Raw genomic sequence first — 115,343 nt, forward strand, 5'->3', positions numbered from 1 at the left:
CGGGCGACCCACGCGCTGAAGGGCCTGGCCGGACGGCGGAGGACGTTCTCCACGTCGGGGCTGACCTTCTGTTCGGCCGGCAGCGGGACGCCGAGGACGTCCAGAGTGCCGTCGATGACCTCCTCGGGCATGAACCGCGCCATGTGGGCGTGGGCCTCCTCGCGGGACAGCTCCACCAAGGTGACGTCCTCGCCAAGGGCATGGGAGATCACCGCGGCCTGCCGGCGCGGGCTGATGGGCTCGGGGCCGGTCAGTTCGTACGTACGGCCCGCATGCCCCGCCTCGCGCAGTGCGACGGCGGCGACCTCGGCGATGTCCGAAGGGTCGACGACGGGCAGCGCCACATCCGCGAACGGGGCGAATATGGTGCGCCGGGTCCGCACGGGCTCGGCCCAGGCGTAGGCGTTGGAGGCGAAACCGCCCGGGCGCAGGATGGTGAAGTCGACTCCGGATGCCTCCACGGCGGCCTCGAACTCGCGCAGCCGGGTGTGTGAAAGGGCTTCCGGGCGGGTGGAGTTGATCTGTGAGGACAGCAGGACGACTCTCTTGACCCCAGCGGCCACGGCGGCGTCCAGCAGGGCCTTCGGGCTCTCGCCGTGGCCGTTGAGCTCGCCGCCCAGCAGGATGAACAGCGCGTCGGCGCCGTCGATGACCGGCCGCATGCCGGCGGCGCTACCGACGTCGGCCCGGGCGTGCCGAACGCCGGTCGGCAGCCCTGCGGGCTGCGGCTGCCGCGAGACGGCGACGACATCCTCGCCCGCCTCGGACAGGAGCGGTACCAGCGTGCGCCCGATGTTGCCCGTCGCACCCGTCACAACGATCATTGGGATCTCCCTGGGAGTTAGTTAGTTGGCTGACTTAGAGAACGATAGTGGGAGACCTGCGGGTGCTGTCTATAGTTAGTTGGGTGACTGACTCAGCGAAGTCCCGGGTAGCACGGGCAACCGACAAACGCCGACGGCTCACCGCCGCGGCAGCCCAGGTCCTGCACGAGCAGGGCGTCGAACGGACCACCCTCGCCGACATCGCGCGCGTGGCCGACGTCCCCGTGGGAAACGTCTACTACTACTTCAAGACCAAGGACGAGCTGGTCCAGGCCGCACTGTCCGAGCACAGCGCTCACCTGGACCAGCTCACCAGCCGGCTGGACCAGCTGCCCGACCCCCGTGAGCGCCTCAAGGCCCTGATCGAAGCCTGGGTCAGCCAGCGCGACATCGCCGCCCGCTACGGTTGCCCTACCGGCACCTTGGCTGTCGAACTCGACAAACGCGCCGACGGGACCCTCGACGCGGAAGCCGGCACGGTGATCCGGCGCCTCCTGGAGTGGACCGGACACCAGTTCCGCGCCCTGAACCTCCCCGACCCGGACGACCTGGCCGTCACCCTCGTCGCCGGGTACCAGGGCATGTCGCTCCTGGCCAACGCACTGCGCGACCCGGACATCATGACCCGTCAGGGCGACCGCCTCCTCGACTGGCTCGACTCCCTCAGGACTCCCGACCACACCCCCTGACCCGGTGCGGGAGCCGGAGACGATGGGCGGCCATGTCGACGTCGACGTCGCCATACGGCCGGCCATGGGACCAGAACAGCGGGGCTAGGGGGTGTCTCGTCGATCATGCCGGGCTCGCGGCGTCTGGCACCGCGCCTCGCCGCGTTGTCGTCGGTCGCCGACACTCCGCGTCGACTCCCTCCTCCGCCTTGCGATGCACGGCACCAGACGCCGCTCCCTGATCCGGCCTGATCGACAAGACACCCCCTAGCCCGCGCCGGTCGGCGGGTGGGACGCGACCGGCCCGGCGACCGCGCTTGTCGGGTCGGCGGAACCGCTGCTCCAGGGGCGGACTTCGGTGAGGAGGAGAGCGACGTCGTCCGGGTCCTCGGGTCGGCGCATCGCGGCGACGAGCCGGGTGCAGGTGGCGTCGAGGGGCGTCCGGGCCCGGCCGAGGGCGTTCAGGAGGGCGGTGAGGCGTTCGTCGATAGGGGTGTCACGGGTTTCGACGAGGCCGTCGGTGTACAGCAGGAGCCGGTCACCGGGGGACACGTGGGTCGTGATGGTCTCGAATTCGACCCCGCCGGCGCCGAGCGGCGCGCCGGCCGGCAGGGGCAGCAGTTCGGGCTGACGGCCGGCCCGGACGATCACCGGGGGAAGATGGCCGGCGTTGGAGACGCGGCACTGCCCGGTGTGGGGGTCGTAGGTGGCGTAGAGGCAGGTGGCGATGTAGTGCTCCAGACCGTGGGTGAGCTGGTCGAGGTGGCGGAGGATCTCGTCGGGGACCAGGTCGAGGGCGGCGTAGGCGCGGGCCGCGGTGCGCAGTTGTCCCATCGCTGCTGCGGCGTCGATGCCGTTGCCCATGACGTCGCCGATTACGAGGGCGGTCTTGTCCCCGGCCAGCGAGATGACGTCGTACCAGTCGCCGCCGACTTCGTTGGCGGTCTGGGCCGGCTGGTAGAGGCAGGCGAGGCCGAGGCCGGGACGCTCGGGCGGGGCAGCGGGCAGCATGCTGCGCTGGAGGGTTTCGGCGGCGGTGCGCACCCGCTGGTACCAACGGGCGTTGTCGATGGCGATGGCGGCCCGTGCGGCCAGTTCGCGGGCGAGCAGGATGTCGTCCGGCCCGAAGGGGGCGGGGTTGCGCACGCGCAGGAGGTCGAGGGCGCCGAGGATCTCGCCATGGGCGATGAGGGGGACCGCCAGGTAGGAGTGGGCGCCCGCGCGCGCCAGGGCCTCGGCGGCCCGCGCGTCGCGGGCGATCCGGCGCAGGTCCTGCGCCTCGCAGCGCGCCACGAGTACAGGTTGGCCGGCACGCACGCACTGCGTGATCAGCCTGTCGGGGCCGTAGGCGGCGACCTGGCCGACCGGGTCGGCGGCGGCGGTGAGGTCGGTGGGGAACGCGGAGGAGACGGCGAGTGCCCGGAACAGCTCGGGTCCGTCCGGGGTACGCGGGTGGGGACGGTAGGACAGGACCGTGTCCAGGACGTCGACCGCCGCCAGGTCGGCAAGGTCCGGCACGGTGACGTCGGCGAGTTCCCGCGCGGTCTGATCCACGCCCAGGGTGGTGCCGACGCGGGCGGAGGCGTGTGCGATCAGCGCGAGTCGTCGCCGGGCCTGCTCGGCCTCGGCCGCGGCCCGGTGCCGCTCGGTGATGTCGACGATGGAGGACGCCACGCCGATCACCCGGCCCGCAGGGCCGTGGATCCGGTAGTACGAGATGGACCACGCATGATCGTGATCGGGGTCGGCCTGGGTGCGGCCGATGGTGTACTGGTCGATCAAAGGGGTGCCCGTCGCCAGGACCTGGCGCAGCGCGGACTCGACCTTCTCCACCCCGGGGTGGAGGTGCACCTCGCTGGGACGGCGGCCGATGTGCCCGGCGGCCGGCACTCCGTTGATCCGCTCCAGCGCGTGGTTGACCAGTCGGTAGCGGAGCTCGGTGTCCAGCAGCGCGAACCCGACCGGCGCCTGGGACACCAGCTGCTCCGACTGCGCGAGCCGGGTCTCCACGGCGTGGAGCGTCGCCTGGTCGACCGCGATCCCCAGTGCGTACACGTCCCCGAGATCGTCCAGCAGCCGCATGTTGCGGAACTCCACCTGCCTCGTCGCGCCGTCGCGGTGCCGCACAGGGAAGACTCCCGCCCAGCTCTGCCCGGTGGCCATCACCTCGGCGAACAGCTCACTGGCCCGGTCCCGGTTCTCTTCGCTGAGCAGCAGTCGCGCCGCAGGGCGCCCCAGCGCCTCCTCCGCGGTGTATCCGAAGGTCTCGGTGGCCTGCGGGCTCCAGAACACGATCCGCCCGCCCGTGTCCAGTACGACCGCGGCGACGTTCAGGAAGTCCAGCAGGCTTCCCGCGCCTTCCCCGCCTGCACCAGGCCTTGCCCCCGCCGCCGAGACGTCAGGGGCGGCGGGCTCGGACGGCGCGTCCTCGGCCATCGCCTGCTCCCTCCACCCGGGCCCCGGCGCCACGGCGGGACGTCGGCTGAACCTTCCCTCCATGCTGCGCCCTCGCCCTGGTCGCGGGCATCCTGGCCGGGGCCGTGATCCGGCGGTCGTACCGCGCCGGCGGAGGCACGACGGGGCTGTCCCGGCCCGTGGGCCGGGACACTCGCACCGGCGGTCCGGCGCGTCCGGACAGCGCGCATCTCGGCCGGGGGCCGGTCCGCGGGGCGGGCGGGTGTACGCGGTGGGTCGCCGAGGCCGGTGACCGCGCCGAGACTGTGCCGATGTGGCCGAGCAGGCGACACAGGGCGCCAGGGGCCTGGGGGGCATCGGCTTCGCGGGCGAGGCGGCGGGTGAGCTCCTCGCCCGCCGGCTGTGTTCGGGGCGGTGGCACCAGCCTCGTTCCGACGCCGGTGGACAGCGGTGGACTTCTCCCGCCTCAACCGCAGGGTTGACGACTCGGCGGGTGCTGCCTTCCTACACTCGCCCCCTGCTTGAAGGGGCGTTGACCGTGCGGTGGCCGCAGGGCGGTCGGGGGAGGCTGACATGCACGTATTCCAGTTACCGATGCAGGTCTTCATGGGGGGCGCCCTCGTCTGGGGGTCCGCGGCCGAGCTCGTCGAGCACCTGCGGACGCGCTCGCGTCTGGTACGGACCACGGGCGTGGTCGTGGGGCTCAAGGACAGTGAGATGCGGCCGGGGGTCAAACGTCGCTCGGCCGTCTTCCGGTTCACCGCCGGGGACGGGCGGTCGTTCGAAACCACCAGCTCCGCCCGGACCTGGCCCGGCCCCGAGGTCGGCACGTCCATCCCCGTCGTCTACGACCCCGAGCGCCCGTGGCGGGCCGAACGCGCGGGTGTGCTGGTCTTCAAGCTGTGGCTCATGCCGCTGACGCTCGTTCTCGGGGTGTTCCTCCTCGTCCTGGCGGCGCGGAACGTACTGTGACCGGCCGGGGTCGGCAGGCCGACACCGTCGCCTTCACCTGGGGCGCCCGCACCACGAGCCGGTGGAGGGTGTGGGTCGGGCCGGCGACCCGAGACGGCTCGGTCAGTACACGCAGGTGGGCTGCTCGGTCAGTACACGCCGGTGGGCTGCGAAGACGTGCTCGCCGGGGAACGGCAGCCGGCTTCCGGCCGGCTGCCCGACTGGTCACCCCCCGAGGGCCCGACGGCACAACGGCCCGACCGCCGACCCGGTCGGCATCTCCTATCGTGGCGTCATGCGGTTGTTGCTCACGTCGGACACCCATCTTCCGTCCCGCGCCAGGCGTCTCCCGGAGGAGCTCCTCGCCGCCGTCGACCAGGCCGACGCCGTCATCCACGCCGGGGACTGGACCGACGAGGCCGCCCTGGACCTGCTGGAGGCCCGCGCCCGTCGGCTGATCGGGGTCTACGGGAACAACGACGGTCCGGCCCTGCGCCGGAGGCTCACCGAGGTCGCCCGTGCGGAACTGGCCGGGGTGCGGTTCGGGGTGGTGCACGAGACGGGGGCGGCGGCGGGCCGGGAGCAGCGGTGCGCCCGGCGCTTCCCCGACCTCGACGTCCTCGTGTTCGGCCACAGCCACATCCCCTGGGACTCCACCGCCCCCGGCGGGCTGCGCCTGCTCAACCCCGGCTCGCCCACCGACCGCCGCCGCCAGCCGTACCGCACGTACATGACCGTGGACGTCGCGGACGGCGTGCTCGGTGACGTCGTCCTGCACCGGCTGCCCCCGAGGATCTGACGAGCCGGCTGGGCCACCCGGCCGTCTCGGCCGCCCTCACCTGGCCGGATCCGACGCCTCCACCTGGTGGATCGTCATCCGCGTCTTCGTTTTCGCCCGGATATGGGGGGCAGGCGGCCGTCGTAGGGATCAGTCGAGAGCACCCGGACCCGGCGGTGGCAGCGGCCACGCCATCGGTCAGATGCCGCGAATCCCCGCTGGTGCGGGTGAGGCCCGGTCCGGGTCCGTTTGACCGACGGACGCTCCCGGTCATTCCTGACACGTCCGCCGATCTGCCCTTTGGAGAGACGATGACCACTGAGCCTTTCGACACGACCACCGCCCCGGGCGAAGGAGGCGTCCCGGGGAAGCCGGGGCCGGTCTCGCCCGGCGTGGCCGAGCCCACGCAGCCGACGGGACCGCTGCCTCCCAAGCCGGACCAGACAGGACCGGAGACCGTGAGCCCGACCGGGCAGGCCACCGGGGCGGATCAGGCGCGCACGGCGCAGAGCGGCACCTATCTGACGACCGCGCAGGGGGCGCGGCTGTACGAGACCGACCACTCGCTGAAGGCGGGCCCGCGGGGGCCGGTCCTGCTTCAGGACCACCATCTGCGCGAGAAGATCACGCACTTCGACCACGAGCGGATCCCGGAGCGGGTGGTGCACGCCCGCGGCGCCGCCGCGCACGGCGTCTTCGTGGGCTACGGCACCGCGGCCGAGGTGACCAAGGCCGCGTTCCTCGCCAAGGACGTGGAGACCCCGGTCTTCGTTCGCTTCTCCACCGTCCTCGGCTCCCGGGGCTCGGCGGACACCGTCCGCGACACCCGTGGCTTCGCGACGAAGTTCTACACCGACGAGGGCACCTTCGACCTGGTGGGGAACAACATCCCCGTCTTCTTCATCCAGGACGCGATCAAGTTCCCCGACATCATCCACGCGGGAAAGCCGCACCCCGACCGTGAGATCCCGCAGGCGCAGAGCGCCCACGACACGTTCTGGGACTTCGTGTCCCTGCACACCGAGGCCACCCACCACACGCTGTGGAACATGTCCGACCGGGGCATTCCGCGCTCCTACCGGATGATGGAGGGCTTCGGGGTCCACACCTTCCGGCTGGTCAACGCCGCCGGGGACACCACGCTGGTGAAGTTCCACTGGAAGCCGAAGCTGGGCGTGCACTCCCTCGTCTGGGAGGAGGCACAGCTGATCAACGGCATGGACCCGGACTTCCACCGGCGAGACCTCTTCGACGCCATCGAAGCGGGCGCCTTCCCCGAATGGGAGCTCGGCATCCAGGTCTTCCCCGACACCCCCGACCAGATGTTCGAGGGTATCGATCTCCTCGACCCGACCAAGATCGTGCCCGAGGAACTGGCCCCGGTGCAGCCCATCGGTCGGATGACGCTGAACGCCAACACCAAGAACTACTTCGCCGAGACCGAACAGGTCGCCTTCCACCCCGGCCACCTGGTGCCGGGCATCGACGTCACGGACGACCCGCTGCTCGCGGGCCGGCTCTTCTCCTACCTCGACACCCAGATCAGCCGGCTCGGCGGCCCGAACTTCGGCCAGATCCCGATCAACCGGCCGCACGCGCCCGTCAACGACATGCTCCGCGACGGCATGCACCAGACCGCCGTGCACACGGGCGTCGCCCCGTACCATCCCAACAGCCTGGACGGCGGCTGCCCCTTCCTGGCCGGTGCCGACATGAGCGCGTACGTCGAGACGCCCGTGAAGGTGCCCGAAGCGAGCAAGATCCGGGAGGCCCCCGCCTCCTTCTCGGACCACTTCACCCAGCCCCGGCTCTTCTGGCTCAGCATGACCCCGCCGGAGCGGGAGCACATCATCGCCGCCTACACCTTCGAGCTGAGCAAGTGCTACGAGCAGGCGATCAAGGAACGCACCCTCCAGGTGCTGGCCAACATCGACCCGGAGCTGTGCGAGCAGGTCGCCGCGGGCCTCGGCCTGCCCGCCCCCGAGGCCACCGTCCCCCTCGCGACGCCGGACGCCAGCCCCGCCCTGTCCCAGCTGGGCCGGAGGTGGCCCACGGACGGCCGCGTCATCGGGATCATCGCCGACGAGTCGGCCGACCTCGACGGCGTACGCGCCGTCCGGCAGGCCGTCCTGGACGGCGGCATGGTCCCCCTGGTCATCGCGCCGAAGGGCGGCACGCTCGGCGGCGACGGTGAACCCGTCGTGGCCCAGCGGACCTTCGCCAACGCCCGCTCGGTCGAGTTCGACGCCCTGCTGGTGGCCGGCGCGCCCGCGCCCGGCTCCGACGCCTACGGCGCGCGCGACGCCAAGGCCGGGAGTCCCGCGCCGCAGGGGGTCGACCCGCGCGTCCTGCTGCTGCTCACCGAGGCGTACCGGCACGGGAAGGCCGTCGGAGGATGGAACGACGCCCCGACCGTCCTCGAAGCCGCCGGCATCGCAACCGACGATCCCGGCGTCATCGTGGGCGAGAGCGGCACCGGGGCCGTGGAAGCGGCCGTGACGGCGCTGGCGAAGCACCGCGCCTGGGACAGGTTCCCGCCCGCGGTCTGACCCCGCCCGCTGTCCGACCCCGGACCACCTGTCCGGACGGGTGTACTTCACGGGCGACCGTGCATACGAGCCCCGGATGGGGCAATAGGGAACAGGGCCGCCCGTGACACCGCCGGGCGCCCGCGGAATTCATGGCTTGGGAAGGTTCGAAATGGACGCGATCGTACTGCTGCGCGAGGACCACAAGACCGTCGAGAAGCTGTTCAAGCGCTTCGAGAAGACCTCGGACGACGAGACCGCCGAGCGCCGCCGGATCGTCGACGAGGTGATCGAGGAGCTCACGGTCCACGCCTGGATCGAGGAGCAGTACTTCTACCCGGCCTCCCGTGAGGCCGCTCCGGAGACGACCGACCACATCCTCGAGAGCGTCGAGGAGCACCACGCGGTGGTCTGGATGCTCTCCGAGCTGAAGGACATGGACCCCGCCGACGAGCGGTTCAAGGCCAAGATGACCGTGCTGATGGAGAACGTCCGGCACCACGTCGAGGAGGAGGAGCAGGACTGGTTCCCCGAGGTGCGCAAGGCCATGGGGCGCAACCGGCTCGTCGAGCTGGGGGAGCAGCTCCAGGCCGGGAAGGAGAAGGCGCCCCGGGAACCGCTCGCCGTTCCCAGTGCCTCCTCGGCGTGACCGGGGCGTGGCCCCTGCGGGGCATCGGTGCTGGTCCCCGGCGCTCCGGGTTCGATCCCGGGCGGAGGGCACCGACTGAGGTCACTGTCGGCGGGTAGTCGCGCATCGACCGGAAGCCCCGCCTCCCCAGGGAGATGGACCTCATGACCACACCGAGCAACCCCGACCCGGACCCCCGGAACATGCACGGTGGTGCCCCCGGCGGGGGAGTCGCCCCGGGCGAGACGCCACCGGCGGAATCCGGTACGGGGACGGGGACCGGGCCCTACCGGCCGCTCCGGCGGGGCTGGGCGACGGGCCCCCTCGTCCTGTTGTGGCTGGTGGTGATCGCGGTCGCCCTGTTCTTCCTGGTGTACGCGATCATCCTCGCCACCCGGTGACGGCCTGGTCAGTCGCCCCGCCCCGTACCACCGACACGAGGAAAGGAGCGCCCATGCCTGGCGCCGACCTGCCCGACCTCCCCGACCCGGACGAAGGGCGCGGAGACGACGTCTACCAGCCCACGCACTCCGACGCGGGCAACCGTCCCGCGGGTGAGTTCGATCCGGACAACGCGATCGTGACGGACACGCTCGACGACATGGCCACCCCCGGCTACTCCCCGCCCGAGCGGCCGCGCGGCGTCACCCGCCACGGGATCACCCAGCGGGAGCAGCAGGAGGGCGAGACGCTCGACGACCGCCTCCGCCAGGAGGTGCCCGAAGAGCAGCCCCTCGCGGGCGACGGCATCGGAGACCTCCCGGAAGGCGCCGGCGAACCCCTCGACGAGGAGGCGGGGGCCACCCGGGCCGGGCGTCTGGCCCCGGTGGACGCCCAGCAGGGGCGCGTCGACCGCGCGGCCGCCCGCGACATCGGCCCGGACGACGGTGCCGCCTCCGCCGAGGAGGCCGCGATGCACGTCGACACCGCGGTGGACGGAGCCGGGGAACCGCCGCTCCCCGACGACGAACCGTAGGGACCTCAGCGGGACAGACCCGTCGGGGCGGCCGGATCCCGGCCGCCCGGACGGGGCCACTCGTCAGCGCCCCTCGTTCACGGGCGGCGCCACTCGTCGTCGCGCAGGTGAGAGCCCGCCATGGGTCCCATGCGCAGCATGCCCCCGTCGACGGCCCAGGACGCGCCGGTGACGTACGAGGCGTCCTCGCCCGCGAGGAACGCGACGACCGCCGCGACCTCGCGCGCGTCCCCCGGACGGCCCAGGGGAACGCCCGGTCGTGAGGTCCGCGAGACGTCCTCGTCCTCCTGCCCGGTCATCGGCGTGGCGATCTCGCCGGGTGCGACCGCGTTCACCGTGATGCCGTGCTCGGCGAGCTCCAGGGCCATCACCTGGGTGAGCAGGCCCAGACCTCCCTTGGCCGCGCAGTAGGGGGCCGCCCCGACCCGCGGCTGGTGCTCGTGCACGGACGTGATGTTGACGATCCGGCCCCCGTCACCCTGGGCGATCATCCGCCGCGCCGCCCGCTGGGAGCACAGGAACGGTCCGGCGAGGTCGACGTCGAGCACCTCGCGGAGCGTGGCGTGGGTGATGTCCAGGAACGGGGTGGCGGTGCCGGTTCCGGCGTTGTTGACCAGGACGTCGACCCGACCCAGCTCCTCGGTCAGCTCGTCGATCACGTCGGCCGCGCCCGGCAGACGGGTGAGGTCGAGCCGGGCGACGGCGGCCCGGCTTCCGTGGCTCCGGACCTCGGCGGCGGTCTCCTCCGCTCCCGCTTCGTCCGTGTGCCAGGTGATCCCGACGTCCATCCCCCGCCGGGCGAGGGCCACGGCGACGGCCCTGCCGATACCGGAGTCGGCTCCGGTCACCACGGCGGCGGGCGTTCGTTCCGAGGGCAGCGGACCGGTCATGGCGGGTCTCCTCTCTGACGGCATGCCGCGGTACGGCTCCTCGGCTGCGGCTACCCGGCCGGTCCGCAGCCATGTCCACCGGTTCGGCCCCGGGCACCGACACCCGGTGACCCTGCGTTCTCACCCGGATGCCCGCAGTCCGCGCGGCACGCCGGGCCCTCCGGCAGGGTGAGAGAACCCTGCGGGTTGTGTCCCAGGTGCGAGACGGCGCGGCGATGACCGCCCCTCGGCCTGAGCCCCGCGCTCTCCACCTGTTCCTGAGGAGATCACCATGGGCTCTCTCGCTTCACGGACCTGGGAGCACGCCGTCGTCACCGGGGGTGCCGGTTTCGTCGGCTCACACCTGTGCTCCGCCCTGGTCGCCGCCGGCACCGCGGTCACCTGCGTCGACGACTTCAGCACCGGACGGCCCGAGAACGTGGCGCACCTGGTGGGCCGTCCCGGATTCACTCTCCAGGAGGCGAACGTCGCACGGCCCTTCACCGTGGAGCGGCCACCCGACCTCGTCCTCCACCTGGCGTCCCCCGCCTCTCCTGCCGACTACCTCCGCCTTCCCCTGCACACCCTGGAGGCGGGCAGCCTCGGCACCCGCAACGCGCTGGAGCTCGCGCACCGCAGCGAAGCCCGGTTCCTCCTCGCCTCCACCTCCGAGGTGTACGGGGATCCGCAGGAGCACCCGCAGAGCGAGCGGTACTGGGGCCACGTCAACCCCGTCGGCCCGCGAAGCGTCTACGACGAGGCGAAGCGCTTCGGCGAGGCGTTCACCACGGCCCACGGCGCGGAACGAGGCACCGACACCTGCGTCGTACGGCTCTTCAACACGTACGGTCCGCGCATGAGGGGATACGACGGCCGCGCCGTGCCGACCTTCATCCGCCAGGCCCTGGCCGGGGCGCCGCTGACCGTCACGGGCGACGGCCTGCAGACCCGGTCCCTCTGCTACGTCGACGACACCGTCTCGGGCATCCTCACGGCGGCCGCGCACGGCATGCCGGGACCGGTGAACCTGGGCAACCCCGCCGAACTCACCATGCTGGAACTCGCCCGCTGGATCATCGAACTGACCGGTTCCACATCGGAGATCAGTTTCGTGGAGCGCCCCACGGACGACCCCGCCGTGCGCTGCCCCGACATCACACTGGCCCGGGACAAGCTCCAGTGGGAACCGCTCGTGACGGCCGAGGAAGGACTGCGCCGCACCATCGACTGGTTCCGCGCCCACCCCGACAACTGACCGCGGGGACCAGCGGATCGCCGCCCCGCACGAAGCCGCGCCGACGGTCCGCCCACCCCAGCCGAAAGGCCCGCACCGCCATGCGTATTCTCGGCATCAACGCGCTGTTCCACGACCCCTCCGCCGCACTCGTCGTCGACGGCCGCACCGTCGCCGCCGCGGAGGAGGAGCGGTTCTCCCGCCGCAAGCACGGCAAGCGCCCCGTCCCCTTCTCCGCCTGGGAGTTGCCCGAGCAGGCCGCCGCCTGGTGCCTGCGCCGCGCCGGGCTGCGCCCGCAGGACCTGGACGCCGTCGCGTACTCCTACGACCCGGCCCTCGCCCTCCCGGCCGCCGACCTGGGCCTGCACGACCCGTGGGACCACCTGCGGCAGACGTACGCCCGCGAGGCGCCGGGCTTCCTCGCCACGGCCCTTCCCGGACTCGACCCGGCCCTCGTCCGCTTCGTGCCCCACCACATGGCGCACGCCGCCTCGGGCGCGTTCGCCGCCGACGGCGCCGACAACAGCTCCGTCCTGGTCCTCGACGGGCGCGGCGAGCGCGCCTCCCACCTGGCGGCCCGCCGCACCGGCAGCCGGCTCGAACCGCTGTACGCGCAGGACCTCCCGCACTCGCTGGGACTCGTGTACGAGGAACTCACCGCCCACCTCGGCTTCCTGAGGTCCTCCGACGAGTTCAAGGTGATGGCCCTCGCCTCGCACGGCACCCCGCGCATGCTGCCCGAACTGAGACGGTACGTGTACCCGACCGGCGACGGCGGATTCCACGCGACCGGCGTCCCCTGGCACGAGTTCTGCCCGCCCCGCGGCGCGGACGAGCCGTGGACCGCCGCGCACGCGGACGTCGCCGCGAGCGCCCAGGCCGTCCTGGAGGAGACCCTCCTCGACCTCGCGCGCTGGCTGCACGGCCGCACCCACGACGACGTCCTCACCCTGGCCGGCGGCGTCGCCCTCAACTGCGTCGCCAACTCCCGTATCGCCCGCGAGGGACCCTTCTCCCGCGTCTGGGTGCAACCCGCGGCCGGCGACGCGGGAACGGCCCTCGGCTCGGCGCTGCTCCTCGCCGCCGGAGCGGGGGACGACCCGGAACCGATGAACGGCGCGGACCTCGGCCGCGACTGGTCCGACGCGGAGATCGGCGCCTGGCTCAAGACGGCCAACGTGCCCTTCGAACGGCCGCCGGACATCGCCGCGACCGTCGCCGAGGCCCTCGCCGACAACGCCGTCGTCGCCTGGTTCCAGGGCCGCTCCGAATACGGGCCGCGCGCCCTGGGGCACCGCTCGCTGCTGGCTCACCCCGGCCACGCGGGAAACCTGGAACGGCTCAACGACGTCAAGGGCCGCGAGCAGTTCCGGCCCGTCGCCCCCATGGTCCTCGCCGAACGGGCGGCCGAGATCTTCGACGGCCCGCTGCCCAGCCCGTACATGCTCTTCGTCCACGACGTGGCTCCCCAATGGCGGGAGCGGATCCCGGCCGTCGTCCACGTCGACGGAACGGCCCGCATCCAGACCGTCGACGCGGAGCGGGAACCGCTGGTGGCCCGCATGCTCACCGAGTTCGAGCGGCGCACGGGACTGCCCGTGGTCGTCAACACCAGCCTGAACACGGCGGGCCGGCCGATGGTGGACGACCCCCGGGACGCGCTGGAGTGCTTCGGTTCGTCCCCCGTGGACCTCCTCGCCATCGGTCCCTACGCCGTACGGCGGGGTCCGCTGTACCGCGACGGAGAGGGAGTGTGACCCGATGACGCGTGAGCAGGCTCCCGAACCGTACGCCGTGGTCGTCCCCACCCTCGGCAGGCCCAGCCTCCAGGACTGTCTGGAGGCCCTCGCCGCCGCCACGGCCGACGGCACCGGACCGGCGGCGGTCGTCCTCGTCCACGACCGCCCCGCCTCCGAAGCGGGACCGGCCGCCCTGGACGTGCCGCACGCGCTGCGGCCGGTGACCACCGTCGTGACCGGCGGCGGCCGGGGCCCCGCCGCCGCTCGCAACACCGGCGCCCGTGCCGCCGGCCGGGTCCCGTGGATCGTGTTCCTCGACGACGACGTGGTGCCCGGGCCGACGTGGGGCCGCGACCTGGCCCGTGACCTGGCCTCGGCGTCCCGCACCACCGCCGCCGTCACCGCGCGCGTCGACGTGCCGCTTCCGCCGGGGCGCCGCCCCACCGACTGGGAACGCACCACCGCGGGACTGTCGACCGCCCGCTGGATCACCGCCGACATGGCCTTCCGGCGCGAGGCGCTGGAAGCGGCCGGTGGCTTCGACGAACGCTTCCCGCGCGCCTTCCGGGAGGACGCCGACCTGGCCCTGCGACTCCTCGACGGCGGCTGGAGCCTGGCCCCCGGCATCCGCCGCACCACGCACCCGGTGCGGCCCGCCGACCGCTGGGTGTCCGTGCGGGTCCAGGCCGGGAACGCCGACGACGTGCTGATGAACCGCCTGCACGGACGCGGTTGGTGGGAGCGGGCCGCCGCCCCGCGCGGGCGGCTGAGACGCCACCTCGTCGTGACCTCGGCCGCCGCCGCGGCCGTCGGCTGCGCGCTGACGGGCAGGACCCGCGCCGCCGCCGTGTGCGCGGCCGGCTGGCTGGCCGGCACCGCCGAGTTCGCGGCGGCACGCGTCGCCCCCGGCCCCCGGAGCCGTACCGAGGTCATCACCATGGTGGCGACCAGCGTCCTCATCCCGCCCGTCGCCACCTGGCACTGGCTGCGGGGCCACGCCGTGCACCGGACCGCCCGCCCCCTCGGGCCCGCGCGCCCGCCCGGCGGCGACGCGGTCGAGCCGGAGCACGCACGGCGCGGGCGGGTGCGGACATGAAGCCCCCGACCACGGTCCACGCCTTGCGCGGCGACCGGCTCCCCGACGGCCCCTGGCTGTGGGACGCCCCCGCGCCCCGCGGCCGCCCGCCCGCCGGCCGGCTGCCGGAGGCGGTCCTCTTCGACCGCGACGGAACTCTCGTCGTCGACGTCCCCTACAACGGCGACCCGGACCAAGTGACCCCGATGCCCTCCGCCCGCGCCGCGATAGCGGCCCTCCGCGACCGGGGGATCCCGGTCGGTGTCGTCAGCAACCAGTCGGGCGTCGCCCGCGGCCTGCTGACGCGGGAACAGGTGGAATCCGTACGCCTGCGCGTGGACGCCATGTTCGGCCCGTTCGCGGTGTGGGCGGTGTGCCCCCACAGCCCCGAGCGCGGCTGCGGCTGTCGCAAGCCGGCACCCGGCCTGGTCCTCGCCGCCTGCGAACGGCTCGGCGTGGCACCCGAACGCGCCGTCGTCGTCGGCGACATCGGCGCCGACGTGCGCGCCGCCGAGGCGGCCGGAGCGCGGGGCGTCCTGGTGCCGACCCCCGTCACACGCCCCGAGGAGATCGCCGCCGCCACGGAGACCGCGGCCGACCTGCACGCGGCCGTCCGGCTGATCCTGGCGACCGGCAGGCCCCTGGGCACGTCGGGGGTGGCCCGATGACCGCCCCCCGCAGCCTCGTCGTCCGCCTCGACAGCGCCGGGGACGTCCTGCTGGCCGGACCCGCCGTACGGGCGGTGGCGGCCGGCTCCTCGCACACCACGCTGCTCTGCGGACCCCAGGGAGTCCCGGCCGCCCGGCTGCTGCCCGGAGTCGACCAGGTCCTGGTCTACGAGGCCCCATGGGTGGGCCTTGACCCGGGCAGGACCTCCCGCGAGGAGTGCGAGCTGCTGGTGGACGCCCTGGCCGCCGGCCGCTTCGACCGGGGCGTGGTCCTCGTGTCGTACCACCAGAGCCCGCTGCCGACCGCCCTGCTGCTCGCCCTCGCGGGCGTGGAGCGGGTCGCCGCAGACTGCGAGGAGTATCCCGGCTCCCTCCTCGACCTCCGGCACCACCGGCTGCCCGGCCGGCACGAGGCCGAGGCCGCGCTCGACCTCGTCCGCGCCTTCGGATACTCCCTGCCGACCGGGGACGACGGCGCCCTGCGGATCCACCCGCCGCCCGACTCGACACGGCTGACGGGCCCCGAACCGTACGTGGTGCTCCACCCGGGCGCCGCGGTGGCCTCCCGCCGGTGGAGCGCCGGCCGGGCGGCGCGAGCCGCTGCTGCCCTGCACGGCGCGGGGCACCGCGTGGTCGTCACCGGCAGCCGGACGGAGAAGGACCTGACCGCCGAGGTCGCCGGCCGGCACGGACTCGACCTGGGCGGCGCCACCGGCGACCTCCACGAACTGGCCGGAGTCCTCGCGGGCGCCCGGGTCGTCGTGACCGGCAACACCGGTCCGATGCACCTGGCCTGCGCCGTGGGCACCCCGGTGGTCTGCGCCTTCGCCCCCGTCGTGCCGGCCGGCCGGTGGCGCCCGTACCGGGTGCCCCACGTCCTGCTCGGCGACCAGGAGGCGGCCTGCGCCGGCAGCAGAGCCCGCGACTGCCCCGTGGCGGGGCACCCGTGCCTGGACGGCGTCGGCGACGCCGAACTGCTGGGCGCGGTGGACAGCCTCCTGGCGCACGCGCCGGAGGGCGGGGTCACGAGCCCGGCTCGTACCGACGCCACTAGCCCCGCCCGTACCGGGGCCTCCGGCACGACAGACCGAGGAAGAGACGCATGAACATTCTGCTGTGGCACGTCCACGGTTCCTGGACCACGGCGTTCGTCCAGGGGCCCCACACCTACCTCGTGCCGGTCACGCCGGACCGCGGACCCGACGGACTGGGGCGGGCCCGGACCTTCGACTGGCCGGACTCCGTCCGCGAGGTCAGCCCCGCCGAGCTCGCCGAGACCCCGGTCGACCTCGTCGTCCTGCAGAGGCCGCACGAGGCGGAACTCGCCGAGCGCTGGCTGCGCCGCCGCCCCGGCAGGGACGTCCCCGCCGTCTACCTGGAACACAACGCGCCCGACGGCGACGTGCCGAACACCCGGCACCCGTGCGCCGACCGCGACGACCTCACCCTGGTGCACGTCACCCACTTCAACCGGCTGTTCTGGGACAACGGCACCACCCGCACCGAGGTCATCGAGCACGGCATCGTCGACCCCGGACACCTCTACACCGGCGCCCTGCCCCGCGCGGCGGTGGTGGTCAACGAGCCGATCCGCCGAGGCCGTCACACCGGCACGGACCTGCTGCCACAGCTGGCGGAGGCCGCGCCGCTGGACGTCTTCGGCATGCGCACCGAAGGCCTCGCCGCCCACCTGGACCTGCCCCCGGAGCGGTGCGTCTCGCACGAACTGCCCCAGCGGGAGCTGCACATGGCGCTGGCGGAACGCCGTCTCTATCTGCACCCGATCCGCTGGACGTCCCTCGGGCTTTCCCTCCTGGAGGCCATGCACCTGGGCATGCCGGTCGTGGCGCTGGCCACCACGGAGGCCGTGGAAGCGGTCCCGTCCGGCGCCGGTGTCCTCTCCACCCGGCCCGAGGTGCTGGCCCGCGCCGCCCGCCACTACCTCCACGAACCGGAGGCCGCGGCCGAGGACGGCGCGCGCGCCCGCCAGGCCGCCCTCGAACGCCACGGCCTCAAGCGTTTCCTAAACGACTGGGAACGCCTGCTGACGGAGGTGCGGTCATGACCGCGTCCCCCCTGCGGACGACCGTCCCGGCGCGCCCCCGGAGGCCGTTGTCCCTCGCGCTGGTCTCCGAGCACGCCAGCCCGCTCGCGGCCCTGGGCGGAGTCGACGCGGGTGGACAGAACGTACACGTGGCGTGCCTGGCCGGGGCCCTCGCCGACCGCGGCCACCGCGTCACGGTCTACACCCGGCGCGATGCCCAGGACCTGCCCGAACGCACGCGTCTGCGGCCCGGCGTCATGGTGCACCACGTCCCGGCCGGTCCGCCCGAGCACCTCCCCAAGGACGAACTGCTGCCCCACATGCGGGAGTTCGCCCATCAGCTCATCGCGCACTGGTACCACGGCAGAGCGCCCGACCTGATCCATTCGCACTTCTGGATGTCGGGCGTCGCCTCCCTCAGGGCGGCGCGTGAACACCGGTTGCCGATGCTGCACACGTACCACGCGCTCGGAACGGTCAAGAGGAGACATCAGGGCCCGGCCGACACCAGCCCGCCGTCGCGCATCGGCGCGGAACGGGAGATCGGTTTGGGCTGCGACCGGGTCGTGGCGACCTGCCGGGACGAGGTCGCCGAACTCGAACGGATGGGCGTCCCCACCGAGAAGACCGACGTCGTCCCCTGCGGGGTGGACGCGGAGCGGTTCCGCCCGGACGGTCCCGTCGCCGAGCGGGACACCCGGCACCCCTTCCGGCTCCTCCAGGTCGGCCGGCTGGTGCCCCGCAAGGGCGCCGCCGTCTCCGTCGCCGCGCTCGCCCGGCTGCCCGAGGCCGAACTCGTGATCGCCGGCGGCCCCGAGGCCGCCCTCCTGGACGACGATCCGGAGGTACGGCGCCTGCGCGACCTCGCCCGCGCCGCCGGAGTCGCCGACCGCGTGCGCTTCCTCGGCGCGATCCCCTGCGCCGACGTGCCCGCCGTCATGCGCAGCGCCGACGTCGTCCTCTGCCCCGCCGACTACGAGCCCTTCGGCATCGTGCCGCTGGAGGCCATGGCCTGCGGCCGGCCCGTCGTGGCGAGCGCCGTCGGGGGACAGCTGGACACGGTCGCGGACGGGGAGACCGGGCGGCTCATACCCCCCGGAGACCCGCTCGCCCTGGCGGACGCCGTGGCCGGGCTGCTGGCCGACCCGCGTCTGCGCGAGGCCTACGGCGCCGCCGGCCGGCGGCGCGTGACGAGCCGGTACGGCTGGGACAACGTCGCGGCGGCCACGGAACGGGCCTACCACTCGGCACTCGCCCGGCGCCTCGTCCCCGCCCGGACGACATGACTCCGGAGGCGGGGCGCCCCGCACACGAGGACCGGCCCCGCCGCACGTCCGGCACGGCTTCGACCCACGAAGGAGGTGGGGCCACCGCTCGCGCGAGCGGCCGGCCCGACACCATGAGCCAGACACCCCCGCACGCGGCAGCGCACCGGCACTGCCAGTCGCTCCAGAACGCCCTGCAACGCCTGCGCGCCCAGGGCCTGGACCAACTCGCCCACTGGGGTCACCACCTCGCCGCCGTACTGCCCGCCGGAGGGCGGCTGCTCGCCGCCGGCAACGGCGGAAGCGCGGCACAGGCCCAGCACCTGACCGCCGAACTCGTCGGACGCTACCGCGAGGAACGAGCCGCCTACTCGGCCATCGCCCTGCACGCCGAGACCTCCAGTGTCACGGCGATCGGGAACGACTACGGGTTCGAGAACGTCTTCGCCCGCCAGGTGGCGGCCCACGGCCGCGACGGTGACGTCCTCCTCCTGCTGTCCACCTCCGGACGCAGCACCAACCTGCTCTCCGCCGCGATGACGGCCCGCGCCGCGGGCGTGGAGGTGTGGGCGCTGACCGGCGCCTCCCCGAACCCGCTCGCCGAGGCGGCCGACCAGGCCCTGTGCATCGACGCGGCCTCCACGGCGACCGTGCAGGAGACCCATCTGGTCGCGGTGCACCTCCTGTGCGAGTCGTTCGACGCTGCGCTCGCCCACGCCGCCTCCGGCCGGGCCGCCTCCGGCCGGGCCGACAGCGCGTGGAGGCCTCCCGTGGGGGTCGACGCCTTCAAGACCGGGGGGACGCCGTGAACGCCCCCGGCCCGCTGGTCGTGGTCGGCGACGTGCTGCTCGACCGTGACGTCCAGGGCGTCGTGGACCGGATGGCGCCCGACGCCCCGGTGCCCGTCGTCGACGTCACGACGGACCTCTCCCGCCCCGGGGGCGCCGGACTGGCGGCCGCCCTCGCCGCCCGGACGGGCCGTGACGTCGTGCTGGTCACCGCGCTCGGCGAGGACCGGGCCAGCGAGACCGTGCGCACGGCGCTGCGCGGGCGGGTCCGGCTCGTGGAACTTCCCCTGGACGGGACGCTGCCGGTGAAGACCCGGGTCCTGGCCGGCGGCCGCCCCCTGGTCCGCGTGGACCGGGGCGGTGGCGAGGTCGGGCCGGCCCCGTCGGCCGTCGGCGAGGCACTCGGCGAGGCCTCCGCCATCCTGGTGGCGGACTACGGCAGAGGCACCGCGGACGCCGTGCGGCCGCTCCTCGCCGAGGCTGCCAGGCGGGTGCCCCTGGTGTGGGATCCCCACCCGCGGGGCGGACCTCCGGTCCCCGGCGCCCGGCTCGTCACCCCGAACGCGGCCGAAGCGGCCGCCCTGTCACCCGGCGAGGGGCAGGCGCTGGGCGAGCACGCCCGCAGGGGCGCCGACCTCGCCGAGCGCTGGGGCGCCGTCTGCGTGGCGGTGACCCTCGGAGAACGCGGCGCCCTGCTCACCCGCCCGAAGTCCACGGCACCCATGCTCATCCCGGTTCCCTATCCGGCGACGGGAGATCCGTGCGGCGCCGGGGACTGTTTCGCCGCCCTCGCCGCCGTCGCCTTCGCGGACGGCGCCCTGCCCGAGGAAGCGGTACAGCGAGCGGTGACCGGAGCCGCCGCGTTCGTCGCCGCAGGCGGAGCGTCCGATCCGAGCCTCTGGCAGGCCTCGCGAAGCGGGAGGGAGCGGCCGTCGGCGACGAACGACGCGTTCGCACTCGCCGAGAGCGTACGGGCCGGCGGAGGGACCGTCGTGGCCACGGGCGGCTGCTTCGACCTGCTGCACGCGGGCCACGTGGGTCTGCTCGACAGCGCACGGCGCGTCGGCGACTGCCTCATCGTCTGCGTGAACTCGGACGCCTCCCTGCGGCGCCTCAAGGGTCCGGGCCGGCCGCTCACGCCCCTGGAGGACCGGATGCGGGTCCTCGCGGCGCTCGGCAGCGTCGACGCGGTCGTGGCCTTCGAGGAGGACACGCCGCAGGCCCTGATCGCGGAGCTGCGGCCCCACGTGTGGGTCAAGGGCGGCGACTACTCGCCCGACGCCCTGCCGGAGGCCCAGGTCCTGCGGGCCTGGGGCGGCCAGACCGTCGTCCTGCCGTACCTCGACGGCCGCTCCACCACCCGCATCGCCGACCGCGCCGCGCGCGCCGCCACCGGCACCCGTACGACCCCCTGAGCCGAGCGGCCGGACGCCCGGGTTCGCGGGCACGCCCACGGATCCGGGCGCCGCCCGCCCCCGCGGACCGTCAGGCCGCCTTGGGCACGCCCGCGGACCGGCCTGCCCCCCTGACCACGGACCGTCAGGCCGCCTTTTCCAGGGCACCGATGGTGGGCACGGCGGCCTCAGGTGCCCGTGCGGGCGCGATCCCCGGCGCCCGCCGACCACGGAGGAGATAGCCCGTCACCACGGCCGCGGTCACGACCAGTCCGCCCGCGACCAGAGCGGTCCGTACGCCGGCCAGCTCCATCAGCAGACCGAGCGCGGGCGGCGCGGCGAGCCCCCAGACGGTGCGGATGCTGGACCAGGCGCCCAGGACGCGGCCGCGCATGTGGGGCGGGGGATCGGTCTGCAGCACCGTCGACTGGGCGGTGTCACCGACGGACTCCGCCACGGCCATCGGGAGGACGAGGACGAGGAGCACGGCCAGCGAGGGCGACAGGCCGGCCAGCACCTGGAGCAGAGCTCCGGCGAGCGTGAGGACCCCCACCAGGCGCACACCCGGCCGGCGCAGCCGCGCCCCTGCGACGGCGCCGATGATGCCGCCGACGGCGAGGACCGTGGACACCTTGCTGAAGGCCGCCGCGTCCCCGGCGAGCGGCCCGGTGACCAGGACGACCAGGGTGAGCGAGTAGTTGCGGCCGAACAGCGCGCTGATCCCGTTGAGCGCGGCGAGCGCGACGAGGCGTGGGCGCCGCAGGAAGAACGCCAGGCCCTCCCGGGCGCTCGATCCCGCGCCTCCGGCCGACCCGACCGCCTCGACCGGCTCGGGCGAGGTCTTCCCGGCGGCGGGGTCCGCCGCCCGGAGGAACGGAATCACGCCGGCGACGAAGAGGAAGGACAGACCGTTCGCCGCATAGGCCGCGGACGTGCCGAGGAAGGCGACGGCGACACCGGCGAGCGCGGCACCGACGAGCCGTCCGGCACTGTGGACGAGCGAGCCCACCCCGATCGCGGACGGTACGTCCTCCTGGGCGACGAGGTCGTTGCCCAGCAGCGCGCAGGCCGGGCCGTCGACGGTGGCGATCAGCCCGGTGACCGCCGCGAGGACCAGCAGCACGGGCAGGTCGAGCCGGTCCATGGCCACCAGGACCGCCGTCACGAGAGCCACCGCGCCCAGCAGCGCCTGGCCCAGGGCGGCGGTGAGCCTGCGAGGCCAGCGGTCGACGACAGCGCCGCCCATGAGGCCGAACAGCAGGCCGGGAGCCGCCTGCACGGAGACCGAGAGGCCGGTCGCGGCGGCTGATCCCGTGATCTGGAGCACGAGCAGGTTCTGCACCGTCAGCTGCATCCACGTACCGGCGTTGGACACGAAGTTGGCGACGGCCCACCAGCGCATGCTGCGGTAGCGCAGGGACCGCCACGGCGACCGGGAGGGAGCGGCCACGGCCGGGGAGAGGAGGGACGGAGGCAGGGCGGAGGAGGGGAGGGACGGAGACACAGAAGACTTACCCGGGGCGCGAGGGGGGCGGGACAGGCGGGGGGAGAGGGCCGTGCCGTCCACACCGCCGGCGCGCGGCGGCGCCCGGCGAAGGAGGGAATCGGTCCCGGACCATCGTGGCAGACCCGTCGCCGCCGCCGAGGCGATCCTCCGTCCGACCGGGGCGGCCGGACGCCCGCAGCCCTTGGCCCGTACGGAACCCGCGCAGGTCCGTGGGGTTGCTCACACCGCACGTTCCGCAGGCCGTGCCGGGCTACAGGGCGGTGGGAAAGCCGCCGCGTGCCGCCCGGCGGCCTAACCCCGCGTGCCGGGACCGCTCCCGTTGGTGACAGTGGAGACGCAGCGGCCACGGAGCGGCAGGACCGCCGGGCCGGCCCGGAGACCCCACGGACGGAAGGCTGACGGATGAGTGGCGCGGTGTACACGGATCTGAGCGGGAAGCAGGCGTTGGTCACCGGCGGGGCCAGAGGGCTGGGAGCGGCCATCTCCCGGCGGCTCGCGGCGGCCGGAGCCTCCGTCGTCGTGGCGGACGTCCGGCAGGACCTGGCCAAGGAACTGTGCGAGGACCTCACGGCCCAGGGCCTGCGCGCCCGCTCCGTGATCCTCGACGTCTGCGACCCCGGCGCGGTCGCCGACACCTTCCGGGACGTGGACGAGGCCGGGGAGCGGGTGGACATCCTCGTCAACAACGCGGCCGTGGACGTCTCGAAGTCGGCCGAGCACCTCACCGCCGACGAGGTCTCCCGTGTGGTGACCACCAACCTCCTCGGACCCATGTACCTGTGCCTGGAGGGGTATCGCCGCATGGTGGCCCAGGGCGGTGGTCACATCGTCAACATCCTCTCGACCGCCGCCAACCGGACCTGGACGGAGGCCGGCCCCTACGCGGCGAGCAAGTCGGGGCTCCGCGCGTTCACCCACACCCTCTTCAAGGAGGCCCAGCGCGACTGCGAGGGGATCGGGGTGACGGGGATCATCGCCGGCGGCATGGAGACCGCGTTCATCATGGAGCGGTTCCCGGACGCGGACACCTCGATGCTGCAGAGCCCGGAGATCGTGGCCGACACGGTGCTGTACGCGCTGTCGGTGCCGGTCGGCAGCGCCGTCGGCGAGCTGGTCGTCGTACCGCGCCGGGAACCGTCCTGGCCGTGAACGGCGGGAGGAGCGACCACCCCGACGCCGCACGGCCGTCGGCGGGCGACGTCGACCGCCACGGCCTCTCGCGAAGCCGCCCCCGCGTGCTGGTCCTGCGGGCCCTGGGACTCGGCGACCTGCTCGCGGTGGTGCCGTGCCTGCGGGCGCTGCGCCGGGCCCTGCCGGCGCACGACATCCTCCTCGCGGCGCCCGCCCGCCTGGCCGCCGCCGCCGCGGCCACGGGTCTGGTGGACCGGCTGCTGCCCGCCGGCGCGCCCGGCCGTGCCGTCCCCGCCGCTCTCTCCTGGACCGGCCCGGCGCCGGAGGTGGCCGTGGACCTGCACGGCAACGGTCCCGCCAGCCACCGGCTCCTCCAGCACCTGTGCCCGGGGCGGCTCTTCGCCTTCCGGCACCCGCACACCCCCGACATCGCCGGACCCGAGTGGCGGGAGGACGAGCACGAGCGCGACCGCTGGTGCCGACTGCTGGAGTGGTACGGGATCCAGGCCGACCCGGCCGACGTGCGCGTCCCGCTCCCGGCGGGCCCGTCTCCCGCTCCCGGCGCGGTCGTGATCCATCCCGGCGCGGACTCCGCCGCCCGCCGGTGGCCGCCGGAACGGTTCGCGGCCGTGGCCCGGGCACTGGACCGTGCGGGGCACCGCGTCGTCGTCACCGCGGGCGCGGGCGAGGGCCGGCTCGCGGGCCTGGTGGCGGCCGGCGCCGGGCTTCCGCCGGAGGCGGTGTGGGGCGGGGAGGACGACGTGCCGTTCCCCCGGCTCTGCGCCCTCGTGGCCGCCGCGCGTTGTGTCGTCGTCGGGGACACCGGACTCGCCCACCTGGCCTCGGCCTTCGGCACCCCCTCCGTCGTCCTCTTCGGGCCGGTGGCACCGCGCCTGTGGGGGCCGCCCCGCGACGCGCGGCACCGGGTGCTGTGGCACCTCGGACCGGGCGAGGACCCCCTGCGTCCCGGCGACGCCCACGGCGCGGTTCCCGACGCGCGTCTGCTGCGGATCTCGGTGGGGGAGGTACTGGAGGCGGTGGAAGCGGCCCGAGGTCCTGCCTGAGCGGGCCTCAGTCGGAATCGTCGGAATCGGCGGTCTCGCCGGGAAGCGGCCTCGGCTCCAGGGGGTGGAGGGCGGGGCCCTGGATCACGGCACCGTCGGTGTCGAACCGGGAGCCGTGGCAGGGGCACTCCCAGACCCGTTCGGCGTCGTTGAAATGGACGAGGCAGCCCAGGTGGGTGCAGCGCGCGGACACGGCACGGGCGGTGCCGTTCTCGTCGCGGTAGACCGCGCAGCGCCGTCCTCCGATCCGTACGACGGCCCCCGTACCCGGCTCGATCTCCCCGACGCTGTCCACGTGGGACGGGCGGAGGCGGTCTCCGACGAAGTGCTTGAGGACCGAGCCCTGGGCCTTCAGGAGGGCGGGCGTCTCCCGGGCGTGCAGGCGCCTCGGGTCGTACAGAGAGGTCCAGGGCGGTTCCTCGCCCGTGATCCGCGCGGCCAGGAGCCGGCCCGACATGACGCCGTTGCTCATGCCCCAGCCGCCGAAGCCGGTCGCCACGTACACGTGCTCGGCCCCGGGGTGGAAGCGCCCGACGTACGGCACGCCGTCCGTGGTCGAGTTGTCCTGCGCCGCCCACCGGTGGGTGATCCGCGCGGACGGGAAGCGCTGCCGGAGCCATCCGGCGAGTCGCTCGTAGCGCTCGCTCACCTCACCGGCGCCGGGGGTGAACTTCTCCCCGGTGACGATGAGCAGCCGTTGGTCCTCCCCGTAGGGCGCGGTCCGCACCGACCTGGTGTTCCGCTCCTGCGTGAGGTACATGCCCTCCGGGTCGTCCCCGGCGGGCAGGGCGGCCGCGACGACGAGCTCACGGTGGGGTTCAAGGCGTGCGAACAGCAGGGCACGGTCGAAGACCGGGTAGTGGGTGGCGACGACGACATCACGGGCGACGATCTCGGCCCCGCTCTCGGTGGTGAGCCGGCACGGCGTCCCCTCGTGGAGGGAGACGATCCGGGTCCGTTCGTACACCGTCCCGCCCCGCTCGACCAGGTCGGCGACGAGCCCCAGGAGGTACTTGCGCGGGTGGAACTGCGCCTGCTCCTCCACGCGCACCGCGCCCGCGACCGGGAAGGGCAGGCCCGTGTCCGTCACGAACGACGCCGGAAGGCCGGCCTCGCGCGCCGCCTCGGCCTCGGCCCTGAGCCGGCCGACCGCGTCCGCCGACTCGGCGTACGAGTACGCCGGGAGGCGCTCCAGCTCGCAGTCGATGCCCAGCTCGGCAGAGACCTGGCCGACGTACTCGACGGCTTCCTGCTGGGAGCGCGCGTACAGCCGCGCCGCCTCCGCTCCGAACGACGAGCGAATCCGCGCGTAGACCAGTCCGTGCTGGGAGGAGAGCTTCGCCGTCGTGTAGCCGGTGACCCCGGCGGCGACCTGGTCGGCCTCGAGCAGGGCCACGCTCCGGCCGCTACGGGCCAGTTCCCAGGCGGTGCAGATGCCGGCGACACCGGCGCCGACCACCGCCACGTCGACCTCCAGGTCGCCGGCGAGCGCCGGGTACCGGGGGCCCTCCGCCGTCTCCATCCAGTACGACTCGTAGCTGCCGGGCAGTCCCGTCATGTCAGCGTTCTCCCTTCGGGGGCCACCGCTTCCGGCGCGGAGCGGCGGAAGGCGGCCTTCACGGTGAGCGGCTTCCCTGGCTCCCGCCCGGCATGCGGGGCGGGAGGGGCTCAGGGTGCGACCGTCTCGCTCGCGATCAGCTCGGTGAGGGCCGGCAGGCCGCCTTCGGCCAGGGCCCGGCGCTGCCGGTCCGCCGGGGTGCCCTCCTTGAGCAGCCGGTGCACCAGCGAGGTCACCTCGCGGGTGTCGCCCGCCTCGTCGAGCGCCGGGGCGATGTGCTCCAGGAGCAGGCGCACCACCTCGCCCGCCCGGCGCGCCCGGCCCTCCGGATCGACCAGGAGACAGCTCAGCCCGTGCCGTGCCGCGTGCCAGTTCGACGCCTGCAGGAGCTCGCCCGGACATTCCGGGAGCGGGACGCCCGCCTTCTCCTCCTGGATGGCGGTGGCGATCAGGGCGCGGACGATGCCGGCGAACATGACCGCCGAATCGGCGCGCAGCTGGACGTCCGCGCAGCGCACCTCGACCGTCGGGTAGCGGTCGGAGAGGCGGGCCTGCCAGTACAGCTGGCCGGTGTCGGTGATGATGCCGGTGTCCAGGAGCGACTGCACGCGTCCCTCGTGGTCCGCCAGCGAGGTGAAGCTCGGCGGCGGGCCGCTGACCGGCCAGCGGCCGAAGATCACCGTGCGCCAGCTCGCGAAGCCGGTGTCGGCGCCGTCCCACAGGGGCGAGTTCGCGGACATGGCCACCAGGGTCGGCAGCCAGACCCGGATGCGGCTCAGGACGGCGACGCCCATCTCCCGGTCCGGGACGGCCGCGTGCACGTGCATCCCGTTGACCAGCTGCTCGGCCACCAGCTGCGGGGCCTGGGAGCGCATCGCCAGATACCGCGCCTTGCGGGTGACGGGGACGGGGGACGCCTCCCGGTACGGGGCCGTCGCGCACGCGGCGAGCAGACAGCCGTTCCGCTCGGCGGCCGTGCCGACCGCGTGCCTCAGCCGCAGCAGGTGGCCGCCGACCTCCTCCAGGTCGGTGCAGACGGGCGTGGCGATCTCCACCTGCGCCTGCAACAGCTCCGACTGGACCTCGGCGTCCTCGACGATCGGTCCCAGACCGGCCGCCGCCCGTACCCGGTCCGCGAGGGGGACCGGCAGGCACGTGTCCGGATCGAGCAGCAAGTACTCTTCCTCGACCCCAATGGTGATCATGCGTCGCGGATACCCCGGAAACGGGCGATGAATCGGCCCGCGCGGGTGTCGCTCCGTCCTCCGTTCAGCCACTCAGGTGATGTTCCATCCAGTCGGCGGCGGAACGGCGGAACAGCCGCCGGTTGTCCGCCCGGCGGAACTCGTGGCCCTCGTCGCGGAGCATCAGCAGCTCCGCGGGGAGGTTCCGGTCCCGCGCGGCACGTACCACCTGCGCGGACTCGCCCGGCGGGACGTTCGTGTCGTGCTCGCCGTGGACCGCGAGCAGCGGGACGCGCAGCGCGTCGACGCGGCTCATCGGCGACAGCGCCCGCAGCAGCTCCCGGTCGTGCACCGGATGGCCGTACTTGTGCGCCGCGGACTCCGCGATCCACGGATCGGTCCCCTCGAAGAACGTCAGGAGGTCCGACATCCCGCACACCGCGACGCCCGTACGGAAGAGCTCCGGGTGCCATACGAGCGAGGCCAGCGTCAGGTAGCCGCCGTATGAGCGTCCCATCACCGCGAGCCGCGTCGGGTCGGCACGGCCGGTGAGCACCACGTGCGCCGCGCAGTCGGCGACGTCGTCGATCGCCGCGAACCGTCCCGTACCGAGGTCGGCGTCCACGAACGACCGTCCCCAGCCGGACGAGCCGCGGACGTCGGGCGCGAAGACGTCCAGCCCCCGGCCCAGCAGCTCGTGGTACAGCGGGTCGAACACCGGCCGCTCCTGCTCCTCGGGGCCCCCGTGCAGGTGGATCACGCACGGCGCGGGCCGTCCGGCGGCGTTCCCTGGCGCCCGGTAGTACCAGCCGCCCAGCCTCAGCCCGTCGCGGGCGACCGGCCGCAGCGGGACCGGCCGCACGGGCGGTCTGCCCGGCGGTACGGCGTCCTCGTCCCGCGTGGACCAGGGGGTGCGCGTCGCCGGCGCCGCCGCCGGCACCCACCACACGCCGGGGCGGCGTTGTGAGCCCGACAGCGACAGGACCATCCCGCGCGGCCCGGCACGCGTGATCCGGGTGACCACCTCGTGAGCCAGGGGCACGTCTCTGGGCGGCGTGGTCCCGGTGGTCGTCGGCCCGCCCGCCGGGAGGTCCACGGTCTGCAGCTCGCTCGCACCGCCGACGTTCCACGCGAGCGCGGCGGTGCGGCCATCCTCGGTGAAGGCGAGGAGCTCCAGGTCGCAACCCTCGCGCTCGGCGACCACCGACAGGCGGAGGAGCCCGCCGTCCTCGTCCAGGGCAGCAGCCAGCAGGGCGGCGAACTCCCGCTCGTGGTCGCTCCGCAGCCAGAGGGTGCCTCCGTCCGGCGAGAACCGGCCGATCCACGGGTCGCCGTCGGCGACCCGCAGGACCGCCCGGGGCGTCAGGTCGGCCGTACGGACCACCACCGCCTCCCGCCGCCCGCGCGGACCCCGCCGGACCAGCGCGAACCGCTGGTCCGGGCTGACGTCGCACACGCGCAGCGTCGCCGCCCCCGCCTCGGCGGCGACGAGCACCGGCGATCGGGCCCCGTCGGGATCGACCAGATACGCGCTGAGCCGGTCCCGCGCGCCGTCCGCCGGCTCCGCCGTGCCGTCTGCCGAATGCGCCGCGCCGTCCGTCAGCTCGGACTCGCCGTTCTGCCGCTCCCGTGTTCCGCCCGGCTTCCCCGGCGCGCCGCCCGGCCGCCCCGGCTCGCCCTCCGCTCCCGCCGTTCCTCCCGGTGGACCCGGCTCCGGCTTCAGCTCGCCCCGGTGCGGACCGCCCATGAGGGTGGCCGGGCCGTCGCGTTCCGCCCAGCCGGGGGGCAGGGCCAGGAATGCCGTCTCACCGTCCGCCGAGGCCGTCGCCTCCCCGGCAGCCCGGTCCGCCGACCACGGCGGCTGCGCCACCGTGACCGCCACGGCCGAGCCGTCGCGTGTCCACCGCCCCAGGTAGGCCGAGCTCTCGCTGTCCGCGCCCGCCAGGATCCGGCGGCCGGTGCCGTCCGGGCGTACGCACAGGACCCGGGTGTGCTCGCCGCCGCCGGGGGCCACCGTGTAGGCGATCCACCGTCCGTCGGGGGACCAGGCCACCTCCGTGACCGGGTGGGGTTCCGCGTCCAGCAGGTGGAGCTCGGAGCCGTTCACCGGCCCGGTCCAGAGCTGGGGGACGCCCGTCCGGTCGCAGATGAAGGCCACCTGCTCACCCGTCGGGTCCACGGACGGGTACCAGCAGCCGTGCGAGAGCAGCGGCTGCGGGGTGTCCCGCGGGCCCGCCGCGTCGGCGAGCGGCACCCTCACGGGTGCCGCCGACGCGGCTCCGGTCAGTTGATCCCGTGTGTCTGCAGCCATATCTCCAGCAACGCTACGTGCCACAGGGCGTTCGCCCCTCGCTTCGTCCGGTGGTGGTCGGGCGCGGACAGGAGCTCGGTGACGTACTCCTCCCGGAAGACGCCGCGCGAGCGTGCCTCGGGCGCGGACAGCGCCGTGCGCACCCTTTCGAGGACGGGCCCCGCCATGTGGCGGATCGCCGGCACGGGGAAGTACCCCTTGGGCCGGTCGACGACCTCCCGGGGCAGCACCGAGCGTGCCGCGTCCTTCAGGACGCCCTTGCCGCCGTGGGCCAGCTTCAGTTCCGGCGGGCAGGCGGCGGCCAGCTCGACCAGCTCGTGGTCGAGGAACGGCACCCGCGCCTCCAGTCCCCAGTCCATGGTCATGTTGTCCACGCGCTTCACCGGGTCGTCGACGAGCATGACGTGCGTGTCGAGCCGCAGCGCCGCGTCGAGCGCGGTCTCCGCCCCGGGCACGGCCATGTGCTCCCGTACGTACCGGCCGCTCTCGTCGTGGCCCGTGAGGAACTCCGGCCGGAGGATCCGGGCGAAGTCGGAGTGCGGCCGGTCGAAGTACACCTCGGCGTACCTCTCCGGCTCCCGCTCGCGCTCGACGGAGGCCAGGTCCGGGTACCAGCGGTAGCCGGCGAACACCTCGTCGGCGCCCTGGCCGCTCTGGACCACGCTCACCTCCTTGGAGACCAGCTCCGACAGGAGGTGGAAGGCGACCACGTCATGACTGATCATGGGCTCGCTCATGGCCTCGACCGCGCTGTCCAGGGCGGCCGACAGACGGTCCGAGGGCACGAGCAACTGGTGGTGCGCGGTGTCGTAGCGGTGGGCGATCAGGTCCGAGTACGCGAACTCGTCGCCCTCCTCGCCACCCTCGGCCTCGAAGCCCACACTGAACGTCGCCAGATCGCGCTGGCCCTGCTCGGCCAGGAGGGCCACGATCAGGGAGGAGTCGAGTCCGCCGGACAGCAGGACGCCGACCGGCACGTCGGCGACCATGCGGCGGCTCACCGCCGTCCGGAGCGCGTCCAGCACCGCGTCGCGCCAGTCGGCGGCGTCCATGCCCGCGTGGTCGGCGCGGCGGGTGTACGACGGCTGCCAGTAGCACCGGTCGCGGTAGGAGCCGTCGGGCTCCACCACGCGGACGGTGGCGGGCGGCAGCTTCCGCACCCCGTTGAGTACCGTGCGCGGCGGCGCCACCGTCGCGTGCCAGCTCAGGTACTGGTGCAGTGCGACGGGGTCCAGGGAGGTGTCGACGTCTCCGGCCGCGAGCAGGGCGGGCAGTGTGGAGGCGAACCGCAGCCGCCCCGGCCCGTGGGACAGGTACAGGGGCTTGATGCCGAGCCGGTCGCGGGCGAGGACCACGCGGCCGGTGTCGTTCTCGACGATGACGAACGCGAACATGCCCATGAACCGGTCGACACAGTCCGTGCCCCACTGCCGGTACGCCTTCAGGACCACCTCGGTGTCCGAGGTGGAGAAGAACCGGTGCCCCAAAGCCTGGAGCTCTCCGCGCAGCTGCTGGTAGTTGTACACGCACCCGTTGAACACGCCCGTGAGCCGGGCCTCGGTGTCGCTCATCGGCTGCGCGCCGCGCTCGGACAGGTCGATGATCTTCAACCGTCTGTGCCCCAGCGCCACCGGCCCCTGCGACCAGATGCCCCGGCCGTCGGGGCCGCGGGCGGCCATCCGGTCCGTCATCCGCTCCACGGCGGCCACGTCGGGACGCCGGCCGTCGAAGCGGATCTCACCACTCAGGCCGCACATGTCGCACCTGCCGACCGTGCCACGTCCGCCCCCGGCACATTCGGAATCTCGCAGTCCTCTTCGGCTCCGTATGAATCAGTCACGCCTACTCCTCGAACTCGGGGGAGAGGGCGCCCCGCGTCGTCCGGCTCGGCGGTGCACGGCGACCCGCTCCTCTCTCGCGGCTTCCCCGTTGATCGCCGGGCATGCGTCACCCACCGTCACCGCCCTCGGTCGGCGGCTCCAGCGGTTTTTGCCCCGATTCAGGGGGAACCCGGATGCCATGGACCACTCACAGGCACCCGTGCTCGACGCGCTGGCCGCGTACCACGCCGAGAAGCAGACCCCCTTCACGCCGCCCGGTCACAAGCAGGGGCGCGGCGCCGATCCCCGCGTGCGCGCCATCGTCGGTGACGGAGTGTTCCGGTCCGACGTGCTCGCCACCAGCGGCCTGGACGACCGCACCTCGTCCAGGGCCGTCCTCGCCAGGGCCCAGGAGCTGATGGCCGACGCCGTCGGCGCGGAGCACACCTTCTTCTCGACCTGCGGCAGTTCGCTCTCGGTCAAGGCCGCGATGCTGTCCGTGGCCGGGCCGCACGAGAAGCTGCTCGTGGGACGCGACGCCCACAAGTCGGTGGTGTCCGGGCTCGTTCTCGCCGGGATCGTGCCGGTCTGGGTGGACCCCCAGTGGGACGCCGAACGCCATCTCGCCCACCCGCCGTCGGCCGAATCCTTCCGCGCGGCCTTCGCCGAGCATCCCGACGCTCGGGGCGCCCTGGTCACGACCCCGACGCCGTACGGGACCTGCTCCGACCTGCCCGCCATCGCCGACGTGTGCCACGAACACGGCGTGCCGCTCATCGTCGACGAGGCGTGGGGTGCGCACCTGCCGTTCCACCCGGACCTCCCGACGTGGGCCATGGACGCCGGCGCGGACGTCTGCGTCACCTCCGTCCACAAGATGGGCTCCGGACTCGAGCAGAGTTCGGTCTTCCACCTCCAGGGCGATCTGATCGAGCCCGAGGTACTGAAGGGCCGCGAGGACCTGCTCGGGACCACCAGCCCCTCCGTGCTCGTCTACGCGGCGCTCGACGGCTGGCGCCGTCAGATGGTCCAGTACGGTCGCACCCTCTACGACGACGCGCTCGGCCTGGCCCGTACGGTACGGGCGCGGATCGCCGCGATCGACGGACTCCACGTCCACGGTCGCGAGGACTTCTGCGGGCCCGGTCGCGCGGCCGACCTCGACCCGCTTCAGGTCATCGTCGACGTCAGCGCGCTCGGCACCAGCGGCTACCGGATCGCCGACTGGATCCGCGAGCACCACCAGATCAACCTGCACCTGTCCGATCACCGCCGCACCAGTGCCCAGCTCACCCATGCGGACGACGCCCGCAGCGCGCAGGACCTGGTCACCGCGCTGGAGGACGTCGTCGGGCACGTGGACGAACTGCGGCCGGCGCGCCCGGTGGACGTCCCGGACCCGGAGGACCTTCGCCTGGAGCAGGCCATGCTGCCGCGCGACGCGTTCTTCGGGCGGGTCGAGCAGGTGCCGTGGGAGAAGGCCGCCGGCCGGGTGAGCGCCGAGATGCTGACCCCCTACCCGCCCGGCATCCCGGCCGCGCTTCCCGGCGAGAGGCTCAACTCCGAGGTTCTGGAGTACCTGCGCGGTGGCGTCGACGCCGGGATGGTCGTCCCGGACGCGGCCGACACCGAGGTCAAGTCCGTGCGGGTGACCGTCGAGGACTAGGGGGTGCCTTGTCGATCACGCCGCGAGCCCGGCCTGATCGACAAGACACCCCCTCACGTCCGGGCGCCCCCCTTTATGTGGCTCGACCACATGCCCCCTCGCCTGGCGGCCCGCCTAACGTGTGCGGACCCGGTGTCGGGACGGGCATCGGGTGGACGCGCCGTGGGCGCAGAGTGGGGGAGGTCGGGACGTGGCCGACAGACCGAGTGCGGGGCGCCGATGGCGCCGGCGCGTGGCGCGTGCCCTCGCCGTGGTGGGGGTCCTCGCGACGGCGCTGGTGGCGCGGCCCGCGGTCGCCGCCGCGCCGCCGCCGTACCTCACCCTGGAGGCGAGCTACGGCGCCGGGACCGTAACGAACGGCTGGGAGCGTGTCGAGCGTTATCTCGACACCACCAGCGGATTCCGCACCGAGGGGTACCTGGCGGACGGCCGCGGTGACCAGGACGGCAAGCGCGTCACGTACTTCGGCGGCGTCGCCCGGCCCTCCTCCGGCCGGTTCCTGCTCTACTCGGCCCCCGGCTGGAACACCGGCGGCCGCACCACCCCCGTCCTCCTCGTGCACGGCGCGAACGACACCGCGGACCGCGCCTGGGCCAACCCCGCCGAATCCGGCGGCTACGGCTGCGGCGCCGCCTCCTGCCCGTCCACCGGCCTCATGCAGTACCTCACCCAGCGCGGCCACCGCGTCTTCGCCGTCGGTTTCGCGCACAAGCAGGGCGACAACCTGATGCAGGCGCAGATCGTCGGCGACGCGATCGCCGTCATCAAGGCCAGGCTGGGCGTCGCCGCGGTGGACCTGGTCGGCTGGAGCAAGGGCCAGATGTCGACCCGCGCGTACGTGTCGTCCCTGAAGCCCGGCTGGGGGCGGGCGTACGCCGGTGACGTCCGCCGCCTGATCACCCTCGGCGGCCCGAACGGCGGCTACGACTACCCGTACGCCCACGGCTGGGCCCACGACTTCTCCATCTGGCCGGAGTGCGGAGGAAAGATCAACGCCCCCTCCCCGCACTCCCACATGACCTGCTACGGCCTGTACACCGCGCACCCCGAGTTTTCGATGACTCCCTCAGGCGGCCAGGACAACTACCCCGGCCAGCGCCAGATGCTGGCCCGCTGGGACGGGGTGTACGGAGTCGACGGCGCCGCCCAGGACTGGTACACGACCTACTACGGCGGTCAGGGCTTCTCCACCGCCGGCGCCGGCATCCAGGCCGCCATCGACGCCGGATCGCTCATCGGCCCGCTGCACAGCGCCGGAGTGCCCGCCTCCGTCACCACGTACCTGCTGGCCGGGGGGTCCGCCGACGTCCTCGGCATCGTCAACGAGAACCGCGGACCCAGCGACGGCGTCGTCTTCGTCTCCAGCGCGCTCGACACCACCGGCATCCCCACCGTCGGCGGCAAGGCCACCATCGCGAGCGCCAACCACCTCGAACTGGGCTGGCACAGCGCGGCCGCCGCCCAGCTCGCCACCTGGCTCTCCTGAAGAACCGTCACAAGGACCCCCATGACCACGCTCCGCACCCGCCATGTCCCCACCGGCAGACTGACCCAGCAGATCACCGAGGCCAGGACCGAGGGCGAGCCCGTCGTCTTCGTCCACGGCAACGTCTCGTCCTCCGTCTTCTGGCACACCGCCCTGACCACGCTGCCCGCCCCCTACCGTCCCCTCGCCGTCGACCTGCGCGGCTTCGGCGGCACCGACCCGCTGCCCGTCGACGCCACGCGCGGCCTGCGGGACTACGCCGACGACCTCGCCGCCCTGCTCGAAGCCCTCGACATCGACCAGGCCCACCTGGTCGGCTGGTCCATGGGCGGCGGCGTGGTCATGCAGTACCTCCGCGACCACCCGGCCGCGGTGCGCTCCCTGACCCTGGTCAACCCGGTCTCCCCGTACGGCTTCGGCGGCACCCACGGCGTGGACGGAACCCTCAACTCCGAGGACGGGGCCGGATCGGGCGGCGGCACGGCGAACGCGGAGTTCATCCGGCTGCTCGCCGAGGGCGACCGAGGCGAGGACTCCCCGCTCTCGCCGCGCTCCGTCCTGGCCGCCTGCTACGTCAAGCCGCCGCTCCGCCCCGAGCACGAGGACGCGTACGTCGAATCCATGCTCACCACCCGCCTCGGCGACGACCACTACCCGGGCGACAGCACACCGTCGACCGCCTGGCCCGGGATCGCGCCCGGCACGCGCGGTGTGCTGAACTGCCTCGCCCCGACCCACTTCCGCATCGACGACCTGCACCTCGTCGACCCCAGACCGCCGGTGCTGTGGGTGCGGGGCGAGGACGACGTCATCGTCTCGGACACCTCGGTGTTCGACCTGGCGCACCTGGGCGCCGTCGGCGCGGTGCCCGGCTGGGACGGCACACCGGCGCAGCCGATGGTGGCGCAGACGCGGCACGTCCTGGAGCGGTACGCGGCGGCCGGCGGCTCGGTCCGGGAGGTCGCCGTGGCCGGCGCCGGGCACGCGGTCCACCTCGAACGGCCCGAGGAGTTCGGCAAGGCGCTCCTGGAGGTGCTGTCGGCATGACCGTCCGCCGTACCCGGCAGGGGGAGGTCCGCGGCCGGACCTCCGCTTCCGGAGTGACCCGCTTCCTCGGCATCCCGTACGCCGCTCCGCCGTTCGGCGCCCGGCGGTTCCGGGAGCCCGCGCCGCCGGAGCCCTGGACGGGGGTACGTGACGCGACGGCCGCCGGGCCGACGGCGCCGCACGCCCCGTATGCCCCGCCCTTCGACACCCTCATCCCGGAGAACGCCGTCCCGGGGGAGGAGTGTCTGAACCTCAACGTCTGGACCCCGGCCCCGGAGCCCGGCGCAGGCCTGCCCGTGATGGTCTGGCTGCACGGAGGGGCGTTCACCAACGGCTCGGGCTCGGCGTCCGCGTACGACGGAGGCGCCTTCGCCCGGGACGGCGTCGTCTGCGTCACGCTCAACTACCGTCTGGGAGCGGACGGTTTTCTGCACCTTCCGGGGCGGCCCGACAACCGGGGCCTGCTCGACCAGATCGCCGCGCTCCGCTGGGTCCGGGACAACATCGCCTCCTTCGGCGGCGACCCGGACCGGGTGACCCTCTTCGGCGAGTCGGCGGGCGCGATGAGCATCGGCGCACTCCTCACCACCGAAGCGGCCCGTGGGCTGTTCCGCCGGGCGATCCTCCAGAGCGGGGCCTGCCACCACTTCCTGCGCCCGTCGTCGGCCGCGCTGATCACGGCCCGCCTGGCGGAGAAGCTGGGTACGGAGCCGACCCCGGAGGCCTTCGAGGCGGTACCCCTCACGGAACTCCTCCCGGCACAGGTGGAGTTGCGGGCCGAGGTGAGCGCCGACCCGGACCCAGCTCGGTGGGGCGAGGCCGCCCTCAACATGATGCCCTTCGAGCCCGTCCAGCAGAGCCTCGGGCTCCCCGGACCGGACTGCGGCGTCGACCTCCTGATCGGCACCAACCGTGAGGAGTACCGCCTCTTCCTGGTGCCGACGGAGCGACTCCACGTCTTCCCCGCAGCCTCGCTCCACGCCATGACGGCGGCCTACGGCCTCGACCCGGCCGAAGCCCTCCCCGTCTACCGGGCCGCCCGCCCGGACGCCACCCCGGGCGAACTCCTCGACGCGGTGGCGACCGACTGGTTCTACCGGATCCCCGCCATCCGCCTGGCGGAGTCCGTCCCGGGCTCGTACCTCTACGAGTTCGCCTGGCGCTCCCCGCGGTTCGACGGGACTCTCGGCGCCTGCCACGCACTGGAACTGCCCTTCGTCTTCGACCGCCTCCACGATCCGTCGTACGCCCCGCTGCTCGGCGCCGACCCGCCCCAAGCGCTCGCGGACGCCGTCCACGGGGCTTGGGTGTCCTTCGCGAAGACGGGCGACCCGGGCTGGAAGGCGTACGACCGGACCTACCGCACGACGATGACCTTCTCCACCGCACCCGCGCCCACCCCGCTCGACGATCCCCGTGCTCGGGAGCGGCTCCTCTGGGAGGGGGCGCGGTAGGAGGCGTCTTGTCGACCGGGCCCAGAAGGGGAGTCCACCCTTCCGATGCGGACCGGCGAGCCGTGCGTCCGGAGGCTCTGACGCACCACGGCCGGCCGCGCCGCCGGCTGCTGAAACCGGTGGCCTGAATACCTCGACGGAACAGCCTCCGATCATGGAAACTGTCGGCAATGGGCTTGAAACTGAGCCCAGTTCGACAGAGAACTGACACATGCGGGGGATGACATGGCAAGAATTGCTCACCGTTGGTCGGCGCGCATAGCGGGCACGATGGCCGGTGCGGCGCTGGTCGTCGGCGGTACGGCCGGCGTCTCGAACGCCGTCGTGACACCTCCTCCCGGGGCGAGCCCGTTCACCGCCGCCGGGAACTACGGGGTGGTCACGAGCACGCACCCGGACACCACCGGGTGCAACGGCTACAAGGTGGTCGGGTCGGGGACCGTCACCGGTAACCGGATCACGGGTGGGGGCACCTGGTCGCAGACGGAGGACGCGTGCACCGCGACCGTCCCCGGCAAGTGGGACATCAACGGCAAGGTGACGATCAAGGAGGCCGACGGTGACCAGCTCTTCTTCACCTACCACCTGAGCGCGCCGCTGACGTCGGACACCATGGTGTACCCGACCGGCACGTTCACGATCACCGGCGGCACCGGCAGTTTCGACGAGGCGGTCGGCAGCGGCAAGATGAACGCCACGGTCAACCTGCTGGACAAGGACCACGTCGCGTCCACCCTGGACGGATCCATGGGCTTCCGGTGGCAGATCTGATACAACGTCAGACATAGCCGGTTGACGGCTGTTTGACGTTCATCACCACGGAGCCGGCTTCGTCGTCATCGAAGCCGGCTTCTGCCTTCTGTTCACGACGCGCGTGTCGAATGGCTCGACGGGAGAGTCCTCGATCAGGGAAGCTGTCCTCAACAGCCCAGGACATGGGCGTAGTTGGGCAAGACCTGACAATCTCGGGGGAGAACATGGCAAGAGCTGCCCGTCACTGGTCTGCGCGCATAGCGGGCGTGGTGGCCGGATCGGTACTGATCGCCGTCGGAACGGCCGGCGTCACCGTCGCGGCCGAAACCGGCCCCTCGGCCGTCGCCGCCGAGGCGTACTACCCCACGATCGAGATCACCAGCAACTTCGCGGTCGTCGCGACCACGCATCCCGACACCGTGGGCTGCAACGGGTACAACGTGACCGGGACGGGGACGTCCACCGGCAGGCCGATCACCCCGTCCACCTGGTCGCAGAAGGAAGTGGTGTGCACCGCCACCATCCCCGGCAAGTACGACATCAGGGGGACGGCCACGATGACGGAGGCCGACGGTGACACGCTCAACATCAGTTACCAGCTCAGCGCACCGCTGACATCGGACACCATGGTCTACCCGTCCGGCACCTTCAAGGTCGTCGGCGGCACCGGCAACTACGCGTTCGTGGGCGGCAGCGGCAAGATGAACGCCCGGGTCAACCTCCTGGACCACGATCACGTCAGCAGCTCCCTGCTGGGAGACATCCTGTACCTGGGGTGATCCGTCCGTCCGGTTTCCGACCGAGCGCTTCCAAGGGGCCGCACACCATGAAGAGCACGATGCAGGACCGCGAACTGCTGGTCCGCGACATCCTCGCGCACGGGCAGCGCGTCTACGGAGACAGCCGGGTGGTGCGATGTTCCGACGGGACGACCGCACGATCCTTACAGTCCTTCGCCGACATCGCCCACCAGGCCGAGCAGCTCGCCGCAGCGCTCACCCGGCTGGGCGTCCAGCTCGGCGAGCGGGTCGCCACGCTGGCCTGGAACACCCCGGAACACCTCGTGGCGTACCTCGCCGTGCCCAGCATGGGCGCGGTGCTCCACACCCTCAACCTCCGGCTCCATCAAGACCAGTTGGGGTACATCGTCGAGCACGCCGAGGACGCCGTCGTGCTCGTCGACGCGACCCTCCTGGACATGCTGGTACCCCTGCGGGACCGGCTGGGCAGCGTCCGCCACGTCGTCGTCATCGGCGACGCGCCGGAGGTGGAGCTGCCCGGGCACATCGCCGTACACCGCTGGGACGACCTGCTCGCCGCCGAGCGGCCCGGCTTCGACTGGCCCGATCTGGACGAACGGGAGGCGGCGGCGCTCTGCTACACCACCGGCACCACCGGCAACCCCAAAGGCGTGGCATACAGCCACCGCTCGATCACCCTGCACACACTCGGCGTCTCGGCCGGCGCCGGCTTCGCCATGCACGACGGCGACCGCGTCCTGCCGATCGTGCCCATGTTCCACGCCAACGCCTGGGGCTGGCCGTACGCCGCCTGGCTGGCCGGCTCCGACCTCATCATGAACGGCCGGCAGCTGCACACCCCGGACCTGGTCCGGATCATCAACGAGGAGCGGCCCACCGCGGTCGCGGCGATCTGCACGATCTGGAACAGCCTGGTCCACCACGGCGAGCAGCACCCGCTGGACCTGAGCAGCGTACGGCTCGCGGGCTGTGGCGGCGCGACCCCGCCGCGAGCCCTGCTCCAGAAGCTCAAGGACCGCTACGGGGTCCGGCTGAAGCAGGGCTGGGGACTCACCGAGACCAGCCCCCTCGCCACCTTCGCCGTCCCGCCGCACGACACCCCGGACGAGGAGGAGGTCGACTGGCTGGCCAAGAGCGGCCGGGTGATGCCCTTCGTCGAGGTCCGGCTGATCGCGGAGGACGGCACCGAACAGCCCTGGGACGGCCGCGCGGTGGGCGAACTGGAGCTGCGCGGACCGTGGGTCACCGGCTCGTACTTCAACACGGAGGACTCCCCGGAGAAGTTCCACGACGGCTGGCTGCGCACCGGCGACCTCGGGGTGATCGAACCCGGCGGCTGGGTGGTCGTCAGCGACCGGCTCAAGGACGGCATCAAGAGCGGTGGCGAGTGGATCTCCACCATCGAGCTCGAGAACGCGATCATCGAACATCCCGCCGTCCTGGAAGCGGTCGTCGTCGGCGTCCCCGACCCGCGCTGGGAGGAACGCCCGCTCGCCTGCGTGTCCTTGGTGCCCGGCACCGAGGTCGACGGCGACGAGCTGCGGGAGTTCCTGTCGGGACGCGTGGCGCGCTGGTGGATTCCGGAGCGCTGGTCGTTCGTCGACGCGGTGCCCAAGACCAGCGTCGGCAAGTACGACAAGCGGGCGGTACGGGCGCTGCACGGGGACGGGGCGCTGGACGTCTGGACCCCGGGTGAGCCGACCGGGCAGGTGCCGACCGCGGAGTGAACGCGAGAGGCGGCGCCCCGGACGGATCGTCCGGGGCGCCGCCTCCCGTACGCCTCAGGCCGCCGTCGTGCGCGCGGCCTCCGCCAGTATCTCCCTCTGTTCGTCAGGGCCGAGGCCCAGCTCCCGCACCAGCCGGAGGGACAGCACGAGCCGGGCCTGCAGCGTCGGCTCCGGGTCGGGCCGTTCGCCGACGGCCGCCGTGGCCCCGTGCAGGCCCTCGGCGAACAGGCGCTCAAGGGCGGCCGGATCGAAGTCCTCCGCGCCGGCCTCGAGCGAGCCGAGGAACTCCGCGACGTACGCGCTGATCTCCTGCGGTGTCGCGCCCTGCGGGAAGCGACGACGGACCACGATCCCGAAGGCGGCGCCCACCGCCTGCCCGTACCGGGGGTCGGTGGAGTCGAGAGCCGCGGACTTCTGCGCGAACCCGATGAAGTCGAACGCCAACAGCGCTCCGAGCACGTCGAGTTCGACGGACTGAGAGGGTGAGGGTGACGTGGCGGTGGTCATGACGGCTCGCCTTCTGCCGTAAGGGAAGTGGTCGTGGTGCTCCGAGCGGCGGCGGTGATCGCCGCCGCGGCGCGTTCGGCGTCGCGGCCGACGAAGCCGATCAGCGCCGAGCCGCGGGTGCGCATCCGGTAGAGCCCCAGGTAGTGGCTGCCGGGCAGCACCCCCGTGCCCTCGGTGTGCCGGGGCTGTCCGTCCTCGTCGAGCATCTCCGGGTCGAGCCAGCTCCAGTCGGTGCGGAAGCCGGTCGCCCAGATCACCGTGGACGGCTTGACGCGCTCGCCGTCCGCGGCCACCAGCTCGGCGCCGTCGGCGGCGGTGATCCGCCCCACCGTCCGCATCTCGCCCGCCGCGACCAGCTCGGGCACCCGGTCGCCGACGATCGGGTCCGGCGCCTGCATGTTCACCGGAAGGCTCATCACGCCGATGACGCTCATCCACCAGAACATGTCCCGCCCGACGACGGTCTGTGGCAGCGGCGGCGACATCTTGTCGCTGCAGCTCAGCACCACACTGTGGGTGGCGGCCAGCTCCGCGGCGATCTGCCGGCCGGAGTTGCCGTCGCCGACGACCACCACCGTGCCCGGCGGCACCTGGGCGGGGCCGCGGTACTCGCTGGTGTGCAGGGTGGGCACGTCCGGGCTCAGCCCGGCGGCGAAGTCCGGAAGCCGGGGGGTGCCGAACGGACCGGTCGCGATCACGACCTGGTCGGCCCGGCAGTCGCCGTGCGCGGTGGTCAGCAGATAGCCGTCGCCGTCCCGGCGCAGCGACAGGACGCGGTGGTCGGTGAGGACGGGCAGCTCGAACCGTTCGGCGTACTCCCGCAGATACGCCACCACCTCCTCCTTGCCGGGGTAGTGCGCGCCGTCCCCGGGGAAGGGCAGCCCCGGCAGCCCGGAGAACTGGGCGGACGTGAACAGCTTCAGCGACTCCCAGCGCCGCTGCCAGGTCTCGCCGACCTCGCTGCCCGCGTCGAGCAGCACACACCGGATCCCGGCCTGCCGCAGGTAGTACGCGGCGGCGAGTCCGGACTGGCCCGCCCCGATGACGGCGACCGGCACGGTCGCCGGCAACGTGCTCGCCGGCCGCCTCGTCGGGTCGGCCTGATCTCTTCCCATACCGAATGTCCTCACTTCTTGGACCGGAAGCCCGCGGAACCGCGGGACCGGTCCGGGGTGAATCGACCGGACCGGGACGGAACCGGTCCGGGACAGGGCGGCCGGACCGGTGCGGGACCGGTCCGGGGTAGCTCGGCCGGACCGGGAGGACCGGTCCGGGTGGACCGGCCGGGCCGCCTGCGCAGGCGGCCCGACCGGTTCGGGTCAGCTCGCGTCGAGGGCCCGGCGCAGCTCACCGGCCAGGACGCGCAGCCGCTCGCCGCGCATCACCGTGTAGTGGTCACCCGGTACGTCGACGAGGGTGGCGTCACCGGGGAAGTACTCCATCCAGCGGTTCGCCGTCCCGACCGTGGCACCGCCGTCCGCCGCCCGCAGCGACACCACCCGCCCGGCGAACCCGCTGGGCGAGTACCCCAGCAGGGCCCGATAGTTGTTCCGGAACCGGTCGGCGATGGCGGTCAGCGTGTCGAGGTCGATGTCCTCGGACAGCGCCCCCGCGGCCCGCGCCTCGGCGTGCAGCACCTCCACCGGCGGCCGGCCGTCGAAGGCCTCGGCCGGCAGCTCCCACTCCACACCCGCGAGACCCGCCAGGTCCCGCGCGAACCAGGACAGGAGCGTCTCGTCGGAGACGGGCTCCCCCTCGGCGGGACCGGGCTCGACCATCAGGTCGATCACGGTGAGCAGCTCCACCTCGGCGCCCGCCGCGGTGAGCCGGGCCGCCATCTCCAGGGCGATCACGCCGCCCATGGACCAGCCGCCGAGCCGGTACGGACCCTCCGGCAGCGCCTCGCGGACCGCCGCGATGTAGTGGGCGGCCATGGCCTCGACACTCGACAGTTCCGTGTCCGGCAGCTGCAGCGCGTAGAACGGCTGCTCGTCGCCGAGGAGTTCGGCGAGCTCCGCGTAACAGAGCACGTCACCGCCGACCGGGTGGACGAACACCAGAGGAGTCCGCGCACCGCTCGTCCGCACCGGCACCAGCGCCTTGCGGCCCTCCCCACCGCTGCCGGCCTCCCGGACCGACTGGGCGAGGAGCTCGATCGTCGGCCGGGCGAACAGGGTGGACAGCGGCAGGCTGCGGCCCAGACCGCGGGCGATCCTGGCCATCAGGCGCACCGCGAGCAGCGAGTCACCGCCGAGGTCGAAGAAGCTCGCGGTCACCCCGATCTCGCTCACACCGAAGAACTCCGCCCAGATCTCCGCGAGCCGGCGCTCCACCTCGTCGCGGGGCGCCACGAAGCCGGCGCCTTCCGCGGCGATCTCGTCGGGCGCGGGCAGAGCGGCCCGGTTGACCTTGCCGTTGTCGCTGAGCGGCAGTTCGTCCAGGACGAGGACACGCTGCGGCACCAGGTGCTGCGGGACCACCTGACGCAGCGCCTCCGTGATCTGCTGCTCGGTGTCGTCGCGCCCCTCGTCGAGGACGACGTACGCGATCAGCCGCTTGGGGCCGTGCTGCTCGCCCGCCGCGACGACCGCGGCGCACCGCACCCCCTCGCACTGGGTGAGCGCGGCCTCCACCTCGCCCAGCTCGATCCGGTAGCCCTGGATCTTGACCTGGGAGTCCAGCCGGCCGAGGAACTCGATGGTCCCGTCCGGCAGGAAGCGCCCCATGTCGCCGGTGCGGTAGAGCCGCTCACCGGTGACCGGGTGGTGCAGGAACGCCGCCTTGGTCTTGGCCTCGTCGTTCAGGTAACCGCGGGCCAGACCGACCCCGGCGATGTAGAGGTCGCCCGGCACCCACACCGGGCAGGGCCGCATCGCGCTGTCGAGCACGTGGAACCGCTGGTTACGCATCGCCTTGCCGTACGGGATGCTCACGCAGTCGTCCGGCACATCCCCGATGGGGTGCAGGATCGACCAGATCGACGCCTCGGTGGCGCCGCCGAGGCTCCACAGCTCTGCGTCCGGCAGCAGCAACCGGATCCGTCCCGGCAGCGACACCGGAATCCAGTCACCGCTCATCATGACGAGCCGCACCGGCAGCCCGGTCAGCCCGTTCGACAGGGCGTGCTCGGTGAACATCTCCATCAGCGCGGGCACGCTGTTCCAGATCGTCACCCCGTGCTCGCTGACGAGTTCCGCCCAGCGGGCGGGCTCACGGTGCGCCGCCGGCTCGGGCAGGACGAGAGCGCCACCCACCGACAGCAGTCCGAAGACGTCGTACACCGACAGGTCGAAGTGCATCGCGGACAGTCCGAGGGCCCGGTCCGCCGCCGTCACGCCGTAGCGCTCGTTGACGTCGACCACCGTGTTCAGGGCCGCGCCGTGCTCGATCATCACGCCCTTCGGCAGCCCCGTGGAGCCCGAGGTGAAGATCACGTAGGCGAGATCGCCCGGCTTGGCACCGGACTCGCCCAGCGGACGGTCCTCGCCCTCGTCCTCGGCCCGCACCACGGTCCTGGTCACGCCCTGCGGCCAGTCCGTCGTGTCCTCCACCCACGGCTGGGTGACGACCCGGCTGATCCCCGCGCCGGCGAGCAGCACATGCAGCCGCTCGACGGGCACCCGGGCGTCGATCGGGACGTACGCCGCCCCGGCCCGCAGGATGCCGAGCGCCGCGACGACCTGCTCCCAGCCCTTGTCCATCACGATCGCCACCAGGTCGCCGGGGCCGGCTCCCTGGGCGCGCAGCGCGTGGCCCACCTGGTTCGACCTGCGGTCGAGCTCCCCGTACGACAGGGTCAGCTCCTGCGAGATGACGGCGGGCGCGTCGGGCGTGGCCTCGGCCTGGGCGAGCACCGCGTCGTGCAGCAGACCGTCGGGCACGGGCCCGTCGGTGGCGTTGGCCTCGGCCCGTACGGCCAGATCGGCCGCCGGCACGAGCGCCGGCCTCGGCCGCTGCCAGGCCTCCGGGTCGCGGCACAGCTCATGCAGCATGCGCTGGTACGCGGCGAACATGGCGTCCACGCAACCCGCCGGGAACAGCTCCTCGATCACGTCCCAGTTCAGGACGAGCTCGCCGGCCTCCTCGACGGCCTGGTGGTCCAGCCACACCTGCGGCGTGCGGACCGAGCTGCTCACCTGGCGGCCGTTCTCACCGATCCCCGCCAGGTACTGCACGACCCCGCGCTGCTCCGTGTCCTGCTGGCCCGCGAAGTTCACCAGGCTCGTGAAGACGACCGGCGCCGCGGCCCGCACCGAGGCGCCGCGCGCCCGGTTCAGCTCCCTGAGCACCTGCACGCCGCTGACCTGGCTGTGCTCCATGTCGCTCCACAGCCGGGCCTGCACGTCGTTGGCGCGGGTGGCGAAGGTGTCGTCGGCCGAGTCGCGGATCTCCAGCATCAGCGTCGTGGAGAAGTTGCCGATGACGTCGCCGACCTGCGGGTGCAGCGGCAGCCGGTTGAAGTACAGCAGGTTCAGGCAGAAGTCGGGCGTGGCACTCCACTCCGCGATGACCTGCGAGTACGCGGTGCACAGCGCGGCGGAGGGGCTGACCCCGGCCGCCGCCGCGTGCTCCTTGAACCGGGCCCACTCCTCCTTCGGAAGGACCGCCCCACGGTGGTTGAAGACCGGCCGGTCCAGGCTCGACGGAGCCACGGCCAGCGGCAGCTGAGGGGCCGGCGGCAGGGTGTCGAGCCGGTCGCGCCAGTAGGCGAGTGCCCGGTCGTACTCGGGGCCGGTCTCCAGCTCCCGGGCCTGCCGGACGTAGTCCCGGTAGCGCAGCTCCAGCTCGGGCAGCTCCTCACCGCGGTAGTGCGCGGCCCACTCCTTGAACAGGATCGACGTGCTGAAACCGTCGATGATCAGGGCGTCGAAGCCGGCGTGGAGCCGGATCACCCGGTCGTCGACGCGGGTCACCCGCACGTCGAACAGCGGCCAGCGGGCGGTGTCGAAGACCTGGTGCCGCATCTCCTCGTGGACGGCGGCCAGCGCGGCCTCGCGCTCCGCCTCCGCCAGGTGGGACACATCGGTCTCACGGATCACATAGGCCGGGACCTCGCGCTGCACGCGCTGCTCGCCCTCGGCGGTGAAGACGGCCCGCAGCTGGTCGTGACGCTCGATCATCGCCCGGAAGGACGTGCCGAGCCGCTCCAGGTCCACGTTCTCCAGGTCGATCTCGATCTGGAAGTACGTGGAGGTGTTGCCCAGTTCGAAGGCCTCGCCACGGCCGACGAGGTACGCCTGCTGGAGGTCGGTCAGACCGAACGGCTCGTAACGCTCCGCGTCGCCGGCCGTGGAGCCGGACCCCTCGGCCTCCTGGTCCGCCTCCGGGGTCTCCGTCTCCGTACCGGCGCCGAGGGCGTCGAGCACGTCCCCGGCGATGTCCTCGGTGCTGCGGCCGTTCAGGAACGCCGTCATCGGCAGCAGAACGCCGAACTCCCGGTCCAGCGTCGTCCGGATCTTCATCGCGATCAGCGAGTCCAGGCCGAGCGCCTGCAACGACTGCCCGACATCGAGCCGGGCCGCCACGGTGCCCAGCGCCTGCGCGACGGTCCGCGCCACCAGGGCGCGCACCGCCTCGGGTGCCACCGCGGGCACCGCCTCCGGCTCCTCGGCCGGGGCCGGAGGCGTCGACACCGCCGCACGCCGCTCCGGTACGGACGCGGTCGGCGACACACGGTCAGCGGCCGGCGCCCGGACGGTGGCGGGTTCCACCGCGGGCCGGTTCAGAGCCGGGACGAAACGCACCCCGTCGGCCTCGGCGACCAGCCGGCCCTGCGCGGTGATGAGCCGGATACGCGCCCGGGTCCCGCCGTCGAACAGTTCGGCGTGACATCGAAGCCCGTCCAGGGCTCCGCCCCGGTCGTAGTGGACGAAGCGGTCGAGACCGGCCGGCACCAGGGCCGGGCCGTCCAGCGGGAAGCAGGCCAGCGCCGTCTGGAACATGGCGTCGACGAGGCCGGGGTGGATCAGGTACGGCTCCACCTCACCGGGCAGGGCGGACCGGATCTCGGCGGTCACCTCGCCCCGGCCGAGCCTCAGCCGCTCCACCCAGCGGACGGCGGAGCCCAGGTACAGCGCACGCTGCCACAGGAGCCGGTACAGCTCGTCGCCGGTCAGCTCGCGGCCCGAACCCACCGGCGCGAGCGTCACCGTGGGGGCGACCGGCGCACCGGCCGTGGCGCGGCCCTGAGCGTGTAGCTGCCAACCGCCGGACGCGTCCTGCGCGTAGTAGCGGAACCGGTCCGCGTCCACGATGAGCTGGGCGGCGCGCTCGGCGTCGGCCGGCGACCGCTCCAAGCCGACGGGTTCGAGCACCAGATCGACGGGGAGTTCCAGGTCCTCGACGGACACGGGCCCCGGCCCGGCGAGTTCGGTGACCGCCTCGATCAGCGACTCCACCAGAGCACCGGCGCTGACCACCGGCCGCCCGCCGACGACGAAGTCGCCGAGGCAGGGGTGGGCCACCGGGTCGAGCCGCGGGGCGAACTGTGCCCGCGCGAGCGGTGACGACGGCAGCCGTACGCCCAGCAGGCCTCCCTGCGCGGCAGGGAGCTCCGCCGGCCGGGGCTCGCTCGGAGCGGCGGCGGGTTCGTTCCGGAGCCAGAAGTGCCGGCGCTGGAAGGGGTAGGAGGGAAGTTCGACGGTGTGGGCGTCATAGGGGGCGAGGAGCGTGGGCCAGTCGATGGCGACGCCGTGGGACCAGGCTTCGGCGGCGGATTCGGTGAAGCGGTCCAGGGTGCCGGTGTTGCGGTGGAGGGTGGCGACGACGGCGCCGGTGTCGCCGAGGGTTTCGGTGATGCCGGAGACGAGGACGGGGTGGGCGCTGACTTCGATGAAGACGACGTCGGGTGCGTTGAGTTGTGTGATGACGTCGGCGAGCCTGACCTTGCTGCGCAGGTTGCGGAACCAGTAGGCGGCGTCGAGTTCGGCGGTGTCGAGTACGGATCCGGTGACGGTGGAGTGGAAGGCGATGCGGCCCGAACGTGGTGCGACGCCTTCGAGTTCGTGGGCGAGGGTGTCGTGGATCTCGTCGACGTGCGGGGAGTGGGAGGCGTAGTCCACGGGGATGCGCCGGGCCCAGACTCCGGTCGTCTCGCACTGGGCGAGGAGCTCGTCGAGTGCTTCGGGCTGTCCGGCGACGACGGTCGAGGAGGGGCCGTTGACCGCGGCGACGGAGATGCGCCCGCTCCACGGGACCAGGAGTTCCTCGGCCCGCGTCTCCGGGACGCTGAGCCAGGCCATGCCTCCGCCGCCGGAGAGGACGCGCAGGGCCTTGGAGCGCAGGGCGACGACGCGGGCGCCGTCCTCCAGGGAGAGGCCGCCGGCGACGACGGCTGCGGCGATCTCGCCCTGCGAGTGCCCGACCACGGCCGTCGGGTTGACGCCGCTGGCGCGCCAGAGGGCGGCGAGGGCGACCATCATGGCCCAGGAGGCGGGCTGGACGACGTCGACCCGGTCGAGGCCGGGTGCGTCGTCCTCGCCGCGCAGGACTGCCGTCAACGACCAGTCCACGAACGGGGTGAGGGCCGTCTCGCAGTCGGCGATGACGCGGGCGAACTCCGGCGAGGAGTCCAGCAGGGCCGTGGCCATACCGACCCACTGCGAGCCCTGACCGGGGAACACGAAGACGACGGAAGCGCCCGACGAGCGGCCCGGCTTCGCACCGGAGACAGCCGCGGTCACGCCGTCGATCTCGCCGGAGGCCAGGGCGTCCAGGCCGGCGAGCAGCCCGTCGCGTCCGTCGGTGCCGGGAAGCACGGCCCGCGATTCGAAGGCCGAGCGTCCGGTCGCCAGCGAGACGGCCACGTCGGCCGGGCTGAGCTCCGGCCGTTCCCGTACGTAGGCGGCCAGCCGCGCAGCGGCCTCGGCAAGCGCGTCGGACGAGCGCGCCGACACCAGCCACGGCAGGGCCGCGCCGTCCAGCGGCGCCTTGTCGTCCGGCGCCGCGTCCTGGACGGACGCGTCGTCCGGTGCCTCCGCGAGGATGACGTGGGCGTTGGTGCCGCTGATGCCGAAGGACGAGACACCGGCGCGCCGGGTCCTGCCGTCCGTCGCGGGCCAGGGGCGGGGCTCGGTGAGCACCTCGACGCCGCCGTTGGCCCAGTCGACGAGCTCGCTGGGCTTGCTGACGTTGAGCGTGGCGGGAAGTTCGCCGTGGCGCATGGCCATGACCATCTTGATGACGCCGCCGACACCGGCCGCTGCCTGGGCGTGGCCCAGGTTGGACTTCAGGGAGCCGAGCATCAGGGGCTGTCCGTCGCGCTGGCTTCCGTACGTGGCGAGCAGTGCCTGCGCTTCGATCGGGTCGCCGAGGACCGTGCCCGTTCCGTGGGCTTCGACGGCGTCGACGGCGGAGAAGGTGAGGCCGGCGTCCTGGACGGCGGCGCGGATGACGCGTTCCTGGGCGGGGCCGCTGGGTGCGGTGAGCCCGTTGGAGGCGCCGTCCTGGTTCACGGCCGAACCGGCCACCACGGCGAGCACGTTGTGGCCCAGCCGTCGGGCGTCCGAGAGCCGTTCCACGACGAGGACACCGACACCCTCGGCCCAGGCGGTGCCGTCGGCGTCCGCCGAGAACGATTTGCACCGGCCGTCCGCCGCGAGCCCCCGCTGACGCGAGAACTCGATGAACGTGTTCGGGGTGGACATCACCGCGGCGCCGCCCGCGAGGGCGAGCGAGCACTCGCCCGATCGCAGGGCACGGACCGCGAGGTGCAGGGCGACCAGCGACGACGAACAGGCGGTGTCCACGGTCAGGGCAGGACCCTGCAGGCCCAGGGTGTAGGCGATGCGGCCGGTGGCGACGCTGCCGGCGGTGCCGGTCAGGAAGTGACCCTCGGCCTCCTGGGGAAGCCGGCCGCCACCGCCGTAGTCGTGGTACATCACGCCGGCGAACACACCGGTGTCGCTGCCGTGCAGCGATCCGGGCGTGATGCCGGCCCGCTCCAGAGCCTCCCACGACACTTCGAGGAGCAGCCGCTGCTGCGGGTCCATCGCCAGCGCCTCGCGCGGCGAGATCCCGAAGAACGCCGGGTCGAACTCGGCGGCCTCGTGGAGGAACCCGCCGTGCCGGACGTACGACGTCCCGGAGTGGTCCGGATCGGGGTGGAAGAGGCCGTCGAGGTCCCAGCCCCGGTCGGCCGGGAACTCCGAGATGACGTCGCGCTGTTCGGCGACGACCCGCCACAGCGCCTCGGGCGAGTCCACCCCGCCCGGGAAACGGCAGCCCATGCCGACGATCACGATCGGGTCGTCATCCGTACGCGCGACGACCGGGGCGACGGGCCGCACGGGGGCACTCTCGGCCCGCTCCCGCGCCAGCGCGAGCGTGAAGTCGACGACGGCGGCCGGCGTGGGGTGGTCGAAGACCAGGGTCGCCGGCAGACGGAGACCGGTCGCGGAGTTCAGGCGGTTGCGCAGCTGGACCGCGAGCAGCGAGTCGATGCCGAAGCTCTTGAACGGCTGGTCCGGGTCGATCCCGTCCGCCGACTCGCTGCCGATGACCGACGCGAGCTGGGTGCGGACGAGGTCGAGCAGCAGACGGCGGCCCTCCTCCTCGGACATCCGGCCGAGCTTGCGGCGCAGCCCGGACTCGCCGGGACGCCGCTGAGGGACCCGCACCAGGGAGCGCAGCAGCGGGGACAGGGTCCCGGCGAGCGCGTCGGCGCGCAGCGCGGCCGGGTCGAGGCGGGCCGGAACGAGGAGCGGGTTGTCGTCGGTGAGTGCCCGGTCGAGGAGTTCGAGACCCTGCTCCGTGGAGAGCGGGGCGATGCCGCGGGTCGACAGGGTGTCATCGTCCAAGTGACCGGTGAGACCGGTGCGTTCGGCCCACAGGCCCCAGGCGAGCGAGGTCGCGGGACGGCCGGCGGCCCGGCGGCGGGCGGCGAGCGCGTCGAGGAAGACGTTGCCCGCGGCGTAGTTGGCCTGGCCCGGATTGCCGAGCACACCGGCCACCGAGGAGAACAGGACGAAGGCCGCGAGGTCGTGGTCGGCGGTCAGCTCGTCGAGGTGCGCGGCGGCGTCCACCTTCGGCCGCAGCACGGCCGAGAGGCGGTCCGGGGTCAGCGACTCGACCACGCCGTCGTCGAGCAGACCCGCCGTGTGGACGACGGCGGTGAGCCGTACGCCCGTCAGCAGCTGCGCGAGCGCGTCGCGGTCGGCGGTGTCACAGGCCGCGAGGGTGACCTCGGCGCCCAGCGCGGTGAGCTCGGCCGAGAGATCCTGGGCTCCCGGGGCGCCGGGGCCGCGACGGCTCACCAGGAGCAGACGGCGGGCGCCGTGCTCGGTGACCAGATGCCGCGCGACCGACGCGCCGAGCACGCCGGTGCCGCCGGTGACGAGGACGGTGCCGTCCGGGTCGAGCGGGGTGGCACCGGTCAGGCCGGTGGCGGAGGTGTGCCGCACCAGGCGGGGGGCGAGGAGGGCGCCCGCTCGCAGGGCGAGCTGCGGCTCGGTGAGGACCGCGCCGGGGACGGTTCCGGCGTCGGGCGCCTCGTCCGCGTCCAGCAGGGCGAAGCGGTCCGGGTGTTCGGACTGGGCGGTCCTGATCAGGCCCCACACGGTGGCCTGGGCGGGGTTGTCGACGTCGGGGCCGGCGGCGCCCTCGGTCAGCACGAGCAGGCGGGAACCGGCGAAGCGGGCTTCGGCCAGCCACTGCTGGACCAGGCCGAGCGCCCAGTCGGCCGCCCGATGGGCGGCGTCGGCGAGGCCGGATCCCGTGCTGTCGGAGTCCTGCGAGGCGCCCGGACATCGGGCGGTGACCGGACATCGTACGGCGACCACCTGGGGTACGACGTCGGGGACGTCGGCCAGGTCCGTGACCAGGCATGCGTCGGCGGCGGCCGCGGCGGCGACCGGCTGCCACTCGACGCGGAACAGCGCGTCGGTGCCCCGCGCGGCGGTGAGGTCGGCCGTGAACGGCCTCATCGTGACGGCCTCGGCGGACAGCACGGGCTTCCCCGAGCCGTCGGTGGCGCGCAGGATCACCCCGTCCTCGCCCCGAGCGGTGAGCCACACCCGCAGGCTGTCCGCGCCGTCGGCGTAGCGGCTGACGCCGGACCAGGAGAAGGGCAGGACGGTGCCGCCGTCCTCGCGGAGCAGACCGACCGCGTGCAGGGCCGCGTCCAGGACCGCCGGGTGCAGCCCGAAGGTCGTGGCGTCCAGCTCGGCGGGCAGGCCGACCTCGGCGTAGACGTCACGGCCGGAGCGCCAGGCGGCGCGCAGCCCCTGGAAGGCGGGGCCGTAGTCGTAGCCCGCCTCCGTGAGGGTCTCGTAGCGGCTCTCGACGTCGATCTCCTGGGCGCCGGGCGGCGGCCACTCGGCGAGGTCGAAGTCCGCGGTGGCGTCCTCGAAGTCGAGCACGGCCGCGGCGTGCCGCGTCCACGGGACGCCCGCCTCGGCGTCCTGTGGCCGGGAGTGCACGGCCAGCTCCCGCTGCCCGTTCGCGGCCGGCGGTTCGACGGTCACCCGCAGCTGTACGGCTTCGCCGGGCGGAAGCACCAGCGGTGCCTGAAGGGTGAGTTCGGCCAGTCGGCGCCACCCCACTCGCGCGCCCACGGCCATCGTGAGCTCGAGGAACGCGGTGCCGGGCAGCAGTACGGTGCCCTGTACGGCATGGTCGGCGAGCCACGGCTGGGTGTCGAGGGCGAGGCGCCCCGTGTACACCAGCCGGTCTTCCTCGACGAGCTCGACCACGGCGCCGAGCAGGGGATGCCCGGCCGAGGTCAGACCCAGCCCGCGGGCGTCGGTCGAGGCCGGTTCGGGCTCCAGCCAGAAGCGCCGGCGCTGGAAGGGGTACGAAGGCAGCTCGACGGTACGGGCCCGGTAGGGCTGGAGCACGGTCGGCCAGTCGACGGTGATGCCGTGGGACCAGGCTTCGGCGGCGGATTCGGTGAAGCGGTCCAGGGTGCCGGTGTTGCGGTGGAGGGTGGCGACGACGGCGCCGGTGTCGCCGAGGGTTTCGGTGATGCCGGAGACGAGGACGGGGTGGGCGCTGACTTCGATGAAGACGACGTCGGGTGCGGAGAGTTGTGTGACGACGTCGGCGAGCCTGACCTTGCTGCGCAGGTTGCGGAACCAGTAGGCGGCGTCGAGTTCTGCGGTGTCGAGTACGGATCCGGTGACGGTGGAGTGGAAGGCGATGCGGCCCGAACGCGGCGCGACGCCTTCGAGTTCGTGGGCCAGGGTGTCGTGGATCTCGTCGACGTGCGGGGAGTGGGAGGCGTAGTCCACGGGGATGCGCCGGGCCCAGACTCCGGTCGTCTCGCACTGGGCGAGGAGCTCGTCCAGCGCCTCGGGCTGTCCGGCGACGACGGTCGAGGAGGGGCCGTTGACCGCGGCGACCGAGATACGCCCGCCCCACGGCGCGAGCAGCTCTTCGGCCTGCGCCTCCGGGACCCGCAGAGAGGCCATGCCTCCGCCGCCGGAGAGGACGCGCAGGGCCTTGGAGCGCAGGGCGACGACGCGGGCGCCGTCCTCCAGGGAGAGGCCGCCGGCGACGACGGCTGCGGCGATCTCGCCCTGCGAGTGCCCGACCACGGCCGTCGGGTTGACGCCGCTGGCGCGCCAGAGTGCGGCGAGGGCGACCATCATGGCCCAGGAGGCGGGCTGGACGACGTCGACCCGGTCGAGGCCGGGTGCGTCGTCCTCGCCGCGCAGGACTGCCGTCAACGACCAGTCCACGAACGGGGTGAGGGCCGTCTCGCAGTCGGCGATGACGCGGGCGAACTCCGGCGAGGAGTCCAGCAGGGCCGTGGCCATGCCGACCCACTGCGAGCCCTGACCGGGGAACACGAACACGGCTCGAGAAGGCGACACACCGTTCTCGCCCTCGACCTCGCGCGAGGCCAGGGCGTCGAGACCGGCGAGCAGCCCGTCCCGTCCGTCGGTGCCGGGAAGCACGGCCCGCGATTCGAAGGCCGAGCGTCCGGTCGCCAGTGAGACGGCCACGTCGGCCGGGCTGAGCTCCGGCCGCGCCCGTACGTAGGCGGCCAGCTGCCCGGCCGCCTCGGCGAGCGCCTCCGGGGAACGCGCAGACACCAGCCACGGCAGACCCGCGCCGTCCAGGCCGGCCACGTCCGTCGGAGCGGCGTCGTCCGCGGGCTGCTCGGCCGGGGCCTCGGCCAGGATGACGTGCGCGTTGGTGCCGCTGATGCCGAACGACGACACACCGGCGCGCCGGACCCTGCCCTCCTCGGCAGGCCAGGGGCGGGGCTCGGTGAGCACCTCCACGCCGCCGTTGGCCCAGTCCACCAGCTCGCTCGGCTTGCTCACGTTCAGCGTGGCGGGCAGCTCGCCGTGCCGGAGCGCCATGACCATCTTGATGACGCCGCCGACACCCGCGGCCGCCTGGGAGTGCCCCAGGTTCGACTTCAGGGAGCCCAGCATCAGGGGCTGCCCCTCGCGTTCCTTGCCGTACGTGGCGAGCAGGGCCTGCGCCTCGATCGGGTCACCGAGGACCGTCCCCGTACCGTGTGCCTCGACGGCGTCGACACCGGCGAAGGACACCCCCGCGTCCTGCACGGCGGCGCGGATGACGCGTTCCTGGGCGGGGCCGCTGGGGGCGGTGAGCCCGTTGGAGGCGCCGTCCTGGTTCACGGCCGAACCGGCCACCACGGCGAGCACGTTGTGCCCCAGCCGTCGGGCGTCCGAGAGCCGCTCCACGACGAGGACACCGACGCCCTCGGCCCACGCCGTGCCGTCGGCGTCCGCGGAGAACGACTTGCACCGGCCGTCCGCCGCCAGGCCCCGCTGACGTGAGAACTCGACGAAGATGCCCGGCGTCGACATGATCGTCACACCACCGGCGAGCGCCAGCGAACACTCGCCGGACCGCAGGGCGTTGACGGCCAGGTGCAGGGAGACCAGCGACGACGAACAGGCGGTGTCCACCGTCAGGGCAGGGCCCTGCAGGCCCAGGGTGTAGGCGACACGACCCGAGGCCACGCTCGACGTCGTCCCCGTCAGACCGAACCCGGTCGCAGCCGCTCCCGCCTCGCCGAGTCGCGGACCGTACTCCTGGGCGATGGCGCCGAGGAACACGCCCGTCGACGAGCCGTGCAGCGATCCGGGCGTGATGCCGGCCCGCTCCAGAGCCTCCCACGACACTTCGAGGAGCAGCCGCTGCTGCGGGTCCATCGCCAGCGCCTCGCGCGGCGAGATCCCGAAGAACGCCGGGTCGAACTCGGCGGCGCCGTCCAGGAAGCCGCCGTTGCGCACGTACGACGTACCCGAGTGGTCCGGGTCGGGGTGGTAGAGGCCGTCGAGGTCCCAGCCGCGGTCGGTGGGCATCCCCGAGATGACGTCGCGCTGTTCGGCGACGACCCGCCACAGTGCCTCGGGCGAGTCGACGCCGCCCGGGAAGCGGCAGCCCATGCCGACGATCACGATCGGGTCGTTGGTGCCGGCCTCCAGTTCACGGACCCGCTGACGGGACTGGTGGAGGTCGACGGTGAGGCGCTTGAGGTATTCGACGAGTTTGTCGTTGTCCGGTGTTGTCATGGTGATGATGCCCCCGTAGGCGTCGTGGAGCCGTGCGTGCGCGCGGAGCGGGCATGACCGCCCGGGCGGCGTGCCGGAGCACGCCGCGCGCGTCGAACAGATGAGCAGGGTGAGGGCCCGCCGTCGCGGACCCGGGGTCAGAGTTCGGAGTCGATGAACGCGAGGAGCTCGTCGACCGAGGCCGACTGGACCCGTGCCGACAGGTCGTCCTCCTCGGCCGGGGCCCGCTGAGCCGGGATCCGGGCCGCCAGGGCCTGGAGGCGCTGGACGATCTCGGCCCGGACCTCGTCCTGGGTGTCGTCCGGCAACTCGACGAGCGCCGCCTCCAGCCGGTCGAGTTCGACCAGACCGGGGGTGGACGTCGAGCCGTCGGAGCCGGCGGCGGATTCCGGCTCGGCCGGGGCCAGCTCGGAGTGCAGCTGGGCCACGACCGCCAGCGGTGTGGGGTAGTTGAAGAGGAAGGTGGCGGGCAGCCGCAGACCGGCGCTGGTCTGCAGCCTGTTGCGCAGTTCCACGAGCGTGAGCGAGTCGCAGCCCATGTCCTTGAAGGGCCGGTCGGCGGGAATGCCGGCCGCGGAGAACCGGCCGAGCACGGCGGCGGTCTGCACCCGGACGAGGTCGAGGAGCAGCTCCTCCCGCTCGGCCGGGCTCAGTGCGGCGAGCCGGTCGCGGAGAGTCTCCGCCGCCCGGGGTGCGGCGGTGGCTTTCGCGGCCTGCGCCGCTCGCGGGGCGGCCGGGGCCAGGTCCCGCAGCACGGTGGGCACGTGCGTTCCCAGCGCGCCGAGCGCGGCACGGTCGAGGGGAGCGGGCACGAGCGCGGGGGAGTCCACGCGCAGCGCCGCGTCCAGCAGGGCCAGGCCTTCGGCCCGGTCGATGGGCGCGAGACCGGTCCGGGCGATCCGTACCCGGTCGGCTTCGGACAGGGAGCCCGCCATTCCGGCGGCCCCCGGCCGTCCCGCGGTGTCCGCCCACATCCCCCAGGCCAGCGAGAGCGCGGGAAGCCCCTGGGCCCTGCGGTGCTGGGCCAGGGCGTCCAGGGAGGCGTTGGCCGCGGCGTAGTTGCCCTGGCCGGCGCCGCCGATGACGCCCATGACGGAGGAGAAGAGGACGAAGGCCGCGAGATCCTGGTCCACGGTCAGTTCGTGCAGGTGACGAGCCGCGTCGGCCTTCGCCGCGAGCACGATGTTGAGGCGCTCGGGGGTGAGCGCCGTGATCACGCCGTCGTCGAGTACGCCCGCCGCATGGACGACGGCGGTGAGCCGTACGCCCGTCAGCAGCTGTGCGAGCGCGTCGCGGTCGGCGGTGTCACAGGCCGCGAGGGTGACCTCGGCGCCCAGCCCGGTGAGCTCGGCGGCCAGTTCCCCGGAGCCAGGGGCGTCGGGGCCGCGACGGCTCACCAGGAGCAGACGGCGCGCTCCGTGCTCGGTGACCAGATGCCGCGCGACCAGCCCGCCGAGGGCACCGGTGGCGCCGGTGACCAGGACCGTTCCCTCCGGGTCGAGGACCGGCGGCAGGGTCAGGACGACCTTGCCGAGGTGCCGCGCCTGGCTGACGTGACGGAAGGCCTCCGGTGCCCGGCGGACGTCCCACGTGCTGACCGGCAGCGGGGCCAGAGCCCCCGACGACAGCAGCCGCAGGACGGCCGTGAGCATTTCGGCGATCCGCTCGGTCGGTTCCTGGAGCAGGTCGAAGAAGCGGTAGTCCACCCCCGGGTGGTCGGCCGCGACCAGCGCCGGGTCGCGCAGATCGGTCTTGCCCATCTCCACGAAGCGGCCGCCGTGCGGCAGCAGCCGCAGGGAGGCGTCCACGAACTCACCGGCGAGCGAGTTCAGTACGACGTCCATGCCGCGGCCCCCGGTGGCCGCGCCGAACGCCGCCTCGAAGTCCAGGGTGCGGGAGGACGCCAGGTTCGCCCCGTCCAGGCCGAGGGCGCGCACGGCGTCCCACTTGCCGGGACTCGCCGTGCCGTACACCTCCGCGCCCAGGCCGAGGGCGCGCACGGCGTCCCACTTGCCGGGACTCGCCGTGCCGTACACCTCCGCGCCCAGGTGGCGGGCGAGCTGGACGGCGGCCATGCCGACGCCGCCCGCGGCGGCGTGGATCAGGACGCGCTCGCCCTCGGACAGGCCGGCGAGGTCGACCAGGGCGTGGTACGCGGTGAGGAACACGATGGGTGCGGACGCCGCCTGCGCGTAGGTCCAGTCGGCCGGCATCACGGCGACCAGCCGGTGGTCGGCGACGGCCGTCGGACCGAACGCGCCGGAGAGCAGGCCCATGACGCGGTCGCCGACCACGAGCCCGGTGACACCGGGGCCGACCTCGGTGACCACACCGGCCCCTTCGAGGCCGAGCGGGCCCGGGTCGCCCGGGTAGAGGCCCAGCGTGCCCAGGACGTCGCGGAAGTTGACGCCGGCGGCGCGCACGGCGATGCGCACCTGGCCGTCGGCCAGAGGGGCCAGGACCTCCGGGCAGGGGTCGAGCGACAAGTGGTCCAGGGTGCCGCGCTCGCGCACCACCATCCGCCAGGCGGCCGTGCCGGCCGGGGGAACGAGGGCGCCACCGGCCGTCGCCGGGCCGAGCCGGGGCACGAGCAGGGCACCGTCACGCACGGCGAGCTGAGGTTCGGCGCCGATCAGCGGCAGTGCCGTACGACAGTCGTCCGTGGTCTCCACGTCGAGGAGTCCGACCCGCCCGGGGTTCTCGGTCTGAGCCGAGCGTGCCAGACCCCATACGGCCGCGGTGTCCGGGTCCGCGTCGGCGTCCGGCGCCGTGGCCACGGCGCCCCGGGTGACGAGCACCAGCCGGGAGTCGGCGAGCCGGTCGTCGGCCAGCCACGCCTGGAGCAGGGCGAGCGCGCGGTGCACGGCCTGCCCGGTGCCGGCCGTGGGGGAGTCCGTGAGCTCCGTGAGGGGCGCGAAGACCGCCGTGGGGGCGAGCAGCCCCGTCTCGATGGCCTGCCCGAGGGCGGCGAGGTCGGTGTAGCGCGGACCGACGCCCAGGTCGGCGGAGCCGAGCGAGACGGCCCGCGGGGACTCCTCCGGCTCCGCCGTGGCCGGCTTCCAGTCCAGGCGGTGCAGCGACCGCGGGACGGCCACGTCGTCGCTCACCGGGCGCAGGACGAGCTCCGCCACCTCGGCGACCACCGCGTGGGACTCGTCGAGCAGCGTCAGCGCCACCGCGTCCGGCCCGGTGCCGGTGATGAGCACACGGGTGGAACGGGCGCCGGGCTGGTGGACGGTCACGCCGTGCCAGGAGAAGGGCAGCAGCCTGCGGCCGCCGTCGGCGAGCGCGGTCATGACGATCGGGTGCAGGGCGGCGTCGAGCAGCGCCGGGTGCAGCCCGTAGGAGGCGGCGTCGGTGACGGAGTCCGGCAGGGCGACGTCGGCGAGCAGGTCGTCGCCGTGCCGCCACGCGGCACGCAGGCCCTGGAAGACGGGGCCGTAGGCGTAGCCGGAGGCCGCCATCTCCTCGTAGCAGCCGTCGACGGCCAGCGGCTCGCCGTCGCTGGCGGGCCGGGATGCGGTGGGCGCGGGGGCTCCGTCGTGCGGAGCAAGCGCGCCGGTGGCGTGCAGGGTCCACGGCTCGACGGCGCCTTCGGGCGTCTCGGTGCGGGCGTGCACGGTCAGCGCGCGCCGGCCGTCCTCGTCGGGCGCGGCCACGACGAGCTGCACCTCGGCGCGGCCCTCGTCGGGGATCACCAGCGGGGCGACGAGCGTGAGTTCGGCGACCCGCGGCGTACCGGTCTGCGAGCCCGCGTGGGCGGCGAGTTCGAGGAAGGCGGTGCCGGGCAGGAGGACCGAGCCGAGGACGGCGTGGTCGGCGAGCCAGGGGTGGGTACGGCGGCCGAGACGGGCGGTCAGGACGACCTGGCCCGATTCGGCGAGCTCGACGGCGGGGCCGAGCAGCGGGTGACCCGCCGGCCCTTCGGTGCCGTGCGCGGTCAGCCAGTACCGCTCCCGCTGGAAGGCGTACGTGGGCAGGGCGGGCGTCGGCCCCGGGCCGAACACGGCGTGCCAGTCCGGGCTCCGGCCACGGACGTGCAGGGTGCCGAGCGCGGAGGCCAGGGTGCGGCCCTCGGACCGGCCGCGGCGCAGCACCGGCACGAACGCCAGCGCGTCGTCGTCCAGACAGTCCTGTCCCAGTGCCGACAGGACACCGTCCGGGCCGAGTTCGAGGAAGGTCCGCATCCCGAGGCCGTGGAGTGCGGCGAGTCCGTCGGACATCCGCACCTCCCGGCGTACCTGCCGCACCCAGTAGTCGGCGGTGATCTCGACGGGTCCGCCGGTGACGGTGGACACCATCGGGACGCGCGGCTCCGCGTACCGGACCGTCGACGTGACGGCGGCGAACGCGTCGAGCATCCCGTCCATGCGGTGGGAGTGGAAGGCGTGACTGACGACCAGCCGGCGCGTCTTGCGGCCGGCGGCGGCGAAGCCGGCCGCGACCTCCTCGACCGCCTCGACGTCGCCGGAGACGACGACGGCCAGGGGGCCGTTGACGGCGGCGATGCTCACCTCGTGCTCACGGCCTTCGAGGAGGGCGCCGACCTCGTCCTCCGAAGCCTGGACGGCCATCATCGCGCCGCCGGACGGCAGGGCCTGCATGAGCCGGCCGCGCGCGGCGACCAAGGCACAGGCGTCGGGCAGCGTGAGGATCCCGGCGACGTGCGCGGCGGCGAACTCGCCGATGGAGTGGCCGAGTACGGCGTCGGGGGCCAGGCCCCGGTGCTCGAGGAGCCGGAACAGCGCGACCTGGAGAGCGAAGAGGGCGCACTGGGTGTTCTCGGTCCGGTCGAGCCCCTCGGCGTCGTGGAACATCACCTCGCGGACCGGCGGCATGCCGGGCACGGAGGCGCGGCAGGCGTCGAGTTCGGCGCACACCACGTCGAGGGCGGCGGCGAAGACCGGCTCGGTCTCGTACAGCTCGCGTCCCATCCCCACGCGCTGGCTGCCCTGCCCGGTGAACAGGTAGGCGAGGCCGTCGTCGGTGCGCGCCGTGCCGAGGGCCAGGGCGGAGTGCGGTTCGCCGCGGCCGAGCGCGGCCAGCGCCGCGACGGCCTCCGTGCGGTCCTCGGCGGTGACGGCCGCCCGGTGGTCGAGAGCGGTACGGGTCGTGGCCAGGGCCCGGCCGAGGTCACGGACGGACACCTCGTCGAGGGAGTCGAGCGCGTCGACGAGGGCGGTGGCCTGGGCGCGCAACGCCGGTTCGGTACGCCCCGACAGCACCCAGAGGGGCTGGGCGTCCTCGTCCCCGGCGTCGGTGCCGGGCTGGACGGACGCGTCGTCCGGTGCTTCGGCGAGGACGATGTGGGCGTTGGTGCCGCTGATGCCGAACGAGGACACTCCGGCGCGCCGGACCTTGCCCTCCTCGGCGGGCCAGGGGCGGGGCTCGGTGAGCACCTCGACGCCGCCGTTGGCCCAGTCGACGAGCTCGCTGGGCTTGCTGACGTTGAGCGTGGCGGGAAGTTCGCCGTGGCGCATGGCCATGACCATCTTGATGATGCCGCCGACACCCGCGGCCGCCTGGGCGTGGCCCAGGTTGGACTTCAGGGAGCCGAGCATCAGGGGCTGTCCGTCGCGCTGGCTTCCGTATGTGGCGAGCAGTGCCTGCGCTTCGATCGGGTCGCCGAGGACCGTGCCCGTTCCGTGGGCTTCGACGGCGTCGACGGCGGAGAAGGTGAGGCCGGCGTCCTGGACGGCGGCGCGGATGACGCGTTCCTGGGCGGGGCCGCTGGGTGCGGTGAGCCCGTTGGAGGCGCCGTCCTGGTTCACGGCCGTGCCCGCCACGACGGCAAGGACGTTGTGGCCCAGCCGTCGGGCGTCCGACAGCCGTTCCACGACGAGGACACCGACGCCCTCGGCCCACGCCGTGCCGTCGGCGTCCGCCGAGAACGACTTGCACCGGCCGTCGGCCGCGAGCCCCCGCTGACGCGAGAACTCGACGAAGATGCCCGGCGTCGACATGACGGTCACACCGCCGGCGAGGGCGAGCGAGCACTCGCCCGACCGGATGGCGCGGACCGCGAGGTGCAGGGCGACCAGCGAGGACGAGCAGGCGGTGTCCACCGTCAGGGCAGGGCCCTGCAGGCCGAGGGTGTAGGCGACGCGGCCCGAGGCCACGCTCGACGTCGTCCCCGTCAGACCGAAGCCGGCGGCGCCGGCGCCCGCCTGGCCGAGCCGCGGACCGTACTCCTGGGCCATGACACCGGCGAACACCCCTGTCTGCGTGCCGCGCAGGGAGTCCGGGGCGATTCCGGCCCGCTCCAGGGCCTCCCAGCACACCTCGAGGTAGGCGCGCTGCTGCGGGTCCATCGCCAGCGCCTCGCGCGGCGAGATCCCGAACAGTTCGGCGTCGAACTCCGCGGCGCCTTCGAGGAATCCGCCGTTACGCACGTAGGTGGTTCCCACATGTGCCGGGTCGGGGTGGTAGAGGCCGTCGAGGTCCCAGCCCCGGTCGGCCGGGAATCCCGAGATGACGTCGCGCTGGTCGGCAACGACCCGCCACAGCGCCTCGGGCGAGTCCACCCCGCCCGGGAAACGGCAGCCCATGCCGACGATCACGACGGGGTCGTCCTCGTCCGCACGGGCCTCGGGGGCCGCGACCTCCTGCGGCGCGTCGGTGAGCAGCGCCGCCAGCCGCGCGGGGCTGGGGTGGTCGTACACCACGGTGGTGGGGAGCTTGCGCCCGGTGGCGGTGACGAGCCGGTTGCGCAGCTCGACGACCATGGCCGAGTCGATGCCCAGCTCCTTGAACGTCCGCCGGGGCTCGACCTCGGCGACGGAGTCGTAGCCGAGTACGGCGGCGGTGTGCGCCCGCACCAGTTCCAGGGCGGCCGGGCCGGTCAGCGAGTGCTTCGGCTCGGCCTCGGGGGCGTCCGCCGTGTCCTCCGGGAGCACGGCGGCGCGCGGCGACGGCGCGAGGGACCGGGCGGCGTGGGGCTGCTCCGAGATCCAGTGGCGGCGGCGCTGGAACGCGTACGTCGGCAGCTCGGCGCGGCCGGCGCCGGCGGGCAGGACCGTGGACCAGTCCACCGCCGCGCCGTGGCAGAACGCCTCACCTAACGCGAGCAGCAGTCGCTCCGGTCCGCCTTCCCCGCGGCGCAGGGTGCCCAGCGCGGCGACCGGCAGGTCGACGGCCTCGGCGGTCTGCTGGACGGCGAGCGCCAGGACGGGGTGCGGGCTCATCTCGATGAACAGCTCGTGCCCCGCGTCGAGGAGTGCCCGCACGACGGGCTCGAAGCGCACGGGCTCGCGCAGGTTGCGGTACCAGTAGTCGACGTCGAGCTCGGTGCCGTCGAGGGCCGTGCCGGTCACGGTGGAGTGCAGCGGCACGCTTCCGGCGCGCGGCGCGATCCCGGCCAGCTCGGCCGGAAGTGTGTCACGTACGGCGTCGACGTGCGGGCTGTGCGAGGCGTACGCGACCGGGATGCGCCGGGTACGGACGTCCTCGCCGTACCGCTCGGCCAGGGCGTCCAGGGCGTCCCCGTCACCGGCCACCACGGTCATGCCGGGCGAGTTGACGGCGGCCACGCTCAGCCGCGGGAATGCGGCCAGGTCCTCGCGCACCCGGTCGGCCGGGAGCGACACGGTGAGCATGCCGCCACCGCGCCCGGCGAGCGCGCCGAGGGCGGTGCTCCGCACGGCGATCAGCCGGGCCGCGTCGTCCAGGCTGAGGGCGCCGCTGACGGTGGCGGCGGCGATCTCGCCCTGGGAGTGGCCGACGACCGCGGCAGGTTCGACACCCGCCGCCCGCCAGAGGGCGGCGAGTCCGACCATCACGGCCCACAGGGCGGGCTGCACGACGTCGTCGCGGTCGAGGGCGGGCGCTCCGGGGCGCCCGCGCAGCACATCGGTCAGCGACCAGTCGCGGTAGGGGCGCAGCGCGCGCTCGCAGTCCTCGATCACCTGGGTGAACACGGTTTCGGCGTCGAGGAGTTCCGCCGCCATGCCGGCCCACTGGGAGCCCTGGCCCGGGAAGACGAACACCGCCTCGCGGACGGTCCGGGGGCTGCTGCCCTCGACCGCGGCCTGGGTGCCCCGGGCGTCGGCGACCGCGTCCAGGGCGGCCAGCAGTTCGTCGCGGCCGGAGCCGGTCAGCACGGCGCGGTGGGTGAAGGCGGTGCGGTGGTGGGCGAGAGCGCGCGCGATCGCGGCGACATCGGCTTCGGGGTTCGCGGCGAGGTGCTCGCGCAGGCGGGCGGCCTGGGCGCGCAGCGCCTTGTCACCGCGCCCGGACAGCACCCACGCGACGGAACCGCTTCCTTCTGTCTCGTCCGGCTTGTTCTCGACGGTCGTGGCGGTGTCTTCGCGCCATTTGCCGAGTACCAGATGACAGTTCGTCCCCCCCATTCCGACCGAGGTCACACCCGCGACCAGCGGCCCGTCGGGATTCGGCCACGGTCCGGTTTCGGTGGCGGCGGCGAGCCGCAGTTCCTCGAAGGGTATCTGCGGATTGGGCGTCAGGTAGTTGAGCGTTGGAACGATTTCCCGCTCTTTGAGACAGAGAATCGTCTTGACGAGACCCGCAATCCCGGACGCGCCTTCGAGGTGGCCGATATTCGTCTTGACGGAGCCGAGCAGGAGCGGATTATCGGGAGTGCGCGAGGCGGAGAATACGGCGCCCAGAGCAGAGGCTTCTATGGGGTCGCCGACGCGGGTTCCCGATCCGTGGATTTCGATGTACTGCGCTTGTTCCAGCGGTATACCGGAATTCTCCCAGGCGTCGCGTATGACGCGCTCCTGGGCTTTTCCGTCAGGGGTGGGAAGCGTGTCGCTGGCGCCGTCGCTGCCGACGGCCCCGCCGTGCAGCAGACAGTGGATGCGGTCCCCGTCGGCGATGGCCCGACTGAGGAGCTTCAGCGCCACCACCGCGCCGCCCTCACCCCGCACATACCCGTTCGCCCGGGCGTCCAACGAGTAACATCGGCCGTCGGGCGAGAGACTGCCGAAGGCCGCCAGGGCCTGGGTGCTCTCCGGCGCGAGGTTGAGGTTGACCCCGCCGGCCAGCGCCGTCACGGACTCGCCGCGCCGCAGGCTCTCACACGCCAGATGCACCGCGACCAGCGCGGACGACTGTGCGCTGTCGACCACCATGCTGGGGCCCTGCAGTCCGAGGGCGTACGAGACCCGGTTGGCGATGATGCCCCGGTGCAGGCCGGTCACGGTGTGCGCCGAGGTCGCCTCGGGGCCGGCCGCGTGGGTGAGGGTCGCGTAGTCGTCGGCGATCGCGCCGACGAAGACGCCGGTGGTGGTGCCGGCGAGCGTGGCCGGGACGATCCCGGCGTCCTCCAGCGACTCCCAGGCGAGCTCGAGCACGAGTCGCTGCTGCGGGTCCATCGCGGCGGCTTCACGCGGGGAGATCCCGAAGAACTCGGCGTCGAAGGTGTCGACACGGGGCAGAAAACCGCCCGGGCGCGGAGAGCCGTCGTCCAGGGCGCCGAGGTGCGCGCGGTCCGCGGGCGGCTCCGCTATGGCGTCGCGGCCGCTCCTGAGGAGATTCCAGAATTCCGCGGGGCTCGCTCCACCGGGGAAACGGCAGGAAAGCCCGACGACGGCGACCGTCCGGTCGTCGATCCGGGCTTGGTTCGGTCGCGGCAGCGCGTCCCGGACCGACTGGTCCGGGTTTTCCGACGCAACGCCCGATGGGCCCCCCGCGTCGGCCAGTGGTGCTGCCGCCTCAATCTGGGCATGGCGGATCATGATGTTCTTGCTCCCCCCGTGAAGCACGATCAACGGCGTTGCCGACTCGCGGCCCTGCCAGACTCAATCTCGATTCGGACCCTAGCACCGAGGCGGCGCTCCGTAAACCAATGGCCAGAGCGGGGAGATGGTATGCAAAATGAATATGACGGGTAATCCGGGGGACTGTCGCGGAGCCTTCCGGGGAGACGACTCACGGCCATGCCGACAGACGACCGATGCCTCCCGGCCCGGTGACACCACCCCCGACCGGGGGCGATATCAAGCCGGGCCAGGAGGCCGGAAAGAGCCGGGAACCAGGGCCTGTACGGCCCTGACCCGCCGGACAGGCCCTAGTCGGCCTTCCCCGTCGACTGGGCCTTGGTGAGCGTGCAGACGCCGTCCACGCACTGGCGCTCCAGACGGCCCCGGGAGATGGTCTGCGCCAGGCCGACCATCCAGCAGGTGGGGCAGCCCCGGAAGGCGATCAGGGCCAGCGGGGCCGCGAGCAGGGTCGCCGGGCCGGCGACGGGAACCATCGCGATCGAGCCGATGATCAACCCGAAGCCGATGACGCCGCGCGCCAGGTGGCGCGGGACGGACTTGCTGGCGAAGTTCGGCGCCGAGGACGGTGCCTTGACCGTGGTCGGCACGGTGACCGGGGACTTCGTGCCCTCGGGGGGCTTCACGATGTTCACGGTGTTCATGGTCGTGAGTCTCCTTCGACTGGCTGGTCGATGGCCTGATCTGGTGCCTGGTCGGTCGCTTCCAGCGCGTGACGCAGCGACGCGCGTGCCCTGTGCAGCCGGGACTTCATCGCGGCGCTGCTCAGGCCGAGCGCATGGGCGACGGTCTTGCCGGGCAGGCCCTGTACGTCCCGCATGATCAGGACCTGTCGCTGGTCACGGGGAAGGGCGCTGACCGCGGCCGCGATCCGCTCCACCTCCAGCCGGTACAGAACGGCCTCCTCGGCGGACGGTTCCGCGTATGTCTCCGGCTCGGCCGACGGCTCGCCGCGCATGGCGATGAGCAGTCGTACCTGCCGGAGACACTCGTTGCGGACGATCCGGAACATCCATGAGGCAAGCGCGCCTGTGGCCCGCAAGGTGCCGATCTTCCGGTAGAGGATGATCAGCGCCTCTTGTGCCGCGTCCTCCGCGTCCTGAGGCGAGGCGCACAGTGATATGGCGAACTTGCGCACATGCGGCTGCGATTCCATGACGACGGTGGTGAGCGACGTGACGTCGCCGTCCTGAGCGGCCTTGATGAGCCGCTCGTCAGGCCAGGGGAAGCGTTGGTTCATGTGCTACTCATACCGGAAGGCGCCCCGCGCGCAGGCGCTGGTCAGCTTCGGCTCTTGTTGAAGCGCCGCATCAGGTGCCAGCTGCACGCACCCACGAGCACGACGCCGATGACGACAATGGCAGTGACCATGATTACTGTTTCCTCCCGGTTCGGCCCGGCCCGTTCGGCCGGTACACACATAAGAGACGGGGAGGTCCCGAGAGGATTCGCGTTCCTCCGAAGTTTTTTTCCGAGCCCGTACGAGGGGCCGGCCGCCGCCCACGGAGGCGGCCACCGCGAGGCCGCGCTCGCCGCCGGCGCCCAGCACTTCTGAGGGGGGCCGGACAGGACCTAGCGTCGTCCGGGTGACCAAGATGCTGAACTCCCCAGCGGAGGGCGCCGCTTCGCGGCCGCCTCTGGTGACGCGGCCCCTGCTGCTGCGCTTCGTCTCGATCCTCGGCGCCTCGACGAGCTTCTACCTGCTCCTGTCGGTCGTCCCCCTCTACGCCGAGGCGTCCCGAGGGGGCCACGGCGACGCCGCCGGGCTCACCACGGGCGCGCTGATGCTGGCCACGGTCGGAGGGGAACTCGCCACCCCCCGGCTCGTCGCCCGCTTCGGCTACCGACGCGTGCTGGTGGCGGGACTCGTCCTCCTCGGCGCGCCCGCCTTCGCCCTCTCCGCCTCCGGCGGCGCCCTCTGGATCGCGGCGGTCTGTGTCCTGCGCGGTCTGGGTTTCGCGTTCACCGTCGTCGCGGGCGGCGCCCTGACGGCGACCCTCATACCGGCCGAGCGCCGCGGCGAGGGCCTGGCCCTCGTGGGCATCGTGACCGGGGTCCCCTCGGTGGTGGCGCTGCCGCTGGGGGTATGGCTGGCTGCGCACATCGGGTACGGGCCGGTCTTCGCCGCCGGAGCCGTGGCCGCGCTGGCCGCCGTCGTCTCGGTACCGGGCCTGCCGGACCGCGACCCGGCCCCCGGGCGGACGATCGGGGTGGCGGCCGGGTTCCGTACGGCCGCGCTGCTACGCCCCGCCCTCGTCTTCGCGGCGACCGCGCTCGCCGCCGGAATCCTCGTCACCTTCCTTCCGCTCGCCGTCCCGTCGGCCTCCGCGGGTGTCATCGCCACGGCCCTGTTCGCCCAGTCGGCGGCGGCGACCGCGGCCCGCTGGGTCGCCGGCCGGCACGGCGACCGGCACGGTCCCGCCGTACTCCTCCTGCCGGGCCTCGCCGCCGCGGCCGGAGGGACGCTCCTCACCGCCCTCACCCACAGTCCGCTCGCCGTCGTCATCGGCGTGACCCTCTTCGGCGTCGGCTTCGGTGTCACCCAGAACGCCACCCTGACCCTGATGTACGCGCGGGTCCCGGCCTCCGGTTACGGAACGGTCAGCGCCCTGTGGAACTTCGCCTTCGACGCGGGCATGGGCGCCGGGGCCGTCGGCTTCGGGTTCCTCGCGAGCCGGACCGGCTATCCGTGGGCCCTCGCGCTCACCGCCGCCCTGATGCTCACGGCGCTGGCCCCGGCCTGGCGCGACCGCCGGACGGAGGACCCCCAAGGAGGAGCCCCGTCCACCGACGCCCGTCGGCGGTGAGGCGCGCCCCCGGCCCGTCCCCCTACAGCGGTGGCTGCGCGGGGGCGGGGCCGAGGGTGGTGGTGCCGGCCGTGCGATGGCCGAGCCCCGTGCGGTACGCGTCGAGGGCCGCCTCCACCCGGCCCGTGCGGCGCAGCAGGTCGCCCAGGAGGCGGCACAGGTCGGCGAGGTCGCCCGCCGCGCCCGCGCGCTCCAGCAGGCCCAGGGCACGGACGTAGTGCTCCTCGGCGGCCTCGGTGTCGTGGGCGTCCTCGGCGATGATGCCGAGCAGCCGGTGTGCGGCGGCGGCGTGGACGGCGCCGCGTTCCGGCGACAGGCCCCCGAGCACCCCGTGCAGCAGCTCCGCGGCCTCCTCGGACGCGCCCCGGCGGTGCAGCACGTCGGCGAGTTCGACGGTGACCTGGCTGCTGTAGAGGGTGGCGCGGTGGGAGGAGAGCATGGCCAGGGCCGCGCGCAGCTCGTCCTCGGCGCGGGCGAGTTCGCCGTTCTGGGCGTACACATAGCCGCGCATCCAGCGGCAGTTGGCCAGTTCGGTACGGATCTCCAGCTGGCGGTACATCGCGGCGGCCTTGCCGAGTGAGGCGTCGGCCTCGGCGATCCGGCCCTCGGCGAGCAGGGTGCGGGCGACCGAACGGTGCATCCGGGCGATCAGCGCGGGGTCCTCGGCCTGCGGGGCGAGCGCGAGCGCCAGCTCGGCGGCCTGGGCGGCGCGGGCCTGGGCGCCCATGTCCATGTAGGGGCCGATCACGGCGGTGTAGAGGAGGAGCAGCGCGTCCGGGTCGTGCAGGCCCGAGCGGTTGAGCTCGTCGAGCGTCGACTCCAGGAGGTAGACGGCGTAGCGGAGTTCACCGGCCAGGTAGTGGGCGACGGCGCGGCCCCGCCGGGCCGGGACGCGGGCGGGCAGCGAGGCGTCGGCGAGGGTCCGCTCGGCGTGCTCGAAATGCTCGCGGGCGGCCACGAGGTCGCCGGTCTCGAGCCGGCACTCGCCGAGTCCGAGCAGCGCGGTGGCCTGTTCGTCGACGAGTCCGTGGGTCACGGCCTCCGTGAGCAGACCGGCGTACTGGGCGGCGGCCGCCTCGGCCTCGCCGTCGGCGAGGGTGCGCTGCGCCTCGGTGAGCCGGAGACGCAGGTCGGTGGCGAGACGGGCGGGCCGTCCGGTGGCGAGCTCCTCGAAGGCGACGCCTAGGCGGTCCGCGAGATGGCGCAGCGCCTCGTCGGAGGGGCGCACCCGACCGGCCTCCAGGGTGGAGACGTAGGCGGGGGTGTAGGCCGGTTCGGCCAGCTGGCGCTGAGTCAGCCCCTTCTGCAGTCGCAGGCGTTGCACTCTGCGGCCGATGGTCTCGGGTTCGTCCCGCTTCGCCATGCGCTCCATCATGCCAGCGCCCACCTCACCGACCTCGCCCACATCAGCTCTCCTCACGCCGAGGCCTTGTGCCCTCTCCACCCAACCCCCTAGCTTAAGCGCCTACTTAAGCACAGTTAACTCCCCACTTGAGAGAGGTCGTCGTGCCCGGAAACGGATCTGCACGTACACGCTGGATCACCTCGGTCGGCGCCGTCGTCACCGCCGCCGCCCTGCTCGCCGGAGCGAACACGGCCGGAGCGGCCCCGGCTCCCGTCACCCCCTCCGGCACGGTGGCGACCCATGAGGTCGAGTACTTCGACGGCCCCGGTGCCACGCCCCGGCACAAGAAGGTCCCCGCCGAGGCCCCCGCCCGGATCGCCCGCCACCGGGCGCCGGCCGCTTCCGCGGCGCCCGCCGCCGCGGTCACGCCCGTCCAGGAGACCGGACCCGTCTCCGGGCGGCTCGACCTGGTGGTCATGGGCGACGGCTACACCACCGCCCAGCAGGCCGACTTCCACGCGGACGCGCAGGCCACCCTCGACGCGGTATTCGCCATCGAGCCGTACGCCAGCTACCGCGGCCTGTTCAACATCTGGCTGGTGGACGCCGCATCCGCCGAGTCCGGCGTCTCCGGAGACCCGACCGCCGACGTCGTCAGGAACACCGCGCTCAGCTCGTACTTCTTCTGCGAGGACACGGAGCGGCTGCTCTGCCTCGACACGTCGAAGGTCACCACGTACGCCAACCAGGCGCCGGCCTCCGACGTCGTCTTCGTCATCGCCAACTCCGCCAAGTACGGCGGCGCGGGCTACAGCTTCGCCACCCCGCCGGCCGGTGCCTCGTACCACGGCGTCGCGACCATGTCCTCCGACAACGCGCAGTCGTACCTCATAGGCGCCCACGAACTCGGGCACTCCATAGGCAACCTGGCCGACGAGTACCAGTACGCCGGCTACGGCGCGTACCCGCACCCCTCGTCCGACAGCGCCAACATCTCCGTCACCCCGGACCTCGGCACGAGCAAGTGGTACCGCTGGGTCGGCGCCCAGGACCCGACCGGCTCGGTGGTCGGCACCTACGAGGGCGGCGACTACTACGAGACCGGCGTCTACCGCCCCACCAGCACGTCCCTCATGCGCACCCTGGCGTCCACGGAGTTCAACCACGTCGGCCGCGAAGCGATGATCAAGGGCTTCTACGCGTACGCCGACGCGGTGACCTCCACCGTGCCCACCGGCACGCGGGTCCGCGCGACCCAGGAACTGACCGTGCGGCTCGCCCCGGTGACCGGCCTGGCGGGCCTGAACCTGGCCTGGTACGTCGACGGCAGGCAGGTCCTCCGCGCCGCCGGCGACCTCTCCGTGACCCCCGCCGAACTCGGCGCCACGCGCAGCGGCCAGCGCGTCACCGCGACGGTCACCGACACGACGGCGGCCGTCCGCGATCCCGCCGTCCGTGCGGCGACGGCCAACTCGCTGACCTGGCGGGTCCGCTGACGGTTCCCGGCCGGGAGGGGCGGCCGGGCTCCGGCCCGGCCGCCGCCCTCACACGTGCGGCTGGCCGTCGTACGTGGCGAACTGCTCCTGCCGGTACCCGGTGGTCGGGCGGTGGTTCCAGATGTCGAACTCACTCATGGCGATCCCTCCGCTCCCTCTCCATGGTCGCGTGCGCCACCCGCGCCCGCACGCCGTCACCCGCGGTGAGCCGAACGGGTGAGGCGCGTGCTCGTTCGGCCTCCCGCCGCTTGCCCCGGCCGCCGGCGGGGTGAGGGTGAGAGTGTGCGAGTCCCCCTGTTTCCGCGAGTTCTCCGGCGTCCCCCCGTGCTCCTGCTCGGAGTGGTGACGGCCGTGGTCGTCCTCTCCGCCTGCGGTGCTCCGCAGGCACGCCAGGACGGGGCGACCCGGGCGGGCCGCTTCTTCGAGGAGTCGCTCGGGTCCGGGCACTACGTGGTGGCCTGCGGGCTGCTCGCTCCCGAGAGCCGCGAGCAGCTCGAGGAGAACGAGAAGAAACCGTGCGCGGAGGCCCTGCCCTCGCAACAGCTCCCGCGCGGCGGCGGAGTGCGGAGCGTGGAGGTCCACGGACGGCAGGCGCTGCTCCGCCTCCACGGCGACACGCTGTTCCTCTCGCAGTTCGACGAGGGATGGCGGGTCACCGCCGCCGGATGCGCGCCCGAAGCGGGCGACACGCCGTACAGCTGCGTACTGAAGGGGGCGTGAGGTGAAGGGCCTGTTCGTGGCGTGTGTGGTGATCATCCTGGGCGGCCTCGCCTACTTCACCGCGATCGGAGTGATGCAGCGATGACGGCCGGCCGGTCCCCGAAGGGCGGATTCTGGCGGTCGAACAGCCTCACCCTCTGTTTCGGCATCGCCTTCCTGGTCGTCCTGGGAGCGCAGGCGGTCGCGGGACGGGCGGAGTTCAACGAGCAGCTCGCCGTCGAGGGGCTCCAGCAGATCGGCTTCGGCGAGTACCTGACGTCCTCCGACTTCGCCGTCGACGTCACCGAGAACTGGCAGTCGGAGTTCCTGCAGTTCTTCCTCTACATCTTCGGCACGGTCTACCTGCTCCAGCGCGGCTCGCCGGAGTCCAAGGAGCTGCACAAGGCGGGTACGGAGAGCGAACGCGACCAGCGGCTCGGTGACCACGCGCGGGACGACTCGCCCCGGTGGGCCGGCACGAAGGACTGGCGGCAGGCCGTCTACTCGCGGTCGCTCGGTCTCGTCATGGCCGTCTTCTTCCTGCTGTCCTGGCTGGCCCAGTCGATCTCCGGCGCGGCCGCCTTCAACGAGCTGCGGCTGCGGCAGCTCCAGGCCCCCATCAGCTGGCCCTCCTACGTCGCCTCCGCCGACTTCTGGAACCGGTCCCTGCAGAACTGGCAGTCGGAACTGCTGGCCGTGGCGGCGATGGCCATCCTCTCCGTGTATCTGCGCCAGCGCGGATCACCCGAGTCCAAGCCGGTCGGCGCCCCGCACAGGGCCACCGGTATCGAGGGCTGACGCGCCCCCGGACACCGCCCCGGGGCGACCCGCTGGTTGCCGGGGCGGCGCGGTTCTACCGTGGAGGCATGGTCCCCCGTCCCGCCGGGCGATGGTCGCGGGCCGGCCGGATGCGCAGCGCGATCCGCCGGGTCCGGGCGGGGCACCGATGGGCGCCGGTCAGGGATCTCGGGCTGTGGCAGCGTTCCCTCGGATTCGCGGCGCTCGGCTTCCTCACGCTCGTGCCGCTCCTGATCGTCGTGTCGGCGGCGGGCGCGGGCAGCGACGGCGGCAAGGGCTTCGCCCAGTGGCTCGCCGACGGCATCGGTGTCTCCGAGGCCGCGAGAGACGAGATCGAGCGGCTTTTCGCACTGCCGGGGCAGGTGCGGCGGACCACGACGGCGTTCGGCCTCGCCCTGCTCGCCGTCTTCGGCCTGACGTACGGCACGGTGGTGCAGAGCGGGTACGAGCAGGTCTGGGACCTCCCGCCGGCCCGGTGGGTGGCCCGGTGGCGGCAGGTGCTGTGGCTCGTCGTGCTCATCGGGTTCCTCTACCTGTTCGCGGTGTTCCCGTTCTGGCACGGGACGCCGGCGGGCGAGGCCGTCACCGTGCTGAGCGGCACGCTGTTCTTCTGGTGGTCGCAGCGCCTGCTGCTCGGGGGCCGCGTCGCGTGGCTCGCCCTGCTGCCGGGGGCGGTGTGCACCACGCTCGGGCTCCTCGGCCTGAGGATCTTCTCCCGGCTCGTCTTCTCCCCGCTGATCGCGTCCAGTGCCGTCACGTACGGCCCGTTCGGCGCGTTCCTGGTCATCCAGACGTGGCTGGTCGCCGTGGGCGTCGTGGTGTTCGGCGGCGCGCTCGCCGGACGCCTGATCGACGAGGAGCTGCCGCGCCTGAGACGCGCGCTGAAACGGAGGGGGTGACGCCCCCCGGGCCGGGGCCTCCGGCCGGGGCGGGGAGCAACTCCCGACCGTGCAAGGGTGCGAGAGCTCCCAGCAAACCGGCCGTCTGCTCGAGCGCGCGCCATGCCCTCGCCTGTTACCCGCTGGTAGGCAATGATGGGGTGACCATCCACACGGCCGGGGGCTGAGGCAGCGGTGACGACTTTCGATGAACGGATGACCAGGGTGCACGCCTTCCGGGACGACGCCCTGGGAGAACACGACGCCGTCGGGCTCGCCGAGGCCATCCGGCGCGGCGAGGTAGGTGCCGACGAGGCCGCCCGGGACGCGGCCGCGCGGGTGCGGGCCGTCGAGGAACGGCTCCACGCCGTCCAGGTGCACGCCGATGCTCCGGTGCCCACCGCCGCCACCGGCGGCGTCTTCGCCGGCGTCCCGACCTTCGTCAAGGACAACACCGACCACCAGGGGCTGACCACCGGCCACGGCAGCGCGGCCTTCACACCGCGGCCGGCCCGGCGCCACTCGCCCTTCGCCCGGCAGTTCCTCAGCAGCGGCGTCACGGTGCTCGGCAAGACCCGCCTGCCCGAGTTCGGCTTCAGCCCGACCACGGAGTACGAGACCGCCGAGCCCGTCCGCAACCCATGGCACACCGGCCACTCCGCGGGCGGATCCTCGGGCGGCAGCGCGGCGCTCGTCGCCGCCGGAGCGGTGCCGATCGCCCACGCCAACGACGGCGGCGGCTCCATCCGCATCCCCGCCGCCTGCTGCGGCCTCGTCGGCCTCAAGCCGACCCGGGGCAGGGTCGTGCCGAACGCCCAGAGCCGCCAGCTGCCCCTGGACCTCGTCGCCGACGGCATCGTGAGCCGCTCCGTACGGGACACCGCCGCGTTCCTCGCGGCCGCCGAGACGTACTGGCGGAACCCGAAGCTGCCGCCCCTGGGCCTGGTGGAAGGCCCCTCCGGGCGGCGGCTGCGCATCGGCTTCCTCCTGGACTCGCCGAACGGCGTCGCCTCCGACACCGCCACCCGGGAGGCCGTCAACGAGACGGTGGCGACGCTCCAACGGCTCGGCCACACCGTGGAGCCGGTCGAGATCGCCCTCGACCCGCGCTTCACCGAGGACTTCCTCACCTACTGGGGGATGCTGTCGTTCCTCCTCGGCGCCACCGGCCGGACCCTCGGCGCGGACTTCGACCGGCGCCGCATGGACGGCCTCAGCCGCGGGCTGCGCACGACGTACCTGGAGAACTGGCGGCGCACCCCGGGCGTCCTGCGGAGGCTGAAGCGCACGAAGGTGGCGTACGCGGCGGCGTTCCGCGGACTCGACCTGCTCCTCACTCCCGTCCTCGCCCACCCCGCGCCGCCGATCGGCCACCTCGCGCCGACCGTCCCCTACCCGGAGCTGGTCGAGCGGATCCTCGCGTACGTCGCGTTCACCCCCGTCGACAACGTCGTGGGCACCCCGTCGATCTCGCTGCCCAGCACTCGCGCGACGGACGACGGACTGCCCGTCGGCGTCATGTTCTCCGGCCGTCCCGGGAGCGAGCGGACCCTCCTGGACGTGGCCTTCACCCTGGAGGCGGACCGGCCGTTCCGGCGGATCCAGGACCTGTGACCTCCCGGCCGGGCTCCCGCCCACCTGAGGCAAGGGGTCGAATTCCGGCACGCCGGCCGGGGCGCCGCCCCGACCGGCGGCGGCGCCTGGTCTAGCCTCGGCCGGAACCACCGCCCCGCTCCGAAGGAGAATCCCGTGCCCTCTCGGCTCAACCCGTACATCACCTTCGACGGCGACGCCCGGCAAGCCTTGGAGTTCTACAAGGAGGTCTTCGGCGGCACCCTGGCGCTCAACACCTTCGGGGAGTCGTTCGGCGACAAGGAGGCCGGTGACACCGCCGACAAGATCATGCACGGCATGCTCGAGACCGACAACGGCTTCACCCTCATGGCCGCGGACGTCCCCCCGGGCATGACGCACGACCCCGGCAACAACATCGCGGTGAGCGTGAGCGGCGAGGACGCCGACGAACTGCGCCGCTACTGGGACAGGCTCTCCGGCGCCGGCACGGTCTCCGTCCCCCTGGAGAAGCAGATGTGGGGCGACGTCTTCGGCATGTGCACGGACGACTTCGGCATCACGTGGATGGTCAACATCGTCTCCTCGGAGCACGCCGCGTAGACGCTGTCCGTCACCGCCGCTGCCTGCGGTGACACGGCATCAAGGGGCGGCAAGCTCGGCCGCGTTCCCCCAGAAGATCGAGACGGCGCACCAGACGACACCCAGGAGCGTCACCGCGAGGGCGAGAGCATGGAGGAGGAGACGGTTCCCGAGAAGGGCGCCCACGGATCCGAGTGATCATACGATCCACCGGACGCTAGCGCACGACCCGTTCGGCGAGGCGCGACATCGCCTGCTCCAGTTCACGGCGCGCCCCGAACGGGACGAGCGCGGCACGCCCCGGGACGCGGACGCCGCCCGTGAGCGCCACGCGGGTCCGGCCGTCCTCGTCGACCGCCGCCATCCCGATCACCAGGAACCGGCTCTGCAGCCAGCACCAGCCCGGCCGCAGAACGCCGTGGAAACGGGCCCGCAGACCGTAACGGCTGCGGGCGAGGGCCTCCACCCGGTCGCCGTCCCTGCGCAGGATCCGCACCGACCTCATGTCCGGCTGGAACTCCCCGAAGCCGCCCTCCAGATCGCCCATGACGCCCCACACCGCGTCGAGGGGCGCCGGGAGCACCCGTTCCACGATCCGCGCGCCCCGGACACCTGCGCCCATGACCCGCAGCCGCCGCACATCGTCGATCACCGGCCCGTTCCCCTCGCCGCTCGTCTTCTCGTCGTTCACCCGGACCACGCCTGTCGAAAGCTCTGCCGTGCCCGGTGCAACCGGGACTTCGCCGTGCCGGCCGGCACCCCGAGGAGCGCCGCCGCCGAGTCCTCGTCCATCCCCTCCACGTCCCGCAGCACGAGGACCGCACGGTGCGCGGGCGACAGCCGGGCCAGGACGTCGCCGATGTCGGCGGCCAGCTGCGGATCACCCCGCTCCGGTACGTCGGGCAGCTCCGCCGGCCGCGCCCGCGCCGCCCGTCTGGCGACCCGTACCGCCTCCCGTACGGAGATCGCCCGCACCCACCCGTACAGCGCCTCGGGCTCCCGCAGTGACCGCAGCGACGTGAAGACGGCGACCAGTGCCTCCTGAGTGGCGTCCGGTCCGTCGTCCAGGGCGATGGGCCCGCAGATCCGCGCGATGTACGGGGTGAGGTGGTCGAGCAGGTCGTGCAGGGCCAGGGTGTCGCCGCGCCGGGCCGCCCGGACGAGCGCGACCCCCCGGTCCACGGGTTCGGCGGCCTCAGCGGGCGGCACGCAGGGCCGTCCAGCCGAAGACCACGCACAGCGGCGTGTACAGCAGCGCGTTCAGCCAGGGGAAGGCCGCCCCGGACCCGTCCCGGCCGACGACGATCCACACCAGACCGGCCGCCGCGCGCAGCAGCATCCCGCAGGCCACGGCGTACGTGACGAGGCGCGGGATCCGCCGGCCGCGGACACCACCCGCGTGGGCCGCCACGGCGACCGCCGCGCACCCTTCGAGCACGGCGAGCGGGAGCACCACCGCCGGCCCGAAGGACACGGCACTGCCGAGCACGGCGAGCGAGAGGCTCCGCTCGTCGGCCGCGGGCCAGGTCAGACCCGTCGCCCAGTAGACGTGCGCCAGCGCGAGGACGGCGAGCAGCACGGCGACGGCGCGCCCGCCGACGGCCGCGCGAGGCCGCTCGATGTCGATGACCGCCATGGGGTCCCCCTTCGTATCGGGTTGTGGCCGAGATCGTGGTCGGCGCAGGGGCGTCGACATCTGAAGGAGGACCCGGACCGGGCTGACGTTCCCTGTGATCCGCGTCACGCGCGACTGTCGGTGCGGGGTAGTGGCACCGGGTCCGGGGTCGGCCCTCTGCGCGCGGAGGATCGCTGCCTCGGTCAGGGGAGGACTGTCGGCCCGGAAGCGGGTGAGCGGGCCACGTACGGCCCCGGCGGGTGACGGCGCGGACCCTGGGCCGTTACCTACCGGTCGGGGGCGTGCCGCGGCCCGGCACCTGGCGTACGTGAACGGACGGATCGTCACCACGCCGTCAGGTGTGAGCGGCGGCGACGTCTCGCACGCGGCCCGCATGCCGTCCTTCGCCGCCGCGCCGCGCTCAGCGCAGCTCAGCCGCGGAAGGCGGCGGGGCGCTCGGGGGAGGCGTCGGCGAGGGCCCGGGTGACGGCCTCGACGCCGGCCCGCAACCCGTACACGGGGGTGGCGGGCTGCTGGCGCCAGGACTCGTCGATGCCGCCGGCGTCGACCGTGTCGAAACCGAGCTCGTCGATGAGGGCGCGGACGGTGTTCTTGGCGGCCTCGTCGTCACCGGCGACGGGCACGGCGATCCGCTCGGGGTCACCGGCCGGGCGGTGCCGGTCCAGGATGTCGTGGGCGTAGGTGCCGTTGAACGCCTTGACCACCGGATGGCCCAGGTGGTTCTGCGTCCAACGGCTCTCGGTGAGGCCCTCGTCCTCGATGGCGGCGATACGGCCGTCGCGCTCCTTGGGGTAGTAGTTGCCGGTGTCGATGACGACGAGACCCTCGGCGGCTCCGTCCAGGACCTTCTCGGGGAGGTCCGGGATGTTCTTCAGGGGGATCGTCACGACGACGAGCTCGGCGTCGCGGGCCGCCTCGGTCACGGCGACCGGCGTCGCCCCGGTCTCCTCCGCGAGGGCGGTGAGCGTCTCGGGGCCGCGAGAGTTGGCCACGGACACGTCGTGGCCGAGGGCGGTGAGGCGGCGGGTGAGGTTGCCGCCGATGTTGCCGGCGCCGATGATGCCGATCTTCATGAGCTGTCCTTCGTGGGTGCGGGCGGACGGGATCCGGGACCGGGGCCACGAGCTCCCCGTCGGTGAGGCTGAACGCCGCGACGGGGAGGTTTCTTCCTGACGGACCGCGCCGGGGGGAAGGCGACCGGGCGAGGCGGAGCAGGCGGAGTCGTGATGTCGCGCATGGGTTCGGGTGATCCCGCACGGGGCCGCGACTACTCAACTATGTTACTGGCGTGGACCAGTTGCTCACCGAAGATCCGACGCGCATCGGCCCGTACCGCCTCATCGCCCGGCTGGGCGCGGGCGGAATGGGGCTGGTGTACCTCGGCAGGTCCGAAGCCGGACGCACGGTCGCCGTGAAGGTGGTGCAGGCGGAGCACGCCCAGCACCCCGAGTTCCGCCGGCGCTTCGCGCGCGAGGTGGAGGCCGCCCGCCGGGTGGGAGGGGAGTGGACGGCGGCCGTCCTCGACGCCGACACCGAGGCCCCGGTGCCCTGGGTGGCGACCCAGTACATCCCCGGACCCGACCTGACCACCGTGGTCGCGAAGGATTTCGGCCCGCTGCCCGAGGACTCGGTGCGCACCCTCGCGAACCGGCTCGCCGTGGCGCTGCGGTCGGTGCACGCGGCGGGGCTGATCCACCGGGACCTCAAGCCGTCCAACGTGCTGGTGACCGTGGACGGGCCACGCGTGATCGACTTCGGCATCGCGCGGGCCATGGACGGCCTCGGCGGGGACAGCCTGCACACCCGGACGGGCATGCTCATCGGCTCGCCGGGCTTCATGTCGCCCGAGCAGGTGCGCGGGCGTGAACTCACGCCGGCCAGCGACGTGTTCTGCCTGGGCGCCGTCCTCGTGTACGCCGCCACCGGCCGGCTCCTCTTCGGCGCCACCGACACCGGACTGGGCGCGCACCTCTTCCGCATCGCCGAGGAGGAGCCGGACCTGACGGGAGTGCCGGACTCGCTGGTCGATCTCGTACGGGCGTGCCTGGACAAGGACCCGGCGCGGCGGCCGACACCCGAGGACGTGGCGGCGCGCACGGCGACGGACCGCGCCGACGAGTGGCTGCCCGGCGCCGTGCTCGCCCAACTCGGGCGCCACGCGGCCCAGTTGCTGGACTTCGCGCCGGAGGTACGGGTGGCGCCGCAGGACCCGCGGATCCCGGCGCAGCGCCCCGCCCAGGCCCGGACCTTCCCTCCGCCTCCGGCGTACAGCCCGACGGCGCCGGTGGGCCAGGGGCTGGTGACGCCCGGGTTCGGACCGGCCGTCGACGCCGTCCCCGCCGTGTGGGGGGCGCCCGGCCGGCCGGGTCCGTCGCCCCGGCGGTGGGCGGGCCTGGCCGTCGCCGCGCTGGCGCAGCTCCTGGTCCTCGTCGCTTCGACGGGAACGAACGCGATGCTGCCGGCCATCTCCGCCGACCTGCACGTCTCCTACGACGGCCTCGTTCTGCTGTCCCTCGCCTACGGACTGGGCTTCGGAGCCTCGCTCCTGCTCGGAGGCCAGCTCAGCGATCTCCTGGGTCGCAAACGGGTGGTGATCATCGGGCTGGCGGGCTTCGCCGCCGCCTCCGTGCTCGGCGGACTGTCCGTCTCCGCCGGCATGATGGTCGCGGCGCTCGCCCTTCAGGGCGTGTTCGCCGCGCTGCTCTCCACGGCCGCTCTCGGCCTGGTGGCCGGCGGCTTCACCGACCCGAAGGAGCGCGGCACGGCCTTCGGGCTCTACGCCTTCTTCGCAGCGGGCGGCCTGGCCATCGGCACGTTCGCGAGCGGCTGGCTGGCCGACACCCTGGGCTGGCGCTCGGTCCTGTCCGCCGCGGTCCCGCTCGCTCTCGTCGCCGTCCTTCCGGCCCTCCGTCTGGAGAGTGACCGGGAGAGCCGTACCCCCGCCCGTCCCGACGTGGCCGGCCTGCTGCTCGGCACCGGCGCGCTCGCGACCCTCGCCTTCGGTTTCTTCCAGGCCCAGGGGATCGACGACTGGCAGGCCTCCCCGGGCGGCGGCTGGACCTCACCCCTGACCGTGGCCCTCCTCGTGGCCGGCGTGGTCCTTCTGGTGGCCTTCGTGTGGTGGCAGACCCGGACCATCAGCCCGCTCGTCCCGTCGCAGGTCTTCACGGACCGCGCACGCGCCGGCTCCCTCCTCGTCCTCGCGCTCGTCGGCATGGGAACACCGCCCCTGTTCCTGATCCTGTACCTGTACTTCCAGGGCGCTCTCGACTTCGACTCGTCCGAGCGGAGCATGGCCCTGCTGCCCATGGTCGGCGCCGTCCTCGTCGCGACCCAGGTCGCCGGCCGCCTCCAGGCCCGGTTCGCGCCCCGCCACCTGATCGTGCCGGGACTGGTCCTCGCCGCCGCGGGCACGGGGCTCCTGAGCCGTCTGGAAACCGACAGCTCGTACGCCGCTCTTGTGCTGCCCGCCCTCCTGCTCGTCGGCCTCGGCCTCGGCCTGGCCCTCGGGCCGCTGCTCGCCACCGCCACGGGCGCGGGCGGCCCACAGGGATCCGGCGGCGTGGCGGGCGCGGTCCTGGCAGCCCAGAGCGTCGGCGGCTGGCTCGCCGTCCCACTGTTCGGCAGCGTCCTCGCCATGGTGATCAAGGACCGCTTCGAAAGGGTGCAGGGCCTTTCGCAGCCCGTGGTGCAGGCGGTCCGGAACGGCGTCCTGATCGGCCGGAACGACCTCCCGCCAGCCGCGTCCACGGCCGTCGAGCAGGCGAACACCGCCATCCTGGGCGGCTACTCCGTCGTCCTCTGGTCCACGGCCGGCCTCCTGCTCCTGGCGAGCCTCCTCGCGGGCCTGCTGGTCACGACGAGGGCCCCGGAGCCGGGCCGGTGAGCCCGGACGCGAGCCGCCCCCGGCTCTGTGGAGCGGCCGGGGGCGGCTGAGCACACGTCCTGGAGACGCCGGAAGACCCTGGCGAGGCCTGGGTCCGGGCGGTCAGCCGCCCCGACGGACCTTCGCCGCGCGGCGGGCCTCGGCCGTCTTGCGGGCCTCGGCGGCGCGGCGGGACTCGTTCTTCGCGCGGCCCGGGCGGCCCGGGACGGTGCCCATGCCCCGGAAGGCCGCGCCGCCCCGCTTGGTGCCCTCCTGGCTCGGCGCGCTCCCGTCGACCGGGACGCCCGGGGGCTTCCGGGCGCCGGTGATACGGGTCAGCTCGGCCTCGCCGGAGCGGACCCGGGTGACGACGGGCCGGATGCCCGCCTCCGCCATGAGGCGGGCGACGTCGCGGCGCTCCTCCTCCGTCACCAGCGTGACGACGACGCCGGACTCCCCGGCGCGCGCGGTGCGCCCGCCGCGGTGGAGGTAGTCCTTGGAGTCGGCGGGCGGGTCGACGTTGACGACGAGGTCGAGTTCGTCGACGTGGAGGCCGCGCGCCGCCACGTCGGTGGCGACGAGGACGGTGATCTCGCCGGTCCTGAAGCGGTCCAGGGTCCGGGTCCGCAGCGGCTGCGACTTTCCGCCGTGCAGTGCCGCGGCCCGTACCCCGCTGCCGAGGAGGTGCTTGGTGAAGCGGTCGACGGAGGGCTTGGTGCGCAGGAACATGATCACGCGCCCGTCGCGGGCGGCGATCTCCGTGGCCGTGGCGAACTTGTCGGCGCCGTGCACGTGCAGCACGTGGTGCTCCATGGTGGAGACGGCTGCGGCCGACGGGTCGACGGAGTGGACGACCGGGTCCTGGAGGTAGCGCTCGACGAGCTGGTCCACGTCACGGTCGAGCGTGGCCGAGAACAGCAGCCGCTGGCCGCCGTGCGGCACCTGGTCGAGCAGCTCGGTGACCTGCGGCAGGAAGCCCATGTCGGCCATCCGGTCCGCCTCGTCGAGGACGGTGACGGCCACGCGGTCGAGACGGCAGTCCTTGCGCTCCACGAGGTCCATGAGCCGGCCGGGGGTGGCGATCAGGACCTCGGCCCCGTCGCGCAGCGCGCCGGCCTGCCGCCCGATCGACATGCCGCCGACCACGGTGGCCAGCCGCAGTCCCAGAGTGCCCGCGTAGGGGGCGAGGGCGTCGGTGACCTGCTGGGCCAGCTCGCGGGTGGGGACCAGGACCAGGGCGAGCGGCCTGCGGGCCTCGGCCCGGCGCCCGGCGGTGCGGGCGAGGAGCGGCAGGCCGAACGCGAGCGTCTTGCCGGAACCGGTCTGCCCCCGTCCGAGGACGTCGCGTCCCGCGAGGGCGTCCGGCAGCGTGGCGGCCTGGATCGGGAAGGGCGCTTCGACACCGAGGCGCGTCAGCTCCGCGAGCAGCGCGGCCGGCAGGCCGAAGCCGGCGAAGGTCACGGTCGCCACGGGGGCGTCCTTGCTGGGCGTGCTGTTCATGCGGCACCTGGTCCGTCGGAAAAGTCTGGAAAAAGCGACGGGCCGGAGCCCTCACCCCGTGGGTGGGACTCCGGCCGCGTCGGACGTGTCAACGTCAGGCGGGAACGATGTTCTCCGCCTGCGGGCCCTTCTGGCCCTGCGTGACGTCGAAGCTCACCTTCTGGCCTTCCTGGAGCTCACGGAAGCCGGAGGTGGCGATGTTGGAGTAGTGGGCGAACACGTCCGGGCCGCCACCCTCCTGCTCGATGAAGCCGAAGCCCTTTTCCGAGTTGAACCACTTCACGGTGCCAGTAGCCATGTCATATCTCCTTCGGGGCGTAGCCCTGGGAGCCGCACTGTGCGGATCCCGGCGTCGCCGTGATGATTGCCCCGTCCGGAAAAACTGGACCGAAAACACATAAAGTGCCTGACGATGTCGAACCGTCGAAGGCACTTGTAAATTCATTGGGAACCACGACTGCAACTGATCACGACTGTAGCACGACCGCGCCGGGCGTGCACGGAAAATGTCCGGTTTTCCCTCTCTGCGGCGAGAACGAACGTGACCGTGACGAGCAGGGCCCAGGCGCCGAACTTCGCCAGGGAGACCGGCTGCCAGCCGTTCAGCTGGTCCGGGTAGCTCCAGGCGCCCACGTAGGTGGCCGCGTTCTCGGCGACCCAGAGGAAGAACCCGATCAGTACGAAGGACAGGGCGAGCGGCATCCGGTGGTCGCTCTCGCCGACCCGGAACCGCACCCAGGTCCGCGCCGTCGCGGCCAGGAGCAGCGCGGCGAGGACCCAGCGGGCGTCGGGCAGCCAGTGGTGGCTGAAGAAGTTCACGTACACGGCGGCGGCGAGGGCCGCCGTGACCCGGGGCCGGTAGCCCGTGAGCCGCAGGTCGAACAGGCGCCAGGCCCGGCAGACGTAACTGCCGAGCGCCGCGTACAGGAACCCGCCGTACAGCGGCACGCCGCCGAACTTCGTCAGGGCGTCCTCCGGATAGCTCCACGAGCCCAGCCGCACCTTGACCAGCTCGAAGAGGAGGCCGATGGCATGGCACCCGGCGATCACGGCGATGTCGCGGCCGGTGTCCCAGCCGACCTTCCACGCGAGGACGGTGAGCCCGACGCCGTACAGGAGCAGCAGGTCGTAGCGGGCGACCGGCAGTCCGGGCAGCAGGGCCGAGACGGCGATGCCGCCGACGAGCGCGACGGCGAAGGCGCAGCAGCGCGCCTCCAGGACCACGAAGCGCAGCAGCTGACGTATCCCGTGGATGAGCGTCTCCATGGCGGGAGGGACGCCGGCGGGACGTGATCGGTTCGCGGGGTTCGGCCCCGCCGAAACGCCGGAACGGCGGCGCGCCGCACCCCCCGTACGGGAAGTGCGGCGCGCCGCCGTGCTCTCGGTGTCCGGTCGGGGATCAGACCGCCGGGGACGGGAAGGTCGGGTACTCCACGCCGGAGACGTGCTGGACGACCCGGATGACCTGGCACGAGTAGCCGAACTCGTTGTCGTACCACAGGTACAGGATCGCGTTGTCGCCGTCGACCTTGGTCGCGCCGGCGTCGACGATGGACGCGTGGCGCGAGCCCACGAAGTCCATCGAGACGGCGTCGGGGGCCGTGGTGAAGTCGATCTGGCGCTTCAGCGGCGAGTGCAGCGAGACGTCGCGGAGGTACTCGAGGACCTCCGCGCGGGTGGTCTCGCGGCCCAGGCGCAGGCTCAGGATCGCGATCGAGACGTCCGGGACGGGGACGCGGATCGAGCTGCCGGTGATCGGGGCCTTCAGGTCCGGCAGCGCCTTCGCGACGGCCGAGGCGGCACCGGTCTCGGTGATCACCATGTTGAGCGGCGCGGAACGGCCGCGACGGTCGGCCTTGTGGTAGTTGTCCAGCAGGTTCTGGTCGTTCGTGAACGAGTGGACCGTCTCCACGTGGCCGCGCAGCACGCCGTACTCGTCGCCCATGGCCTTCAGGGGCGGGACGATCGCGTTGGTGGTGCAGGAGGCGCAGGACAGGATCCGCTCGTCCGGCTTCACCGTGTCGTGGTTGACGCCGTGCACGATGTTCGGCACGTCACCCTTGCCGGGCGCGGTCAGGACGACCTTGTCGATGCCGGGGCGCAGGTGCTTCGAGAGGCCCTCGCGGTCCCGCCACTTGCCGGTGTTGTCGATGAGGATGGCGTTCTGGATGCCGTACGCCGTGTAGTCGACCTCGGAGGGGTCGTTGGCGTAGATCACCTTGATCGTGTTGCCGTTGGCGACGATCGTGCTGTTCGCCTCGTCGACCGTGATCGTGCCCTGGAACTGGCCGTGGATGGAGTCGCGGCGCAGCAGCGAGGCGCGCTTCACGAGGTCCTGGTCGCCGCCGCCGCGGACGACGATCGCGCGCAGGCGCAGACCGTTGCCGGAACCGGCCTTCTCGATGAGGAGGCGGGCGACGAGACGGCCGATGCGGCCGAAACCGTAGAGGACGACGTCGCGTCCGTCACGGCGCTCGATCTTGTTCTCACCGATGGCGCCGGCGACGGCCTCGGCGGTGAACTCCGCCACCGACAGACCGCGGTCGTCGGTCTTGTAATCGGCGGCCAGCACACCGATGTCGATCTGGCAGGGGCCCAGGTCGAGGGTGGTGAGCGTCTGGAGGAACGGCAGCGTCTCGGTGACCGAGAGCTCCTCGCCGTCGATCTGCCGGGCGAAGCGGTGGGTCTTGAGGATGCTGACCACCGACTTGTTCACCAGGGAGCGGCTGTGGACCAGGACGGTGACGTCCTGCTCCCGGTGCAGCTTCCCGATGATCGGGATCATCGACTCCGCGATCTCCTCGCGGTTCTTCCAACTGGTGAACGAGTCGTCATTGACAGTCACAAGATTATCTTTCGAGCTAGGCGGCGCTCATATGGTAACCCCCGGCCGGTTTGATCAATCAAGGGGTGCCGAACCGTACGAGCGGGGCCCGAGGGCGCCTCGATCCCGCACCCCGGTCAGCCGAAGGCGAGGGTCCGGAAGACGTCCCGGACCCGGGCCAGCGGGCCGGGGTCGCGGGTGAGGCGGAGCCGGTTGGTGAGCAGGACGGCCCAGCGGTCGCGCGTGGGCGAGACCCACAGGGCCGTGCCGGTGAAGCCGAAGTGCGCCCAGACGTCCTCCGCCGGTGCCGTGCCCGGCGCCGGATGCCAGAACAGCCCGCGCGGCGGGACCAGCGGGCCGGTGTGGACGCGCAGCGACGCGGCGGTCCACGCGGCGGAGAACGTGCCGGGCACCGGAACGAGCAGATGGCGCAGGAACCGGCCGATGTCGGCGGTGGTGGTGAAGACCCCCGCGATCCCGCAGGCGCCCCCGAGCAGCCGGGTGGAGAAGTCGTGCACGGTGCCGCGGAGCGGGGCGCCGCTCTCCTCGTCGTACTCGGTGGGCGCGCACCGCTCCCTGACCTCGGCGGGCAGCGGTCCGTAACGGGTCTCCGTCATGGCGAGGGGCGTCCAGATCCGCTCGCCGGCGAGGCGGGGGAGCGGCTGCCGGGTGAGGTGTTCGGCGAGGTACCCGAGGATCAGCGCCGCGCGGTCGGTGTACGCGACGGCCTGCCCGGGCCGGTGCCGGAGCGGCTCGGCGAGGACGCCGTCGCGGACGTCCTGGGGATCGGAGCCGTACAGGTGCCGGAGGTTGGCGCGGAGGGGCAGGCCCGCCGTGTGGGTGAGGAGGTGGTGCGCGGTGGCCCCGGCGAGCGGGCGGCCCGCGGCCTCGGGCCAGAACGAGCCGAGCGGGGCGGTCGGGTCGAGCTTCCCGGCGTCGACGAGGGTGCCGACGACCGCCCAGACCGCGAGGATCTTGGTGAGGCTCGCGACGTCGAACAGCGTGTCGGGGCGCGTGGGTTCACCCGGGCGCAGCGGGTCGAGCAGCCCGACCGCCCCCTCCGACAGCGTGGCGCGGGCATCGCCCACGGCCCAGGCGGCGCCCGGGTACGTGCCCGCGCGCGCGGCCTCGCCGAGGAGCCGCTCGAAGGGGTCGCTGCGTTGCGCCAAGGCGTGCCTCCGGCGGTCCGGGGGAGGTTCGGTGCGGACCGCCGTCAGGGCTGACGGGCCGCGCTCCGAAGTCATGCCCCGGGCGTACCGGAAGACACCCTTCCGTCAGTGGGCGTCGCCGTCCTCGGGGGCCGGCTCGCAGGTCACCTCGTCGCGCGGGGTGTAGTGCGTCTTGTACGTCTCGCGCTTGACCTCGACGCCGTCGTTCTTGAAGACGCGGTCCACCGAGATGTCGAAGCCTTCGAGGGGCGGCTGCGGCACACAGGCCTTGCCGGTGCCCTCGCGCTTCGTGGGCTGCGTCAGGTTGGTGCGCGGGCCGGCGACCGCCTCGACGGAGTCGTACTTCTTCGTGCCGAGGAAGCTCACGGTGACCGAGGAGTCCGTGGCGCTCGCCTTGATGTAGATCGGCTTGCCCGTGTCGTTGCGGAACTTCAGGTCGAGCGAGCCCCAGGCGACGGTCGCCTCGCGGCCGGCCGGGTAGCGCTCGATGTAGAAGGAGTGCGCGCCGTGCTCGACGGGCTGCACCCCCGCGAAGAACATGGCGTTGTAGACGGTGGTGGCCATGGCCGACACGCCGCCGCCGGGGGCGGAGCGGTACTGGCCGTCGAGGATCATCGTGCCGTCGACGAAGCCGTTGTCCGGGGTCCGCTCACCGACCGTCTTGTTGAAGCTCCACACCTCCCCGGGCCGCACCAGTGAGCCGTTGATGAGTTCCGCCGCCCGGCCGATGTTCGTCGTCCGGTACGGCGCGGCGGGGAAGTTCACCGTGAACGTCGACATCTGCTCGGTGATGCCCAGACGGGCCAGCGAGCCGGCGGTCAGCTCGGGCTCGGTGGCCCTGGTGGCCACCGGAGCCGTACGGGCAGCGTCGCCCGACTTCGTGAGGAGTGGGCGCACGGCGTCGCCGAGGGCCTTCGCGGTCACCTCGTGGCCCTGGCGGCCCTCGGACTCCACGACGACCTTGCCGTCCCGCACGCCGAGGGACGCCTCCACGGGCGCACCCGTCAGCGAGGCGAGGGGACGGGCCACGTCCGGGTCGCGCAGCAGGGCCTTCTCGTCGAGGGAGGCGGTGAGGTGCCCGTCGTCGTTCTTCACGGTGAGGTGGTCGCCGAGGGTGGCGGCGGAGATCCGCAGCCGGTCGCCGCCCGCCGTGAGCGTCACGGGGCCGGAGACGGCCGGCTTCGCGTACGTGTCGAGGAAGCGGGTCACCTCGGCGGCGGGCAGTCTCGGCTCGGTCACCGAGACGGGGAGCGTCACCGCGGCGGCGCCGGTGGCGGCCGGGTAGGCCGCGCGGAGGGTCTCGGCGGCCCGGTCGGCGTCCAGTTTCCGGCCCGTCACCGGCTGGGTCGCGACGGCCTGGCCGTGGCGGAAGGCGACGGATCCCTCGCGGACCGTCCGGTCGTTCTCCTTGGCCAGCCCGGCCACGGCGGCGCGTGTCCTGGCGTCGTCGTACGCGAGCACCGGCTTGATCTCGCGCTCACCGGGGGAGAAGAGCCGTCCGATCACGGTGAAGGGGTCACGGGAGGGGTCGGCCGCTCGGTCGGCGGTCTTGGCGACGTCCACGGTCAGCCCGGCGGTGGCCGGGTCCACGGTGGTCGCGCGGTCGCCGACCCGTATGGGTATCGGCGCCTTCCAGGACGCCGGGGCCGCGGCCGTCAGCCTGGCCCTGGCCTCGGCGCGGCTCATGCCGCCGATGTCCACCCCGTCCACCCGGGTGCCGGCGGATATGTCGTCGCCGGTGGCGACGAGGCCCGCCACGTAGAGGCCGCCTGCGGCGACGGCGACCACCCCGGTCGCGATCGCCGCCGTCCGCAGGCGCGGACGGCGCCCCTCGCGGGGCGTCAGGGCACGGTCGGTCCTGGAGCGGGGCACACGCTCTCCCGGGGCGTCGAGGAATCGGGGCAACCACACGACGGTACGCCGAAAGAGTGTCTTATGCACATAAAGGCGTTTTGACCTGCGGAGATACGGAGCGGGACGGGCCGGATACGGAGCGCGCCCGAACACGGCCGGAGGCCCGAGCGGCGAAGCGCGGCACGGGCCGGGGCGGGGTCCTGCGGCGTCCGCCGCGGCCCCTGGCGGGCGCCGCCCTGCCTGATAGGTTCGCGTGCACACGCAGGCGGGGCGGTGGCCCGAGGGGAGGAGCTGCACATGGCGGTGAGCGGGCGGCAGACCGGCAGGCCCACCCTTGAGGAGGTCGCGGCCCGGGCCGGAGTCGGCCGTGGCACGGTCTCCCGGGTCATCAACGGCTCCCCGAAGGTGAGCGAGCAGGCCAAGGCCGCCGTCGAACGGGCCGTCGCCGAACTCGGCTACGTTCCCAACCGGGCCGCCCGCGCCCTCGCCGGCAGTCGCACCGACGCCGTCGCCCTGGTCATCCCCGAGACCGAGGCGCGGCTCTTCGCCGAGCCGTACTTCCTCGACATCATCCGCGGAGTCAGTACCGAACTCGCCGACGCCGACAAACAGTTGCTGCTCACCCTCATCCGCAGCGAACAGGAACGGCAGCGCTTCGAGCAGTACCTCGCCGCCCAGCGCGTCGACGGCGTGCTCCTCGTCTCCGTCCACGGCGACGATCCGCTGCCCGACCAGGTCCGCGCCCTCGGCCTGCCCGCCGTCCTCAACGGCCGCCGAAGCGAGGACGAGCGCGTCTCCTTCGTCGACTCGGACAACACCGGCGCCGGCCGGTCCGCCGTCGTCCACCTCGCCGCCCGGGGCCGGCGCGCGATCGCCACCGTCACCGGACCGCTCGACATGTACGTGGCCCGCTGCCGCCTCGACGGCTACCGCGAGGGCCTCACGGAGGCCGGCCTCGCCCCCGACGACACGCTCGTCGCCAACGGCGACTTCACCGAGGAGGGCGGCCGGCGCGCCATGCGGGAGCTCCTGGACCGCCGGCCCGACCTGGACGCCGTCTTCGCCGCCTCCGACGTGATGGCGGCGGGCGCGCGGAGCGTCCTGCGCGAGGCGGGCCGCCGGGTGCCGGAGGACGTGGCCCTCGTCGGCGTCGACGACTCGGCCGTCGCCCGGCACATGGACCCGCCCCTCACGAGCGTCCGCCAGCCCATCGAGGAGATGGGCCGCACCATGGCGCGGATGCTCCTCCAGGAGATCGCCTCGCCCAGCGAACCGGACGAGCAGCCCCGCCGGATGCTGCCCACCGAGCTCGTGGTCCGTTCCTCCTCCTGATCCCGCTCGGCACCGCAGCACCCCACCACCCCGCCGGTGCCGAGATGCAGCCGTCCGAGGCGCCCCGGAGAGCGATCACGACCAGCGGCCCGAGGCCGACCCGGCGCGGCGGCGACACGTGAGGCGTCCGCCTGAGAAAGCGCGGTCTCCGGGGGAGAGGCGGGCGCCGACCGCCCGGTTCCCGTCCTCCGGCGTGTCGTTCGGGTGAGTCCAGCGGGCGCCACGGCCGGGCGTGGGTTCGAATCGGTGCATGGCTTCCTATGACAGGCTCCGCGCCGGCGGCTCCCCGAGGCCGCTGGAGAACGGTGACACCTGGTGGTACGCCGCCGTGGCCGGCGAGGCCGCCGGCTCGTTCCGCACTCGGGTCCGCACGCGGACCCGCCGTGCCTGCCTCGGGGCCGTCCTCGTCCTCACCGTCGTCTACGCGGGGCTCGTCCTCACCGCCACCGGCCGCCGCTGGGGCGACGCCGCCGTCACCGGCCGCCGCGCCGACTCCGCCGCCGTCACGCTCCTCCGTGACCACCCCTCCCTCGCCGGGCTCGTCACCCTCTCCCTCGTCCTCGGCTGCGTCCTCCTCCTCGCCACCGGCCTCATACGCAAGCGGTACGCCCTCACCGGCGCCGCCGCCGGTGCGGTCGTCACCGCCCTCGCCGTCACCGGGTTCCTCCAGCGGTACGCGCCCCGCCCCCGGCTCGTCGACACCGCGGGCGGCCTCGTCCCGAGCGGCTTCCCCAGCGCCCAGACCACCCTCGCCCTCGGCATCGCCCTCGGCCTGATCCTCGTCGTCCCCCACCGGCTGCGCGCCCCCGCCGTCGGCGCCTGCACGCTCTGGGCCGCCGCGATCGGCGCGTACACCATCGCGGCGGGGCAGCACCGGCCCGGCGACGTCATCGCCGGCGCCCTCGTCGTCCTCGCCGTGACCTCCGGCCTCCTCGCCGTCATCGCCCGCAAGGGCAAGGTCCGCCCCGCCCCGCGACGCGGGACCGGCATGCCCGGTCTCGCTGCGGTCCTCACGCTCGCCCTCCTCGCCCTGGGTGGCCTCGGCGCCGGGCTCTGGCTGCTCGGCGACGCCCTCGCGCTGCCCGCGACCGCCCCGTACGACCCGGCCGAGCTCCGGCTCGCGCACCGCTGCGGCCAGGCCCTCGCCGCCGGAGTCGTCGCCGCCGCGGGACTGATCCCGCTCCTCCTGCTCCGCCGGGTCGACGTGGACGGCGCCCCCGCTCCGTACCGGCTCGGCGGCCCCTTCGTCGAGGACGCCGGCGTCCCGCGCGACGACGAGCTCGTGGGGCCCTTTACCGAGGACCACGATCACGAGATATCTTGATGTCGAGCAATCTCGCATACGCAGACGTGGAGCGGAGCACCCGGTGACTGACTCGACCATCATCTACACCCACACTGACGAGGCGCCTGCCCTGGCGACGTACTCGTTCCTGCCCGTGATCCAGGCGTATGCCTCGCAGGCCGGCGTCACGGTCGAGACGCGTGACATCTCCCTCGCGGGCCGCATCATCGCCGTCTTCCCCGAGTTCCTGGAGGAGGGCCAGCGCATCCCCGACGCCCTCTCGGAGCTCGGTGACCTGGCCAAGACGCCCGGCGCCAACATCATCAAGCTGCCGAACGTCTCGGCGTCCATCCCGCAGCTCAAGGCCGCGATCGCCGAGCTCCAGGCGCAGGGCTACGCCCTCCCGGACTACCCGGACGACCCGAAGACGGACCAGGACAAGGACGTCCGCGCCCGTTACGACAAGATCAAGGGTTCGGCCGTCAACCCGGTCCTGCGCGAGGGCAACTCCGACCGCCGCGCGCCGGGCTCGGTCAAGAACTACGCCAAGACCCACCCGCACCGCATGGGCGCCTGGACCTCCGAGTCCAAGACGAACGTCGCCACGATGAGCGAGAACGACTTCGCCTCCACGGAGAAGTCCGTCGTCATCGCCAAGGACGACACCCTCCGCTTCGAGTTCACCGCCGCCGACGGCACCGTCAGTGAGCTCCGCGAGCCGCTGAAGGTCATCGCCGGCGAGGTCGTCGACGCCGCCGTCATGCGCGCCGCCGCCCTGCGCACCTTCCTCAGCGAGCAGGTCGCCCGCGCCAAGGCCGAGGGCGTGCTCTTCTCCGTGCACCTCAAGGCCACGATGATGAAGGTCTCCGACCCGATCGTCTTCGGCCACGTCGTGCGCGCCTTCTTCCCGAACACCTTCGCCACGTACGGCGAGGCGCTCGCCGCCGCCGGCCTCTCCCCGAACGACGGCCTCGGCGCCGTCCTGGCCGGCCTCGACGCCCTCCCGAACGGCGCCGAGATCAAGGCGTCCTTCGAGGCCGAGCTCGCCGAGGGCCCCGCCCTGGCGATGGTCGACTCCGACAAGGGCATCACCAACCTGCACGTGCCGTCCGACGTCATCGTCGACGCCTCCATGCCGGCCATGATCCGTACCTCCGGCCACATGTGGGGCCCGGACGGCAAGGAGGCCGACACCCTCGCCGTCCTCCCGGACCACAGCTACTCCGGCGTGTACCAGGCCGTCATCGAGGACTGCCGTGCCCACGGCGCCTTCGACCCGTCGACCATGGGCTCCGTCCCGAACGTCGGCCTCATGGCGCAGAAGGCCGAGGAGTACGGCTCCCACGACAAGACCTTCGAGATCGCCCAGGCCGGCACCGTCCGCCTCGTCGACTCCGAGGGCACCGTCCTCCTGGAGCAGGAGGTCGCCGAGGGCGACATCTTCCGCGCCTGCCAGACCAAGGACCTGCCCATCCAGGACTGGGTCAAGCTCGCCGTCACCCGCGCCCGCGCCACCGGCGCCCCGGCCGTCTTCTGGCTGGACGAGAACCGCGCCCACGACGCGCGGCTCATCGCCAAGGTGAAGCAGTACCTGCCGGAGCACGACACCGAGGGCCTGGACATCAAGATCCTCTCCCCGGTCGAGGCCACCAAGTTCTCCCTGGAGCGCATCCGCCGCGGCGAGGACACCATCTCCGTCACCGGCAACGTCCTGCGCGACTACCTGACCGACCTCTTCCCCATCCTGGAGCTGGGCACCAGCGCCAAGATGCTGTCGGTCGTCCCGCTGATGGCGGGCGGCGGCCTCTTCGAGACCGGCGCCGGCGGCTCCGCCCCGAAGCACGTCCAGCAGCTCGTCAAGGAGAACTACCTCCGCTGGGACAGCCTCGGCGAGTTCTTCGCCCTGGCCGCCTCCTTCGAGCACCTCGCGACCACCACGGGCAACAGCCGCGCCCAGGTCCTCGCCGACACCCTCGACCGCGCCACCGGCACCTTCCTCAACGAGGACAAGTCGCCGACCCGTCGCCTCGGTGGTATCGACAACCGCGGCAGCCACTTCTACCTGGCCCTCTACTGGGCCCAGGAGCTGGCCGCCCAGACCGAGGACGCGGAGCTGGCCAAGGCCTTCGCCCCGCTGGCCGAGACGCTCTCCTCGAACGAGCAGAAGATCGTCGACGAGCTCGTCGCCGTCCAGGGCTCCCCGGCCGAGATCGGCGGCTACTACCAGCCCGACCCGGCCAAGGCCGCGGCCGTGATGCGCCCGTCCGCCACGTTCAACGAGGCCGTCGCGTCCCTCGCCTGATCCGGCGCGAGACCCGCACCGCCCCGGCCGGAATACCTTCGGCCGGGGCGGACCCCGTCGGTGGCGCATCTCACTCCCGGGTGTGAACCTGGATGGATGAGCTGGGCATCTTGGACGACCGCCGGTGTCTACACCGGGCGAGGTGGGGTGCTGACCGACGAGGTGGGCGTCGTCACGGGCGATCTGACCGTGCACACGACGTTCGCCGAGCGTGAGGCACGCGTGGCCGTGCAGTACAGCGGCGCATCCGACTGGTTCACCATGTCGGGAAGTCCCGTTCCGTGCGGATCGGAGGAGGAGAGCCGAGAGCTGCACGACGCCGTGGTGGAGGCCGTCCGGGAGGGGCGCGGGGCCACGGTCCCGAGGCTGCCCGTGCCCCCGGTGTAGCCCTCGTCCGGCGGAAAGTGTTATCCCTCCCGTGCCCACGGGTCTCCTGACGACGGGGGACTCGGACCCGGGATGAGGGAGCAACCCATGGACAGCGACGAGCGACGCACCACCGCCCTTGTGGAGGCGGCCAGGGCGGGTGACGCGGACGCCAGGGACGCGCTGGTCCGCGCCCACCTCCCGCTCGTCCACAACATCGTCGGCCGGGCCCTCGACGGCCACGCCGACACGGACGACATCGTCCAGGAGACGATGGTCCGCGCCCTCGACGGCCTCACCGGCCTCCGCGACCCCTCCCGCTTCCGGTCCTGGCTCGTCGCCATCGCCATGAACGGGATACGGCGCCGCTGGCAGGAACGCCGACGGGCGCCCGTCCCCGGCCTCGACCGGGCCACGGACCTCGCCGACCCGGCCGGTGACTTCACCGAGCTCACCATCCTCCGCCTCGGCCTCTCCGGGCAGCGCCGCGACGTGGCCCGCGCGACCCGCTGGCTCGACGAGGACGACGCCGAACTCCTCGCCCTGTGGTGGCTGGAAGCCGCCGGCGAACTCACCCGCGCCGAACTCGCCGAAGGCCTGGGCCTCACCCCGCAGCACGCCGCCGTCCGCGTCCAGCGGATGAAGGAACGCCTGGACACCGGCCGCGCCGTGGTCCGAGCCCTCGACGCGCTGCCACCGTGCCCGGAGCTCACCGGGACGATCACGGCCTGGGACGGGCGCCCCTCGCCTCTCTGGCGCAAGCGGATAGCCCGCCATCTACGGGGCTGCGCCGACTGCACCTCCCGCGCGAGCGGCCGCCGCGGCCTCGCCCCCGTCGAGGGCCTCCTCGTCGGCATCGGCCTCGTACCGCCCCTGACGGCCGTGGCCTTGGTCACGGACGGCCCGGCGGTGGAGTACGTCGCGTACGAGCGGAATCCCGTTGTACGCGGTGACCGGTGGACCCCGCTGCGGCGCGCGGGCGTGGCCGGGGTCGCGGCCGTCGCCGTCCTCGGGGCGGTCGCCCTCCTCGTACCGCCGGAGCCGGAGGTACGAGTCCGGCCCCACCGGCCCGCCGCCGCGCCTCCGGCGACGACCGCCCCGGCCACGGCCTCCCCGAGCCCCCTGGTCACCGCCGCCCCGGCACCGACGACCGCCGCCCCCGCACCCCGCCGCACCACACGCCCGGCGTCGGCGGTCGACCCGGGGGAGCGGGTCACCGCACTCGTCAACCGGCTCCGGGCGGCGGCCGGTTGTGCCCCGCTGCGGACCGATCCCCGGCTCGTCGCGGCGGCCCGCGGTTACGCCCGCGACATGGCCGCGCGCGGCTACTTCGGGCACAGCAGCCCCGAGGGCGACTTCGCGGACGCCCGGATCAGCGGCGCCGGATACGACTGGAGTGCCTGGGCCGAGAACCTGGCGCGCGGCGCGACCGATCCGGAGACCGTCGTCGAGGACTGGCGGGACGGGGCCATGCACGAGCAGAACATGCTCGACTGCCGGTACCGGGACACCGGCGTGGCGTCGGTGACCGCTCCCGGCGGCCGGATCTGGGTGCAGAAGCTGGCCGCCCCCGCCCCCTGAACGGCAGCCGGACCACCCTCAGCGCCGGGCGCCGAAGTCCTGCACCCACCAGGGCCCGTCGGTGGCGAAGTTCACCCCGACGCCGATGTCTTCGAAGCCACAGTTGAGGATGTTCGCCCGGTGCCCGGGACTGGCCATCCATTCCCTCATCACCCGCGCCGGGGTCTTCGGCCCGCGGTGGATGTTCTCTCCCCAGGCCGACCACGCGTACCCGGCGCCGCTCATCCGGTCGCCCGCGTCCCGGCCCTCCGGGCTGCGGTGTTCGTAGTAGTCGCGGGCGGCCATGTCGTCGGCGTGTCCCTGGGCGGCGGCCCGCAGACGGGCCTCGGAACGCAACGGGGCACAACCGGCCTTGCCCCGCTCGGCGTTGGCGAGGGCGACGACGTCCCGGAGGAGCCGCGCCGCCTTCCCGGCAGCGGCTTCACGCGGCGCCGCTTCACGCGGGGCCGCTTCACGCGGGGCCGCTTCACGGGGGGCCGCGGTGGTGATCGTGCCGGTGGCCGGGGCGGCCACGTACATGCCGGTCGCCACGGTCAGCGCGAGGGCCGCGGCTCCGAGGGCCGTGACGGTGGTACGGAAGGACGGGCGGCGCAGCGCGTGCCGCCGGACCGCACCGCCTCTGCGGTGCCGGCCGCCGCCGCGCCCCACCGGGCGTGCGGGGTCGCCCCCGGGCGCGTCTTCCGGGTGGCCGGGCCGGTCGTGGTACCGCATGGAGCTCCGCTCTCTCGCCGAGGCCGCCGCACGGTCCGGCGCTGGGAGAGCCACCGGGGCGACGGCGGAAGGACTTTCCGGCGCCGGCCGCCCCGACACTCCTCGTCAGCGCGGCGCGTCAATCCACGGCCGAGCCTGTCAGCCCTGCGGGAGAACCGCCACCGGGCACGGCCGCGAGGAGGAGCGCCGCGTGCGCGAGGACCCGGGAGGGCGATCCGGAGGCTCAGGCCAGCAGAGTGAGCCTGGCGTGAGTGCCGTTGAGGTAGTGGTCCCCGATGTCCCGGAGCCGGTGGGCCGCCTGCGTGGGGGCGGTGAGCGCGCGGGCGTTCCGCCAGAAGCGGTCGAAGCCCGGACCGCCGGCGTGGGGCTCGGCTCCCGTCGTGCCGTCGACGAGCTCCAGGATGCGGGTGGTGATGTGGACGGCCGCCCGGCCGGTGACGGTCTCGGCCGCCGCCACGAGCACGGCGATGTCGGCGCGTTCGTCCAGGCCGAGCGACCACTCCGCGAGCAGCCCACGGGCGAGGGCCTCCGTCGCCCGCTCCACCACCGCGGCGGCCGCGTGCGCCGCCGTCGCCAGCTCCCCGTAGGCCAGAAGGAGGTACGGGTCGTCCCCCGCCGCAGACGGGTCGCCGGCCGTGGCCGGGGAGCCCGCCGCGCGGTCGGCGGGGAGGGGGCCGGCCTGTCCGGCGCGGCTGATGTCCCGGGCCTCGGCGAGCGCCCCCTCGGCGATGCCGAGCCCGACCTGGACGAGAAGCAGCCGCAGGGCGAGCGGTGCGAGGGTGGTGAACGGCGCGACGGCGTGCTCGTCGTGCGGGAGGGTCCCGAGGACCTGCCAGGGCTCCACCGGGACCTGGTCGAAGGTGACCGTGCCGGCCCCGGCCAGGCGCTGCCCGACCCGGTCCGCACCGGCGTCCGTGAACACCCCCGGGTGGGCCGGGTCCACGAGGACGACCAGGAGGTCGCCGGTGCCGCCGGGACGCGCGCCCACGACGAGCCGGTCGGCGACCGTCACTCCGGAGGCGAAGGCGCGGCGCCCGTCCAGGGTCCAGCCGCGGCCGGGGGCCCCGGCGGGCGTGAGCGTGAGACCGGGGCCGGACTCGGCGCGCGGCGGTTCGACACCGCCGGCGAGCAGCCAGCGCTCCTCGGCCGTGCGGACGTCCAGGGCGAGCGCGGGGGAGCGCGCGTCGCCGACGGCGGGTGCGTCCTCCGCCTCGTACGAGGCGGAACACGCGTCTTCGGCGTCGAGCGGGGGCCCGAAGAAGCGACTGCTCCAGGACAGCGCGTAGTGGTGGGCGAGGAGTTCGCCCACCGAACTGTCGGCTGCGGAGATCTCCCGTACGACCGCGCAGGCGGCCCGCAGGTCCGCACCCCGCCGGGTCGGTCCCGGCGCCGTGAGGAGGGCGGGCAGGCCCGCCTCCTGGAGCCGCGCGACCTCGTCGAAGGGGGCTTTGCCGGCCCGGTCCCGTTCGAGGGCGTCGACGGCGAGGTCGTCGGCGAGCTCGCGGGTGACGCGGGGCCAGATCTCGTCGTCGGCGGGCCGGTCGACGGGTCGGCCGGGTGGTGCGGAGGCGGTGCGTATCGCTGGTCTCTTCGGCGATTTCCTCGGCGTACTCACGTCACCTCACCTGATCCCTAGTATTCCCACTGGAATAGTAGGGATATTGGCAGAGGTGCACCCGTGATCCCAAGGGGCGTCCACAGGCTGGACAAGGCTGTATCGGGAGGCGAGATGGCGTCAGCTTCGCGCAGGTGGCGAGGGGTTGGCCCGCAGGGTGGTCACGGGTTGGTCCACGCCTCCGGGTCGTCCGCGAGGGCGACGATCTCCGCCGGGAGCTCCGCCGCCGCGAGTTCCGCGAGGGACACCCCGAGCACCCCGCGGACACTCGCCCGCAGTGCGATCCACAATGTGAGCAGGGACTCGGCCGGTCCCGTGTACGACAGATCCGGCGGCCGTTCCCCGCGCACGGACACCAGCGGACCGTCCACGCAGCGGATGACGTCCGCGACCGAGATCGTTTCGGCCGGCCGGGCCAGCCAGAAACCGCCGTTGCCGCCGCGCTGGCTCTGGACCAGACCGCCCTTGCGCATGTCGCCGAGGATGCCCTCGAGGAACTTGTGCGAGATGTCCTGGTCCGCCGCGATGGCCTCGGCCTTCAGCGGCCCCGCGCCCTGGGCTGCGGCGAGCTGGAGGGCGGCCCGCACCGCGTAGTCGGCCCTGGCTGAAATGCGCATGCGCGCATTATCCCGCACCGGGGTGACCGGATCCGTACGCCCGGAGGCGTGGGCCGCGAGGCGCGCCGAACCGCGCCCGCGAAGCCGGCACCCGTACGGCACCCGCGAAGCCGGCGTCCGCACCGCACCCGTGAAGCCGGGCCGTCGCCTCCGTCGGGCGAGTCCGACCACGTCCGCTCGGCAACCCGACCGTGCCCGTGAGACGAGTCGTACCGCGCTCTGAGACGGCCGAACCGCGCCCTTGACGGCGTTCGCCACCCGCCGGAGACTCATGGACGGGAAAACCGAGCGAACAGGTAGGAAAACATGGGACGCACCGGCCGGAGAGACACCTCACCCGCCGCGTCCCTCCCGCGCTCGCTGCCCCTCACGTCCCGTCGGCACATCGATCTGCTGCGGGTCTGCAGCGCCGCGAGTCGCCGTTCCCGCCCGGGCGTCCCTCCGTCCGACGGGACCTGATCCGCGCGACAGGTCCCGGGCGCCCGCCGCGGTCCGCCCGTCTCCTCCTTCCCGTACCTCTGCTGCCACCGGGCCCCGTGCGGCCGGCGCGTCGCGAACGCCGGCCGTCGCACACCGAGCCGTCGCCCATCGCGCCGTCGTGGGCGAACCCTGCGCACGCCGCCCGACCCAGCACCGAGCACCCCAAGGGAGAAGCATGTCCGTCGTCGTCCCGTCCTCGCTCCTGCCCGCCTCTGCCGTGCCCCTCTTCCGGGGCAGGATCGGCCGCGACGCGAGCAGCGGCCACTACGCCGTCCCGCACCGCTACCGCCTGCACGTCGACCCGTCCGACCCCCGGTGTCTGAGCATCGCCCTCACCCACAGCCTGCTCGGACTCGACGACACGCTCCCGCTCACCGTGCTCTCCGGCACGCCCGACACACCCGACGGCGGGTACGCCGGGCTCCGCCCGCTGTACGAGGCGAGCGCCCACCTCTACACCGGGCCGGCCGCCGCACCGGTCCTCAGTGACGGCTGGACCGGACGGATCGTCAGCACCCACGTCCCCGACATCCTCCGGGACCTCGCCCTGCGCTTCCGCGGCGACGGCCCCGACCTGCTGCCCGAGGCGCACCGCGACACCATCGAGGCGATCGCCGACCTGTGCGAACGGAGCGTCAACCGGGCCGCCCAGCGCGCCGGCGAGCTCGGTCTCGACGGCGAGGCCGCCCACCGCGACCCGCTCACCGCCCTCTTCGCCGCCCTCGGCTCACTGGAACGCCGTCTCGCCCACCGGCCCTACGTCCTCGGTGACGCCCCGACCGCCGCCGACGTGCACGTCTGGGTCACGCTCGTCCAGCTCGACACCGTCCACCGCTGGCACCTCGACGCCGCCGCCATGGACCGGGTCGCCGGGCACCCCGCGCTGTGGGCCTACGCCCAGCGCCTCGCCGCCCGCCCCGAGTTCGCCCGCCACCTCGACATCGACGCCGTCCTGCGCCGCCACCGCGCCCACTGCCGCGGTCGCGAGGCCGCGGGCGCGGCGATACGCCTCGTCGACTGGTCCGCCGCACCCCGCTGACCTTCTGAAGCAGCGGGCGCCACGCCCGGAGCGGCCCCCGCTCCCGGGACGACGCCGCGGCGGCCGGGCGCGGTCCGTCAGCCGATGCGGTGCCCCGTCAGCGGGGCCGTGTCGTCGCCGGCGCCCCCGCGGACCCCGCGCAGGAACGACTCCAGGGCCTCCAGCGAGCTCGCCGCCGGCTCCCAGCCCAGCTCCCGCCGGGCCCGGTCGGTGGCGAGCAGCGGCAGGTGCCGCAGCGCGTCGAAGAGCCCCGGGGAGGCCGGGACCAGCCGCAGCCGCCAGGCCGCCGACAGGGCGCCCCGTACCGCGCCGGCGGGCACCTTCACCGGCCGCGCGTGCAGCAGCTCGCCCAGCGTCGTGCCGTCGATCACCGGGTCCGCGGCGAGGTTGAACGCGCCCCGGACGTCCCGCAGCAGCGCCCTCCGGTAGGCGTCGGCCGCGTCCTCCGTGTGCAGGACCTGGAACCGGAGCCCCTCGAACTCAGGGACCAGCGGCAGCAGTTCGGGCCGCATCAGCTGCCCGGGGAAGAACCGCCCCGCGAAGATCCGCCGCTGCTCGCTCGCCGACTCCTCCTTGAAGAGGAACGCCGGACGCATCCGGACCACGCGGGTCAGCGGATGGTCCCGCTCGAAGGTGTCGAGGACCCGCTCCAGGTAGGCCTTCTCCCGGGTGTACGCGGCGCCCGGCCAGCCGTGCGTCGGCCATGCCTCGGACACCGGCGCGCCGCCCTCGGGCCCCGGGGAGTAGGCGCCCACCGACGAGGCGTGCACCAGGACCGGCACGCGTGCCGCCGCCACCGCGTCGAAGACGCGGACCGCGCCCAGGACGTTGGTCCGCCAGGTCTCCACCGGGTCGTGGGTCGGCCCGAACCGCCAGGCCAGGTGCACCACCGCGTCCGCGTCCGCCACGTACTGCGCGAGCCGGGGTTCGTCCCCCTCCCGGGAGAGGTCGAGCTCGGCCCACTCCACGCCCGGCAGGTCGAGGGCCGGGCGGCGGCGGGCGAGACCGAGGACCGAGCCGACGCCCGGATCGCGCGCCAGGATCCGGACCAGGCTCGTCCCCACGTTGCCGGTGGCGCCGGTGACGACGACGCGCGAGAGCGTACTCGGGTTCATGTCTCCGACCCTCCGCCATGACCGGCGGAACCGCACTCCGGCAGTCACGCTGTGCCGGGCGTGTCACCCAGCGTGTCCGTATGGGTCGCGAGCGGGGCCGACGACCGGGAATATGGAGCGACTCAGGAGACAGGAGAACGGCCATGCTGCTGCCCGACAGGAACACCGTCGACCGGCTGCTCCGGCAATTCCGCGCCCAGGAGCGGACCGTGCTGGACAGGCCGTGCGACCTGTCGGCCCGACGGCGCTTCGAGGACACGGCGTACACCCTGTGCGTCCTGATGGGAGAACGCACCGCCCGCGAGGCCGTCCTCGCCGCGGAACGCTACGTGACGGGCGGAGGAGATCAGGAATCGAGAAGCGTGGCCACCGTGCCGCCACTAGCGTGACTGCCATGACCTTCGCTCACGTGCGCGAGGCGCCCGAGACCCCGTCCGTGCGCGACGCGCTCACCGGGTTCGACGCGCTCGACGTGCTCGGCCACGGCCGCGGAGGTGCACCGTCAGGACATGCGCGAAGGCTGGAGACACGATGAGCAAGGCACCGAGGGCGGACAAGCAGGCGTCCGTACCCCACGCCGCCGACCGGCACGACCTGATCCGCGTGCACGGCGCGCGCGAGAACAACCTCAAGGACGTGAGCATCGAGATCCCGAAGCGCCGGCTCACGGTCTTCACGGGCGTCTCCGGCTCGGGCAAGAGCTCCCTCGTGTTCGACACGATCGCCGCGGAGTCGCAGCGGCTGATCAACGAGACGTACAGCGCCTTCGTCCAGGGCTTCATGCCGACCCTCGCCCGGCCGGAAGTCGACGTCCTCGACGGCCTCACGACCGCGATCATCGTCGACCAGCAGCGTCTCGGCGCCGACCCCCGCTCCACCGTCGGCACCGCGACCGACGCCAACGCGATGCTGCGGATCCTCTTCAGCCGCCTCGGCAAGCCGCACATCGGCCCGCCCAGCGCCTACGCCTTCAACGTCCCCTCGGTGCGGGCGAGTGGCGCGATCACCGTCGAGCGCGGCACCAAGAAGACCGAGCGGGCGACCTTCGAGCGCACGGGCGGCATGTGTCCGCGCTGCGAGGGCCGGGGCACGGTCTCCGACATCGACCTCACCCAGCTCTACGACGACTCCAAGTCGCTCGACGAGGGCGCGCTCACCATCCCCGGCTACACGCCCGGCGGCTGGAACTACCGCCTCTACAGCGAATCGGGCCTCGTCGACCCGGCCAAGCCGATCCGCAAGTACACCAAGAAGGAACTCCAGGCCTTCCTCCACCACGAGCCCACCCGCATGAAGATCGCGGGCATCAACATGACGTACGAGGGGCTCATCCCGCGCATCCAGAAGTCCTTCCTGGCCAAGGACAAGGAGGGCATGCAGCCCCACATCCGGGCGTTCGTCGAGCGGGCCGTCACCTTCACCACCTGCCCCGACTGCGACGGCACCCGGCTCAGCGAGGGCGCCAGGGCGTCGAAGATCAAGCGGATCAGCATCGCCGACGCCTGCGCGATGCAGATCAGCGACCTCGCCGCCTGGGTCCGCGGCCTCGACGAGCCGTCCGTAGCGCCGCTGCTCACCGCGCTCCAGCTGACCCTCGACTCGTTCGTGGAGATCGGCCTCGGCTACCTCTCGCTCGACCGGCCGTCGGGCACGCTGTCGGGCGGCGAGGCACAGCGCGTCAAGATGATCCGCCACCTCGGCTCCTCGCTGACCGACGTCACGTACGTCTTCGACGAGCCCACCATCGGCCTCCACCCGCACGACATCCAGCGGATGAACGACCTGCTGCTCCAGCTGCGCGACAAGGGCAACACGGTGCTCGTCGTGGAGCACAAGCCCGAGGCCATCGCCATCGCGGACCACGTCGTCGACCTGGGCCCCGGGGCCGGTACGGCCGGCGGCACCGTCTGCTTCGAGGGCACCGTGGACGGACTGCGGGCCTCCGGCACGGTCACCGGCCGCCACCTCGACGACCGGGCCGCCGTGAAGGAGTCCGTGCGCAAGCCCACCGGAGCCCTGAAGATCCGGGGCGCGTCCACGCACAACCTGCGCGACGTCGACGTCGACATCCCGCTCGGGGTCCTCACCGTCGTCACCGGAGTCGCCGGCTCCGGCAAGAGTTCGCTCGTGCACGGCTCGATCCCCGCCGGCGAGGAGGTGATCTCCGTCGACCAGAGCGCGATCCGCGGCTCCCGGCGCAGCAACCCCGCCACGTACACCGGGCTGCTCGACCCGATCCGCAAGGCCTTCGCCAAGGCCAACGGCGTGAAGCCGGCGCTGTTCAGCGCGAACTCCGAGGGCGCCTGCCCCACCTGCAACGGCGCGGGCGTCGTCTACACCGACCTGGGGATGATGGCCGGTGTCTCCTCCACCTGCGAGGACTGCGAGGGCAAGCGGTTCCAGCCCTCGGTGCTCGAATACCTCCTCGGCGGCCGGGACATCAGCGAGGTCCTCGCGATGCCGGTGACCGAGGCCGAGGAGTTCTTCGGTTCCGGCGAGGCGCACACCCCGGCCGCGCAGCGCATCCTGGCCCGGCTCGCCGACGTCGGACTCGGCTACCTGAGCCTCGGCCAGCCGCTCACCACGCTCTCCGGCGGCGAGCGGCAGCGCCTCAAGCTGGCCACGCACATGGGCGACAAGGGCGGCGTCTACGTCCTCGACGAGCCGACCACCGGTCTCCACCTCGCCGACGTCGAGCAGCTCCTCGGCCTGCTCGACCGGCTCGTGGACTCCGGCAAGTCGGTCATCGTGGTCGAGCACCACCAGGCGGTCATGGCGCACGCCGACTGGATCATCGACCTCGGTCCCGGCGCGGGCCACGACGGCGGGACGATCGTCTTCGAGGGAACGCCCGCCGAGCTCGTCGCGGCCCGCTCGACCCTCACCGGCGAGCACCTCGCGGAGTACGTGGGCGCCTGACCCGCCTGACAGCGGCGGTCCCGGGGCCCTGGCCACCGGGACCGCCGCTCAGTCGCGGGTACGGGGGTAGAGCGCCCGGGGCGCGTCCACGCAGGTCTCCCGCGAGGTGGGACCGCCGAAGCGCAGCCGGTCGTACGCCGTGAACGCCGGCTCCAGGGCGTCGAGCGCGTCCACGCGCGCGTGGAGGGCGTCGCGCCACTCCGGCGAGGGATCGGCCCCTGCCGACGCCAGGCGCGCGGCGATGTCCGCCGTCAGCTCGTCCTTCCGGCGGATGGTCGCCGGCGTGACCGAGTGCAGGCAGACGTACTGGCCGCTCAGGTACGCCGCCCACTCCGCCTCGCCCCGCGCCGGGTCCTCCCAGTGCCCGGTGAACCACGCGCGCAGCCGGTCGGCGCCGCCCGCCCGGTCGGCGAGCGCGAACATATCGCGCGGCACCATCTCGGCGCCGTCCGACCGCAGATAGCCGGGCAGCGGCAGCAGGCCCGCGAGCATCAGCCGCCGGACCGCGTCGGGGTCCCGGCCGAGCGCGGCGCACAGCGTCTCCAGCGGGACGAACTGGGCGGTGACGTACGCGTCGTCCGCGGCGGTCATCGGATGGTCACCGTTCACCTCGCGGAACCGCGCGGCGATCCGCGCGGCGGGCGAGGGATCATCGTCCGGCGCGCCGCCCGTCATCGCCGCGGCCGTCCTCGTCCCGCCCGCCGTCGTCCCGTCCATGGCCGTCCCAGCCGTCATCGCGTCACTCCTTCGGGAGCATCGTCCGGGCCGGTCCCGGACGGTGTCCCGGCAGGCTAGAAGCCGGATCGTGCGGCGCCCACCGAACCGTCGCCGGCACGACGGGGACCGGTGCCCTCAGAGCGCCGCCCGACCGGCGGCCCTGAGCCGCGGCCGTCACGCCCGGTGGGCGGGCCTGCGCCGCCACCCCCACAGGGCGAGCGCGGCGGCGCAGGCCGAGCCCACCAGGGTCAGCGGAAGCCCGGCCGAGGCGCCGGAGGGCTCCGCCGCCCGGGGCGCGTTCCCGGGCGCGGCCACCGCCTCCGCCCCGCTCCGGGGAGCGGTCACCGGTGCCTGGGTGCCGCCTCCCTCGCGGGTCATCGACACGGGTCGCGTGCCCGAGTCGGCCGCCGCCTTCGCCCGTACCGGCGCGAGCACGCCCACGGGCCGCACCCGTCCCGCCGCCTCGAAGCCCCAGTCGAGCAGCTCCCTCGCCTCCTCGTACACGGCGTACCCGCCGCCCTCCTGGGGGTTCATCACCGAGACGACGAGGGTCCGGTCGCCCCGCCGGGCCGCCGAGATCAGGGTGTTGCCCGCGTTGCTGGTGTATCCGTTCTTGATCCCGATCAGCCCCGGGTAGCGGGCCACCCCGTCCGCGCCCGTCAGAAGCCGGTTGGTGTTGGCGATGCCGTACGACCAGGAGCCCGCGGGGAAGTCCGCGTACGCCGTCGAGCAGTACCGGGTGAACGCCGGGTCCCGGAGCCCGGCGCGGCCGAACACCGCCAGGTCGTACGCGGAGGACACCTGGCCGGGGGCGTCGTACCCGTCGGGGGAGACCACATGGGTGTCCTCGGCGCCGAGGGCGCGGGCCTTCTCCTGCATCTGCCGGGTCATCGACTCCCAGCCCCCGTTCATCGCCGCCAGGACGTGGACGGCGTCGTTCCCCGAGCTGAGGAACACGCCGTTCCACAGGTCCGAGACCTTGTACGAGTACCCCTCCTTCACCCCGACCAGGCTGCTGCCCGCCCCGATCCCGGCCAGCTCGGCATCGGCCACCGTGTGCCGCTCGGTCGGTTCGTGGTGGGGGAGCGCGGTGAGCGCGAACAGCGCCTTGAGGGTGCTGGCCGGCGGCAGCTTGCGGTGCGCGTTCCGCGCGGCGAGCACCTCGCCCGAGGAGGCGTCCGCCACCACCCACGACAGCGCGGACACCGAGGGCAGGGCGGGCGCCCCCGGCAACCGCTCCACCTGGGTGCCCTTCCGGTCGAGGCGCGCCGGCTCGACGTACTGGCGGGCGGGCGGCGTGGGCTCCCCGACCGAGGACACGGCTCGGGGCACGGGCGTGGCGGGGGAGGCGGCGGCCGCCGGTACGGGCAGCACGAACAGCAGCGCCGCGGAACCGGCGGCGACTTGACGGACAGCTGACGTGACGATCATTCAGTCACCGTAGGAAGGCGCCGCGGACCACGCAGATCGGAGTGCGCCGACCGGCGTAGCGGGTGTGGCGTACGGCGGCGCGTCGCGCGTCCGCCCGGGTGGTGCACCCGGCAAGCCCCGGGGCGGACCCCGGCCGAAGACGGGCGGGCTTCGGAGCGGGGGAACCGCTGTCGGTGCGCAGGGCATCCTTGTGACGTGTTCTCACACCCGTACCAGAGCAGCGCCGTTCCGGACCGCGCCACCGCGGCGGCCCCCGCCGAACCGGCGGCCCGGTCCGTCCCCGGACCCGCCCGGTCCGCCGGGACGCCCACCGGTCCCTTCGGCGCGCCCGCCTCCCGGAGCGAGCGGACGCCCCGGACCGCCCCCGGTGCCGGGCACATGATCGTGTGGGGCGACGACGCCCTCGCCCACCGCCTCGCGCGCGAACTCCACGAGGTGTACGGAGAGCAGGTCACCCTCCTCGTGCCGGCGCTGCCCGACGCACCCCGCACACCCGCCGGGCGCACCGGCCGGGCGCTCGCCCTCTTCGGGCGGGTGACCGCCGCCGTCACCCGCACCACCGGGACCGGAGCGACGGCCGCCCCGGACGGAGCCGATCCCACCGGCACCCTGCGGGTCGTGGAGGCCCCGGAGGCGGACGACCGGGCCCTGACGGACGCCGGTGCGGAGCGCGCCGCCGCCCTCGCCCTCGTCCACGAGGACGACGAGACGAACATCCGGGCCGCGCTCACCGCCCGCCGCCTCAACCCCCGGCTGCGCCTGGTGATCCGGCTCTACAACCGCAAGCTGGGCCAGCACCTCGAAACCCTCCTCGACCAGGCCGCCGCCGTCGTGGAACCCGGCCTCGACCCGGAGAAGCTCGACGCCGCCACCACGGTCCTCTCCGACGTCGACACCGCCGCTCCCGGCCTCGCCGCGGCCGCCGTCGCGGGCACCAGCAAGGTGGTGCAGGCCGGGGGACTGCTGCTGCACGCCGTCGACCGCCCGCCCGTCGCGGGCCGGGCACCCGACCCCGGGCTCTGCACGCTCGCCCTGCTCTCCGCCACCGCCGGCGACCCGGCCGGCTGCGAGGGCTCCGAGCGCAGCGGCGACGAGGGCCCCCGGCTCCTGCCGGACGACCGGACGGTCGCCGCCGCCACCGGACGGGCGGCCGTCACCCTCGAAGCGGTCACCCCGGCCGGCCCGGCCCTTCCGCCGGCCCGGCTCGCCGCCTCCGCGCTGCCCGTCGCCTCGCTCTTCTCCCGCCGTCTGCGCTGGTCCCTCGCGGGCGCCGTCGGCGCCGTCCTCGCCCTCGCCCTCGCCTCCACCTTCACCACGGGCGACCATCCGCTGCACGCCGCCTATCTGACGCTCCTCGACATCTTCGCCATCGGCGACCCGGCGCTCGGCGAGCCGACCGGCCGCCAGGTCCTCCAGATCCTCGCCGGGTTCGTCGGCCTCCTCCTGCTCCCGGTGATCGTCGCCGCCCTCCTCGAAGGCCTCGGCACCTTCCGCACCGCGACCACCCTGCGCCGCCCGCCGCGCGGACTCTCCGGCCACGTCGTCCTCCTCGGGCTCGGCAAGGTCGGCACCCGCGTCCTCGGCCGGCTCCGCAGGCTGAACATCCCGGTGGTGTGCGTGGAGTCCGACCCGGAGGCCCGGGGCGTCGCCGTCGCCCGCCGGCTGCGGGTCCCCACCGTCATCGGCGACGTCACCGAGGAAGGCGTCCTGGAGGCGGCCCGCATCCACCGCGCCCACGCCCTCCTCGCCCTGACCAGCGTCGACATCACCAACCTGGAGGCCGCGCTCTCCGCCCGCGCCGTCACCCCCCACCTGCGGGTCGTCCTGCGTCTGTTCGACGACGACTTCGCCACCGCGGTGTTCCGCACCCTGCGCGCCGCCCACCCCGGGGCCCTCACCCGGAGCCGCAGCGTCTCCCACCTCGCCGCCCCCGCCTTCGCGTGCGCCATGATGGGCCGCCAGATCCTCGGAGCCGTACCCGTCGAGCGCCGCGTCCTCCTCTTCGCCGCCGTGGACGTCGCGGACCATCCGCTCCTGGACGGCCGGACGGTCGCCGAGGCCTTCCGCCCCGGCGCCTGGCGGGTCATCGCCCTCGACGGACGCGGTACCGGCTCCGGCCAGGGCTGGCGCCTCCAGCCGGAGCGGCTCCTCGGAGCGGGGGACCGGGTGGTGGTGGCCGCCACCCGCCGCGGCCTGGCCGAACTCCTCGGCCGGAGCGGCCGGGAGGAGCGGGGCACCCCGGACGACTCCCTACGAACAGAGCGTGGCCGGCCGTAGGATCTGACCGCTCACCTGCCGAAGCAGCCCGCGACGGCCCGCGTCCGCAGTCAGGAGTCCCTTCCTTGAACACACCGCACCCCGCCCCGGCCGCCGGCCGGCCGCCGCACCGCATGGACCCGGCGGGCGGCTGCCCGCACGCCGAGAACGCCCGGCTGCTCGCCGCGGGCGCCGTGGTCCCGGTGGTGCTGCCCGGCGAGATCGAGGGCATGGCGGTCCTCGGCCACGACGCGCTCCGCGACTTCCTCTCCCACCCCGACGTCGCCAAGGGGCCCCACCACTTCACCGCCCTCACCGAGGGCCGCATACCCGACGGCTGGCCGCTGCGGACCTTCGCCACCGTGCCGGGCATGACCACCGCCGACGGGGCCGACCACCGCCGGCTGCGCACCCTGGTCAGCAGCGCCTTCACCGCCCGCCGGGTCGAGGAGCTCCGCCCGCGCGTCGAGACGGTCACCGCAGGACTCCTCGACGGACTCGCGGACGCCGCACGCGCGGCCGGCGGCGTCGCCGATCTGCGCCGCCACTACGCGCTTCCGCTGCCGCTCGGCGTCATCTGCGAACTCCTCGGCGTCGACCCGGCCCACCACGACCGGCTGCACCACCTCTCCAGCCTGGTCGTCGCCACCGACACCGAGCCCGCGCGGGCCGTCGCCGCCAACCGAGAACTCGTCGAGCTCCTCGGCTCCATAGCCGCCGACAAGGCCGCCGCGCCCGGCGACGACCTCACCAGCGCCCTCATCGCCGCCCGGGACGAGGGAGGCGACCGGCTCAGCCAGCCCGAGCTCATCGGCACACTGCTCCTGATGATCATCGCGGGCCACGAGACCACCCTGAACCTCGTCACCAACGCGGTCCGGGCGCTCTGCGCCCACCGCGACCAGCTCGCCCTCGTCACCGAAGGCCGCGCCGACTGGGCCGACGTGGTGGAGGAGACCCTCCGCTGGGACAGCCCGGTCAGTTACTTCCCGTTCCGCTACCCGACCCGCGACCTGACGGTCGACGGCACGGTCATCCCGAAGGGCACCCCCGTCCTCGCCGGCTACTCGGCCGCGGGCCGCGACACGAAGGCCCACGGCCCGGACGCCGACCGCTTCGACCTCACCCGGGCCGCGAAGACCAAGCACCTCTCGCTGGGACACGGCCCCCACTACTGCCTGGGCGCCCCGCTCGCCCGGATGGAGGCCGCGATCGCCCTGGAGGCACTCTTCACCCGCTTCCCCGACCTGGACCTGGCGGTCCCGGAGGCCGAGCTGACCCGCCACTCCGGCTTCGTCGGCAACAGCGTCCGGGCCCTCCCCGTCCGTCCGGGCGCCTGACGGCACCGGCTCGGCAACGCCGCGCTCGCCGCGGGCGGGGCAGGCGGAACAGCCCCGGCCGCGGCGGGCGGCGCCGCCTCAACCGGTGCGCCCCCAGGCGGTGGCCGGGGAGGTCCGCAGGGACGAGACGAGACGCAGCAGCCGGTCCTCGTTCCCGGCGAGTCCTGCGGCGCGGAGTGCCTCGTCCGCCTCCGCCATCGTGTGGGTGAGCATCACCCCGGCGTACGGGGCGAGCTGCGGGTCGGTCAGCACGGCCTGCGTGGATTCGAGCAGCCGCAGATACGCCTGGGCGGCCGCGCGCTCGGTGGCGGTGATCGTGGTCATGTCGGGCTCCCTCTCGACAGTTCGGCGCTCACCACCCTCTCGTACGGGTCTGACAATCGGGCTCAGGCCCGCCCGTCGAGGTGCGCCACCAGCCGTTCCAGGAAGACCCGCTGCCCGGAGACGAGCAGCGGAGCGGCCGCCTCCGGAGTGAACCAGCCCACCCGGTCGATCTCCGGGAACTCCTCCCGGATGCCCGACCTGGGCGGCCACTCCATGACGAAGGTCCCCGGCACCACCTCGGCCGGGTCGAGATCGCCCTCGACGGCCCACACCGTGACGAGCTTTCCGTTCCGCTGGCGGGTCTCGCCGAGGGCGAACCACTCGCCGTCGGGGGCCGGGAGCCCCAGCTCCTCCCCGAACTCACGGCGCGCCGCGGCCTCGGGCGTCTCGTCGGGCTCGTACTCGCCCTTGGGGATCGACCAGGCCGACTCCTCGCGTGACGCCCAGAAGGGGCCGCCCATGTGACCGATCAGGACCTCGACGCCACCGCCCGTCGTACGGCGGAAGACCAGGAGACCCGCACTGCGCTTGTCCGGCATGCGTACCAGTCTCTCCTACGGGCCCGGCCCAATGGGCCAGACACCTCCTACTCCTCCGCGCCGACCGTCACCGGGCCGCCCCCGGGGTCCACGCCGCCGGTCCACCGCGCCCCGAGCCGTACCGATCGCCAGGGGACGAGCGTCCCGTCCAGCCGCTCCCGCCGCAGCAGGACGCCGGCCTGGCTGACGGTCAGGACGGGGCGTACCAGCCGCCGCTCCGGGCGGACGAGCAGGGAGGCGGCCTCCGGACCGAGGAGACCGGGCGTCACCCACCGCAGCGGGCCCGCCGCCGTCACGGGCACCCGGTCGGACGGCCAGGGGCGGCCGTCGAGCCGTTCGAGCACGGCAGCGGCCGCCGCCCGCCCCTCGGCGGCGACCGCGAGCGCCGGCTCCACTCCGCGCAGGAGGTTGCCGACGGCGAAGACCCCGGGCTCGGCGGTGCGGAAGGCCGCGTCGGTGAGCGGCCCCCGGGCGCCCGGGGCGAGGGGCAGGCCGCGGGCGCGGACGAGTTCGTGGTCCGGGATCCAGTCACCGGTGAAGACCACCGTGTCACAGCGCAGTACAGCCGCCCGGCCGTCCCCGCTCCGCACAGTGACCCCCGTGAGGCGGCCGCGTCCGAGCAGCTCCGTCACGACCGTGCCGGCGAGGACCGGGACCCCCGCGAACGCGGCGGCGGGGGAGGGGAGTCCGGTGACGACGGCCGCCACCTCCACCCCGGCCGCGCGCAGTGTCCGCACCGCGCCCCCAGCCATGGGATCGCCGCCCACGACCACCGCCCGCCGCCCGATGTGCTCCCGCCGCGGCCCGAACCGGGCGACGGTCCGCTGGAGTTCGCCGGTGGTGAGGACACCGGCGGGGCGTGTGCCCGGGACGAGCCGGGCGCTGCGGGGCCGTTCCCGGGCTCCGGTCGCCAGGACCACCGCGCCCGCCCGGATCCGTTCGAGTCCGGTCGGGGCGGTGACGTCCAGGGTGAGGGGCCCGGCCCAGCCGGTGGCCGAGACGCCGGTCCGGACGGCCGCCCCGGCCCGTAGCGCCGCCCGCACGGCGCGCCGCGCGTACGCCGGGCCGTCCAGGGCGCGCCCCCGGAGGTCCGCGCCGAACCCGGTCCGTACGCAGTGCCGCGGCACCCCGCCCGCCGTGGCCTCCCGCTCCAGGACCTCGACGCGGCCCGCGCCCGCGGCCGCGAGCCGGGCCGCCGCGGCGAGCCCGGCGGGCCCGGCGCCCACGACGACGACGTCGACCGTACGGGTCACCGGGCCGTCTCTCCGTACGACCGCCGCTCACGCGGCCGCTCCTCGAACAGCGCCCGCACCTCCGCACCGCAGTGGTGGCCCTGGCAGCGGCCGCCGCGGGCGCGGGTCCTGCGGCGCAGTCCGTCGAGGCCGCCGGGCGGGATCGTGGAGGTGAGGGCGGCCCGGATCTCACCCCGGGTGACCCGCTCGCAATGACAGACGATCATCCCGAACTCGGGCTCGCGCGCGATGAGGCCGGCGTCACGGTACGGGCGGGGGAAGTCCTCGCCGAGGTTCGGCATCCGGACCGGGGCGAGCGGCCGGGCCGGTCCCGGGTCGAGGCCGCAGTCCGCGAGGAGGCCGAGCACGTGCTCGGCGATGGCCAGGGAGGCGGTGAGCCCGGTGGAGCGGATCCCGCCCACCGTCACGTACCGCAGCCCGGGATGGGCGGCGATCCGGTAGTCCTCCCGTCCGGTGGCGGCCCGCAGCCCGGCGTAGACGGCGGTGACCTCCTCGTCGAGCAGCGCGGGGAGGATCCGGCCGCCCTGCTCGCGCAGTCCGGTGAGCCCCTCGGCGGTCGTGCCGGTGGCGGTCTTGTCGTCCAGGTCCTCGGCGGTGGGCCCGAGCATGACGTTCCCGTACACCGTCGGCGAGATGAGCACGCCCTTGCCGAGCGGCCCCGGCACGGGGAGCAGGATGTGCCGGACGAGGTCGCGGGCGAACTTGTCGAAGACGATCAGCTGGCCGCGACGCGGGGTGACGGTGAAGTCCTCGCGGCCGACCAGCGCGTCGAAGGCGTCGGCGTGAAGACCGCAGGCGTTCACGAGGAGACGGGTCCGCAGGACCCCGCGCCGGGTGACGAGCCGGTGGTACGGATCACCTGGACGCACCTTCTCCACGCGGCAGTTCAGGTGCAGGTCCACTCCGGAGCGGACGGCCTGCGTCGCGTACGCGAGGGTCGTCGTCCACGGGCAGATCACCGACTCGCCCGGCACCTCCATCGCGCCCAGCGCACCGGGCCCCAAGTGCGGCTCCCGCGCCGCCAGTTCGGCGGACGAAAGCAGTCGGGTGGCGTGGTGGCCGTTGTGCTCCGCCTTCGCGGCGAGCCGGGGGAGCGCGGCCCGCTGCTCCTCGTCCCACGCGACGAGGAGGGCGCCCAGCGGCTCGACGGGGATCCCGGCCTCGCGTGCGTACGCGCCGAGCAGACCGTGTCCCTCGCGCACGAGCCGGGCCTCCAGGGTGCCGGGCGTGGCGTCGAAACCGGTGTGCAGGATGGCGGTGTTGGCCTTCGACGTGCCGTCGCCGACGTCGTTCGCCGCCTCCACCAGTGCGATCCGCAGCGGGTGGCGGGCCAGGGCGCGGGCGATCGCGGAGCCGACGACCCCCGCGCCGACCACCACGACGTCGTACGCCGCGGCCTCTCCGGTGGGCAGCGGCCCGGTCCGTGTGACGCTCATACGGCCCCGTCGTCCGATCCGGCACGTGCCGCGCCGCCCGACCGCTCCAGCAGCGCCGACACCTCCGCGCGGAAGCGAGCGAGGCGGGCCGCCGCCTCGTCGCCCGAGATCCGCGGCTCGTACACGGCCGAGGGCTTCCACTCCGGCACGGCCTCGCGGAGCGTGAGCCCCGGCTCGTGCCCGAGCCGGGCGACCGCGCCGACCCCGAGCGCCGTGGCATCGGGCAGCGAGGAGACCTCGACGGGGAGTTGCAGCAGATCGGCCTGGGTCTGCATGAGCAGCGCCGACCGGGTCAGACCGCCGTCGGCGCGCAACGAGGTCAGCGGCGCCCCCCGGTCCGCGGCGGCCGCCGTGGCGAGCTCCACGACCTGGGCGGCGATGCCCTCGCACAGGGCGCGCACCAGATGCCCGGGGCCGGTGTCCAGGCCGAGGCCGGTGAGCGAGCCGCGTACGTCCCCCCGCCACCAGGGCGCGGCGAGCCCCGCGAACGCGGGCACGAAGGTGACGCCGCCCGCGTCCGGGACGCCGCCGCCGACCGCGTCGAGCTCCCCGGCGCCGGCGATCACGCCCAGGTCGGTGAGCCAGCGCACGGCCGAGGCGACCGTGTACACCTGGCCGTCGAGACAGTGGGTGACGCGTCCGCCGAGCCGCCAGGCCACGCAGCTCACCAGACCGGAGGACGCGCGCCGGGGCTCGGGCCCGGTCTGCGCGAGGAGGAAGGCGCCCGTGCCGTACGTGCACTTGGCGGCGGCGGGATCGTCGGCGCTCTGCGTGAGCAGCGCCGCCTGCTGGTCCACCAGGAGCCCGGTGAGCGGCAGCGCGGGGCCGAACGCGGTCGTGGTGCCGACCGGGGTGTCGCAGTCCACGACCCGGGGGAGTGCCTCGCCGCCCAGTCCGTAGAGGTCGAGGGCGGTCGGTGACCAGGTGACGGTGTCGAAGTCGAGGAGACCGGTCCGTCCGGCGGTCGCCGCGTCCGTGACGAACGCGCCGGTGAGCCGGTGGACGAGCCAGGCGTCGCTGGTGGTGACCACACCGGCGCCGGTGGCGTGGCGGCGGATCCAGGCCATCTTCGGCGCGGCGAAGTACGGGTCGAGCGGGAGGCCGGTGAGGTGGCGCAGCTCCTCGGCGTGGGCGTCGAGACCGGCGCAGACGGTGGCCGCCCTGCGGTCCTGCCAGACGAGGGCGTCGGTGAGCGGTTCCCCGGTGGCTGGGTCCCAGGCGAGTACGGTCTCGCCCTGGTTGGCGAGGCCGACGGCGGCGACGGGCGTGTCTGCCTCGGCGAGCGCAGCGCGCCCCGCGGCGACCACCGAGGCGTACAGCTCACGCGGGTCGACCTCGACAAGGCCGCCGGGGAGGTAGCGGGGCCGGACCGGTGCCTCCCCGGTGCCGATGACCCCGCGTTCGGGGCAGAGGACGAGGGCCTTGGTGCCCGAGGTGCCCTGGTCGACGGCGAGTACCGCTCCGCCCGTCATCCCGCTGCTCCCGTCGCTCGACCTTCTGTGATCATCCGATCACCGAAAAGGGTCAGGGTGCCGTCGCGCGAGGGCTTCGTCAAGCCTCGGCGTCCGACCACGTCAGGTCCTTTGCCCAACCTGACAACGCGTCACATTTGGTCGATGACTGAATAGTTACCGTCACAAAAGAAAGTGGACCGGTCGAGTCCAGAGCCCTCTATAGTGATCGCCGATCACGGCCGGGACGCCCGCCGGGGGACTGACCACCCCCTTCCATCCACCGAGGACCCATGTCATCCACACCACGCCCCACCCCCTGATGGCCGGACACGGATTCCGGCCCGTCTACCACCCCGCCGGCCACGACCACGCCCTGCGCAACGCCGTCCAGGACCTGCGCACCGGCCGCTGGGTCGCCATGGCCCGGCTCCTCGACGAGACCTCCGACTGGGAGGCCTGGACCCGCCGCACCCAGGTCCTCGCCACCGTCGCCGCGGGCACCGACGTCGTCCCCATCTGGCGCGCCGAGCAGCCCGAGAGCCTCGCCGCCACCGTGATGCACAGCCGGGTCGCCGTCGAGCGGGCGGTCCGCGCCCACCGCTCCGGCCACACCCGCACCCGGGAACTCTGGCAGGAGGCCTGGACCGCCTGCCGCGAGGCCTCCGACCGCTCGCCCGCCGACCCCGTGCCCTGGATCGGCCTGCTCGCCCTCGCCGCCCTCGACACCCGCCGGCGCATGGCCGAGCACCGGCTCACCCCGCCGGCCCCGATGCTGCCGCCCGGCCCCTGGGGCCTGCTCGCCGAGGCGGAGAAGCGCGACCCGCACAACCGCGAGGCCCACCACCGCATGCTGCAGTTCGTCTACGCCCGCCGGTCGGGACCGCTCTCCGAGGCGGTCAACTACGCCCACTGGGCCGCCAGTTCGGCGCCCGTCGGATCGGCCCTGCACGCCCTCCCGCTCTACGTCCGCGTCGAGCGCTACCGGCGCGAGCGAGGCCACGAGCGCGCCCTCGACCTCCACTGGGTCGCCGAGGACGCCGTCCGTGACGCCCAGCGCGCCATGGACAGCTGGTTCCTCTTCTGCGCCACCGACGAGGCCTCGCTGCTCGACCTCAACCACCTGGCCCACGCCCTCTTCGGAGCCCTCCGCT

Annotated in this window: 81 protein-coding genes and 1 pseudogene (2 of these 82 only partly in view); 45 read left to right on the forward strand and 37 right to left on the reverse strand. The window is 73.6% G+C overall.

Going from position 1 to position 115,343, the window contains the following annotated elements; all coding sequences use genetic code 11:
• On the reverse strand, positions 1–824 hold the 5' portion of the coding sequence (locus tag ACZ51I_RS12320) for an SDR family oxidoreductase (RefSeq protein WP_468874445.1). It extends 22 nt beyond the left edge of the window; only the first 824 of its 846 coding nucleotides appear in the window; its start codon is at positions 822–824; its stop codon lies off the left edge, out of view.
• An 83-nt stretch (positions 825–907) separates the two neighbouring features.
• Here ACZ51I_RS12320 and ACZ51I_RS12325 point away from each other — a divergent pair, with 83 nt between their 5' ends.
• Positions 908–1,513, forward strand: coding sequence for a TetR/AcrR family transcriptional regulator (locus ACZ51I_RS12325; RefSeq protein WP_468874447.1), 606 nt, complete (start codon positions 908–910; stop codon positions 1,511–1,513).
• Between the two features lie 246 nt (positions 1,514–1,759).
• Here ACZ51I_RS12325 and ACZ51I_RS12330 read toward each other — a convergent pair whose 3' ends face one another.
• Positions 1,760–3,928, reverse strand: a complete 2,169-nt coding sequence (locus ACZ51I_RS12330; RefSeq protein WP_468874450.1) for a SpoIIE family protein phosphatase — start codon at positions 3,926–3,928, stop codon at positions 1,760–1,762.
• 552 nt (positions 3,929–4,480) lie between these two features.
• Here ACZ51I_RS12330 and ACZ51I_RS12335 point away from each other — a divergent pair.
• The 6 genes from ACZ51I_RS12335 (at position 4,481) to ACZ51I_RS12360 (ending at position 9,768) form a co-directional block, all read left to right on the forward strand.
• Positions 4,481–4,879 (forward strand): DUF3592 domain-containing protein, encoded by a 399-nt coding sequence (locus tag ACZ51I_RS12335; protein WP_468874452.1) that lies wholly within the window; start codon positions 4,481–4,483, stop codon positions 4,877–4,879.
• A gap of 274 nt (positions 4,880–5,153) precedes the next feature.
• Positions 5,154–5,657: a metallophosphoesterase family protein gene (locus tag ACZ51I_RS12340; RefSeq protein WP_468874454.1), complete on the forward strand. Its 504-nt coding sequence runs from the start codon at positions 5,154–5,156 to the stop codon at positions 5,655–5,657.
• Positions 5,658–5,947: 290 nt separating this feature from the next.
• Positions 5,948–8,185, forward strand: a complete 2,238-nt coding sequence (locus ACZ51I_RS12345; RefSeq protein ID WP_468874457.1) for a catalase — start codon at positions 5,948–5,950, stop codon at positions 8,183–8,185.
• A gap of 151 nt (positions 8,186–8,336) precedes the next feature.
• Entirely contained in the window at positions 8,337–8,813 is a 477-nt protein-coding gene (locus ACZ51I_RS12350; RefSeq protein ID WP_468874459.1) for a hemerythrin domain-containing protein, read from the forward strand.
• A 143-nt stretch (positions 8,814–8,956) separates the two neighbouring features.
• A complete protein-coding gene (locus tag ACZ51I_RS12355; protein WP_468874462.1) occupies positions 8,957–9,193 on the forward strand; it encodes a DUF6480 family protein in 237 nt (78 codons plus the stop codon).
• Positions 9,194–9,246: 53 nt separating this feature from the next.
• Positions 9,247–9,768, forward strand: coding sequence for a DUF5709 domain-containing protein (locus ACZ51I_RS12360; RefSeq protein ID WP_468874464.1), 522 nt, complete (start codon positions 9,247–9,249; stop codon positions 9,766–9,768).
• Positions 9,769–9,845: 77 nt separating this feature from the next.
• Here the strand turns inward: ACZ51I_RS12360 and ACZ51I_RS12365 are convergent, their stop codons facing one another.
• Positions 9,846–10,658: an SDR family oxidoreductase gene (locus ACZ51I_RS12365; RefSeq protein ID WP_468874467.1), complete on the reverse strand. Its 813-nt coding sequence runs from the start codon at positions 10,656–10,658 to the stop codon at positions 9,846–9,848.
• Between the two features lie 271 nt (positions 10,659–10,929).
• Between ACZ51I_RS12365 and ACZ51I_RS12370 the strand changes: the two genes are divergently transcribed.
• The 9 genes from ACZ51I_RS12370 to rfaE2 all read left to right on the forward strand — a co-directional run bounded on the left by ACZ51I_RS12370 (position 10,930) and on the right by rfaE2 (position 20,865).
• Positions 10,930–11,892: an NAD-dependent epimerase/dehydratase family protein gene (locus ACZ51I_RS12370; protein WP_468874470.1), complete on the forward strand. Its 963-nt coding sequence runs from the start codon at positions 10,930–10,932 to the stop codon at positions 11,890–11,892.
• A gap of 80 nt (positions 11,893–11,972) precedes the next feature.
• Positions 11,973–13,628 (forward strand): carbamoyltransferase family protein, encoded by a 1,656-nt coding sequence (locus ACZ51I_RS12375; protein WP_468874472.1) that lies wholly within the window; start codon positions 11,973–11,975, stop codon positions 13,626–13,628.
• Positions 13,629–13,632: 4 nt separating this feature from the next.
• The gene (locus ACZ51I_RS12380) at positions 13,633–14,706 is read left to right on the forward strand and encodes a glycosyltransferase family 2 protein (RefSeq protein ID WP_468874474.1); all 1,074 of its coding nucleotides are present in this window, start codon (positions 13,633–13,635) and stop codon (positions 14,704–14,706) included.
• A complete protein-coding gene (locus ACZ51I_RS12385) occupies positions 14,703–15,353 on the forward strand; it encodes a D-glycero-alpha-D-manno-heptose-1,7-bisphosphate 7-phosphatase (RefSeq protein ID WP_468874476.1) in 651 nt (216 codons plus the stop codon). The genes ACZ51I_RS12380 and ACZ51I_RS12385 overlap by 4 nt, the downstream gene beginning before the upstream one ends.
• Positions 15,350–16,459 carry a glycosyltransferase family 9 protein gene (locus tag ACZ51I_RS12390; RefSeq protein ID WP_468874478.1) on the forward strand — a complete coding sequence of 370 codons (1,110 nt, stop codon included), beginning with the start codon at positions 15,350–15,352 and terminating at the stop codon, positions 16,457–16,459. Before ACZ51I_RS12385 ends, ACZ51I_RS12390 begins: the two co-directional genes overlap by 4 nt.
• On the forward strand, positions 16,456–17,418 hold the full coding sequence (locus tag ACZ51I_RS12395) for a glycosyltransferase (protein ID WP_468874480.1): 963 nt from the start codon (positions 16,456–16,458) through the stop codon (positions 17,416–17,418). Before ACZ51I_RS12390 ends, ACZ51I_RS12395 begins: the two co-directional genes overlap by 4 nt.
• Positions 17,415–18,683, forward strand: coding sequence for a glycosyltransferase (locus ACZ51I_RS12400; RefSeq protein WP_468874482.1), 1,269 nt, complete (start codon positions 17,415–17,417; stop codon positions 18,681–18,683). Before ACZ51I_RS12395 ends, ACZ51I_RS12400 begins: the two co-directional genes overlap by 4 nt.
• Positions 18,684–18,796: 113 nt before the next feature.
• Positions 18,797–19,471: a D-sedoheptulose-7-phosphate isomerase gene (locus tag ACZ51I_RS12405; protein WP_468874484.1), complete on the forward strand. Its 675-nt coding sequence runs from the start codon at positions 18,797–18,799 to the stop codon at positions 19,469–19,471.
• Positions 19,468–20,865, forward strand: a complete 1,398-nt coding sequence (gene rfaE2, locus ACZ51I_RS12410; RefSeq protein WP_468874487.1) for a D-glycero-beta-D-manno-heptose 1-phosphate adenylyltransferase — start codon at positions 19,468–19,470, stop codon at positions 20,863–20,865. Before ACZ51I_RS12405 ends, rfaE2 begins: the two co-directional genes overlap by 4 nt.
• A 124-nt stretch (positions 20,866–20,989) precedes the next feature.
• Here rfaE2 and ACZ51I_RS12415 read toward each other — a convergent pair whose 3' ends face one another.
• Positions 20,990–22,246, reverse strand: a complete 1,257-nt coding sequence (locus tag ACZ51I_RS12415; RefSeq protein ID WP_468875615.1) for an MFS transporter — start codon at positions 22,244–22,246, stop codon at positions 20,990–20,992.
• A gap of 507 nt (positions 22,247–22,753) precedes the next feature.
• Here ACZ51I_RS12415 and ACZ51I_RS12420 point away from each other — a divergent pair.
• Complete coding sequence (locus tag ACZ51I_RS12420; protein ID WP_468874490.1) at positions 22,754–23,500, forward strand: SDR family oxidoreductase; 747 nt, start codon at positions 22,754–22,756, stop codon at positions 23,498–23,500.
• On the forward strand, positions 23,497–24,546 hold the full coding sequence (locus tag ACZ51I_RS12425; RefSeq protein WP_468874493.1) for a glycosyltransferase family 9 protein: 1,050 nt from the start codon (positions 23,497–23,499) through the stop codon (positions 24,544–24,546). The genes ACZ51I_RS12420 and ACZ51I_RS12425 overlap by 4 nt, the downstream gene beginning before the upstream one ends.
• 7 nt (positions 24,547–24,553) lie before the next feature.
• On the opposite strand, the gene ACZ51I_RS12430 is transcribed toward ACZ51I_RS12425, so the two are convergent.
• The 4 genes from ACZ51I_RS12430 to ACZ51I_RS12445 all read right to left on the reverse strand — a co-directional run bounded on the left by ACZ51I_RS12430 (position 24,554) and on the right by ACZ51I_RS12445 (position 31,356).
• Positions 24,554–26,104 (reverse strand): FAD-dependent oxidoreductase, encoded by a 1,551-nt coding sequence (locus tag ACZ51I_RS12430; RefSeq protein ID WP_468874496.1) that lies wholly within the window; start codon positions 26,102–26,104, stop codon positions 24,554–24,556.
• A gap of 110 nt (positions 26,105–26,214) precedes the next feature.
• A complete protein-coding gene (locus ACZ51I_RS12435) occupies positions 26,215–27,309 on the reverse strand; it encodes a carboxylate-amine ligase (RefSeq protein WP_468874498.1) in 1,095 nt (364 codons plus the stop codon).
• A gap of 64 nt (positions 27,310–27,373) precedes the next feature.
• Entirely contained in the window at positions 27,374–29,599 is a 2,226-nt protein-coding gene (locus ACZ51I_RS12440; protein WP_468874501.1) for a S9 family peptidase, read from the reverse strand.
• Entirely contained in the window at positions 29,572–31,356 is a 1,785-nt protein-coding gene (locus ACZ51I_RS12445; RefSeq protein WP_468874503.1) for an N-acetylglutaminylglutamine amidotransferase, read from the reverse strand. The genes ACZ51I_RS12440 and ACZ51I_RS12445 overlap by 28 nt, the downstream gene beginning before the upstream one ends.
• Before the next feature lie 262 nt (positions 31,357–31,618).
• Here ACZ51I_RS12445 and ACZ51I_RS12450 point away from each other — a divergent pair, with 262 nt between their 5' ends.
• The 7 genes from ACZ51I_RS12450 (at position 31,619) to ACZ51I_RS12480 (ending at position 40,313) form a co-directional block, all read left to right on the forward strand.
• On the forward strand, positions 31,619–33,085 hold the full coding sequence (locus ACZ51I_RS12450; RefSeq protein ID WP_468874505.1) for an aminotransferase class I/II-fold pyridoxal phosphate-dependent enzyme: 1,467 nt from the start codon (positions 31,619–31,621) through the stop codon (positions 33,083–33,085).
• Positions 33,086–33,317: 232 nt separating this feature from the next.
• Positions 33,318–34,571: an esterase/lipase family protein gene (locus tag ACZ51I_RS12455; RefSeq protein WP_468874508.1), complete on the forward strand. Its 1,254-nt coding sequence runs from the start codon at positions 33,318–33,320 to the stop codon at positions 34,569–34,571.
• Positions 34,572–34,592: 21 nt separating this feature from the next.
• Complete coding sequence (locus ACZ51I_RS12460) at positions 34,593–35,618, forward strand: alpha/beta fold hydrolase (RefSeq protein WP_468874510.1); 1,026 nt, start codon at positions 34,593–34,595, stop codon at positions 35,616–35,618.
• Positions 35,615–37,072 carry a carboxylesterase/lipase family protein gene (locus tag ACZ51I_RS12465; protein WP_468874512.1) on the forward strand — a complete coding sequence of 486 codons (1,458 nt, stop codon included), beginning with the start codon at positions 35,615–35,617 and terminating at the stop codon, positions 37,070–37,072. Before ACZ51I_RS12460 ends, ACZ51I_RS12465 begins: the two co-directional genes overlap by 4 nt.
• A 225-nt stretch (positions 37,073–37,297) precedes the next feature.
• The gene (locus ACZ51I_RS12470; protein ID WP_468874515.1) at positions 37,298–37,843 is read left to right on the forward strand and encodes a hypothetical protein; all 546 of its coding nucleotides are present in this window, start codon (positions 37,298–37,300) and stop codon (positions 37,841–37,843) included.
• A 251-nt stretch (positions 37,844–38,094) separates the two neighbouring features.
• A complete protein-coding gene (locus tag ACZ51I_RS12475; protein WP_468874518.1) occupies positions 38,095–38,604 on the forward strand; it encodes a hypothetical protein in 510 nt (169 codons plus the stop codon).
• 47 nt (positions 38,605–38,651) lie between these two features.
• Entirely contained in the window at positions 38,652–40,313 is a 1,662-nt protein-coding gene (locus tag ACZ51I_RS12480) for a long-chain fatty acid--CoA ligase (protein WP_468874520.1), read from the forward strand.
• A 54-nt stretch (positions 40,314–40,367) separates the two neighbouring features.
• Here ACZ51I_RS12480 and ACZ51I_RS12485 read toward each other — a convergent pair whose 3' ends face one another.
• The 6 genes and pseudogenes from ACZ51I_RS12485 to ACZ51I_RS12510 all read right to left on the reverse strand — a co-directional run bounded on the left by ACZ51I_RS12485 (position 40,368) and on the right by ACZ51I_RS12510 (position 66,295).
• Positions 40,368–40,820, reverse strand: a complete 453-nt coding sequence (locus ACZ51I_RS12485) for a hypothetical protein (RefSeq protein ID WP_468874522.1) — start codon at positions 40,818–40,820, stop codon at positions 40,368–40,370.
• Positions 40,817–41,935, reverse strand: a complete 1,119-nt coding sequence (locus ACZ51I_RS12490; protein WP_468874524.1) for a flavin-containing monooxygenase — start codon at positions 41,933–41,935, stop codon at positions 40,817–40,819. Before ACZ51I_RS12490 ends, ACZ51I_RS12485 begins: the two co-directional genes overlap by 4 nt.
• 246 nt (positions 41,936–42,181) lie before the next feature.
• Positions 42,182–55,270, reverse strand: a pseudogene (locus ACZ51I_RS12495) (amino acid adenylation domain-containing protein); the annotation flags it as partial.
• A gap of 182 nt (positions 55,271–55,452) precedes the next feature.
• Entirely contained in the window at positions 55,453–65,013 is a 9,561-nt protein-coding gene (locus ACZ51I_RS12500) for a type I polyketide synthase (protein ID WP_468874527.1), read from the reverse strand.
• A gap of 332 nt (positions 65,014–65,345) precedes the next feature.
• A complete protein-coding gene (locus tag ACZ51I_RS12505) occupies positions 65,346–65,699 on the reverse strand; it encodes a hypothetical protein (RefSeq protein WP_468874530.1) in 354 nt (117 codons plus the stop codon).
• Positions 65,696–66,295, reverse strand: coding sequence for an RNA polymerase sigma factor (locus ACZ51I_RS12510; protein WP_468874532.1), 600 nt, complete (start codon positions 66,293–66,295; stop codon positions 65,696–65,698). Before ACZ51I_RS12510 ends, ACZ51I_RS12505 begins: the two co-directional genes overlap by 4 nt.
• Before the next feature lie 355 nt (positions 66,296–66,650).
• Here ACZ51I_RS12510 and ACZ51I_RS12515 point away from each other — a divergent pair, with 355 nt between their 5' ends.
• Positions 66,651–67,862 carry an MFS transporter gene (locus ACZ51I_RS12515; protein ID WP_468875617.1) on the forward strand — a complete coding sequence of 404 codons (1,212 nt, stop codon included), beginning with the start codon at positions 66,651–66,653 and terminating at the stop codon, positions 67,860–67,862.
• Positions 67,863–67,884: 22 nt separating this feature from the next.
• On the opposite strand, the gene ACZ51I_RS12520 is transcribed toward ACZ51I_RS12515, so the two are convergent.
• Positions 67,885–69,225, reverse strand: coding sequence for a helix-turn-helix domain-containing protein (locus ACZ51I_RS12520; RefSeq protein WP_468874534.1), 1,341 nt, complete (start codon positions 69,223–69,225; stop codon positions 67,885–67,887).
• 143 nt (positions 69,226–69,368) lie between these two features.
• On the opposite strand from ACZ51I_RS12520, the gene ACZ51I_RS12525 reads away from it, so the two are divergent.
• From ACZ51I_RS12525 to ACZ51I_RS12550, 6 genes are all read left to right on the forward strand, one after another.
• On the forward strand, positions 69,369–70,703 hold the full coding sequence (locus ACZ51I_RS12525; RefSeq protein ID WP_468874536.1) for a M64 family metallopeptidase: 1,335 nt from the start codon (positions 69,369–69,371) through the stop codon (positions 70,701–70,703).
• A gap of 324 nt (positions 70,704–71,027) precedes the next feature.
• Complete coding sequence (locus ACZ51I_RS12530; protein WP_468874538.1) at positions 71,028–71,423, forward strand: hypothetical protein; 396 nt, start codon at positions 71,028–71,030, stop codon at positions 71,421–71,423.
• Positions 71,424–71,504: 81 nt separating this feature from the next.
• Positions 71,505–72,200 carry a DUF6766 family protein gene (locus ACZ51I_RS12535; RefSeq protein WP_468874540.1) on the forward strand — a complete coding sequence of 232 codons (696 nt, stop codon included), beginning with the start codon at positions 71,505–71,507 and terminating at the stop codon, positions 72,198–72,200.
• 68 nt (positions 72,201–72,268) lie between these two features.
• The gene (locus ACZ51I_RS12540; protein WP_468874542.1) at positions 72,269–73,099 is read left to right on the forward strand and encodes a YhjD/YihY/BrkB family envelope integrity protein; all 831 of its coding nucleotides are present in this window, start codon (positions 72,269–72,271) and stop codon (positions 73,097–73,099) included.
• A 174-nt stretch (positions 73,100–73,273) separates the two neighbouring features.
• Entirely contained in the window at positions 73,274–74,692 is a 1,419-nt protein-coding gene (locus ACZ51I_RS12545) for an amidase (protein WP_468874544.1), read from the forward strand.
• A gap of 135 nt (positions 74,693–74,827) precedes the next feature.
• A complete protein-coding gene (locus tag ACZ51I_RS12550; protein WP_468874546.1) occupies positions 74,828–75,253 on the forward strand; it encodes a VOC family protein in 426 nt (141 codons plus the stop codon).
• Positions 75,254–75,292: 39 nt separating this feature from the next.
• Here the strand turns inward: ACZ51I_RS12550 and ACZ51I_RS12555 are convergent, their stop codons facing one another.
• From ACZ51I_RS12555 to ACZ51I_RS12575, 5 genes are all read right to left on the reverse strand, one after another.
• Positions 75,293–75,418, reverse strand: coding sequence for a hypothetical protein (locus tag ACZ51I_RS12555; RefSeq protein ID WP_468874548.1), 126 nt, complete (start codon positions 75,416–75,418; stop codon positions 75,293–75,295).
• Between the two features lie 31 nt (positions 75,419–75,449).
• Complete coding sequence (locus ACZ51I_RS12560; RefSeq protein ID WP_468874550.1) at positions 75,450–75,923, reverse strand: hypothetical protein; 474 nt, start codon at positions 75,921–75,923, stop codon at positions 75,450–75,452.
• Positions 75,920–76,441 (reverse strand): RNA polymerase sigma factor, encoded by a 522-nt coding sequence (locus tag ACZ51I_RS12565; protein ID WP_468874552.1) that lies wholly within the window; start codon positions 76,439–76,441, stop codon positions 75,920–75,922. Before ACZ51I_RS12565 ends, ACZ51I_RS12560 begins: the two co-directional genes overlap by 4 nt.
• Entirely contained in the window at positions 76,428–76,868 is a 441-nt protein-coding gene (locus tag ACZ51I_RS12570) for a DUF3995 domain-containing protein (protein ID WP_468874555.1), read from the reverse strand. The genes ACZ51I_RS12565 and ACZ51I_RS12570 overlap by 14 nt, the downstream gene beginning before the upstream one ends.
• Before the next feature lie 410 nt (positions 76,869–77,278).
• Entirely contained in the window at positions 77,279–77,974 is a 696-nt protein-coding gene (locus tag ACZ51I_RS12575) for an NADPH-dependent F420 reductase (protein ID WP_468875619.1), read from the reverse strand.
• Between the two features lie 182 nt (positions 77,975–78,156).
• Here ACZ51I_RS12575 and ACZ51I_RS12580 point away from each other — a divergent pair, with 182 nt between their 5' ends.
• Positions 78,157–80,754: an MDR family MFS transporter gene (locus ACZ51I_RS12580; protein WP_468874557.1), complete on the forward strand. Its 2,598-nt coding sequence runs from the start codon at positions 78,157–78,159 to the stop codon at positions 80,752–80,754.
• 102 nt (positions 80,755–80,856) lie between these two features.
• Here the strand turns inward: ACZ51I_RS12580 and ACZ51I_RS12585 are convergent, their stop codons facing one another.
• The 6 genes from ACZ51I_RS12585 to ACZ51I_RS12610 form a co-directional block, all read right to left on the reverse strand.
• Positions 80,857–82,233, reverse strand: coding sequence for a DEAD/DEAH box helicase (locus tag ACZ51I_RS12585; protein WP_468874560.1), 1,377 nt, complete (start codon positions 82,231–82,233; stop codon positions 80,857–80,859).
• A gap of 94 nt (positions 82,234–82,327) precedes the next feature.
• Positions 82,328–82,531: a cold-shock protein gene (locus tag ACZ51I_RS12590; RefSeq protein WP_033323720.1), complete on the reverse strand. Its 204-nt coding sequence runs from the start codon at positions 82,529–82,531 to the stop codon at positions 82,328–82,330.
• A gap of 143 nt (positions 82,532–82,674) precedes the next feature.
• On the reverse strand, positions 82,675–83,499 hold the full coding sequence (locus ACZ51I_RS12595) for a DUF817 domain-containing protein (protein ID WP_468874563.1): 825 nt from the start codon (positions 83,497–83,499) through the stop codon (positions 82,675–82,677).
• Between the two features lie 133 nt (positions 83,500–83,632).
• On the reverse strand, positions 83,633–85,078 hold the full coding sequence (locus tag ACZ51I_RS12600; protein ID WP_468874565.1) for a glyceraldehyde-3-phosphate dehydrogenase: 1,446 nt from the start codon (positions 85,076–85,078) through the stop codon (positions 83,633–83,635).
• A gap of 116 nt (positions 85,079–85,194) precedes the next feature.
• Positions 85,195–86,226, reverse strand: coding sequence for a serine hydrolase domain-containing protein (locus ACZ51I_RS12605; protein ID WP_468874567.1), 1,032 nt, complete (start codon positions 86,224–86,226; stop codon positions 85,195–85,197).
• Positions 86,227–86,331: 105 nt separating this feature from the next.
• Positions 86,332–88,098, reverse strand: coding sequence for a VanW family protein (locus ACZ51I_RS12610; protein WP_468874569.1), 1,767 nt, complete (start codon positions 88,096–88,098; stop codon positions 86,332–86,334).
• 279 nt (positions 88,099–88,377) lie between these two features.
• Between ACZ51I_RS12610 and ACZ51I_RS12615 the strand changes: the two genes are divergently transcribed.
• The 5 genes from ACZ51I_RS12615 (at position 88,378) to ACZ51I_RS12635 (ending at position 94,946) form a co-directional block, all read left to right on the forward strand.
• Complete coding sequence (locus ACZ51I_RS12615; RefSeq protein ID WP_468874571.1) at positions 88,378–89,412, forward strand: LacI family DNA-binding transcriptional regulator; 1,035 nt, start codon at positions 88,378–88,380, stop codon at positions 89,410–89,412.
• Between the two features lie 250 nt (positions 89,413–89,662).
• A complete protein-coding gene (locus ACZ51I_RS12620) occupies positions 89,663–90,736 on the forward strand; it encodes a phosphatase PAP2 family protein (protein ID WP_468874573.1) in 1,074 nt (357 codons plus the stop codon).
• A 43-nt stretch (positions 90,737–90,779) separates the two neighbouring features.
• A complete protein-coding gene (locus ACZ51I_RS12625) occupies positions 90,780–92,999 on the forward strand; it encodes an NADP-dependent isocitrate dehydrogenase (protein ID WP_468874576.1) in 2,220 nt (739 codons plus the stop codon).
• A 96-nt stretch (positions 93,000–93,095) separates the two neighbouring features.
• Positions 93,096–93,386: a hypothetical protein gene (locus tag ACZ51I_RS12630; RefSeq protein ID WP_468874580.1), complete on the forward strand. Its 291-nt coding sequence runs from the start codon at positions 93,096–93,098 to the stop codon at positions 93,384–93,386.
• Between the two features lie 87 nt (positions 93,387–93,473).
• The gene (locus ACZ51I_RS12635) at positions 93,474–94,946 is read left to right on the forward strand and encodes a sigma-70 family RNA polymerase sigma factor (protein WP_468874582.1); all 1,473 of its coding nucleotides are present in this window, start codon (positions 93,474–93,476) and stop codon (positions 94,944–94,946) included.
• Positions 94,947–94,964: 18 nt separating this feature from the next.
• Here ACZ51I_RS12635 and ACZ51I_RS12640 read toward each other — a convergent pair whose 3' ends face one another.
• The 3 genes from ACZ51I_RS12640 to ACZ51I_RS12650 form a co-directional block, all read right to left on the reverse strand.
• Entirely contained in the window at positions 94,965–95,657 is a 693-nt protein-coding gene (locus tag ACZ51I_RS12640; RefSeq protein ID WP_468874585.1) for a CAP domain-containing protein, read from the reverse strand.
• A 223-nt stretch (positions 95,658–95,880) separates the two neighbouring features.
• On the reverse strand, positions 95,881–97,272 hold the full coding sequence (locus tag ACZ51I_RS12645) for an acyl-CoA dehydrogenase family protein (protein WP_468874587.1): 1,392 nt from the start codon (positions 97,270–97,272) through the stop codon (positions 95,881–95,883).
• A 161-nt stretch (positions 97,273–97,433) separates the two neighbouring features.
• A complete protein-coding gene (locus ACZ51I_RS12650; RefSeq protein WP_468874590.1) occupies positions 97,434–97,889 on the reverse strand; it encodes an RrF2 family transcriptional regulator in 456 nt (151 codons plus the stop codon).
• Between the two features lie 655 nt (positions 97,890–98,544).
• Here ACZ51I_RS12650 and ACZ51I_RS12655 point away from each other — a divergent pair.
• Entirely contained in the window at positions 98,545–99,408 is an 864-nt protein-coding gene (locus tag ACZ51I_RS12655; RefSeq protein WP_468874592.1) for a glutathione S-transferase C-terminal domain-containing protein, read from the forward strand.
• Between the two features lie 77 nt (positions 99,409–99,485).
• Here ACZ51I_RS12655 and ACZ51I_RS12660 read toward each other — a convergent pair whose 3' ends face one another.
• Entirely contained in the window at positions 99,486–100,523 is a 1,038-nt protein-coding gene (locus ACZ51I_RS12660) for an NAD-dependent epimerase/dehydratase family protein (RefSeq protein ID WP_468874594.1), read from the reverse strand.
• 143 nt (positions 100,524–100,666) lie between these two features.
• On the opposite strand from ACZ51I_RS12660, the gene ACZ51I_RS12665 reads away from it, so the two are divergent.
• Genes ACZ51I_RS12665 through ACZ51I_RS12675 form a run of 3 tightly spaced genes read left to right on the forward strand, consistent with a single transcriptional unit; the run spans position 100,667 to position 103,442 of the window.
• Positions 100,667–100,912: a DUF5133 domain-containing protein gene (locus ACZ51I_RS12665; RefSeq protein ID WP_468874597.1), complete on the forward strand. Its 246-nt coding sequence runs from the start codon at positions 100,667–100,669 to the stop codon at positions 100,910–100,912.
• A gap of 5 nt (positions 100,913–100,917) precedes the next feature.
• Entirely contained in the window at positions 100,918–101,058 is a 141-nt protein-coding gene (locus tag ACZ51I_RS12670) for a hypothetical protein (RefSeq protein WP_468874599.1), read from the forward strand.
• Positions 101,055–103,442, forward strand: coding sequence for an ATP-binding cassette domain-containing protein (locus tag ACZ51I_RS12675; RefSeq protein ID WP_468874601.1), 2,388 nt, complete (start codon positions 101,055–101,057; stop codon positions 103,440–103,442). The genes ACZ51I_RS12670 and ACZ51I_RS12675 overlap by 4 nt, the downstream gene beginning before the upstream one ends.
• Before the next feature lie 48 nt (positions 103,443–103,490).
• Here the strand turns inward: ACZ51I_RS12675 and ACZ51I_RS12680 are convergent, their stop codons facing one another.
• Positions 103,491–104,117 (reverse strand): DUF6058 family natural product biosynthesis protein, encoded by a 627-nt coding sequence (locus ACZ51I_RS12680; protein ID WP_468875621.1) that lies wholly within the window; start codon positions 104,115–104,117, stop codon positions 103,491–103,493.
• A 216-nt stretch (positions 104,118–104,333) separates the two neighbouring features.
• On the reverse strand, positions 104,334–105,590 hold the full coding sequence (locus ACZ51I_RS12685; protein ID WP_468874603.1) for a D-alanyl-D-alanine carboxypeptidase family protein: 1,257 nt from the start codon (positions 105,588–105,590) through the stop codon (positions 104,334–104,336).
• Positions 105,591–105,968: 378 nt separating this feature from the next.
• Between ACZ51I_RS12685 and ACZ51I_RS12690 the strand changes: the two genes are divergently transcribed.
• Both ACZ51I_RS12690 and ACZ51I_RS12695 read left to right on the forward strand, forming a co-directional pair.
• On the forward strand, positions 105,969–107,867 hold the full coding sequence (locus tag ACZ51I_RS12690; protein ID WP_468875623.1) for a potassium channel family protein: 1,899 nt from the start codon (positions 105,969–105,971) through the stop codon (positions 107,865–107,867).
• Positions 107,868–107,980: 113 nt separating this feature from the next.
• On the forward strand, positions 107,981–109,186 hold the full coding sequence (locus ACZ51I_RS12695) for a cytochrome P450 family protein (RefSeq protein WP_468875625.1): 1,206 nt from the start codon (positions 107,981–107,983) through the stop codon (positions 109,184–109,186).
• Positions 109,187–109,264: 78 nt separating this feature from the next.
• On the opposite strand, the gene ACZ51I_RS12700 is transcribed toward ACZ51I_RS12695, so the two are convergent.
• The 5 genes from ACZ51I_RS12700 to ACZ51I_RS12720 form a co-directional block, all read right to left on the reverse strand.
• Positions 109,265–109,510 carry a hypothetical protein gene (locus ACZ51I_RS12700; protein WP_468874606.1) on the reverse strand — a complete coding sequence of 82 codons (246 nt, stop codon included), beginning with the start codon at positions 109,508–109,510 and terminating at the stop codon, positions 109,265–109,267.
• Positions 109,511–109,572: 62 nt separating this feature from the next.
• Positions 109,573–110,049, reverse strand: coding sequence for an NUDIX hydrolase (locus tag ACZ51I_RS12705; protein WP_468874608.1), 477 nt, complete (start codon positions 110,047–110,049; stop codon positions 109,573–109,575).
• A 47-nt stretch (positions 110,050–110,096) separates the two neighbouring features.
• Positions 110,097–111,302, reverse strand: a complete 1,206-nt coding sequence (locus ACZ51I_RS12710) for an FAD-dependent oxidoreductase (RefSeq protein ID WP_468874610.1) — start codon at positions 111,300–111,302, stop codon at positions 110,097–110,099.
• Positions 111,299–112,738 (reverse strand): FAD-dependent oxidoreductase, encoded by a 1,440-nt coding sequence (locus ACZ51I_RS12715; RefSeq protein ID WP_468874613.1) that lies wholly within the window; start codon positions 112,736–112,738, stop codon positions 111,299–111,301. The genes ACZ51I_RS12710 and ACZ51I_RS12715 overlap by 4 nt, the downstream gene beginning before the upstream one ends.
• Positions 112,735–114,210 carry an FGGY family carbohydrate kinase gene (locus ACZ51I_RS12720; protein ID WP_468874616.1) on the reverse strand — a complete coding sequence of 492 codons (1,476 nt, stop codon included), beginning with the start codon at positions 114,208–114,210 and terminating at the stop codon, positions 112,735–112,737. The genes ACZ51I_RS12715 and ACZ51I_RS12720 overlap by 4 nt, the downstream gene beginning before the upstream one ends.
• Before the next feature lie 301 nt (positions 114,211–114,511).
• Here ACZ51I_RS12720 and ACZ51I_RS12725 point away from each other — a divergent pair, with 301 nt between their 5' ends.
• Positions 114,512–115,343, forward strand: the 5' portion of a protein-coding gene (locus tag ACZ51I_RS12725; RefSeq protein WP_468874618.1) for a hypothetical protein. The gene runs 143 nt beyond the window's last position; the window shows 832 of its 975 coding nt (coding positions 1–832); it begins with the start codon at positions 114,512–114,514; the stop codon falls past the right edge of the window.

This window comes from Streptomyces sp. NPDC034084 (genome assembly GCF_055575535.1).

What these genes read in the sequence shown, in the direction of transcription:
- ACZ51I_RS12330 (WP_468874450.1), bottom strand. Translation starts at nt 3,928, where the DNA reads ATGGCCGAGGACGCGCCGTCCGAGCCCGCCGCCCCTGACGTCTCGGCG.
- ACZ51I_RS12335 (WP_468874452.1), top strand. Translation starts at nt 4,481, where the DNA reads ATGCACGTATTCCAGTTACCGATGCAGGTCTTCATGGGGGGCGCCCTC.
- ACZ51I_RS12340 (WP_468874454.1), top strand. Translation starts at nt 5,154, where the DNA reads ATGCGGTTGTTGCTCACGTCGGACACCCATCTTCCGTCCCGCGCCAGG.
- ACZ51I_RS12345 (WP_468874457.1), top strand. Translation starts at nt 5,948, where the DNA reads ATGACCACTGAGCCTTTCGACACGACCACCGCCCCGGGCGAAGGAGGC.
- ACZ51I_RS12350 (WP_468874459.1), top strand. Translation starts at nt 8,337, where the DNA reads ATGGACGCGATCGTACTGCTGCGCGAGGACCACAAGACCGTCGAGAAG.
- ACZ51I_RS12355 (WP_468874462.1), top strand. Translation starts at nt 8,957, where the DNA reads ATGACCACACCGAGCAACCCCGACCCGGACCCCCGGAACATGCACGGT.
- ACZ51I_RS12360 (WP_468874464.1), top strand. Translation starts at nt 9,247, where the DNA reads ATGCCTGGCGCCGACCTGCCCGACCTCCCCGACCCGGACGAAGGGCGC.
- ACZ51I_RS12365 (WP_468874467.1), bottom strand. Translation starts at nt 10,658, where the DNA reads ATGACCGGTCCGCTGCCCTCGGAACGAACGCCCGCCGCCGTGGTGACC.
- ACZ51I_RS12370 (WP_468874470.1), top strand. Translation starts at nt 10,930, where the DNA reads ATGGGCTCTCTCGCTTCACGGACCTGGGAGCACGCCGTCGTCACCGGG.
- ACZ51I_RS12375 (WP_468874472.1), top strand. Translation starts at nt 11,973, where the DNA reads ATGCGTATTCTCGGCATCAACGCGCTGTTCCACGACCCCTCCGCCGCA.
- ACZ51I_RS12380 (WP_468874474.1), top strand. Translation starts at nt 13,633, where the DNA reads ATGACGCGTGAGCAGGCTCCCGAACCGTACGCCGTGGTCGTCCCCACC.
- ACZ51I_RS12385 (WP_468874476.1), top strand. Translation starts at nt 14,703, where the DNA reads ATGAAGCCCCCGACCACGGTCCACGCCTTGCGCGGCGACCGGCTCCCC.
- ACZ51I_RS12390 (WP_468874478.1), top strand. Translation starts at nt 15,350, where the DNA reads ATGACCGCCCCCCGCAGCCTCGTCGTCCGCCTCGACAGCGCCGGGGAC.
- ACZ51I_RS12395 (WP_468874480.1), top strand. Translation starts at nt 16,456, where the DNA reads ATGAACATTCTGCTGTGGCACGTCCACGGTTCCTGGACCACGGCGTTC.
- ACZ51I_RS12400 (WP_468874482.1), top strand. Translation starts at nt 17,415, where the DNA reads ATGACCGCGTCCCCCCTGCGGACGACCGTCCCGGCGCGCCCCCGGAGG.
- ACZ51I_RS12405 (WP_468874484.1), top strand. Translation starts at nt 18,797, where the DNA reads ATGAGCCAGACACCCCCGCACGCGGCAGCGCACCGGCACTGCCAGTCG.
- ACZ51I_RS12415 (WP_468875615.1), bottom strand. Translation starts at nt 22,246, where the DNA reads ATGCGCTGGTGGGCCGTCGCCAACTTCGTGTCCAACGCCGGTACGTGG.
- ACZ51I_RS12420 (WP_468874490.1), top strand. Translation starts at nt 22,754, where the DNA reads ATGAGTGGCGCGGTGTACACGGATCTGAGCGGGAAGCAGGCGTTGGTC.
- ACZ51I_RS12430 (WP_468874496.1), bottom strand. Translation starts at nt 26,104, where the DNA reads ATGACGGGACTGCCCGGCAGCTACGAGTCGTACTGGATGGAGACGGCG.
- ACZ51I_RS12435 (WP_468874498.1), bottom strand. Translation starts at nt 27,309, where the DNA reads ATGATCACCATTGGGGTCGAGGAAGAGTACTTGCTGCTCGATCCGGAC.
- ACZ51I_RS12440 (WP_468874501.1), bottom strand. Translation starts at nt 29,599, where the DNA reads ATGGCTGCAGACACACGGGATCAACTGACCGGAGCCGCGTCGGCGGCA.
- ACZ51I_RS12445 (WP_468874503.1), bottom strand. Translation starts at nt 31,356, where the DNA reads ATGTGCGGCCTGAGTGGTGAGATCCGCTTCGACGGCCGGCGTCCCGAC.
- ACZ51I_RS12450 (WP_468874505.1), top strand. Translation starts at nt 31,619, where the DNA reads ATGGACCACTCACAGGCACCCGTGCTCGACGCGCTGGCCGCGTACCAC.
- ACZ51I_RS12460 (WP_468874510.1), top strand. Translation starts at nt 34,593, where the DNA reads ATGACCACGCTCCGCACCCGCCATGTCCCCACCGGCAGACTGACCCAG.
- ACZ51I_RS12465 (WP_468874512.1), top strand. Translation starts at nt 35,615, where the DNA reads ATGACCGTCCGCCGTACCCGGCAGGGGGAGGTCCGCGGCCGGACCTCC.
- ACZ51I_RS12470 (WP_468874515.1), top strand. Translation starts at nt 37,298, where the DNA reads ATGGCAAGAATTGCTCACCGTTGGTCGGCGCGCATAGCGGGCACGATG.
- ACZ51I_RS12480 (WP_468874520.1), top strand. Translation starts at nt 38,652, where the DNA reads ATGAAGAGCACGATGCAGGACCGCGAACTGCTGGTCCGCGACATCCTC.
- ACZ51I_RS12485 (WP_468874522.1), bottom strand. Translation starts at nt 40,820, where the DNA reads ATGACCACCGCCACGTCACCCTCACCCTCTCAGTCCGTCGAACTCGAC.
- ACZ51I_RS12490 (WP_468874524.1), bottom strand. Translation starts at nt 41,935, where the DNA reads ATGGGAAGAGATCAGGCCGACCCGACGAGGCGGCCGGCGAGCACGTTG.
- ACZ51I_RS12500 (WP_468874527.1), bottom strand. Translation starts at nt 65,013, where the DNA reads ATGATCCGCCATGCCCAGATTGAGGCGGCAGCACCACTGGCCGACGCG.
- ACZ51I_RS12505 (WP_468874530.1), bottom strand. Translation starts at nt 65,699, where the DNA reads ATGAACACCGTGAACATCGTGAAGCCCCCCGAGGGCACGAAGTCCCCG.
- ACZ51I_RS12510 (WP_468874532.1), bottom strand. Translation starts at nt 66,295, where the DNA reads ATGAACCAACGCTTCCCCTGGCCTGACGAGCGGCTCATCAAGGCCGCT.
- ACZ51I_RS12515 (WP_468875617.1), top strand. Translation starts at nt 66,651, where the DNA reads ATGCTGAACTCCCCAGCGGAGGGCGCCGCTTCGCGGCCGCCTCTGGTG.
- ACZ51I_RS12520 (WP_468874534.1), bottom strand. Translation starts at nt 69,225, where the DNA reads ATGGCGAAGCGGGACGAACCCGAGACCATCGGCCGCAGAGTGCAACGC.
- ACZ51I_RS12535 (WP_468874540.1), top strand. Translation starts at nt 71,505, where the DNA reads ATGACGGCCGGCCGGTCCCCGAAGGGCGGATTCTGGCGGTCGAACAGC.
- ACZ51I_RS12540 (WP_468874542.1), top strand. Translation starts at nt 72,269, where the DNA reads ATGGTCCCCCGTCCCGCCGGGCGATGGTCGCGGGCCGGCCGGATGCGC.
- ACZ51I_RS12570 (WP_468874555.1), bottom strand. Translation starts at nt 76,868, where the DNA reads ATGGCGGTCATCGACATCGAGCGGCCTCGCGCGGCCGTCGGCGGGCGC.
- ACZ51I_RS12585 (WP_468874560.1), bottom strand. Translation starts at nt 82,233, where the DNA reads ATGAACAGCACGCCCAGCAAGGACGCCCCCGTGGCGACCGTGACCTTC.
- ACZ51I_RS12590 (WP_033323720.1), bottom strand. Translation starts at nt 82,531, where the DNA reads ATGGCTACTGGCACCGTGAAGTGGTTCAACTCGGAAAAGGGCTTCGGC.
- ACZ51I_RS12595 (WP_468874563.1), bottom strand. Translation starts at nt 83,499, where the DNA reads ATGGAGACGCTCATCCACGGGATACGTCAGCTGCTGCGCTTCGTGGTC.
- ACZ51I_RS12615 (WP_468874571.1), top strand. Translation starts at nt 88,378, where the DNA reads ATGGCGGTGAGCGGGCGGCAGACCGGCAGGCCCACCCTTGAGGAGGTC.
- ACZ51I_RS12620 (WP_468874573.1), top strand. Translation starts at nt 89,663, where the DNA reads ATGGCTTCCTATGACAGGCTCCGCGCCGGCGGCTCCCCGAGGCCGCTG.
- ACZ51I_RS12630 (WP_468874580.1), top strand. Translation starts at nt 93,096, where the DNA reads ATGAGCTGGGCATCTTGGACGACCGCCGGTGTCTACACCGGGCGAGGT.
- ACZ51I_RS12635 (WP_468874582.1), top strand. Translation starts at nt 93,474, where the DNA reads ATGGACAGCGACGAGCGACGCACCACCGCCCTTGTGGAGGCGGCCAGG.
- ACZ51I_RS12640 (WP_468874585.1), bottom strand. Translation starts at nt 95,657, where the DNA reads ATGCGGTACCACGACCGGCCCGGCCACCCGGAAGACGCGCCCGGGGGC.
- ACZ51I_RS12650 (WP_468874590.1), bottom strand. Translation starts at nt 97,889, where the DNA reads ATGCGCATTTCAGCCAGGGCCGACTACGCGGTGCGGGCCGCCCTCCAG.
- ACZ51I_RS12655 (WP_468874592.1), top strand. Translation starts at nt 98,545, where the DNA reads ATGTCCGTCGTCGTCCCGTCCTCGCTCCTGCCCGCCTCTGCCGTGCCC.
- ACZ51I_RS12660 (WP_468874594.1), bottom strand. Translation starts at nt 100,523, where the DNA reads ATGAACCCGAGTACGCTCTCGCGCGTCGTCGTCACCGGCGCCACCGGC.
- ACZ51I_RS12665 (WP_468874597.1), top strand. Translation starts at nt 100,667, where the DNA reads ATGCTGCTGCCCGACAGGAACACCGTCGACCGGCTGCTCCGGCAATTC.
- ACZ51I_RS12670 (WP_468874599.1), top strand. Translation starts at nt 100,918, where the DNA reads ATGACCTTCGCTCACGTGCGCGAGGCGCCCGAGACCCCGTCCGTGCGC.
- ACZ51I_RS12675 (WP_468874601.1), top strand. Translation starts at nt 101,055, where the DNA reads ATGAGCAAGGCACCGAGGGCGGACAAGCAGGCGTCCGTACCCCACGCC.
- ACZ51I_RS12680 (WP_468875621.1), bottom strand. Translation starts at nt 104,117, where the DNA reads ATGACGGGCGGCGCGCCGGACGATGATCCCTCGCCCGCCGCGCGGATC.
- ACZ51I_RS12685 (WP_468874603.1), bottom strand. Translation starts at nt 105,590, where the DNA reads ATGATCGTCACGTCAGCTGTCCGTCAAGTCGCCGCCGGTTCCGCGGCG.
- ACZ51I_RS12690 (WP_468875623.1), top strand. Translation starts at nt 105,969, where the DNA reads ATGATCGTGTGGGGCGACGACGCCCTCGCCCACCGCCTCGCGCGCGAA.
- ACZ51I_RS12695 (WP_468875625.1), top strand. Translation starts at nt 107,981, where the DNA reads ATGGACCCGGCGGGCGGCTGCCCGCACGCCGAGAACGCCCGGCTGCTC.
- ACZ51I_RS12700 (WP_468874606.1), bottom strand. Translation starts at nt 109,510, where the DNA reads ATGACCACGATCACCGCCACCGAGCGCGCGGCCGCCCAGGCGTATCTG.
- ACZ51I_RS12705 (WP_468874608.1), bottom strand. Translation starts at nt 110,049, where the DNA reads ATGCCGGACAAGCGCAGTGCGGGTCTCCTGGTCTTCCGCCGTACGACG.
- ACZ51I_RS12715 (WP_468874613.1), bottom strand. Translation starts at nt 112,738, where the DNA reads ATGAGCGTCACACGGACCGGGCCGCTGCCCACCGGAGAGGCCGCGGCG.
- ACZ51I_RS12720 (WP_468874616.1), bottom strand. Translation starts at nt 114,210, where the DNA reads ATGACGGGCGGAGCGGTACTCGCCGTCGACCAGGGCACCTCGGGCACC.